The organism is Geminocystis sp. (assembly GCF_041753295.1).
GTDB lineage: Bacteria > Cyanobacteriota > Cyanobacteriia > Cyanobacteriales > Cyanobacteriaceae > Geminocystis.
In genome coordinates, this window is record NZ_JBGSUU010000036.1 from 1 (window position 1) to 115,343 (window position 115,343).

General features: G+C 32.9%; 117 protein-coding genes, 2 tRNA genes and 1 pseudogene (1 of these 120 running past the window's edge). 65 read left to right on the forward strand and 55 right to left on the reverse strand.

The window, feature by feature from the left end; all coding sequences use genetic code 11:
- Nucleotides 1-251: 251 nt before the first annotated feature.
- Nucleotides 252-1,289: a uroporphyrinogen decarboxylase gene (gene hemE / locus ACEW8E_RS02670; RefSeq protein WP_373478793.1), complete on the reverse strand. Its 1,038-nt coding sequence runs from the start codon at nucleotides 1,287-1,289 to the stop codon at nucleotides 252-254.
- Nucleotides 1,290-1,563: 274 nt separating this feature from the next.
- Between hemE and ACEW8E_RS02675 the strand changes: the two genes are divergently transcribed.
- Nucleotides 1,564-1,680 (forward strand): photosystem II reaction center protein I, encoded by a 117-nt coding sequence (locus tag ACEW8E_RS02675; protein ID WP_373478794.1) that lies wholly within the window; start codon nucleotides 1,564-1,566, stop codon nucleotides 1,678-1,680.
- A gap of 145 nt (nucleotides 1,681-1,825) precedes the next feature.
- Here ACEW8E_RS02675 and pyrR read toward each other — a convergent pair whose 3' ends face one another.
- From pyrR to ACEW8E_RS02695, 4 genes are all read right to left on the reverse strand, one after another.
- Nucleotides 1,826-2,359, reverse strand: coding sequence for a bifunctional pyr operon transcriptional regulator/uracil phosphoribosyltransferase PyrR (gene pyrR / locus ACEW8E_RS02680; protein ID WP_373478795.1), 534 nt, complete (start codon nucleotides 2,357-2,359; stop codon nucleotides 1,826-1,828).
- An 82-nt stretch (nucleotides 2,360-2,441) separates the two neighbouring features.
- Nucleotides 2,442-3,170: a PP2C family serine/threonine-protein phosphatase gene (locus ACEW8E_RS02685; protein ID WP_373478796.1), complete on the reverse strand. Its 729-nt coding sequence runs from the start codon at nucleotides 3,168-3,170 to the stop codon at nucleotides 2,442-2,444.
- Between the two features lie 29 nt (nucleotides 3,171-3,199).
- Complete coding sequence (locus ACEW8E_RS02690) at nucleotides 3,200-4,894, reverse strand: ABC1 kinase family protein (protein WP_373478959.1); 1,695 nt, start codon at nucleotides 4,892-4,894, stop codon at nucleotides 3,200-3,202.
- A 330-nt stretch (nucleotides 4,895-5,224) separates the two neighbouring features.
- Nucleotides 5,225-5,536, reverse strand: a complete 312-nt coding sequence (locus ACEW8E_RS02695; RefSeq protein ID WP_373478797.1) for a DUF6825 family protein — start codon at nucleotides 5,534-5,536, stop codon at nucleotides 5,225-5,227.
- A gap of 305 nt (nucleotides 5,537-5,841) precedes the next feature.
- Here ACEW8E_RS02695 and ACEW8E_RS02700 point away from each other — a divergent pair, with 305 nt between their 5' ends.
- On the forward strand, nucleotides 5,842-7,356 hold the full coding sequence (locus ACEW8E_RS02700; protein ID WP_373478798.1) for a serine/threonine-protein kinase: 1,515 nt from the start codon (nucleotides 5,842-5,844) through the stop codon (nucleotides 7,354-7,356).
- A 138-nt stretch (nucleotides 7,357-7,494) separates the two neighbouring features.
- On the opposite strand, the gene ACEW8E_RS02705 is transcribed toward ACEW8E_RS02700, so the two are convergent.
- The 5 genes from ACEW8E_RS02705 to fmt form a co-directional block, all read right to left on the reverse strand.
- Nucleotides 7,495-8,571: a fatty acid desaturase gene (locus ACEW8E_RS02705; RefSeq protein ID WP_373478799.1), complete on the reverse strand. Its 1,077-nt coding sequence runs from the start codon at nucleotides 8,569-8,571 to the stop codon at nucleotides 7,495-7,497.
- Between the two features lie 113 nt (nucleotides 8,572-8,684).
- A complete protein-coding gene (locus ACEW8E_RS02710; RefSeq protein ID WP_373478800.1) occupies nucleotides 8,685-9,317 on the reverse strand; it encodes a ribonuclease H-like domain-containing protein in 633 nt (210 codons plus the stop codon).
- 81 nt (nucleotides 9,318-9,398) lie between these two features.
- Entirely contained in the window at nucleotides 9,399-9,701 is a 303-nt protein-coding gene (locus ACEW8E_RS02715) for a DUF6679 family protein (RefSeq protein ID WP_373478801.1), read from the reverse strand.
- 239 nt (nucleotides 9,702-9,940) lie between these two features.
- Nucleotides 9,941-10,834, reverse strand: a complete 894-nt coding sequence (locus ACEW8E_RS02720; RefSeq protein ID WP_373478802.1) for an alpha/beta fold hydrolase — start codon at nucleotides 10,832-10,834, stop codon at nucleotides 9,941-9,943.
- Between the two features lie 131 nt (nucleotides 10,835-10,965).
- Complete coding sequence (gene fmt, locus ACEW8E_RS02725) at nucleotides 10,966-11,982, reverse strand: methionyl-tRNA formyltransferase (RefSeq protein ID WP_373478803.1); 1,017 nt, start codon at nucleotides 11,980-11,982, stop codon at nucleotides 10,966-10,968.
- Nucleotides 11,983-12,106: 124 nt separating this feature from the next.
- Between fmt and ACEW8E_RS02730 the strand changes: the two genes are divergently transcribed.
- From ACEW8E_RS02730 to ACEW8E_RS02745, 4 genes are all read left to right on the forward strand, one after another.
- Nucleotides 12,107-12,679 (forward strand): L-threonylcarbamoyladenylate synthase, encoded by a 573-nt coding sequence (locus tag ACEW8E_RS02730; RefSeq protein WP_373478804.1) that lies wholly within the window; start codon nucleotides 12,107-12,109, stop codon nucleotides 12,677-12,679.
- A gap of 21 nt (nucleotides 12,680-12,700) precedes the next feature.
- Complete coding sequence (locus ACEW8E_RS02735; RefSeq protein WP_373478960.1) at nucleotides 12,701-13,666, forward strand: glycosyltransferase family 2 protein; 966 nt, start codon at nucleotides 12,701-12,703, stop codon at nucleotides 13,664-13,666.
- A gap of 238 nt (nucleotides 13,667-13,904) precedes the next feature.
- Nucleotides 13,905-14,933 (forward strand): phosphate ABC transporter substrate-binding protein PstS, encoded by a 1,029-nt coding sequence (gene pstS / locus ACEW8E_RS02740; protein WP_373478805.1) that lies wholly within the window; start codon nucleotides 13,905-13,907, stop codon nucleotides 14,931-14,933.
- A 71-nt stretch (nucleotides 14,934-15,004) separates the two neighbouring features.
- Nucleotides 15,005-16,252 (forward strand): D-alanyl-D-alanine carboxypeptidase, encoded by a 1,248-nt coding sequence (locus tag ACEW8E_RS02745; protein WP_373478806.1) that lies wholly within the window; start codon nucleotides 15,005-15,007, stop codon nucleotides 16,250-16,252.
- A gap of 10 nt (nucleotides 16,253-16,262) precedes the next feature.
- Here ACEW8E_RS02745 and ACEW8E_RS02750 read toward each other — a convergent pair whose 3' ends face one another.
- Together ACEW8E_RS02750 and ACEW8E_RS02755 are read right to left on the reverse strand one after the other, a co-directional pair.
- Nucleotides 16,263-16,835, reverse strand: a complete 573-nt coding sequence (locus ACEW8E_RS02750) for a hypothetical protein (RefSeq protein WP_373478807.1) — start codon at nucleotides 16,833-16,835, stop codon at nucleotides 16,263-16,265.
- Nucleotides 16,836-16,890: 55 nt separating this feature from the next.
- Nucleotides 16,891-17,793 (reverse strand): septal ring lytic transglycosylase RlpA family protein, encoded by a 903-nt coding sequence (locus ACEW8E_RS02755; RefSeq protein WP_373478808.1) that lies wholly within the window; start codon nucleotides 17,791-17,793, stop codon nucleotides 16,891-16,893.
- A gap of 632 nt (nucleotides 17,794-18,425) precedes the next feature.
- Between ACEW8E_RS02755 and purM the strand changes: the two genes are divergently transcribed.
- The 6 genes from purM (at nucleotide 18,426) to ACEW8E_RS02785 (ending at nucleotide 23,863) form a co-directional block, all read left to right on the forward strand.
- Nucleotides 18,426-19,448 (forward strand): phosphoribosylformylglycinamidine cyclo-ligase, encoded by a 1,023-nt coding sequence (gene purM / locus ACEW8E_RS02760; RefSeq protein ID WP_373478809.1) that lies wholly within the window; start codon nucleotides 18,426-18,428, stop codon nucleotides 19,446-19,448.
- A 46-nt stretch (nucleotides 19,449-19,494) separates the two neighbouring features.
- Nucleotides 19,495-20,301: a septum site-determining protein MinC gene (minC, locus tag ACEW8E_RS02765; protein WP_373478810.1), complete on the forward strand. Its 807-nt coding sequence runs from the start codon at nucleotides 19,495-19,497 to the stop codon at nucleotides 20,299-20,301.
- Between the two features lie 83 nt (nucleotides 20,302-20,384).
- The gene (gene minD / locus ACEW8E_RS02770) at nucleotides 20,385-21,191 is read left to right on the forward strand and encodes a septum site-determining protein MinD (protein WP_373478811.1); all 807 of its coding nucleotides are present in this window, start codon (nucleotides 20,385-20,387) and stop codon (nucleotides 21,189-21,191) included.
- A 42-nt stretch (nucleotides 21,192-21,233) separates the two neighbouring features.
- On the forward strand, nucleotides 21,234-21,518 hold the full coding sequence (gene minE, locus ACEW8E_RS02775; RefSeq protein ID WP_373478812.1) for a cell division topological specificity factor MinE: 285 nt from the start codon (nucleotides 21,234-21,236) through the stop codon (nucleotides 21,516-21,518).
- Nucleotides 21,519-21,628: 110 nt separating this feature from the next.
- Entirely contained in the window at nucleotides 21,629-23,221 is a 1,593-nt protein-coding gene (locus ACEW8E_RS02780; protein WP_373478961.1) for a glucose-6-phosphate isomerase, read from the forward strand.
- A 327-nt stretch (nucleotides 23,222-23,548) separates the two neighbouring features.
- On the forward strand, nucleotides 23,549-23,863 hold the full coding sequence (locus ACEW8E_RS02785; RefSeq protein ID WP_373478813.1) for a lipopolysaccharide assembly protein LapA domain-containing protein: 315 nt from the start codon (nucleotides 23,549-23,551) through the stop codon (nucleotides 23,861-23,863).
- Nucleotides 23,864-23,892: 29 nt separating this feature from the next.
- On the opposite strand, the gene mreD is transcribed toward ACEW8E_RS02785, so the two are convergent.
- On the reverse strand, nucleotides 23,893-24,435 hold the full coding sequence (mreD, locus tag ACEW8E_RS02790) for a rod shape-determining protein MreD (RefSeq protein ID WP_373478814.1): 543 nt from the start codon (nucleotides 24,433-24,435) through the stop codon (nucleotides 23,893-23,895).
- A 148-nt stretch (nucleotides 24,436-24,583) separates the two neighbouring features.
- Between mreD and ACEW8E_RS02795 the strand changes: the two genes are divergently transcribed.
- The gene (locus ACEW8E_RS02795) at nucleotides 24,584-25,639 is read left to right on the forward strand and encodes an AI-2E family transporter (protein WP_373478815.1); all 1,056 of its coding nucleotides are present in this window, start codon (nucleotides 24,584-24,586) and stop codon (nucleotides 25,637-25,639) included.
- A 65-nt stretch (nucleotides 25,640-25,704) separates the two neighbouring features.
- On the forward strand, nucleotides 25,705-26,829 hold the full coding sequence (locus ACEW8E_RS02800) for a class I SAM-dependent RNA methyltransferase (protein ID WP_373478962.1): 1,125 nt from the start codon (nucleotides 25,705-25,707) through the stop codon (nucleotides 26,827-26,829).
- 203 nt (nucleotides 26,830-27,032) lie between these two features.
- Here the strand turns inward: ACEW8E_RS02800 and ACEW8E_RS02805 are convergent.
- The 4 genes from ACEW8E_RS02805 to pyrE all read right to left on the reverse strand — a co-directional run bounded on the left by ACEW8E_RS02805 (nucleotide 27,033) and on the right by pyrE (nucleotide 31,247).
- Nucleotides 27,033-27,106, reverse strand: a tRNA-Met gene (locus ACEW8E_RS02805).
- 136 nt (nucleotides 27,107-27,242) lie between these two features.
- On the reverse strand, nucleotides 27,243-28,925 hold the full coding sequence (ilvD, locus tag ACEW8E_RS02810; RefSeq protein WP_373478816.1) for a dihydroxy-acid dehydratase: 1,683 nt from the start codon (nucleotides 28,923-28,925) through the stop codon (nucleotides 27,243-27,245).
- Between the two features lie 154 nt (nucleotides 28,926-29,079).
- On the reverse strand, nucleotides 29,080-30,303 hold the full coding sequence (locus ACEW8E_RS02815; protein ID WP_373478817.1) for an ATP-binding protein: 1,224 nt from the start codon (nucleotides 30,301-30,303) through the stop codon (nucleotides 29,080-29,082).
- 383 nt (nucleotides 30,304-30,686) lie between these two features.
- Nucleotides 30,687-31,247, reverse strand: a complete 561-nt coding sequence (gene pyrE / locus ACEW8E_RS02820) for an orotate phosphoribosyltransferase (protein ID WP_373478818.1) — start codon at nucleotides 31,245-31,247, stop codon at nucleotides 30,687-30,689.
- A gap of 60 nt (nucleotides 31,248-31,307) precedes the next feature.
- Between pyrE and ACEW8E_RS02825 the strand changes: the two genes are divergently transcribed.
- On the forward strand, nucleotides 31,308-31,727 hold the full coding sequence (locus ACEW8E_RS02825; RefSeq protein WP_373478819.1) for a hypothetical protein: 420 nt from the start codon (nucleotides 31,308-31,310) through the stop codon (nucleotides 31,725-31,727).
- A gap of 8 nt (nucleotides 31,728-31,735) precedes the next feature.
- On the opposite strand, the gene ACEW8E_RS02830 is transcribed toward ACEW8E_RS02825, so the two are convergent.
- A tRNA-Ile gene (locus ACEW8E_RS02830) sits at nucleotides 31,736-31,808 on the reverse strand.
- Nucleotides 31,809-31,892: 84 nt separating this feature from the next.
- Here ACEW8E_RS02830 and ACEW8E_RS02835 point away from each other — a divergent pair.
- The 5 genes from ACEW8E_RS02835 (at nucleotide 31,893) to ACEW8E_RS02855 (ending at nucleotide 37,586) form a co-directional block, all read left to right on the forward strand.
- Nucleotides 31,893-32,204, forward strand: a complete 312-nt coding sequence (locus ACEW8E_RS02835) for a hypothetical protein (protein ID WP_373478820.1) — start codon at nucleotides 31,893-31,895, stop codon at nucleotides 32,202-32,204.
- A gap of 91 nt (nucleotides 32,205-32,295) precedes the next feature.
- Nucleotides 32,296-33,624, forward strand: coding sequence for a hemolysin family protein (locus ACEW8E_RS02840; protein WP_373478821.1), 1,329 nt, complete (start codon nucleotides 32,296-32,298; stop codon nucleotides 33,622-33,624).
- Nucleotides 33,625-33,691: 67 nt separating this feature from the next.
- Nucleotides 33,692-35,632 (forward strand): prolyl oligopeptidase family serine peptidase, encoded by a 1,941-nt coding sequence (locus ACEW8E_RS02845; RefSeq protein WP_373478822.1) that lies wholly within the window; start codon nucleotides 33,692-33,694, stop codon nucleotides 35,630-35,632.
- Between the two features lie 119 nt (nucleotides 35,633-35,751).
- Nucleotides 35,752-36,918: a sulfate adenylyltransferase gene (gene sat, locus ACEW8E_RS02850; protein WP_373478823.1), complete on the forward strand. Its 1,167-nt coding sequence runs from the start codon at nucleotides 35,752-35,754 to the stop codon at nucleotides 36,916-36,918.
- Between the two features lie 74 nt (nucleotides 36,919-36,992).
- On the forward strand, nucleotides 36,993-37,586 hold the full coding sequence (locus tag ACEW8E_RS02855) for a DUF1997 domain-containing protein (RefSeq protein ID WP_373478824.1): 594 nt from the start codon (nucleotides 36,993-36,995) through the stop codon (nucleotides 37,584-37,586).
- Nucleotides 37,587-37,650: 64 nt separating this feature from the next.
- Here the strand turns inward: ACEW8E_RS02855 and ACEW8E_RS02860 are convergent, their stop codons facing one another.
- The 4 genes from ACEW8E_RS02860 to mnmG all read right to left on the reverse strand — a co-directional run bounded on the left by ACEW8E_RS02860 (nucleotide 37,651) and on the right by mnmG (nucleotide 42,659).
- Complete coding sequence (locus ACEW8E_RS02860; protein ID WP_373478825.1) at nucleotides 37,651-39,183, reverse strand: peptide ligase PGM1-related protein; 1,533 nt, start codon at nucleotides 39,181-39,183, stop codon at nucleotides 37,651-37,653.
- A 107-nt stretch (nucleotides 39,184-39,290) separates the two neighbouring features.
- Nucleotides 39,291-40,139: an MOSC domain-containing protein gene (locus ACEW8E_RS02865; RefSeq protein ID WP_373478826.1), complete on the reverse strand. Its 849-nt coding sequence runs from the start codon at nucleotides 40,137-40,139 to the stop codon at nucleotides 39,291-39,293.
- Nucleotides 40,140-40,171: 32 nt separating this feature from the next.
- The gene (locus ACEW8E_RS02870; protein ID WP_373478827.1) at nucleotides 40,172-40,714 is read right to left on the reverse strand and encodes a Uma2 family endonuclease; all 543 of its coding nucleotides are present in this window, start codon (nucleotides 40,712-40,714) and stop codon (nucleotides 40,172-40,174) included.
- A gap of 31 nt (nucleotides 40,715-40,745) precedes the next feature.
- Nucleotides 40,746-42,659: a tRNA uridine-5-carboxymethylaminomethyl(34) synthesis enzyme MnmG gene (gene mnmG / locus ACEW8E_RS02875; RefSeq protein ID WP_373478828.1), complete on the reverse strand. Its 1,914-nt coding sequence runs from the start codon at nucleotides 42,657-42,659 to the stop codon at nucleotides 40,746-40,748.
- Nucleotides 42,660-42,831: 172 nt separating this feature from the next.
- Between mnmG and ACEW8E_RS02880 the strand changes: the two genes are divergently transcribed.
- Complete coding sequence (locus ACEW8E_RS02880) at nucleotides 42,832-43,116, forward strand: hypothetical protein (protein WP_373478829.1); 285 nt, start codon at nucleotides 42,832-42,834, stop codon at nucleotides 43,114-43,116.
- A 121-nt stretch (nucleotides 43,117-43,237) separates the two neighbouring features.
- On the opposite strand, the gene ACEW8E_RS02885 is transcribed toward ACEW8E_RS02880, so the two are convergent.
- The 4 genes from ACEW8E_RS02885 to ACEW8E_RS02900 form a co-directional block, all read right to left on the reverse strand.
- Nucleotides 43,238-43,456, reverse strand: coding sequence for a hypothetical protein (locus ACEW8E_RS02885; RefSeq protein ID WP_373478830.1), 219 nt, complete (start codon nucleotides 43,454-43,456; stop codon nucleotides 43,238-43,240).
- A gap of 39 nt (nucleotides 43,457-43,495) precedes the next feature.
- A complete protein-coding gene (locus ACEW8E_RS02890) occupies nucleotides 43,496-44,809 on the reverse strand; it encodes a four-carbon acid sugar kinase family protein (protein WP_373478831.1) in 1,314 nt (437 codons plus the stop codon).
- A 192-nt stretch (nucleotides 44,810-45,001) separates the two neighbouring features.
- On the reverse strand, nucleotides 45,002-45,673 hold the full coding sequence (locus tag ACEW8E_RS02895; RefSeq protein WP_373478832.1) for a response regulator transcription factor: 672 nt from the start codon (nucleotides 45,671-45,673) through the stop codon (nucleotides 45,002-45,004).
- 169 nt (nucleotides 45,674-45,842) lie between these two features.
- The gene (locus ACEW8E_RS02900) at nucleotides 45,843-46,904 is read right to left on the reverse strand and encodes a TrkA family potassium uptake protein (protein ID WP_373478963.1); all 1,062 of its coding nucleotides are present in this window, start codon (nucleotides 46,902-46,904) and stop codon (nucleotides 45,843-45,845) included.
- A 434-nt stretch (nucleotides 46,905-47,338) separates the two neighbouring features.
- On the opposite strand from ACEW8E_RS02900, the gene ACEW8E_RS02905 reads away from it, so the two are divergent.
- Both ACEW8E_RS02905 and ACEW8E_RS02910 read left to right on the forward strand, forming a co-directional pair.
- Nucleotides 47,339-48,694, forward strand: a complete 1,356-nt coding sequence (locus ACEW8E_RS02905; RefSeq protein WP_373478833.1) for a DUF4912 domain-containing protein — start codon at nucleotides 47,339-47,341, stop codon at nucleotides 48,692-48,694.
- A 357-nt stretch (nucleotides 48,695-49,051) separates the two neighbouring features.
- Nucleotides 49,052-49,531 (forward strand): hypothetical protein, encoded by a 480-nt coding sequence (locus tag ACEW8E_RS02910; RefSeq protein WP_373478834.1) that lies wholly within the window; start codon nucleotides 49,052-49,054, stop codon nucleotides 49,529-49,531.
- 9 nt (nucleotides 49,532-49,540) lie between these two features.
- On the opposite strand, the gene ACEW8E_RS02915 is transcribed toward ACEW8E_RS02910, so the two are convergent.
- The 5 genes from ACEW8E_RS02915 to ACEW8E_RS02935 all read right to left on the reverse strand — a co-directional run bounded on the left by ACEW8E_RS02915 (nucleotide 49,541) and on the right by ACEW8E_RS02935 (nucleotide 53,673).
- Entirely contained in the window at nucleotides 49,541-49,921 is a 381-nt protein-coding gene (locus ACEW8E_RS02915; protein WP_373478835.1) for a PilZ domain-containing protein, read from the reverse strand.
- 157 nt (nucleotides 49,922-50,078) lie between these two features.
- Entirely contained in the window at nucleotides 50,079-51,641 is a 1,563-nt protein-coding gene (locus tag ACEW8E_RS02920; RefSeq protein WP_373478836.1) for a TonB family protein, read from the reverse strand.
- Between the two features lie 123 nt (nucleotides 51,642-51,764).
- On the reverse strand, nucleotides 51,765-52,784 hold the full coding sequence (locus ACEW8E_RS02925) for an AI-2E family transporter (RefSeq protein WP_373478837.1): 1,020 nt from the start codon (nucleotides 52,782-52,784) through the stop codon (nucleotides 51,765-51,767).
- 18 nt (nucleotides 52,785-52,802) lie between these two features.
- A complete protein-coding gene (locus tag ACEW8E_RS02930; protein WP_373478838.1) occupies nucleotides 52,803-53,000 on the reverse strand; it encodes a hypothetical protein in 198 nt (65 codons plus the stop codon).
- 118 nt (nucleotides 53,001-53,118) lie between these two features.
- Nucleotides 53,119-53,673, reverse strand: a complete 555-nt coding sequence (locus tag ACEW8E_RS02935) for a response regulator (protein WP_373478839.1) — start codon at nucleotides 53,671-53,673, stop codon at nucleotides 53,119-53,121.
- A 98-nt stretch (nucleotides 53,674-53,771) separates the two neighbouring features.
- On the opposite strand from ACEW8E_RS02935, the gene lipA reads away from it, so the two are divergent.
- Nucleotides 53,772-54,668, forward strand: coding sequence for a lipoyl synthase (gene lipA / locus ACEW8E_RS02940; RefSeq protein ID WP_373478840.1), 897 nt, complete (start codon nucleotides 53,772-53,774; stop codon nucleotides 54,666-54,668).
- Here the strand turns inward: lipA and ACEW8E_RS02945 are convergent.
- Nucleotides 54,642-56,474, reverse strand: coding sequence for a DNA phosphorothioation-associated putative methyltransferase (locus ACEW8E_RS02945; RefSeq protein ID WP_373478841.1), 1,833 nt, complete (start codon nucleotides 56,472-56,474; stop codon nucleotides 54,642-54,644). The genes lipA and ACEW8E_RS02945 overlap by 27 nt on opposite strands.
- 157 nt (nucleotides 56,475-56,631) lie before the next feature.
- On the opposite strand from ACEW8E_RS02945, the gene ACEW8E_RS02950 reads away from it, so the two are divergent.
- Complete coding sequence (locus tag ACEW8E_RS02950; RefSeq protein ID WP_373478842.1) at nucleotides 56,632-57,537, forward strand: phosphatidate cytidylyltransferase; 906 nt, start codon at nucleotides 56,632-56,634, stop codon at nucleotides 57,535-57,537.
- 496 nt (nucleotides 57,538-58,033) lie between these two features.
- Entirely contained in the window at nucleotides 58,034-58,624 is a 591-nt protein-coding gene (locus ACEW8E_RS02955) for a DUF3727 domain-containing protein (RefSeq protein ID WP_373478843.1), read from the forward strand.
- 95 nt (nucleotides 58,625-58,719) lie between these two features.
- Here the strand turns inward: ACEW8E_RS02955 and ACEW8E_RS02960 are convergent, their stop codons facing one another.
- Nucleotides 58,720-59,841: a peptidylprolyl isomerase gene (locus ACEW8E_RS02960; RefSeq protein WP_373478844.1), complete on the reverse strand. Its 1,122-nt coding sequence runs from the start codon at nucleotides 59,839-59,841 to the stop codon at nucleotides 58,720-58,722.
- A gap of 221 nt (nucleotides 59,842-60,062) precedes the next feature.
- On the opposite strand from ACEW8E_RS02960, the gene ACEW8E_RS02965 reads away from it, so the two are divergent.
- The 4 genes from ACEW8E_RS02965 (at nucleotide 60,063) to ACEW8E_RS02980 (ending at nucleotide 64,538) form a co-directional block, all read left to right on the forward strand.
- Entirely contained in the window at nucleotides 60,063-60,206 is a 144-nt protein-coding gene (locus ACEW8E_RS02965) for a high light inducible protein (protein ID WP_066345680.1), read from the forward strand.
- Nucleotides 60,207-60,366: 160 nt separating this feature from the next.
- On the forward strand, nucleotides 60,367-61,533 hold the full coding sequence (locus ACEW8E_RS02970) for a glycosyltransferase (protein WP_373478845.1): 1,167 nt from the start codon (nucleotides 60,367-60,369) through the stop codon (nucleotides 61,531-61,533).
- An 87-nt stretch (nucleotides 61,534-61,620) separates the two neighbouring features.
- Nucleotides 61,621-62,394, forward strand: coding sequence for a nuclear transport factor 2 family protein (locus ACEW8E_RS02975; protein WP_373478846.1), 774 nt, complete (start codon nucleotides 61,621-61,623; stop codon nucleotides 62,392-62,394).
- A gap of 107 nt (nucleotides 62,395-62,501) precedes the next feature.
- Nucleotides 62,502-64,538, forward strand: coding sequence for a thioredoxin domain-containing protein (locus tag ACEW8E_RS02980; protein ID WP_373478847.1), 2,037 nt, complete (start codon nucleotides 62,502-62,504; stop codon nucleotides 64,536-64,538).
- A 197-nt stretch (nucleotides 64,539-64,735) separates the two neighbouring features.
- On the opposite strand, the gene ACEW8E_RS02985 is transcribed toward ACEW8E_RS02980, so the two are convergent.
- Both ACEW8E_RS02985 and hisG read right to left on the reverse strand, forming a co-directional pair.
- On the reverse strand, nucleotides 64,736-66,337 hold the full coding sequence (locus tag ACEW8E_RS02985; RefSeq protein WP_373478848.1) for a CocE/NonD family hydrolase: 1,602 nt from the start codon (nucleotides 66,335-66,337) through the stop codon (nucleotides 64,736-64,738).
- 13 nt (nucleotides 66,338-66,350) lie between these two features.
- Nucleotides 66,351-66,986 (reverse strand): ATP phosphoribosyltransferase, encoded by a 636-nt coding sequence (hisG, locus tag ACEW8E_RS02990; RefSeq protein WP_373478849.1) that lies wholly within the window; start codon nucleotides 66,984-66,986, stop codon nucleotides 66,351-66,353.
- 57 nt (nucleotides 66,987-67,043) lie between these two features.
- Here hisG and ACEW8E_RS02995 point away from each other — a divergent pair, with 57 nt between their 5' ends.
- Nucleotides 67,044-67,748 (forward strand): response regulator transcription factor, encoded by a 705-nt coding sequence (locus tag ACEW8E_RS02995; RefSeq protein ID WP_373478850.1) that lies wholly within the window; start codon nucleotides 67,044-67,046, stop codon nucleotides 67,746-67,748.
- A gap of 139 nt (nucleotides 67,749-67,887) precedes the next feature.
- Here the strand turns inward: ACEW8E_RS02995 and trpE are convergent, their stop codons facing one another.
- The 3 genes from trpE to ACEW8E_RS03010 all read right to left on the reverse strand — a co-directional run bounded on the left by trpE (nucleotide 67,888) and on the right by ACEW8E_RS03010 (nucleotide 70,881).
- A complete protein-coding gene (trpE, locus tag ACEW8E_RS03000) occupies nucleotides 67,888-69,420 on the reverse strand; it encodes an anthranilate synthase component I (RefSeq protein WP_373478851.1) in 1,533 nt (510 codons plus the stop codon).
- A gap of 185 nt (nucleotides 69,421-69,605) precedes the next feature.
- Entirely contained in the window at nucleotides 69,606-70,454 is an 849-nt protein-coding gene (locus tag ACEW8E_RS03005; protein WP_373478852.1) for a M56 family metallopeptidase, read from the reverse strand.
- A 1-nt stretch (nucleotide 70,455) separates the two neighbouring features.
- Nucleotides 70,456-70,881, reverse strand: coding sequence for a BlaI/MecI/CopY family transcriptional regulator (locus ACEW8E_RS03010; RefSeq protein ID WP_373478853.1), 426 nt, complete (start codon nucleotides 70,879-70,881; stop codon nucleotides 70,456-70,458).
- A 181-nt stretch (nucleotides 70,882-71,062) separates the two neighbouring features.
- On the opposite strand from ACEW8E_RS03010, the gene ACEW8E_RS03015 reads away from it, so the two are divergent.
- Genes ACEW8E_RS03015 through ACEW8E_RS03025 form a run of 3 tightly spaced genes read left to right on the forward strand, consistent with a single transcriptional unit; the run spans nucleotide 71,063 to nucleotide 72,700 of the window.
- Complete coding sequence (locus ACEW8E_RS03015; protein WP_373478854.1) at nucleotides 71,063-71,863, forward strand: hypothetical protein; 801 nt, start codon at nucleotides 71,063-71,065, stop codon at nucleotides 71,861-71,863.
- Nucleotides 71,864-71,923: 60 nt separating this feature from the next.
- On the forward strand, nucleotides 71,924-72,367 hold the full coding sequence (locus ACEW8E_RS03020; RefSeq protein WP_373478855.1) for a PPC domain-containing protein: 444 nt from the start codon (nucleotides 71,924-71,926) through the stop codon (nucleotides 72,365-72,367).
- 12 nt (nucleotides 72,368-72,379) lie between these two features.
- Nucleotides 72,380-72,700 carry a cupin domain-containing protein gene (locus tag ACEW8E_RS03025; protein WP_373478856.1) on the forward strand — a complete coding sequence of 107 codons (321 nt, stop codon included), beginning with the start codon at nucleotides 72,380-72,382 and terminating at the stop codon, nucleotides 72,698-72,700.
- Nucleotides 72,701-72,721: 21 nt separating this feature from the next.
- On the opposite strand, the gene ACEW8E_RS03030 is transcribed toward ACEW8E_RS03025, so the two are convergent.
- Together ACEW8E_RS03030 and ACEW8E_RS03035 are read right to left on the reverse strand one after the other, a co-directional pair.
- Entirely contained in the window at nucleotides 72,722-72,994 is a 273-nt protein-coding gene (locus ACEW8E_RS03030) for a hypothetical protein (RefSeq protein WP_373478857.1), read from the reverse strand.
- Between the two features lie 60 nt (nucleotides 72,995-73,054).
- Entirely contained in the window at nucleotides 73,055-73,501 is a 447-nt protein-coding gene (locus ACEW8E_RS03035; RefSeq protein WP_373478858.1) for an SRPBCC family protein, read from the reverse strand.
- Between the two features lie 319 nt (nucleotides 73,502-73,820).
- On the opposite strand from ACEW8E_RS03035, the gene ACEW8E_RS03040 reads away from it, so the two are divergent.
- From ACEW8E_RS03040 to ACEW8E_RS03050, 3 genes are all read left to right on the forward strand, one after another.
- On the forward strand, nucleotides 73,821-76,736 hold the full coding sequence (locus ACEW8E_RS03040; RefSeq protein ID WP_373478859.1) for a DEAD/DEAH box helicase: 2,916 nt from the start codon (nucleotides 73,821-73,823) through the stop codon (nucleotides 76,734-76,736).
- Nucleotides 76,737-77,315: 579 nt separating this feature from the next.
- The gene (locus tag ACEW8E_RS03045) at nucleotides 77,316-78,011 is read left to right on the forward strand and encodes a sugar transferase (RefSeq protein WP_373478964.1); all 696 of its coding nucleotides are present in this window, start codon (nucleotides 77,316-77,318) and stop codon (nucleotides 78,009-78,011) included.
- Nucleotides 78,012-78,148: 137 nt separating this feature from the next.
- Nucleotides 78,149-78,838: a glycoside hydrolase gene (locus ACEW8E_RS03050; RefSeq protein WP_373478860.1), complete on the forward strand. Its 690-nt coding sequence runs from the start codon at nucleotides 78,149-78,151 to the stop codon at nucleotides 78,836-78,838.
- A gap of 111 nt (nucleotides 78,839-78,949) precedes the next feature.
- Here the strand turns inward: ACEW8E_RS03050 and ACEW8E_RS03055 are convergent, their stop codons facing one another.
- Nucleotides 78,950-81,469, reverse strand: coding sequence for a glycogen/starch/alpha-glucan phosphorylase (locus tag ACEW8E_RS03055; RefSeq protein ID WP_373478861.1), 2,520 nt, complete (start codon nucleotides 81,467-81,469; stop codon nucleotides 78,950-78,952).
- A gap of 66 nt (nucleotides 81,470-81,535) precedes the next feature.
- Here ACEW8E_RS03055 and ACEW8E_RS03060 point away from each other — a divergent pair, with 66 nt between their 5' ends.
- The 5 genes from ACEW8E_RS03060 (at nucleotide 81,536) to ACEW8E_RS03080 (ending at nucleotide 85,493) form a co-directional block, all read left to right on the forward strand.
- Nucleotides 81,536-81,871, forward strand: coding sequence for a hypothetical protein (locus ACEW8E_RS03060; protein WP_373478862.1), 336 nt, complete (start codon nucleotides 81,536-81,538; stop codon nucleotides 81,869-81,871).
- Between the two features lie 108 nt (nucleotides 81,872-81,979).
- The gene (locus tag ACEW8E_RS03065) at nucleotides 81,980-83,161 is read left to right on the forward strand and encodes an RNA-guided endonuclease InsQ/TnpB family protein (RefSeq protein ID WP_373478863.1); all 1,182 of its coding nucleotides are present in this window, start codon (nucleotides 81,980-81,982) and stop codon (nucleotides 83,159-83,161) included.
- Nucleotides 83,162-83,269: 108 nt separating this feature from the next.
- Nucleotides 83,270-84,283, forward strand: a complete 1,014-nt coding sequence (locus ACEW8E_RS03070; protein ID WP_373478864.1) for a DMT family transporter — start codon at nucleotides 83,270-83,272, stop codon at nucleotides 84,281-84,283.
- Nucleotides 84,284-84,532: 249 nt separating this feature from the next.
- Entirely contained in the window at nucleotides 84,533-85,345 is an 813-nt protein-coding gene (locus tag ACEW8E_RS03075; protein WP_373478865.1) for a pentapeptide repeat-containing protein, read from the forward strand.
- Nucleotide 85,346: 1 nt separating this feature from the next.
- Nucleotides 85,347-85,493, forward strand: coding sequence for a pentapeptide repeat-containing protein (locus ACEW8E_RS03080; protein WP_373478866.1), 147 nt, complete (start codon nucleotides 85,347-85,349; stop codon nucleotides 85,491-85,493).
- A gap of 42 nt (nucleotides 85,494-85,535) precedes the next feature.
- Here ACEW8E_RS03080 and fusA read toward each other — a convergent pair whose 3' ends face one another.
- Complete coding sequence (fusA, locus tag ACEW8E_RS03085; protein WP_373478867.1) at nucleotides 85,536-87,629, reverse strand: elongation factor G; 2,094 nt, start codon at nucleotides 87,627-87,629, stop codon at nucleotides 85,536-85,538.
- Between the two features lie 435 nt (nucleotides 87,630-88,064).
- Between fusA and cobM the strand changes: the two genes are divergently transcribed.
- The 4 genes from cobM (at nucleotide 88,065) to ACEW8E_RS03105 (ending at nucleotide 90,317) form a co-directional block, all read left to right on the forward strand.
- A complete protein-coding gene (gene cobM, locus ACEW8E_RS03090; protein ID WP_373478868.1) occupies nucleotides 88,065-88,832 on the forward strand; it encodes a precorrin-4 C(11)-methyltransferase in 768 nt (255 codons plus the stop codon).
- A 223-nt stretch (nucleotides 88,833-89,055) separates the two neighbouring features.
- Nucleotides 89,056-89,454, forward strand: coding sequence for a glycine cleavage system protein GcvH (gcvH, locus tag ACEW8E_RS03095; RefSeq protein ID WP_373478869.1), 399 nt, complete (start codon nucleotides 89,056-89,058; stop codon nucleotides 89,452-89,454).
- A 246-nt stretch (nucleotides 89,455-89,700) separates the two neighbouring features.
- The gene (locus ACEW8E_RS03100; RefSeq protein ID WP_373478870.1) at nucleotides 89,701-89,928 is read left to right on the forward strand and encodes a type II toxin-antitoxin system Phd/YefM family antitoxin; all 228 of its coding nucleotides are present in this window, start codon (nucleotides 89,701-89,703) and stop codon (nucleotides 89,926-89,928) included.
- A complete protein-coding gene (locus ACEW8E_RS03105) occupies nucleotides 89,928-90,317 on the forward strand; it encodes a type II toxin-antitoxin system VapC family toxin (protein ID WP_373478871.1) in 390 nt (129 codons plus the stop codon). The genes ACEW8E_RS03100 and ACEW8E_RS03105 overlap by 1 nt, the downstream gene beginning before the upstream one ends.
- Before the next feature lie 334 nt (nucleotides 90,318-90,651).
- Here the strand turns inward: ACEW8E_RS03105 and ACEW8E_RS03110 are convergent, their stop codons facing one another.
- From ACEW8E_RS03110 to psbB, 4 genes are all read right to left on the reverse strand, one after another.
- Nucleotides 90,652-91,707 carry a 30S ribosomal protein S1 gene (locus tag ACEW8E_RS03110; protein WP_373478965.1) on the reverse strand — a complete coding sequence of 352 codons (1,056 nt, stop codon included), beginning with the start codon at nucleotides 91,705-91,707 and terminating at the stop codon, nucleotides 90,652-90,654.
- A 443-nt stretch (nucleotides 91,708-92,150) separates the two neighbouring features.
- On the reverse strand, nucleotides 92,151-92,627 hold the full coding sequence (gene nrdR / locus ACEW8E_RS03115) for a transcriptional regulator NrdR (protein ID WP_373478872.1): 477 nt from the start codon (nucleotides 92,625-92,627) through the stop codon (nucleotides 92,151-92,153).
- A gap of 251 nt (nucleotides 92,628-92,878) precedes the next feature.
- Entirely contained in the window at nucleotides 92,879-92,974 is a 96-nt protein-coding gene (locus tag ACEW8E_RS03120; RefSeq protein WP_066342826.1) for a photosystem II reaction center protein T, read from the reverse strand.
- Nucleotides 92,975-93,062: 88 nt separating this feature from the next.
- Entirely contained in the window at nucleotides 93,063-94,595 is a 1,533-nt protein-coding gene (gene psbB / locus ACEW8E_RS03125; RefSeq protein ID WP_373478873.1) for a photosystem II chlorophyll-binding protein CP47, read from the reverse strand.
- A gap of 207 nt (nucleotides 94,596-94,802) precedes the next feature.
- Here psbB and ACEW8E_RS03130 point away from each other — a divergent pair, with 207 nt between their 5' ends.
- The 4 genes and pseudogenes from ACEW8E_RS03130 to ACEW8E_RS03145 all read left to right on the forward strand — a co-directional run bounded on the left by ACEW8E_RS03130 (nucleotide 94,803) and on the right by ACEW8E_RS03145 (nucleotide 97,792).
- Nucleotides 94,803-95,168: a DUF4332 domain-containing protein gene (locus ACEW8E_RS03130; RefSeq protein ID WP_373478874.1), complete on the forward strand. Its 366-nt coding sequence runs from the start codon at nucleotides 94,803-94,805 to the stop codon at nucleotides 95,166-95,168.
- A gap of 153 nt (nucleotides 95,169-95,321) precedes the next feature.
- Nucleotides 95,322-96,215 (forward strand): calcium-binding protein, encoded by an 894-nt coding sequence (locus ACEW8E_RS03135; RefSeq protein WP_373478875.1) that lies wholly within the window; start codon nucleotides 95,322-95,324, stop codon nucleotides 96,213-96,215.
- 32 nt (nucleotides 96,216-96,247) lie between these two features.
- Nucleotides 96,248-97,504, forward strand: a pseudogene (locus tag ACEW8E_RS03140) (calcium-binding protein); the annotation flags it as partial.
- Between the two features lie 81 nt (nucleotides 97,505-97,585).
- Nucleotides 97,586-97,792, forward strand: a complete 207-nt coding sequence (locus tag ACEW8E_RS03145) for a hypothetical protein (RefSeq protein WP_373478876.1) — start codon at nucleotides 97,586-97,588, stop codon at nucleotides 97,790-97,792.
- A gap of 118 nt (nucleotides 97,793-97,910) precedes the next feature.
- Here ACEW8E_RS03145 and aroF read toward each other — a convergent pair whose 3' ends face one another.
- The 4 genes from aroF to ACEW8E_RS03165 form a co-directional block, all read right to left on the reverse strand.
- On the reverse strand, nucleotides 97,911-98,969 hold the full coding sequence (gene aroF / locus ACEW8E_RS03150) for a 3-deoxy-7-phosphoheptulonate synthase (RefSeq protein WP_373478877.1): 1,059 nt from the start codon (nucleotides 98,967-98,969) through the stop codon (nucleotides 97,911-97,913).
- A gap of 116 nt (nucleotides 98,970-99,085) precedes the next feature.
- Complete coding sequence (locus ACEW8E_RS03155) at nucleotides 99,086-99,559, reverse strand: PAM68 family protein (RefSeq protein WP_373478878.1); 474 nt, start codon at nucleotides 99,557-99,559, stop codon at nucleotides 99,086-99,088.
- Nucleotides 99,560-99,580: 21 nt separating this feature from the next.
- Nucleotides 99,581-99,850: a 30S ribosomal protein S15 gene (gene rpsO, locus ACEW8E_RS03160; protein ID WP_373478879.1), complete on the reverse strand. Its 270-nt coding sequence runs from the start codon at nucleotides 99,848-99,850 to the stop codon at nucleotides 99,581-99,583.
- 105 nt (nucleotides 99,851-99,955) lie between these two features.
- The gene (locus ACEW8E_RS03165; protein ID WP_373478880.1) at nucleotides 99,956-100,435 is read right to left on the reverse strand and encodes an SH3 domain-containing protein; all 480 of its coding nucleotides are present in this window, start codon (nucleotides 100,433-100,435) and stop codon (nucleotides 99,956-99,958) included.
- Nucleotides 100,436-100,766: 331 nt separating this feature from the next.
- Here ACEW8E_RS03165 and larE point away from each other — a divergent pair, with 331 nt between their 5' ends.
- Both larE and ACEW8E_RS03175 read left to right on the forward strand, forming a co-directional pair.
- Nucleotides 100,767-101,573 carry an ATP-dependent sacrificial sulfur transferase LarE gene (larE, locus tag ACEW8E_RS03170; protein ID WP_373478881.1) on the forward strand — a complete coding sequence of 269 codons (807 nt, stop codon included), beginning with the start codon at nucleotides 100,767-100,769 and terminating at the stop codon, nucleotides 101,571-101,573.
- 105 nt (nucleotides 101,574-101,678) lie between these two features.
- Complete coding sequence (locus tag ACEW8E_RS03175; protein WP_373478882.1) at nucleotides 101,679-103,049, forward strand: NAD(P)/FAD-dependent oxidoreductase; 1,371 nt, start codon at nucleotides 101,679-101,681, stop codon at nucleotides 103,047-103,049.
- A 188-nt stretch (nucleotides 103,050-103,237) separates the two neighbouring features.
- Here ACEW8E_RS03175 and ACEW8E_RS03180 read toward each other — a convergent pair whose 3' ends face one another.
- Both ACEW8E_RS03180 and argC read right to left on the reverse strand, forming a co-directional pair.
- Entirely contained in the window at nucleotides 103,238-104,104 is an 867-nt protein-coding gene (locus tag ACEW8E_RS03180; RefSeq protein WP_373478883.1) for an amino acid ABC transporter substrate-binding protein, read from the reverse strand.
- A 127-nt stretch (nucleotides 104,105-104,231) separates the two neighbouring features.
- Nucleotides 104,232-105,290, reverse strand: coding sequence for an N-acetyl-gamma-glutamyl-phosphate reductase (gene argC / locus ACEW8E_RS03185; protein ID WP_373478884.1), 1,059 nt, complete (start codon nucleotides 105,288-105,290; stop codon nucleotides 104,232-104,234).
- 152 nt (nucleotides 105,291-105,442) lie between these two features.
- Between argC and ACEW8E_RS03190 the strand changes: the two genes are divergently transcribed.
- The 6 genes from ACEW8E_RS03190 to ACEW8E_RS03215 all read left to right on the forward strand — a co-directional run bounded on the left by ACEW8E_RS03190 (nucleotide 105,443) and on the right by ACEW8E_RS03215 (nucleotide 107,582).
- Entirely contained in the window at nucleotides 105,443-105,790 is a 348-nt protein-coding gene (locus ACEW8E_RS03190) for a rubredoxin (protein WP_373478885.1), read from the forward strand.
- 45 nt (nucleotides 105,791-105,835) lie between these two features.
- Complete coding sequence (locus ACEW8E_RS03195; RefSeq protein ID WP_373478886.1) at nucleotides 105,836-106,837, forward strand: photosynthesis system II assembly factor Ycf48; 1,002 nt, start codon at nucleotides 105,836-105,838, stop codon at nucleotides 106,835-106,837.
- Between the two features lie 62 nt (nucleotides 106,838-106,899).
- The gene (gene psbE, locus ACEW8E_RS03200; protein WP_373478887.1) at nucleotides 106,900-107,145 is read left to right on the forward strand and encodes a cytochrome b559 subunit alpha; all 246 of its coding nucleotides are present in this window, start codon (nucleotides 106,900-106,902) and stop codon (nucleotides 107,143-107,145) included.
- Nucleotides 107,146-107,172: 27 nt separating this feature from the next.
- Nucleotides 107,173-107,304 (forward strand): cytochrome b559 subunit beta, encoded by a 132-nt coding sequence (gene psbF, locus ACEW8E_RS03205; RefSeq protein WP_373478888.1) that lies wholly within the window; start codon nucleotides 107,173-107,175, stop codon nucleotides 107,302-107,304.
- Between the two features lie 9 nt (nucleotides 107,305-107,313).
- Nucleotides 107,314-107,433: a photosystem II reaction center protein L gene (locus tag ACEW8E_RS03210; RefSeq protein ID WP_071827635.1), complete on the forward strand. Its 120-nt coding sequence runs from the start codon at nucleotides 107,314-107,316 to the stop codon at nucleotides 107,431-107,433.
- A 32-nt stretch (nucleotides 107,434-107,465) separates the two neighbouring features.
- Nucleotides 107,466-107,582, forward strand: a complete 117-nt coding sequence (locus ACEW8E_RS03215) for a photosystem II reaction center protein J (RefSeq protein WP_373478889.1) — start codon at nucleotides 107,466-107,468, stop codon at nucleotides 107,580-107,582.
- Between the two features lie 281 nt (nucleotides 107,583-107,863).
- Here the strand turns inward: ACEW8E_RS03215 and ACEW8E_RS03220 are convergent, their stop codons facing one another.
- Nucleotides 107,864-109,048, reverse strand: a complete 1,185-nt coding sequence (locus ACEW8E_RS03220; protein ID WP_373478890.1) for a photosynthetic/respiratory NAD(P)H-quinone oxidoreductase subunit H — start codon at nucleotides 109,046-109,048, stop codon at nucleotides 107,864-107,866.
- 171 nt (nucleotides 109,049-109,219) lie between these two features.
- On the opposite strand from ACEW8E_RS03220, the gene ACEW8E_RS03225 reads away from it, so the two are divergent.
- The 3 genes from ACEW8E_RS03225 (at nucleotide 109,220) to ACEW8E_RS03235 (ending at nucleotide 110,618) form a co-directional block, all read left to right on the forward strand.
- Nucleotides 109,220-109,369 (forward strand): hypothetical protein, encoded by a 150-nt coding sequence (locus ACEW8E_RS03225; RefSeq protein ID WP_373478891.1) that lies wholly within the window; start codon nucleotides 109,220-109,222, stop codon nucleotides 109,367-109,369.
- Nucleotides 109,370-109,528: 159 nt separating this feature from the next.
- The gene (locus ACEW8E_RS03230; RefSeq protein ID WP_373478892.1) at nucleotides 109,529-110,251 is read left to right on the forward strand and encodes a pyridoxine 5'-phosphate synthase; all 723 of its coding nucleotides are present in this window, start codon (nucleotides 109,529-109,531) and stop codon (nucleotides 110,249-110,251) included.
- 34 nt (nucleotides 110,252-110,285) lie between these two features.
- The gene (locus tag ACEW8E_RS03235) at nucleotides 110,286-110,618 is read left to right on the forward strand and encodes an MgPME-cyclase complex family protein (RefSeq protein ID WP_373478893.1); all 333 of its coding nucleotides are present in this window, start codon (nucleotides 110,286-110,288) and stop codon (nucleotides 110,616-110,618) included.
- 189 nt (nucleotides 110,619-110,807) lie between these two features.
- Here the strand turns inward: ACEW8E_RS03235 and ACEW8E_RS03240 are convergent, their stop codons facing one another.
- On the reverse strand, nucleotides 110,808-111,710 hold the full coding sequence (locus tag ACEW8E_RS03240; protein ID WP_373478894.1) for an LD-carboxypeptidase: 903 nt from the start codon (nucleotides 111,708-111,710) through the stop codon (nucleotides 110,808-110,810).
- A gap of 197 nt (nucleotides 111,711-111,907) precedes the next feature.
- Between ACEW8E_RS03240 and ACEW8E_RS03245 the strand changes: the two genes are divergently transcribed.
- From ACEW8E_RS03245 to ACEW8E_RS03260, 4 genes are all read left to right on the forward strand, one after another.
- Nucleotides 111,908-112,468 carry a Uma2 family endonuclease gene (locus tag ACEW8E_RS03245; RefSeq protein WP_373478895.1) on the forward strand — a complete coding sequence of 187 codons (561 nt, stop codon included), beginning with the start codon at nucleotides 111,908-111,910 and terminating at the stop codon, nucleotides 112,466-112,468.
- Between the two features lie 194 nt (nucleotides 112,469-112,662).
- Nucleotides 112,663-113,169: a type IV pilin protein gene (locus ACEW8E_RS03250; RefSeq protein ID WP_373478896.1), complete on the forward strand. Its 507-nt coding sequence runs from the start codon at nucleotides 112,663-112,665 to the stop codon at nucleotides 113,167-113,169.
- A gap of 330 nt (nucleotides 113,170-113,499) precedes the next feature.
- Nucleotides 113,500-114,030 carry a type IV pilin-like G/H family protein gene (locus tag ACEW8E_RS03255; protein ID WP_373478897.1) on the forward strand — a complete coding sequence of 177 codons (531 nt, stop codon included), beginning with the start codon at nucleotides 113,500-113,502 and terminating at the stop codon, nucleotides 114,028-114,030.
- A 69-nt stretch (nucleotides 114,031-114,099) separates the two neighbouring features.
- Nucleotides 114,100-114,867, forward strand: a complete 768-nt coding sequence (locus tag ACEW8E_RS03260) for a hypothetical protein (RefSeq protein WP_373478898.1) — start codon at nucleotides 114,100-114,102, stop codon at nucleotides 114,865-114,867.
- Nucleotides 114,868-114,935: 68 nt separating this feature from the next.
- On the opposite strand, the gene ACEW8E_RS03265 is transcribed toward ACEW8E_RS03260, so the two are convergent.
- On the reverse strand, nucleotides 114,936-115,343 hold the 3' portion of the coding sequence (locus tag ACEW8E_RS03265; RefSeq protein ID WP_373478899.1) for an Rpn family recombination-promoting nuclease/putative transposase. It continues 462 nt past the right edge of the window; 408 of the gene's 870 nt are visible here — the last part of the coding sequence; its start codon lies off the right edge, out of view; the stop codon is at nucleotides 114,936-114,938.

Sequence of the window (115,343 nt, forward strand, 5' to 3'; positions counted from 1 at the left end):
ATTTTGCTTCAATGACTAACATTATTTTATGGTACTTTTATTGCCATAAGATTATTTTAACATAAACTTTTGGATTTATGTGGACTCCCGACCGTCGAATTTTTTTTATTGATTGGTCAGCATTCATCCCGTCACCAAAACAATTCACTTTTTAAGTTTATGGTGAGGGCTTTCTCCTGACATTTTTAAGGTAACTATTCCTTGGTGGGCAATGCCCACCCTCTTGACGTACTTTACTTACCCACTATTAGCTAATATCTAATTTGTTGCGCGGTTTCAAAAAATACTCTGACACTTTCTTCTGATGTCCCGACTAATACTCCATGACCAAGATTCATAATATGTCCACTTTTACCCGCTTTTTTAACAGTATCATGAACTCTTTGTTTAATAAATTCTGGTGAGCCAAATAATACACCCGGATCAATATTCCCTTGAACTTTCATTTGTTTTCCAAGTCTTTGTCTAGCTTCTGCCATATCCACAGTCCAATCAACGCTAATAATATCAACCCCTGATTGTCCCATTCTTTCCAAAATTCCTGCACTACCGCTAATGTAAAGAATTAAAGGTGTATCTGGATGAGTTGCTTTAACTTGTTCTACTACTCTTTTTTGATAGGGTAATGCAAAAGTTTCATAGTCTTGAGGACTTAATTCTCCAGCCCATGAGTCAAATAATTGTACTATTTGAGCTCCACAATCAATTTGATAACGCACATAAACGGCGATCGCATCAGCAACTTTACCTAAGAATTTATGAAGAATATCAGGGCGAGAAAAAGCCATATTTTTAATAACAGCATAATTTTTAGAACTTTTCCCTTCAATGGCATAAGCAGCTAGAGTCCAAGGAGCTCCAACAAAACCTAAAACAGTGGATTTATTACCCACTTCCTGACGTAAAGTACCCAAAATAGTTTTAATAAATGGTAAAGATTCTTCAGGGTTTAAAGGATGTAATTTTTCAACTTGTTCTAAAGTACGAATAGGAGGATCAATAATAGGACCTTTACTTTCAATAATATCAAAAGGAATACCGATCCCAGGTAATGGAGTTAAAATATCAGAAAACATAATTACCCCGTCTGGTTGAAATGCACGCCAAGGCTGTAAAGAAATTTCAATGGCTAAATCAGCATTTTCAGATCTTTCTCTAAATCCGGGGTATTTATCTCTTAAGTCACGATAAACTTTCATATACCGCCCAGCTTGACGCATCATCCATACAGGAGGACGCTCTAATACTTCACCTCGGGCAACCCTTAATAAACAAGGTAATTCGCTCATTATAATTTTTTATTTTAAATTTAAGTGCATTTCATAGCTTATCACCACACTTATGCACTAACCAAAAAATGTAACGATGTGTGAACAAATTAGTTGGATTGGCAATAATTTTAAGTACTATTTCGTGATTACTACCTGAGCTTGAGAAGATTAAACCTCCTACCTGATACTTGAAAGTAGATAAAATACGCTAAAAATTCATCATAAAATTAGTTTTGAGAGTTTCTCTTTACGATAAAATATAAATACATTAAATCATCGGAGTATATAAAAAATGTTGACATTAAAAATTGTTGTAAATGTTGTTGTAGCGTCTTTTATCTTAGTATTTATTTTCGGTTTCTTATCTGGAGATCCTGCTCGTAACCCCGGAAGTAAAGACTTAGAATAATTTTTAGGAATTTTACTGATCATTAACCATTAACTGTAGTTATATTACTCTAGTTAATCTTTTTCTTAAGATTTTTTAAAATTTATCAATTGTGGGCAATGCCCACCCTATTTTTTTATAATTAATTGAAATATTAGATATTTTTTTATTTAATTAATTCTACTGCGTCTCTACCGTCAAAAGATTCTATATAAACCTTAACTTGCTCTTCTTTGGCTGTGGGTAATAATTTTCCTGTAAAATCAGGATGGATCGGTAATTGTCGATGACCTCGATCTACTAATACTACTAATTTGATAATTTCTGGCCTTCCATATTCTGTAACGGCATTTAAAGCAGCTCTAATGGTTCTACCTTTATAGATTACATCATCTACTAAAACAACAGTTTTACCCGTTAAGTCAAAAGGTATTTCTGTCCGTTCTGGTGTTCTAGTTTTAATTTTATCTAAATCATCTCGATAAAAGGTAATATCAATGGCCCCTACAGGCACTTTAACTTGTTCAATCACTTCAATTTGAGTAGCAATCATATTCGCTAAAGGCACACCTCTAGTATAAATTCCTAGTAAAACCACTTGAGATAAATCCGAGGCTTCTTCGACAATTTGAGATGCTAAACGAGTTAAAGTACGGCGAATTTCGTCAGCCGAAAGTATTTCAATAATTTGACTAGCCATGATTTTTAACCTCAAAAAATAGTTAGAAAGGAATTTAGAATTTATGATAGTTGACTTTTATTCTTCATTCCTGATTCTTTGATTATTTCACCGCCACTATAACAACGGTAATGTTGTCAGAACCCCCTCCATCTTTAGCATTTTGTACCAATAAACTCGCTGCTTCTTCTAAGTTTTCTGTTTCCCCTAGAGATTTACTAATGAGATCTGGTGCTACTTCTTCGGTTAAACCATCACTACACAATAAAAAGCGATCGCCGGGTAAAATTTCTGGTATTTGTTGAATATCAATACCTTCGTATAAATCTCTTCTGCCTAAACATTGAGATAAAACGTGTCGCCAAGGGTGATGTTTAGCATCTTCAACGGTAATTTCTCCGGCACGAATTGCTTGAGAGATCCATGTATGATCTAAGGTTATTTGTTCTAATTTTTCTCCGTGCAAATGATAAAGTCGAGAATCTCCCACATGAGCTCGCCAAGTTTCCCCATTTCTAAACATGATCATGACTAATGTTGTACCCATATCCGCCCTAGCAGGATGGTTACTTTGATCTTCTAAAATACCTTCATTAGCTTGATAAACAGCTTTTTCTAGTAAATCATAAGAGTCCACGGGAGCATCCCAATTAGCTTCTAAATACTCTTTAATTACATCTGTGGCAATTTTACTGGCTTCTTCTCCTCCAGCGTGTCCACCCATACCATCGGCTAAAATAAAAAATCTACCTTCAGGATCAATGTAATGATTATCTTGATTATAAGGTCTAACTAATCCGGGATCGGTTAAACCAGCAAATGCACATTTCATAAAGTTAATCTGATTATTATTGTAATAAATTACAGTTTACGGTCGAATTTACCTAATTGTTTAAGTAAACGAAACAACGAAAAAGCTGGAATGACACTGATAATAGCAACAACTATTGCTAATTGCCAAAGTCCGTTAACAACCAGTATAGTACTAGATAGAATTAAAGCACTCATAAATAAACTATAGTTAGTTGCCATTTGCATTCCTGCCATACGGCGTAATAATCGTTCCGACTCTAATGATCTTACCCTTAAACGGAGATCTCCCCGTTCTAATTTTTCTATTGTATCCTCTAATCGTCTTGGCAAACTCAAAGCGCTATTACTAACTTGTATTGCTTGACGACTAAATTCATCAAAAATTGATTTACCGACTCCATTATTATTAAAATCACTCATGATTTGTAAAGCAAAAGGTTGTGCTACCTCCATAAAATTAAAATCTGGATCTAATCCTTTCCCAACACCCTCAAGGGTAGAAAAAGCGCGCATCACAAAGGTGAAAGTAGCAGGAAAACGGAAGGGTTGATCATAAGCTATTTCGTACAAATCTTCACTAATTTTACTGATAGATTGCTCCTCAAAGGGTTTATCCATAAAATTATCTAGCATAAATTGTACCGATCTTCTAATAGGACCTGGATCATCCATTACCGCTAAAGCCTCTAAATCTATTAAAGCATTAACCACACGATCTGCATTTTTTTCTGTGACACCAAATAACATCTCGATTAGTTTTTCTTTGACATTACTTTTGAGTTGTCCCATCATACCAAAATCATAGAAAATTAATGCTCCATCACTTGCTACAGCCAAGTTACCCGGATGAGGATCAGCATGGAAAAAACCATCATTTAATAGCTGTTGTAAATAGGCTTTTGCTCCTAATTTGGCTAATACTTTTCGATCTAATCCTGCGGCTTCTAAGGCTTCATAGTGATTAATTTTAATTCCGGGCAGATATTCTAAAGTTAATACCCGAAAAGAAGTATAACGCCAATAAATTCTTGGTACTTTTACCCAATTAGCCGAACGAAAATTACGTCTAAAAGTATCCGCACTACGTCCTTCTTTTAAGTAGTCAGTTTCCTCCCATAAAATACGAGAGCATTCTTCATAAATGGCTAACCAATCCTTTCCTTTTCCCCAACGAGGATGATTTTGAAAATAACGAGTAATTTGTTTCAGAATAGCTAAATCAATGGTAAATAATTGCGGTAATCCGGGGCGTTGAATTTTGACAACTACTTCTTCCCCTGAGTTTAACTGTGCTTTATGAACTTGTCCTAAACTTGCGGCTGCTAAGGGTGTAGGATCAAAACTACGGAATAATTTATTTAAAGGTTTTCCTAAATCTTTTTCAATAATAGCTATAACTTGTTCAAAACTAAAAGCTGGAACTCGATCTTGTAACTTGGATAGTTCTCTAACATATTCTGCGGGAAAAATGTCCTCACGAGTAGAAAATAATTGACCTACTTTAATAAAAGTTGGCCCTAATTCTAATAAATTTTCTCGAATCCATGCCGCTTGAATTTGCCGACGTTGCGATCGCTTTTCATCAGTATAACCATTAGCGTAAGTCCATTTTTTGCTATTACGCCAAAGTTTGAAAATCAGAATCAAAACAAAAGTCCAAATATCGATACGACGACGAGCAGAGGAATAATTGTCTCGATTCCAACGATAACTTTTTTTCCCTGCTTCAGGTTTGTTTGAGATTACTAAAGAGTTACTAGATGGTAAATATTCTTTCGGATTGGGGTAAGCTGTTGACACTGGTGTTTTTATAGATTTGGTTTACTAAATGATTAGAGTTAGGAGTTAGGAGTTAGGAGATAGGAGTTAGGAGTTAGGAGATAGGAGTTAGGAGTTAGGAGATAGGAGTTAGGAGTTAGGAGATAGGAGTTAGGAGTTAGGAGTTAGGAGTTAGGAGTTAGGAGATAGGAGTTAGGAGATAGGAGTTAGGAATTAGGAGTTAGGAGTTAGGAGTTAGGAGTTAGGAGTTAGGAATTAGGAATTTACCTTTGCCCCTTACCCTTTGCTTTCTTACTATTTTTGGCGATAATTATTCAATTCTGCTTTTAAACGAGCAATTTCAGCCCTAAGTTCGTCTAATAATTCTTGTAAATCAACGCACTTATTAGCCGTTACCGTTATAGTGGTAGGGTTATCTACTCTTTGTTTTTCAGCTTGTGCCCTAGCTTTTACTTCTCTAGCAAATTCCTCTAGTCTGTGTTTAGTTTCTGCATCGAATTTACCAATATCACTCAGAATATTAGTTAAGCTATCTTCTAGTTTTTCGGTGACAACTTCGGCAAAGGCTTTACCAAAAATAAATACTTCTGTTAGTGGATTACTCATTTGCAATATTTCTTAACGCTTTTGTTACAAATTATATCTTTTATTTTCATAACACCGCTACGAATACTTTATAGATAGCTTAAATTTTTATAAGTATTAAACCATTTAGAGATGGCATATTTTAAATTAATAATAATAACTAACAATCTTCGTTGTCTGTTACCTGATACTCTTACCTGATACTTAAAACCTATTAAAACTTAATATGTGAATGAGTGCGTAATGTCAGTTAATAATCAAAATGAGGTAAAATTGAATGTTATAAAGAATCAGAAGTATATCATCGTTCCCCTAAAACTAAATCAATGTTTAAGCCATTATCAGATCTAGTAAAATCTTTTGGGAAAGACTCAGGCAATTTGTTGAAAAATCGTTACCAATTACTTAATCAAGTCGGTAGAGGATCTATGGGACAAGTGTATAAAGCCATAGATAAATCATCAAATAATACAACTATTGCCATTAAATTTTTATCCCAAGCACTCTTAGATGAAAGAATGCGCCGAAGATTTGAAACCGAAGCAAAAATAAGTGCTTTATTAGGAGAACAAAGTAATCATATTGTCAAGGTAAAAGATTATGGTTTAGACAATAATCAAGTTCCTTTTTATGTGATGGAATATTTAGAAGGAGATGATTTAGATCAATTAATCAAAAATAAAGCTATTTCTTTAAGTCGATTTTTATTTTTAATACGTCAAATTTGTTTAGGATTAGAATGCGCCCATAATGGTATTTTAGTTAACGGCGAATTAGCTCCTATTATTCATCGAGATATTAAACCTAGTAATATATTTTTAGCAAAAGATTCTGATAGTGAAGGAATTATTAAAATTTTAGATTTCGGTATTGCTCAAATTCATAATTCTGATCAAGGTACATTACAAAAAAGTTTTATGGGTACTCCCGAATATTGCTCTCCCGAACAAATGGCTGAAGACGAGTTACATCCAACTTCCGATATTTATAGTTTAGGTGTTTTGATGTACCGAATGTTAACCCAAAAAAATCCTATTGAAGCTGAGAATCGTACTTTTCAAGCATGGTATCGAGCACATCATGAAAATAACCCTAAACCTTTACCTAATTATTTACAGTTACCTAAAGATTTAGATACTTTAATTATGAGATGTTTGTCTAAATCTCCTAGCGATCGCCCTCAAAATATGGGTGAAATAATGAGAGTTATTTATCCTTTAGAAAGAGAATATAAAAGTCGTAAAACTTCGGAAACTATTTCTTTTAATGAGAGTAAAAAAAGTCACGAAACTTTGCCATTACAACAAATATATCTTCAAAGTAGTTGGCCTAGTGACAAACCTCAGAAAAAAATTGTTTTTCCTTGTTTAACAGATGCTCAAGAAGGTACTTTTTCTAGTTTATGGACAATGTTAGAATCTCAAGATATAAATGTTTTTGTACCTAAATCTACTCTTTGCTTTAATCATTTCATCTTTCAAGAATCTCCCCATCCAATGATTTTATGGGTTAATTTACTTTATTGTCGTGAATATGAACCTAAATGGCTACCTTGTTATTTAGATTTAAAAACAGAAATAGGTTATCAAATTACAATTAATTTATGTGCTAATAGTTTATATTATATTATCTTATTTGAACTAGATAAACCTAATCAATATCAGCAAATATTAACAGTTAAAATTAATGAAGAAAAAACTAAACAATTACAAAGTTTTTTAGTAAAAAGTGCTTCTTTTAAAGGAAAAAATCAGGCTGAAGTAAGTAAAATTGCACTGAAAAAACAATTTGAATCTATTAAAAATAATATCCTAAATTCTATTGATCGTTCTCATAAATAAGACATTAACTAAGTAGGCAAAATTAATTGTATCTTTATTTTATTAAAGGACAAAATTTACTATTTATTAGTTATTTTTATTAATTTTAAAGTCCACAATCCCTAAATGCTTTAATTGTTAATTGTTAATTATTAAATCTTAATTAGTAACAGTTAATTGAGGGTTTCCTAAATATTGCAAATAATTTATATGCTCTATTACCGCTTCTCCAATAGTGTCATAATTTACATAATCAATGTTGAATTCTTGGCAAGTTTCCTCAACTATACGATGAATAATAGGATAATGAATATGAGACATTCGAGGGAAAATATGATGCTCAATTTGAAAATTTAATCCCCCTAAATACCAAGTCAAAAACCAGTTATTAGTAGCAAAATTAGCGGTAGTTTTTACTTGATGTATTGCCCATTCATCTTGTAAATATTGATTTTGGGTGATAGGAAACTCATTTTTATTCATTATATGAGCAAGATTAAAGATAATAGAAAGATTAAATCCTACCATACCTAAAATTAAAAGATTAGCGATAATTACATGGGAAATAGGATGAAAAAAAGAAGGTAATATCAAGGCATAAAAAATATAAAAAGCCTTGAAAGAAAATAAAATAGTTAATCTTTTATATCCTAAATTTGGTAATTTATAATCCCCTATTTTACCAGTAATTAACTTTTGAAAATCAGACAAATAAATCCAATAAAATAGTAAAATTGCGTAAACAAAAACAAAATATAAATGCTGAAAACGATGCCAAGGCTTCCATTCTTGATGAGGATTTAATCTCAATAAAGATAGAGTTTCCATGTCCGCATCAATATTGTCAATATTCGTGTAAGTATGATGTAAAAAATTATGAGCTTGTTTCCATAATTCGCTACTGCCACCGACAAAATCCAATGATAATGATCCTAGTTTATTTAACCATGAATGGTTTGAGTAACTATTATGATTTGCGTCATGTTGAATATTAAAGCCGATCATGACATAAAATTGAGATAACAAAAAACCGATTAATAAAGCCACCCAAATATTATGGGTAAAAAACACCAGAGAAATATAACAAGTTATATATCCTGTGAAGATAATTCCTGATTTGAGAAATATTTGCCAATTACCATGATAGTGTAGATTTTCTTGGGCAAAATATTCGTCAACACGAAGTTTTAAAGTTTTATAAAAGCCCGTTTTTTGGGGAAATTTAGCAAGAGTCATTCGATAGATTAATGTTTATTGTATCAAAATAAGGGGGGTAACTACGGCTACCAATAAAAACCATAACATGATCTCGCCCTCATTGATTCAAAAAAAACCCTCAATAATTAAATTTATTGATGTTCAAAAACGTTACCATAATACATCAAATCTAAATCAACAAATAAAGAAATTGCTTCAAAACATCTTTGAGTTAATTCCCAACGATCTTCTCTTTGTAACATGATAATTAATTTTTGTCGCAAAGGAATCAAATAACGAACATCATTAGCTGCATAACTTAGTTGAGTGGGTGATAAACTATTAACATTACCCCAATCTGAACTTTGAGCCTTTTTATCTAATTCTATCCCTTCTAACTCTTGTACAAGGCTTTTTAAACCGTGACTGTTGGTATAAGTACGAGCAATCTTACTGGCGATTTTAGTGCAAAAAACCGATTTTGTTTCTACATTAAAAGTATATTGAAATTGAGCTACATCAAAACGGGCATAATGAAAAATTTTGGTAATAGCAGAGGATTCTAATAGTTTAGTTAAATTTGGTGCAGATGTTTGTCCTTTATCGATGCGAATAGCGGTAACAAAACCTTTAGGGTCACATATTTGTACTAAACAGAGGCGATCGCGCTGAGGTACTAAACCCATAGTTTCGGTATCTATCGCTAAACATTCGGCTTGGAGATACTGATTAAAAACATTATCGGGTAAATCCCTTTCACAAACTAAGAAATTATCTAATGACATTTATAAAACTGATAATGAATAATAAAAAAAAATATGTTAACAGTATGGACGTAGTAGGCTACGTCTCTAGTAACTGTAAACTTAATCTTCTTGATGACGAGGATAAATTTGTTCAGCTTCAGGACAATCATCAGACACAAGTATTTCACTATAGCCACGAGGTACAGAAGCCAATTTGCGACTAATAGCGCCAATGCTTTCTAAGCGGACAAATTCTTCCCAAGAACTATTTTCGTAATCTTCTTCCATTTCATAACGAATGGAAACTATATCACCTTCAATGGCGATAATTTGAGCATCTTCAATCCAACGTTGTTGATCTCGCAGGAAAACAGATACATCACAACCTTCTTTATACATCTGATAAATTTTACGGTCTAACATAAACTTCTCCTTACACTGCTAAAGATCAAAATAATTTTTAGAATAATTGTAATGGTAAAACTTCTCAAAGCAAGTTTTTTTTTTAAGTAAGAGTGAATAAGAATGTTCATTTTAACTAATTTCTAGGATTTAAGTTAATCAAAAACCTTGAAATATGTAGATAAAAAAGCCATGAAGATAAACTTTGGATGCCCATAGTTAAAATTGAAGATTAAGCAAATAATAATAAGCTGATTAGACTATCCTAACATTTTATCTTCACAGATATTCGTTTGATATTTTTCAATAATTTGCAAAGTATAATCATGAACTGAGGTTGTTTGTTCTAGCATAGCAAAATGTCCACATTCTTCAAGACAATAAACATTTTCTTGGTCATGATCAAATAGATGATGAAAACTAGCTAAGTGTTTAACATATTGAGCTTCCATAATTTTATCTTGTTTTCCTGCAATAAAATAAACAGGTTGAGCTAAACGGGCGACAATTTGTGGCAAATAATGAACTTCTGACTCTGTAGTAGATTCTAACAACGAACCAATGGCGGCTTTTTCGTCGGCGTATAAAAAATCTTTTAGTCGTTGTTTACCCCATTTAATTTGTAAAGGTTTTTTAACCATCATCCTAGCAAAAATTAAATCAAAAAATGGTATATTTAGAAACCATTGAGGGCGAAACTTAACTAAATTTTCTCCAGCTTTACGGAAACGCTCAAATTCTTCTTTAAGATAAATTCCGCCTCCTGCATTGACGCAAATAACACCTTCAACAATGTTATTACAAATATCCGCACCCCATAAAGCAATACTACCTCCTAAAGAATGTCCTATTAACCACGCTTTTTTGATATTTAATGTAGTTAATAATTCTTGTAAATCTAAAGCGTAACTGTGTAAGTTAAAAGATAAATTATTATCCGTTAAACACAAGGGTAATTTAGATTCACCAAAACCTTTTAAATCGTAAGTTAAACAAGAATATTTTTGTTTTAATTCGTTAATTAATGGAGTCCAATATTGATAACTTAATAGCCATCCGTGAATAAAAACCAATACAGGTTGCGATGAATCAGAAGATTTTGCTTCGGTAAATTGGTAATAATGTTCTACACCACGAATATTAATTTTTGTCATTGATTCGTTTATCCTCTTTGACTAGCCTATAGAAGTAAAATATTGATTCACTTTGTTTTAATATAGCTCAAAATGAACACTTAAAAAATTTTTTTTGTGATCAATTAATAGTTGAAATTTAACGAAGAATCTTAATTATTAACACTTATTTGCATCAAAAATTTTTCTCCTATTTGTAAATGAGTACCGTTAATAAAATTCCATGCAGATTGTTGTTTTTTACCTGCTAATTGTACTTCTAATATTAACAATAAACCTGAACCAGTTTGCACAACAAAACCAAAATTTTTAATGGTTTTAACTATTTCTCCCACATCTCCTGAAAAACTTTCAATATCTTGTAAAAATGACGATAACTTGCTTAAATTTGAGGGTAAATTTAGCTTATTTATTTCTGTTAACGGAATACTTTGAATGATTTTTAAATTTTGTTCTCGAAAATTAGTTATACAATGAGGATAAAATGCCCTAATTTGATTATGAATTTGTAAAGCAGATTTACTCCAATCAAGAGAATAATCTTCTTTGTTAATTAAACGAGCATAACTAACTAATTCTTCCTTTTGAGGAATGGATTTTAGTTCATTTTTTGCTAATTTTGTTAAAGTTTCTAATAATAAATTTCCCCCTTGTAAAGCTAATTTTTCTGATAATTCTTCCACATTCATTAATAAATCAATAGGGGTATAGGCTTTAAGTAACATATCTCCTGTATCCATACCTTCATCCATCAACATGGTTGTTACTCCCGTTTCGATTTTTCCGTCATAAATACTCCATTGAATAGGTGCTGCACCTCGATATTCTGGTAAAATTGAACCATGAACGTTAATACAGCCTAATTTGGGCATATTTAGGATTTTATGGGATAAAATTTGTCCATAAGCTACAACTACAAATGCGTCACTATGACTTTTATGTAATAACTCTAACGTCTCTTTGTCTTTTTTGATTCTCGTAGGTTGCCAGACAGGTAAATTATGTTTCAATGCTAACTCTTTTACAGGAGAAGCAATCATTTTATTTCCTCTACCTCGTCTTTTGTCTGGTTGCGTAACAACAGCAACAACTTCATGGGAAGAATCTTGAAGTAATTTTTCTAACGTAGTAACAGCAAATTCAGGCGTACCAAAAAAAACAATCCGCATTTTAGCTAATTAATAATCAATAATTAAGGCAAAAAATTTTACCCTTTATATCTAACAATAATGGACAATTAACAAAAAACCATGAATAATTAATAATTAATCATCCTTTATTGCTTGTTTTTCTATGGTTTCTGTTTCTGTTTTAATTGAAAAGGCGATCGCCAATCAAGTAGTCAGTTTTCCTACTGACACATTACCAGCTTTAGCCGTCAAACCAAATTATAGTCAATTAATTTTTGAGTTAAAACAACGTAGTTACGAAAAACCCTTAATTTTAATGACTAGCAGTATAGAAGAAATCTGGCAATATGTCAAAGGTACATCAGAAGAATTAAAAATGTGGCAAAATATGGCAAACAAATATTTACCCGGTGGTTTAACTATGGTTTTACCTGCTTCTTCTTTAATTCCAGTAACCATGAATCCTCTCAATCCTAATAGTATAGGGGTTCGTGTACCTGCTAATGCCATCGCTCAAGAAATTCTTAAAAAAACAGGTGGATTAGCTACCACTAGCGCTAATTTATCAGGGGAAGAAGCCTTAACAAAGATGTCAGAAATTGCCAAAAAATTCCCTTCAGTTTATGTTTTAGATGATGATAATCAACCAAATTCTAAAGTAGCCTCTACCGTTATAAAATGGACTGGTAATAATTGGCAAACCTTACGACAAGGAAACATAAAAATTGACAATTGATATATGTCAGAAATTTAATTAATTGTGAAACAAAATCAACCAGAATTATCGTTATTAATACCTTGTTATAATGAAGGAGAAAATTTAGATAAACTTTTTTCTAGCTTACAATCAGTTTTAAATCCCCTCAATTTAGATTATGAAATAGTCTGCATTAATGATGGTAGTAAAGATGATACTCTTCAGCTTTTGATTGACTATCATCATGGAGATAATCGCATCAAAGTTATTAACTTATCTCGTAACTTTGGTAAAGAAATTGCCATGAGTGCAGGATTAGATTATACCACAGGAAAAGCCGTTATTCCCATTGATGCTGACTTACAAGATCCACCAGAGTTAATTATTGAGTTGATGAAAAAATGGCAGGAAGGTTATGACATGGTTTATGCCGTCAGAAAATCTCGTCAAGGAGAATCATGGTTAAAACAAAAAACTGCGGATTATTTTTATAGTTTTATTGGCAAAATTAGTATAATTCCTATTCCTGCCAATACAGGAGATTATCGTTTATTAGATGAAAAAGTTGTCAAAGCCTTAAGACAATTACCTGAAAAAAATCGCTTCATGAAAGGTTTATTTTCTTGGGTTGGTTATCGACAAACCGCTATCTATTTTGAAAGGTTGCCTCGTTATGGAGGAAAAAGTAGTTTTAACTACTGGAAATTGTGGAATTTTGCTTTAGATGGTATCACTTCTTTTAGTTCAATTCCTCTTAAAATTTGGAGTTATTTCGGTTTATTTATCTCTTTAATTTCATTATTTTATGGCTTATTTTTACTCTTAAAAACTCTAATTTTCGGTATTGATTTACCCGGTTATGCTTCCACCATTGTCGCTATTTTATTTTTAGGTGGTATTCAATTAATTACTTTAGGTGTCATTGGTGAGTATATCGCTAGAATTTATGAAGAAGTTAAAAGAAGACCATTATATCTTATTAGAGAAACCTACGGTTTTAAACAAGACAAGACACAAAAAGATTAATAATAACAATACATAAAATATTAAACCTTTGATAAATAATTTATTAGTTAAACCATCTTTAAGCTATTCTTAATCTAATCTTAATATTAAAGTATTTTAAAACACATTAAATTTAATAAATTAGCATAACTGTCATAGTTGAGAAAAACTAAAAAAAATTTATCATTAAATTGGTTTAAATAATGGCAAATTGTTTTAGAATTTAAGCTGTAAATAGTTTGTTATAGTAATCGATAAAATGACTGATTTTAACATTAGAAGACGAGATTTTTTATACGGTTTAGCAGGTTTATCAGGTAGTGTCATCGCCAGTCAACTGCCTTTTGAATCAGCATCCGCTCAAGCCATGAGAATTAATGGTGCAGGAGCGAGTTTTCCTGCCCCTTTATTTCAAAGATGGTTTGTAGAATATAATAAAATCAACAAAAATACCCAAGTTAACTATCAATCCGTTGGTAGTGGTGCAGGTATCAAGCAATTTATCGGAAATACCGTTGATTTTGGTGCTAGTGATGTAGCCATGAAAGATGATGAAATTGCTAAAGTTTCTAGGGGAGTAGTACTTTTACCCGTCACCGCTGGAAGTGTGGTTTTAGCTTTTAATAATAAAGATGTCACTACTGTTAAATTAACTCGTCAACAATTAGCGGATATTTTCTTAGGTAAAATTAAAGATTGGAAACAATTAGGATCTCCTAAAAGTAAGCCTATCAGAGTTATTTACCGTTCCGATGGTTCTGGTACTACTGGAGTATTTACAAAACATTTAGCCGCTATTAATTCTGAGTGGAAAAGTAAAGTAGGAGAAGGTACTACAGTTCAATGGCCTACTGGTATCGGTGCAAAAGGTAATGAAGGTGTTACTGCTAGTATTATACAAACTGATGGGGCCATTGGCTATATTGAATATGGTTTTGCCAAGAAAAATGGATTAAAAACTGCTCAATTACAAAATAAAGCAGGTAAATTTGTCCCTGCAAGTCCTCAAAATGCGGCAGTATCTCTATCTCAAATCCAGTTACCAGCTAACTTACGGGCTTTTGCTCCCGATCCTAGTGGCGATCGCTCTTATCCGATTGTGTCTTTTAGTTGGATTTTAGCCTATAAAAAATATCCTGACGCTAAAAAAGCTCAATCCTTAAAACAAGTACTAACTTGGGCAGTAAGTAAAACAGGAGGGCAAAAATTTAGTGGTGATTTAGGTTATATTCCCTTACCAGACAACGTAATCCAGAAAGTAACTGCGGCGATTAATACCATTAGTTAATAAGGAATTAGAAATTAGGAATTAAGAATACTGAGTGTTAAAATGAGCATCAATTATTGATTATTTTAAAGATGATTTTTGCTCATTTATTCGGATTCTTATTTACCAATGCACCATCACCATCTTTACCCATAATTCCATGGGAAGAAGCATCTGTTTTTCAAATACCGACTGATCCTGATCCTCAAGTACAAGTTATAGTAGATGAGTATTTACAAATTCTTGCCCGTCAAGGTTTATCTACAGAAAAACAAGGAATTTGGATTCAGTCAGATTGGGCAATTTTAGCTGATAATCAAGGAAAAATACCCGCTCCTGCCGCTTCTTTAACCAAAATCGCCACAACTATCGCTTCTTTAGATAAATGGGGCTTAAATCATCGTTTTTCTACTAAAATTTATCGCCAAGGGGAAATTAATAACGGCATATTACAAGGTAATTTAATCGTAGAATACGGTGGAGATCCTTTATTTGTCTGGGAAGAAGCCATTGTATTAGGAAATAAATTACAACAATTAGGCATAAATAAAATAGAAGGTAACTTAATCGTTGTCGGTAATTGGCAAATGAATTATGAAGAAAATCCTCTCAAATCAGGAGAGTTACTAAAACAGGCTTTAAATGAGAAAAAATGGTCAGGGATCATTAAAAAACAATATGAAGCCATGAAAAATAAGCCCTTACCTCCCAATATACAAATAGAAGGTATCGTAGCAAAAACAGATCGAGTACCGAATAATACTTCATTGTTATTAACTCATCAATCCTTAACTTTAAGGGAAATATTGCGATCAATGAACGTTTATAGTAATAATAAAATAGCCGAATCTTTAGCTCAACAAATGGGAGGAGGTGCAAAAGTTGCTAATATAGCCTCAAAGATTGCTAATGTATCACCTGAAGAAATTTTACTTCATAACGGCTCTGGTTTAGGAGTTGATAATCGTATTTCACCTCGTGCGGTGTGTCGAATGTTGATGAGTTTAGAAACTACATTACAAAATACTGATATTAATATAGGTGACTTATTTCCCGTGGCCGGGGTAGATAAAAAAGGCACAGTAGAATATCGAAATATCCCTTTAGGTATTCCTCTTAAAACAGGTACTTTATCTGTCGTAAGCGCTCTTGCAGGAGTCATTTCTACCTCCCAAAGAAATCATGTTTATTTTGCTGTTATTAACTACGGGAGTGATATTGAAGATTTGAGAAAAAAACAAGATGTTTTACTCGGTAACTTAGAGCAACATTGGAGATTTAAACCTCTTTTACCAACAAAATCTATTAATATTTCTTTCGGTGATATTCAAAGAAATTAAGAGTTAAAAACTAATTATCACAAGGTTTTAAAGTAAAAAGATTTAACATTTGTTCAGATTCTTGATACTCAGAAAATCGGATAGATTTGAGTTCTTTTTCTCCTAAAATAATGGAATAATTAAACAGTTGATAAACACTCAATAAATTAGGATAACTAGGAGATATTTTTTCCCACCGAGTTTCACCATTAAAAATTAATCCTGAATCAAGTTTTAAGCCAATTTCTTCTTCTAAACCACGATAAGCCCCTTGTAAAGAATTTTCATTATTTTTAAGTTTTTCTGTAATAGTGAATAATTCTCTTTTTCTTTCTATTCCTGTAAAAAATATTTGTTTATCTTCTACTAATTGAAAATAATTATTTCCTAGTTTAAACTTTACGACAATAGAGCTAACTTTTAATGATCTAACTAATTTATGATCGATAATTTCTAAACTAGATTCTTCTTCTTCTTTAATTTCTATAAATAATTGCTCAAGAGTTTTATTTCCTTGTAAATGAGTCCAATTACTGGTATCAACACCATAAATTGATAATAAATTTGCTAATTCATCAACAGTATTATAATTATCAATGATCATACCTGAATAGGGTGGGCAATGCCCACCTTAAATTTATTTAGGTTAGGTTAGTAGCTTAATTTAAAATTTGAAGGCGAATAGGTGCGACTCCGCTTGATCTTACCCCAATTAATGACGCAGCACCAGCAGATAAATCAATAATACGACCACGAGTATAAGGGCCACGATCATTGATTCTTACTACAACAGAACGACCATTATATAAATTCGTAACTTGAACTTTTGTACCGAAAGGAAGACTACGATGAGCGGCGGTTAAATCGTTTTGATTAAATCTTTCACCACTAGCAGTGCGACGGCCATGAAAACCAGGACCATACCAAGAAGCAATACCTTGAGCAGCTTGGCGAAGATTTTTAACTCCCATTAAATTAGCCATTTTACTTTCGACTTTAAGTACAGGTTTGCCTTTTACTTCTTTCAAAGGTGCAGCATTTCCCATTAATCTTCGTAATCTATTTGTTGCTTGTAAAGCGTCATGGGTTGCGTTTCTCGTTTTGTCAGGTAGTCTGATATTTTTATTCATTCTGACTAATTCTTCTTCCTGATATTTAAGAGAATAATCTTTAGTTTCAGGATTCCAAGTGACGATGATTTGGTTAGCATCGACGGATTGTTGAGATAATTGATCAAGACGTATAGCTAATTTAGTAGCGCTTTCTACAGCATTTTGATCATAGGTATCAAGAAAAGTTAAAAGGGGAATATTTTGAAAAGAGAGAGTTATAGCACTAACATTTTTAATTTGATGCTGATAAAGTTTGACGGTAAGAAAGTCTTGGGTAGGGTTAACAGAATTTCTTGCAATTACATTATTTACTGATGATAATGCACTTTGACCTTGTGGGGGGTAATTATCTGCTTTTACGGTAGGAGAGAATAATAATCCAGTGAATCCTAATCCTACAATCGTTGTTAAAGCCGACATTACAGCTTTTTTCCAAGTGTTGTTACGCATAATTTTTCTAGTAATTTAAGACGAAAAACCTTATATAATAAGTAATTCGATATTTTACTCCTCGTAAGTTTAAGTATTTTTGCTTGTGAACTTAAACTAAGTTAACATAAGGTTCTTCTTTCGCAAATCAATATTTCTTATACAATAATTAATGTAGTATTTTTTTCTCCTTATGTCTATTGACAAATTGTTAAATTATGGTCATAATTATAAGTTTATAATTTTTTAATAATTGCATTTATGTTTTAAAAAACTAATCATTTAAGAGTAAAATAGTGTCATTTAAAGAAATTAAAATAGTGATAAAACCCTATGGTTGATGGGTAATTAATATTGTGACTAAAAAAAAGATAATTTTAATAATACCTTAATAGTAATTCTTCATTAGTTAGAAGTGTTCTTCTCTTATATACTTACTAATCAAGGGAAAAACCTTTAAAAGATAAATTATTATCCTCTCACAAGGAAGGTTTTAGTTACATAAATTTTACTCGGAGAAAATCAAAAATAATGATATGATTTTGCCAGAAAAACTATCAAGAATAGCTGGGTAAATTGTATAAGAAAATTTGATCAGTTTAGCAATTAAAATTAAGTATATCAGAAAAAATTATCTAAAATAGTAAGAAAATATGGATTATAAACAGGCTGGAGTTGACGTTGAAGCGGGTAGAGAATTTGTCAAAAAAATTACTGATAGTGTTGCTAGTACTTATCGTCAAGGAGTTTTAGGCGGTTTAGGAGGTTTTGGGGGTTGTTTTGAGTTACCTCAAGGTTATCAACAACCAGTATTGGTTTCGGGTACTGATGGCGTTGGTACAAAGTTGAAAATTGCCCATGAATTAAATCAACATGATACTGTAGGTATTGATTTAGTGGCAATGTGCGTTAATGATATTCTCACTTCAGGGGCAGAACCTTTGTTCTTTTTAGATTATTTGGCTACAGGTAAATTAGATAGTAGTCAATTAGCAAAAGTTATCAATGGTATTGTTACGGGTTGTAAAGAAAGTGGTTGCGCTTTATTAGGAGGAGAAACCGCAGAAATGCCCGGTTTTTATCAACAAGGGGAGTATGATTTGGCTGGTTTTTGCGTGGGAGTGGTAGAAAAAAGCAAAATTCTTGACGGTAATAACATTCAATTAGGAGATGTGGCGATCGCCTTACCCAGTAGTGGAATTCACAGTAACGGATTTTCTTTAGTCAGAAAAATTATTGAAACCGCAGGATTGAGTTGGCAAGATAAACCCTTAGAATTAGAAGGAAAAACTTTAGGAGAAGTTTGTTTAACACCGACTCAAATTTATGTCAAACCAGTTTTAGCCGCCATTGAATCAGGATTAGCCATAAAAGCAATGGCACATATAACGGGAGGAGGCATACCTGAAAACTTACCTCGTTGTTTACCCAAAGATAAATCTATAGAAGTAAATCTCCATAGTTGGACAATTCCGCCCATTTTTCAATGGTTAGCAAAAACAGGTAATGTTAATCAAGAAGCAATGTTAAATACATTTAATTTAGGGGTGGGTTTTGTTGTGATAGTAGAAGAAAAAATAGCAGATTCTGTCATCAAACACTTTGGAAAATATGTCCTAGACGCTAAAGTAATTGGTAAAGTAATCAAGGGAGATCAAAATATCAAATTTTGTTGAGTTTGATCATTGACAGTAAACTTTTAATAGTTATGAGGAAAAAGTAGTGACTGAGTTGGAAATTTCAGGGGAAAAAAGTGAAGTAAAACCGCTTAAAATCCTGAGTAGTAAAGAACAAATTAACTTAACCAAAAAAGGAAAAATTGTCATCATCAGTTTACCTCCTCTTAATAAAACTGAAGCAAATCAATGGCAAAGAATCCTTGACGATTTTAAAACTCGATTACAAAAGATAGATACATCTTGGCAACTGGGTACAAAAGTTCATTTACAAAGTAATGATCGATTATTAGATACTAGACAAATTAGTGAGTTAAAGACTATTTTTGAGCAAGTTGGTTTAACCCTTGATTTAATTATTACTCGACGCAGACAAACCGCCGTAGCAGCTTCTACCGCAGGTTATTCCGTCAGACAAGAAACTTTAACCTCCACATTAATAGGAGAAAACGAAACAGAACAAAATCAAGATTTAGCAGAACCTTTGTACTTAAAAACTACCATTCGCTCAGGGGTAGAAATTTACCATCCTAGTACTGTTGTTGTATTTGGAGATGTTAACCCGGGGGCGACAATTATTGCCAAAGGAGATGTATTTATTTGGGGGACATTAAGAGGTATTGCCCATGCAGGAGCTATGGGTAATCGTGCCGCCTTGATTATGGCTTTAAGATTAGAACCTACTCAGTTAAGAATAGCAGAGCTAGTGGCAAGAGCTCCCGATAATCCTCACGATCATAACATGGCGGAAGTTGCTTATATTAGCTCCGAAGGAATTAAAATTTATTCCGCTTTTAACTTTAATCGTCATCATGATTTTATTTCTGCAAAAAATTATTGGCTGAAACTTTAATTTTTATTTTAAATAAGAGACTGATGTACAATTAGTTTTGCTTAGTTCGTTTATTTATATTTATATTCTCACAATCCTTATTTATGAGTAGAGTTATTGTTATTACATCAGGAAAAGGTGGTGTCGGTAAAACTACCATTACAGCTAATTTAGGCACAGCAGTTGCCCAATTAGGTAAAAAAGTATGTTTAATTGATGCGGATTTTGGTTTAAGAAATTTAGATTTATTGTTAGGATTAGAACAACGAGTTGTTTACACTATTATTGATGCGTTATCAGGAGAATGTACTTTAGAAAAAGCCATTGTTAAAGATAAAAGAACACCCGGACTACATTTATTACCAGCGGCTCAAAATCGTACTAAAGATGCCATTACTCCCGAACAAATGAAAGAAGTTATTGAGCAATTAAGTCCTAATTTTGATTATATTTTTGTAGATTGCCCTGCGGGGATTGAAATGGGTTTTCGTAATGCCATTGTAGCCGCTCAAGAAGCGTTAATTGTTACGACTCCTGAAGTAGCAGCCGTTAGAGATGCAGATCGAGTAGTGGGGTTGTTAGAAAGCGAAAATATGAAAAGTATTCGTTTAATTGTCAATCGTTTACGCCCAGAAATGGTACAAATGGATGAGATGATTAGTGTCGAAGACATTATGGATTTATTAGTAATACCGTTAATAGGCATTGTACCTGATGATAAAAGAATTATCACTTCTTCTAATCGTGGCGAACCTTTAGTGTTAAGTGAAGAAGAATCTTTACCCGGTATGGCTATTAAAAATATTGCTCAAAGACTTGATGGGGTTGAAGTTCCTTATCTTGATTTGATGGCTAGTCAAGATACTCTATTTACTAGAATACGTCGTTTTTTCGGTTTTTCTGGTAAATAAAATCTATTTATTTTTAACTCACACTAAATCATCCATCAAACTATGTTTAAAGATATTATTGGGACAATTAATTCTTGGACTGGAGCAAAAAAAAGTCGTTATCGAGCTAAAAATCGCTTACAGTTAGTTCTAGCGCATGATCGAGCAGGTGTCAATCCCGAACTTATCCAGAAAATGCGTCAAGAAATCATCGAAGTAGTTAGCCGTTATCTCGATATTGACGTAGAAGAAATGGAATTTTCCATACAAAGTAATGATCGTATCACTTCTTTAAGTGCTAATTTACCCATCAAAAAAATTAAAAGAGGTAATACTAAAGAAACTTGATCTCTTAATTTCAAAAAATCAATTTTTAGATTGTTTCTTAATTGTTAACTCCTAATTGCTCAATGTCGATCATAATGGGAAAATAGGAACATATCATGACTGTTAGATTTATGGATAATTTACAACTTTGGCAACGCTATCAAGATTGGCTTTATTATCATCAAGGTTTAGAAATTTATGTTGATGTTAGTCGCATGGGTTTTGACGATGATTTTTATCTCTCCATGCAACCCAAATTTTCCTCCGCCTTTGATTCCGTGGCTAAGTTAGAAGAAGGTGCGATCGCAAATCCTGATGAAAAACGCATGGTAGGACATTATTGGTTAAGAAATCCTGACATTGCACCTCATAGCGAAATTAAACAAGAAATCATTGACGGTTTAACACAAATCAAAGAATTTGCCCAAAAAATCCATTCAGGCACAATAACAACCCCTCAAGGAGAAAAATTTACAGATTTACTCTCTATAGGTATCGGAGGCTCTGCTTTAGGCCCTCAATTTGTCCATCAGGCTTTAGCATCTATTGACTCTAACTTAAAGATACACTTTATTGACAACACAGATCCTGCAGGAATTGATCAAGTTTTAGCCAAATTAGGTAACAAATTAAAAACCACCCTTGCCTTAGTGATTAGTAAATCAGGAGGCACACCAGAAACTCGTAATGGTATGGTGGAGATAAAACAAGCCTATCAACAAAAAGGTTTAGATTTTTCTGGTTATGCTTGTGCTATCACTATGATGGATGACAGTAGCAAACTTTATCAGGTGGTGAAAGAAGAAAATTGGTTAGGTTGTTTTCCCATGTTTGACTGGGTAGGAGGGCGAACTTCCGTATTATCCGCCGTAGGTTTATTACCAGCTTTATTAGAAGGCATCGATATTGACGGGATGTTACTTGGTGCAAAAGAAATGGATATTGCCACCAGAGAAACCGATGTGAAAAAAAATCCAGCCGCTTTACTCGCTTTATCTTGGTATTATGCAGGAAAAGGGAAAGGAGAAAAAGACATGGTAGTATTACCTTATAAAGATAGTCTTTCTTTATTTAGTCGTTACTTGCAACAATTAGTAATGGAATCTTTAGGCAAAGAAAAAGACTTAGATGGCAACATAGTTTATCAAGGTATCGCTGTTTATGGTAACAAAGGATCAACAGATCAACACGCCTATGTACAACAATTACGGGAAGGAATACCTAACTTTTTTGCTACCTTTATTGAAGTCTTAAAGGATAGAGAAGGAAAATCCCTTGAATTAGAAACAGATATTACCGCAGGTGACTACCTTTCAGGCTTATTGCAAGGCACTCGAAAAGCCTTATATGATAACGGTAGAGATTCTATTACTATTACGGTTAATGAAGTTACCCCCAAAATTGTAGGTGCTTTAATTGCTTTATATGAAAGAGCAGTAAGTATTTATGCTTATCTTGTGAATATTAATGCCTATCATCAACCGGGAGTTGAAGCTGGTAAAAAAGCCGCCGCATCAGTTTTGAATTTACAAACAGAGATATTCAATTTAGTTAAAAATAGCACTAATTCTTTAACTATTAGTGACATTGCTCATCAATTAGGTAAAACAGACGAAATTGAATCAATTTACAAAATTTTAAGGCATTTATCCGCAAATAATCGAGGATTAATCTTAGAAGGAGATAAAAAACTTCCTAGTGAATTAAAAGTCACACGTTATTAAGTTGAGGAGACAGGAGATAAAAGGAAACGGGGAGTTAGGAGATAAAAGGAAACGGGGAGATAGGAGATAAAAGGAAACGGGGAGATAGGAGATAGAAAGAATTTTGAATAGTGTCTAAACTCATTATTTAAAACCTAAAACCTAAAACCCTAATCCTTATCCTAATCCTTATAGCTGACACCTGCTAACTTTTTCAAGGAATACTTTATCAAAAACAGAAGTAACATAGCCAAAACTTTTAATTAACTAGGACTCTTAAACTATTATTAATAACAAGGTTTTTTGCATTTTACTCAGGTTATTATGACTACTTTTTTTAGAAGATAAATGAATCAAACAAAACAAATTATCATTAGCTTAATAATAGGATTTTGGCTTATTGTAATAGCATTATTTTCTATTCAAAATATTGAGTTAATTAGTTTAAAATTTTTCTTTTTTGAATCAATAAAAATTCCCCTAGGTGTTTTACTCTCGTTTATTCTGGCTTTTGGTTTTATAATAGGAGCAATTATTCCCCTATTTTTTAGTAATAATAAATCGAAAAAAAATAAACCTAAATTTAATCAAAGTAAAAGACAAAATCAAAAATTTAACCGAGAATTAGAAGAAGAAAAAGATCCCTTATTTGATTGGGATTAAATAAAATTTAACTATATTTATTATTGAAATTATTTCTTTTCAAAAGGTAAAGGTTTAAGAATATAATCTAAAGGATAATATATTAAAGGAGTCCATAAACTGCTAATTATTGCGGAAGTTAAAGAATTTTTTTGATAATTTAACCATATATCAATTAAAGGTATTTGAGTTTGAATACTATATTGTAAAGCGATAATTGTCTCATTCATAATTGCCATAGCGAAAACGATTAAAGTTAAGGAAATAACATCTTCTTTAACATACTTATTTTTATAAACATTGCTAGTAAATAAACTAACTATTATTAAACCTAAAATATGGGAAGGAAAAAAGCCCGTTAAACTATCCCATATCAATCCTAAACAAATAGCTGCTACAATACTTTGCCATAAATTGCGTTTAACACTCCAAATTACTAACCACATTAATAACCAATTTGGCGTTATACCAATTAACTCTAAGCCTGAAATTCTTACTAATAATAATAAACAACAAATAATTAAGGAAAAAACAATTAAAAATAGACGTAACCAATCTTTATTTTTACTACTTATATCTAGTCTTTTTAACATAAATTTATTAATAACATTAATTTGTAATTAAGGCTTTATCCTATTCTTTTCAAAGTAATAAATCGACATTAATAGCACTTTATCAGCTTCACGATTAAAATAAAGTTTGTCAAGTTTACCATCAATACTTTAACCACAATCACTCATTATGCAGCAACCTCCTTCATCTCAATCATGGAAAGATCTTAGTAATTCAAATTTATTACGTTTTGTATTGTTATTTAGCTGTAGTTGGGTTATTGTTTTATTAATTAATTATTTTTATACCACTATTGCTATTTTTTCTGCTGCTGCTATTTTTGCCACATTGTTAAACTATCCTGTTGCTTGGTTATGTCGTTATATGCCTAGATGGTTGGCGATCGCCATTACTTTTTTGGTAGCAGTAGTCTTATTGACGGCTATGGTTATGTTAGTAGGCATAGAAGTATATAGTCAAGGAGAAGGTTTATTAAGTCAGCTTAGAAACAAGTTAAATCAAAAAGATTTTCTTCCCTTTCAGGATTTTTTGCTTAATTTAGAAATAAAGAAAATTATTGAAACGGTACAAGGTGGATTAGCTTCAGGTTTAACTATAGTACAGAAAATATTTTCTAGCTTTTTGACTTTAATTTTTGGTGCAGTAATTAGCTTATATATGTTAATCGATGGTGATAAATTGTGGCAACTTTTTTTACAATTAATACCATTAGAATATCGTAGCCGTTTTGCCCAAACATTTGAACAAAGTTTTCTCGGTTTTTTACGAGGACAATTACTGTTAATGTTGTTTTTATCCATCGCAACTTTTATCACTTTTTCCTTTTTAGGAGTATCCTATGCTTTGATTTTATCAGTGATTATCGGTATCCTTGATGTAATTCCGGGTATCGGTGCAACTCTCGGACTTTTGATTGTAGCGATTTTAGTATTTGCCTCTCAAGGAATGGATTTAACAATAAAAATAGTGATTACCAGTATTTTACTTCAACAAATCCAAGATAATTATTTGCAACCCAAAATTATGGGCAATGCCTTAGAATTAAATCCAGTATTGCTATTTTTAGCTTTATTTCTAGGAGAAAGAATAGCAGGATTATTGGGAGTATTTTTAGCAATTCCCATCGCAGGAATGATTGCAGCTTGGATACGTTTAGTAAAAACAGATAATCCTATTTCACCAGAAACTATAGACAAAATTGAGCCATCAAAAACTATTGATTGATCAAGGTTAAGAACAAATTTTCTGATATAGTATTATTTACTATTCGTTTATTGCTCTTTTTTATGGTGACAGTATCTTATTTCGCTACCACAGCCAGAGGTTTAGAAGAAATCGCCGCCGAAGAATTAATGAAAATGGGTGCAACTGCCGTTAAACCTGAATTTACTGGAGTATATTTTGAAGGAGATCAAACTTTATTATATAAGATAAACCTATGGGCAAGGACAATTTTTCGAGTATTAATGCCCATACAAAACATCAACAGTGGGAATCCAGAGCAACTATATCGTAACGTAAGAGCCATAGATTGGTCACAATATCTACAACCTGATCAAACTATAGCAGTACGTTGCACAGGCAAAAACCCTCAACTCAATAATAATCACGTCACCGCCATTCAAATTAAAAATGCCATCGTAGATCAACAACAGCAACAAAAAGGAGTAAGATCTGATGTAGATACTGCCCAACCTGATATAGTCATAAACGCCCATATTCACGAAAATAACTGTATTTTAAGCCTTGATAGCTCAGGAGACAGCCTTCATCGTCGTGGTTATCGCCCAGCCATGGGATTAGCACCTCTTAAGGAAACATTAGCCGCCGCACTATTATATATTACCGAATGGACACCAGAGCAACCCCTTGTCGATCCTTTGTGTGGTTCAGGTACTATTTTATTAGAAGCCGCTTTAATGGGGTTAAATATTGCCCCTGGATTATATCGCAATAAATTTTGTTTCCAAAATTGGCCAGACTATGACGCTAAATTATGGGGAAGTTTGCTAAAAGAAGCCGAAAGTAGCCAAAAAGAGTATTTACCCATTATGATTGGCACAGATGCTGATGCTGATGTGATTATACAAGCCAAAAGTAACGCACTTGCCTGTGAAATTGGAGATCAAGTGAAGTTTTATCAACAACATTTAGCAGACATCACCGCCCCAGCCGAATCTGGGATTTTAATCTGTAATCCCCCTTATGGTAAACGCATTTCTGATGTAGAAGCACTATTTCCCTTATATAAACTCTTAGGAGATGTATTGAAACAACGTTTTAAAGGTTGGACTGCTTATGTCTTAACTGGTAATAAAGAATTAAGTAAAAAAGTCGGTTTACGCACCTCTCGTCGCATTCCCATCAACAATGGTGGTATTCCTTGCACATTATTAAAATATGAAATGTATTAGGAGACAGGAAATAATACTTAAAAAATAAAGGTTTTTAGGCTATAAACAATATACGATATTATACAATTGTTTCAAAAAAATAATGTAAAAAACGTTTACTTTTTGAATAAAACCTTATTAAGCGCATTTTCGCTGATATATTATAGCTTTCTGATTTATTCAGTCAACCCTAAGTAATATATCCTTTAATAAATTATAATTTATGGCGGGAGGCGGATTTGAACCACCGACCTTCGGGTTATGAGCCCGACGAGCTACCTGGCTGCTCTATCCCGCGATGTCTTTTCTATTATAACGATAATTTTTGAATTTAACAACCATTAACAAATATTTTTTTTCATAACCTCAGTAAGGAGATAGGAGATAGGGCTTTATATATGTGGAAGTTTAATATATTAAGCCCCTAGGGTATTTTATAGGTTTAAATCTGTAACAGCACCTAAACTACTTGAAGAAACTAATTTGCGATATTTACCTAAAACACCCCGACGATAACGAGGTTGTGGAGGTTGCCATTGACTTGCACGTTTTGCTAACTCTTCATCAGAGACGTTTATTTGCAACAATTTTTCATGGGCATCGATAGTAATACTATCACCTTCTTTCACCAGAGCAATATTACCACCAACGGCGGCTTCTGGTGCAACATGACCAACTACTAAACCGTAAGTACCACCAGAAAAGCGTCCATCGGTAATTAAACCTACTTTATCCCCTAAACCAGCGCCAATAATAGCTGATGTTGGAGCTAACATTTCACGCATACCCGGTCCGCCTACAGGGCCTTCATAACGTACAATTACCACATCTCCTGCTTGAATTTTACCAGCTAAAATAGCGTCTAAACATTCTTCTTCTGACTCAAAAACCCTAGCAGGTCCAGTCATTTGAGGATTTTTAACCCCACTAATTTTCGCTACTGAACCTTCGGAGGCTAAATTACCTTTAAGAATAGCTAAATGTCCTTCTTTATATAGAGGATTTCCCCATTGACGAATTACATCTTGATTAACAGGAGGATTTTCGGGTATATCCCCTAAGATTTCAGCAATGGTTTGTCCAGTAATAGTTAAACAATCACCATGTAACAAGCCATTAGCTAAGAGCATTTTCATCACTTGAGGAATCCCCCCAGCGTTGTGTAAGTCCACCGTTACATAACGTCCTGAAGGCTTCAAATCGCAGATAACGGGAACTCTTTGGCGAATATTTTCAAAGTCATCTAAGGTTAATTCTACTCCCATCGTATTTGCGATCGCCAACAGGTGCAATACGGAGTTAGTCGAACCACCCACTGCCATAATAACAGCGATGGCATTTTCAAAGGCTTTGCGGGTAAGAATATGACTAGGTAAAATTTGTTGACGGATAGCTTCCACTAAAACATAAGCTGATTTTTCCGTACTTTGAGCTTTTTCGGCATCTTCGGCTGCCATTGTAGAAGAATAAGGCAAACTCATACCCATCGCTTCAAAAGCCGATGACATAGTATTTGCTGTGAACATACCACCACAGGACCCAGCACCCGGACAGGCTTTTTTTTCAATGGCGGTTAATTCTGTCTCATCAATTTTTCCAGCACTATATTGTCCTACAGCTTCAAAAGCGCTAACTACCGTTAAATCTTTTCCGTTGTGATGACCTGGTTTAATCGTACCACCATAAACAAAAATAGCAGGAATATTCATTCTGGCCATGGCAATCATCGCCCCTGGCATATTTTTATCACAACCCCCAATAGCGATTACACCATCCATACTTTGACCAGTACAAGCGGTCTCGATGGAATCAGCAATAACATCTCTGGATACTAAAGAATATTTCATACCTTCTGTACCCATAGATATACCATCACTTATGGTAATAGTGCCAAACATTTGAGGCATTCCACCAGCTTTTTTGATACTAGCATCAGCTTTTAAGGCTAAATCGTTTAAGCCCATATTGCAAGGAGTAATAGTGCTATAACCATTAGCAACCCCAACGATAGGCTTACTAAAATCATCATCACCAAAACCAACAGCTCTAAGCATAGCACGGTTAGGAGATCGCTGTACTCCTTCAGTAATAGTTTTACTTTTTAAATTGTCTGTCATAGTATCTATAAGATTAAGATTATTTTTATTTTCTCATGTTGTGCATTAACAATTAAACAAAAAGCAAAATTCCCATGAAGATAGGGCGTATCAAATCTAAATAACTAAAATATAATTTAATATATTCAAACATTATATTTATTTTTAATAACTATTATTCCTTTGCCATGGGAATAGTAAAACTAAAAGTTGAGCCTTTCCCTACTTCAGAATTAACCCAAATTTTACCGCCATTTTTTTCAACAAATTCTTGACATAATAATAAACCTAATCCTGTACCTGTTTCTCCTTGGGTACCTTCACTACTACAGCAACATTCAATATTAAAAAGTTGGTTTATTTGTTTGGATGTCAACCCTACTCCTGTATCAATCACATTAATAGTGATAAATTTTTGATCATGATTTATCTCAATATTGATTTTGCCTCCTGAAGGTGTGAATTTAATGGCATTAGATACCAAATTTTGTAAGGTAGAAAATAACATTTTGTGATCGCTTTCTACTAATACAGAAGAATCACCAGTAACACCCAAAGAGATATTTTTTTCTTTAGCGGTAGAAGAAATAATATTAACAACATCATTAACAAGATGATCAAGATTAATATTTTCTGGTTGACACTTCATTTTGCCTGTTTCTAACATTGACCATTCTAAAAGATTTTTGAGTAATTTAAAGGTAATTTGACCTGAATTATAAATTTCTGTAGCTAAATCTTCAACTTCCTCTGGATTAAGACTTTTTCCGTTATCTTTGAGTATTTCACTAAAACCTAAGAGAGTGTTAAAAGGAGCTTTTAAATCATGGGCAATAATAGAAAAAAACTTATCTTTACTAGCATTTAATTCCTTTAATTCTTGAGAATATTCTTGCAATTTCTGAAAAGCCATGCGTAATTCTAATTGACTAATAATTTGTTTAGCCAAAATTTTTAAAGCATTTAATTGCTGAGGTGTTAAATTTCTTGGGACTGAATCAATAGCACATAAAGTACCTAAAGCGTAACCATCAGGAGTAATTAAAGGTGCACCTGCATAAAAGCGGATACTAGGAGGATTTTGGGTGACAAGGGGATTATCAGCAAAACGTTCATCTTGAGAAGCATCTTGGACTACTAAAATATTTTCGTCAAGAATAGCATGGGCACAAAAAGCTAAATCTCGTGGGGTTTCACCAGCAGATAAACCAACTTTAGATTTAAACCACTGGCGATCGCTATCAATTAAACTCATCAGAGCTACAGGAGTTCCACAAATAGAAGCGGCTAACTTAGTAATTTCGTCATAGGTTTCCTCAAAGTCGGTATCTAAGATGTTATATCTCATTAGCGCTTCGATTCGCTGATTTTCGTTGTCAGGTAATGGAGCGATTTTCATAGATAATGATAGCTAGAAGTTAAATTTATCCTTATTTTATCTTTTTTTTTCAAAAAACAGAAAGGAGATAGGAGATAGGAGTTAGGAGGGGAATTAGAAGGGGGATGGGGAATTAGAAGGGAAATGGGGAAAATAAACAGACAATTAATTTTCCCTATCTACTTAGGGTTTGCTGAATAAATCAGAAAGCTATTAAAATCAAGGCTTGGGGCATCGTTAAGTTAATAAAAAAGTGCGTAGTTTTAGGCATTTTTGCTCAAAAAACAGGGTAGTATTATATAGTTACAAATTCTAATTTCAAAAATCAAAACCATTAAAACCTTTGCCCTTTGCCCATTGCCCTTTGCCCTACCCCTTCCTCAGACTTTTTCAGCAACCCCTACTTATTTATGAGTTTGAATATCTGCCAGAGTAAAAATACTTTCAAATTCTAATCCTTGAGATTCATAAAATTCCCTTCCTCCTGCTTGGCGATCGACTAAAGAAATAATTTTTTTTACCTGATAACCAGCTTCTCTTAATCTTTCTACCGCTAACATAGCAGATTTCCCCGTTGTCACCACATCTTCTAAAACAATAACTGTAGCATTAGTTTCTAAACTAGGGCCTTCAATATAAGCCTTTGTACCATGACCTTTTGCCTCTTTACGGATGATTAAAGCAGGAATAGGATGATTTTCATAGGCAGAAACTACACTCACAGCACTAACTAAAGGATCAGCACCTAAAGTTAATCCTGCCACTGCTGCAGTATTTTCATCGAGTAAAGAAAACATTAATTTACCAACGAGTAATGCACCTTGAGCTCTTAAAGTTACTTGTTTGCAATTGAGATAAAAACTACTTTTTTGTCCTGAAGATAAGATAAAGTCTCCTTCTTGATAAGCATATTTGACTAATAAATCGAGTAATTCTTGTCGCAAAGAAACGTTATTATTTTTCATAAAATTTTTTAATGTAGATCCGCTACAATTAGAGCAACATGATCTTACCAAATATCAATTATGTTATCAAAATTTTCTCGTTTTTTGACTATTGCCACTTTAACAACTTTAACTTGTATCATCACCAATCCTAGTGAAGCTAAACCCGTTCAAAATAATTCCTCTAAAGTAGATATAGTTGAAGTTAGTTCTCCTTTGAGTGTCAATGAATTAGTTAATCAGGCTTTTTCAGAAAATAGCGGTACTTTTTATGAACAAGCAACTATTGATGGCGCTTTAAATACTATTTTAGGTTGGCGAACTTTCCCTGAAGGTTCATATCCTGAAAATAACGTTGCCAGAGACGGTTTATTACTTAGTACTATTATGAGCGATTATTTTAAACAGTTACAAAAAGAAGATCCCATTTTTAGAACTAAAGATCTTAATAACCCTTTTGATAGTTCGTTAAACGAAGATCCTAATAACTATTTACGATAATGCTGTTATCCAGGGTACAGGAGTTGAACCTGTCTTGGGCGAATTATGAGTTCGCTGCCTCAACCGCTCGGCCAACCCTGGTTAATAATGAAAAGTCAAGTTGACTATACCATTATAAAATATATTGTTATGGTTTTGTCAAATTAATTAATTGTTTTTATTTCTATGAAATTAAAGTTTAATAATGGAATAGCCTTTAACTATACAGTAATCACCAGTGCTGTAGCGGTTTTTAGTAGTTTAGCCGTGGGTTTATCCGCTGGTTTTTTATCTTTTTATTTAGGTAGAGAATCTTTAAAAGGAGTAACCTCACCCCAAGAAAATCCTACTCAAAAAATCAATAATAATGAAGATACTAATGGAGGACAAATCAAAAAATTTAAGCTCATGAAAGAACAAACTATGTTAGTAACTGTTTATGACTATATCAAAAAAAATAGAGAAGAAAGTAAAGTTAAGGAAAAATCAGGTAAATAAATATCAATTAACCATCAAAAATGAATAGTTATTATTTGTTAGGAATTGAAAGGAAAAAACTGGTTATCTTTTTAGGAAGGAGATCTTAATAATGACATGGCATCAATTGTTATTTAGACTCTGTGCAATTTTTCTTTTAATCTTTATTAATGCCTTTTTTGTTATGGGTGAATTTGCAATTGTATCCGTAAGAAGATCCCGTATTGATCATTTAGTTATTGGTGGTGATATACCTGCTCAAACAGTACAATCTTTACAAAAAAGTTTAGATAGATTACTTTCTACAACTCAGTTAGGCATTACTCTTTCTAGTTTAGCATTAGGTTGGATTGGAGAAGGTACGATGGCAATTTCTCTACAGCATTTAATTTCTTTTTTACCTTTTCCTCAAACAATAATTGATATTTTAACTCACTCTATTTCTATTCCTTTAGCTTTTTTTTTATTAGTCTATTTACAAATTGTTTTAGGTGAACTTTGTCCTAAGTCTTTAGCGTTATTATATCCCGAACAATTAGCTCGTTTTTTAGCAGCTCCTATTATTGTTATTGGCGGAATTTTTAAGCCTTTTATTGATGTTCTTAATCAATCAACTCGCTTTCTATTAAAATTAATTGGTATTCAATATACAGGGCAAGGATGGTATAAACAAGTAACTCCAGAAGAATTACAGTTAATTATTAAAACTGAAAGAGATTCATCGGGATTAGAAGCGGAAGAAAGAGAATTATTAAGTAATATTTTTGAATTTGGCGATGTTGAAGCATCAGAAGTTATGACACCTCGTGTTAATATCAAAGCCCTTGATTTATCTGCAACTTACGGTGATTTATGGGTAGAAGTATCACAAACTAGACATTCTCATTATCCGATTATTGGCGATTCTTTAGATGATATTCGAGGTATCGTTAATTTTAAAGATTGTGTTTCGACTTTAGAAAATAATTCTATTAATCTAAATATTTCTTTGGAAGATTTTGTCAAACCAGCTCGTTTTTTACCAGAATCCACTTCCTTAAGCGAATTATTAGCTATTATGCAACAATCTCCCTCAAAAATGGTCATTATTGTCGATGATTATGGTGGCACATCAGGATTAGTTACTATGCAAGATTTAATCGATGAAATTTTAGGGGGTGATCAAAATCAAGATGATGATGATAATTTTAATATTACTGTCATCGATGAGCAAAATTTTCTCATCAGCGCACAAATTAATTTAGAGGAGTTAAATGATTTATTAGATTTTACTTTACCTTTAGTTGATGAATACCAAACTTTAGGAGGTTTTCTCGTCTATCATTGGCAAAAAATACCTAAAGAGTCAGAAATTTTTAATTTTGATAATTTACAGTTTACCGTTATGGATGTGGATGGCCCTCGTATTAATAAAATAAAAATAACGATACAAGATCAATAATTAATAACTTATAGTTGACAGACAAAATTTATGTCAAGATAATGGTGAAGCAATGATAAAGGGAAATATGACACAAACTACCATCGCAAATTATGGTTCATGGCGATCGCCTATCAGTTCAGATTTAATCGTATCTAATACCATTGGTTTAAGTGCAGTAAAATTTGACGGTAATGATATATATTGGCTAGAAAATAGACCTTCAGAAGGCGGTAGATCTGTTATTGTTAAATTAAATGACGATGGTAAAATAGAAGATATTACCCCAAAACCTTTTAATGTGCGTAGTCGTGTTCATGAATATGGCGGCGGTGCATTTTTTATTCATGAAAGGATCATTTATTTTACTAATTATAGTGATCAACGGCTCTATGTACAAAAAAAAGGGGAAACTCCTCAACCCTTAACGGCTGAATCTTCTTTACGTTATGCTGATTTTTCCTTTGATAAAATTCGTAATCGCTTAATTTGTGTCGCTGAAGATCATAGTAACTTAAATAGCCCCCCAACCCCCAATTCTGAGGGAGTTCAAAATGGCAAAATTGAACCTGAAAATAAACTGGTTACTATTGATTTAATCACTGGAGAAGTTAAAACTCTAGTTAATGGTGCAGATTTTTACTCTTCTCCTCGTATTTCTCCTGATAACTCTCAATTAGCATGGTTATCATGGCAACATCCTAATATGCCTTGGGATAGTACAGAATTATATTTAGCCGATATTCAACCCGATGGTAGTTTAACTAATGTGGAATTGGTGGCAGGAGGCAAAAATGAATCCGTTTGTCAGCCTGAATTTAGCCCTAACGGTATATTATATTTTAGTTGCGATCGCCGAAATTGGTGGAATATTTATCGCCGAGAAAAAAAAGGAGAAGTTATCTCTCTCTACGCCTTAGATGCAGAATTTGGTTATCCTCATTGGGTTTTCGGAGAATCAGTTTATGGTTTTGCGGATGAAGATACCATTATTTGTACCTATACCCAAGACGGTATTTCTCATTTAGCTAGTTTACACACAAGAAATAAAAGCCTGACAAATCTAAATATTTCTTTTACAAATATTGCCTATTTACAAGTCAAGAATAATAATATCTTGTTTACAGGAGGATCACCAACTCAACCTCTTGGAGTGATAAAAATTAATATTGCTACAGGAGAAACCAAAATTATCAAATCTTCCAGTGACTTAGATATAGATAAAGGTTATTTAAGTCAACCCCTACAAATTGAATTTCCCACCAGTAACGGTAAAACCGCTTTCGCATGGTATTATCCTCCCCAAAATAAAGATTTTTCCGCCACAGAAGAAGAATTACCCCCCTTATTAGTTAAAAGTCACGGAGGACCTACCGCAGCAACCACCGCATTATACAATTTAAGAATACAATACTGGACCAGTAGAGGTTTTGCTTTAGTTGATGTTAATTATGGTGGTAGTACGGGTTATGGAAGAGAATATCGTCAAAGATTAAATCAAAATTGGGGTATTGTCGATGTGGAAGATTGTATCAATGTTGCTAAATATTTAGTTAAACAAGGAAAAGTTGACGAAAATAAATTAGCAATTTCAGGAGGTAGTGCTGGAGGTTATACTACCCTAGCAGCTTTGACTTTTTATGATACTTTTAAAGCTGGTGCAAGTTATTATGGTGTTAGTGATTTAGAAGCCTTAGCTCAAGATACCCATAAATTTGAGTCTCGTTATTTAGATAATTTAATCGGTAAATATCCTGAAGAAAAAGCAATTTATCAAAATAGATCACCTATAAATCACATAGATAAACTATCTTGTCCTGTGGCATTTTTTCAAGGATTAGAAGATAAAATTGTCCCACCAAATCAAGCGGAAATGATGGTTAAAGCCTTAGAAAATAAAAGAATTAAAACTATTTATGTAACTTTTCCTGATGAACAACATGGCTTTAGAAAATCTGAAAATATTAAACGAGCTTTAGATGGTGAATTTCAATTTTATGCTCTTATTTTTAATTACGAAATAGGCTAAAATATCCCTGAGAATCAATTACTAACTCCTTCTCCTAACTCCTGTCTCCTAATTCCTAATTGCTCATTGTTTCATTGCTTGATAGGATAAAATCTGAAAGATTTATAAAATAAATATATATGAGTCAAATCATAGAAACTATAGCCCCTCATGGTGGGCATTTAGTCAACCGTATTGCAACTCTTGCCGAAAGAGACGAATTTATGGCACAAGCCGATAAATTACCTAGAGTTCAATTAGATGAAAGAGCAACCTCAGATCTTGTTATGATCGCTATTGGTGGTTTTAGTCCCCTTAATGGCTTTATGGCACAGGATGACTACGAAAGAGTCGTTGAAGAAATGCGTCTTGTGAATGGACTTCCTTGGTCTGTACCTGTAACATTATCTGTAACTCAAGAAGTAGCCGAACCTTTAAAAGAAGGCAGTTGGATACGTTTAGATGATCCTCATGGTAGATTTGTCGGAGTTTTAGAACTTACCCAAAAATATCGTTATAATAAGGCTCATGAAGCAACTAACGTTTATCTTACCGACGAAGAAGCACACCCTGGTGTTAAAGTTGTATATGAACAAGGAGAAATTAACTTAGCTGGTCCTGTTTGGTTGTTACAAAGAGACTCTCATCCTTTATTCCCATCCTATCAAATTGATCCTGCACAGTCTCGTAAAATGTTTATGGATAGAGGCTGGAAAACTGTTGTTGGTTTTCAAACCCGTAACCCCATTCACCGCGCCCATGAATATATCATTAAATGTGCCTTAGAAATCGTTGATGGTTTATTTTTACATCCTTTAGTAGGTGCGACAAAAAGTGATGATATTCCTGCTGATGTACGGATGAATTGTTATGAGATTATGGTAGAAAACTATTTTCCTCAAAATCGTGTAATTCTTGCCATTAATCCTTCTGCTATGCGTTATGCTGGTCCTAGAGAAGCCATTTTTCATGCTTTAATTCGCAAAAATTATGGTTGTACTCACTTTATCGTCGGTAGAGATCATGCAGGTGTCGGTGACTATTATGGTACTTATGACGCTCAATTAATTTTTGAACAGTTTAAGCCTGAAGAATTAGGTATTACTCCCATGATGTTTGAGCACGCTTTTTATTGTAAAATTACCGAGCAAATGGCTACGTCTAAAACTAGCCCTGCTACAAAAGAAGATCGTATTCATTTATCTGGTACAAAAGTAAGAGAAATGTTACGCCGTGGTGAATTACCTCCTCCACAATTTTCTCGCCCAAAAGTTGCTGCGGAATTAGCTAAAGCAATGCACCAATAATCCATTAAAATAAAACAATTAATAATTAACAATTAAAAACCAATTATTTATGATAAAAAAAGGGGTATAAATATTTGTTTAATAATAGTGAAATTAATTTTCAGGCTGAAGAAATTGTTAACTTAGAAGTTCAACAACAAATTATTCCTATTCAACATTATTTAAGGCAACCTTTTCGTTTAGTTAAAGCTATTGCAGATGAAAAATTACTGAAAATTTTAGGAAATGATCTTTATCAATTGCAGATGAAACCTCTTAATTTTTTAGAAATTTATCATTTTCAACCTAGTGTTATTTTAAAAGTTTGGACTGGTGCAAGTGGCAATGTTTATTTAAAGTCTGAATCTTGCGAAATTAAAGGTATTGAGTATATTAATCGTCGATTTTCTCTTGATCTTAAAGGTAAATTAACTCCTGTGGAAATAGAGGGTAAAATTTGTTTACAAGGGAAGGCAAATTTAACGGTAAAAGTTGATTTACCTCCACCTTTGTGGTTAACTCCTAAAGCTATTTTACAAACTACGGGTAACAGTTTATTAAAAGGTGTATTAATGCGAATTAAACATCAATTAATGTCTCAATTATTGCAAGATTATTATAGTTTTGCTCAAGGAGAAAAAGAAAAAATATCTCATCCTCAAAGTATTTTAAAATTGTATGAAACTTAATATTTAACGTCAATAAATTATAAATTTTTTCCATAAGAGATAGAAGATGATAGTAAGAAATAACCTATTTTAAATTATCTTCGGTTTCACTATCTAAAATATTTTCTACTGTTTGATAAATAGTTTCTGCTTCTTCCCAAGAATTACCAATACTGGTTAAACCAATTTTGCCAAATTCTGATAATGCACCCATTAAATGAAATACTGTACCCGTTTTGGTGCTACTATCAAAATGTAAATGATGTTTAGCGATAATATCCATTAAATCATAAGGCAATAATCCATGATATTGAGGTTTTTGTAAATTGTCAGAAGCGATATAATATTTTTCTTTTTCTTTAGGACTATAAAACAAACCATCATCAGTATTATAGTTACCATTAGTTAAAAATTTTAATGTCATAAATGGGTGAGTTGTACCACCTTTTCTCAAATTAATTTCTATGGCATATAATAACCATTTTTTTTCTTCTTTTACAGCTAAAAAGTCCACAGAAAACCTTTCCATTGCTCCTTTTTTTGCTAATTCTAAGCCTACTTTTAAGCCTAATTCTTGTAATTGTAAACGATAATCTTCTTGGGCAGGAAAACGACAACCGAGATAAATTTGTCCATCTTCTCCTCCTAAAATTTGATCATGGGTAGAAATTATTTCAACTTTACCACTAGGAGTTATATAACCTTGCATACTAGGGGAAAATTTTATTTTTCCTTCAATAAATGCCTCGACAATTACTCCTAATTCAGGAATACGTTGACAAAAATTTATCCAAGTTTCTCCTAATCCTTGTACTTTGGCTTCATGGATAATTTGAGTAACTAAATTGTCTTTTTTTTCTAAACTTAAATCGGCGGAAAATAAACCGCTAATACCACTAACATCTAAAACTGCATTACCTTCTCCTGAAAAGCCTTCATTTAATTTTATTACTACTTTGTTTAAGTAAGATTTTCTTTCTAATAATAAAGTAATTTCTCTAATTAAATCGTTAATATTATAAACTAATTGACTGCCATCAGGATGAAGAAGATTACATTTAGCGAAAATTTTCCGACTACCTCCTTTTGATCCCCAATATAATAATTCTGGACTAGATGCTAATAATGGAATGTCTAATTTAATCGATAATTCTTGTTCTAAAATAGTTGAATTAAAACATACCATATAACTTTTGTTTGGTCGTAAAAAATGCTTAATTTTATTAATTAAACGAGGCCTTTCTAGAATTTTTTCTGTTAATGGTTTGAGTGAAGAATCATAGGTTGTTAATAATAATAAACGTTCTCTGGCATGGGAAAAAGGAATACCGGGTAATAATTGTAAATAATAATCAATAATAATAGGTGATAAAGGTTGTGCCGTGACGTAAATTAGACGAGTGAGAGGATTTCTTAAACGAATTAAAGAAAATAAAAGTCTTTCTTCATAGTGTAAAAATCCGACAACTTTTTTACCTACTTCTTGATCAATACTAAAGGAAGGAATTACTAGAATATCTTGATCATCATTTTCTAAAATATCTCCTTCTTGCCAATAATTTTTTAATTGATTTTGTAAGGTTTTAAAATGTTCTTTATCTTCAAGAGAAACAGTCATAATTTATAATAAAAATTTGAAGCATTTATTAATTTTACTCTATCAAAAAATAGTATTAATAAATTTTAAAATTACAAAAATCTTAATAATATTTATCAAAAATATACTTACTTTATAGTTAATTTATCTCCAATTTTAATTATTCCTTCATCTACTGCAATTAAATTTTGTCCAAACATAATACCATCAGAAGTATTGCGAAAAGTGCTTAAAGTTAATAACGGCTCTTTTAATGGGTTTATTGTGCCTGTTTTTTGATCTGTTGTAGTCACAATACAACGACTACAAGGTTTAACTACATCAAATTTAATTTCTCCAATTTGGATTTTTTTCCATGTATCTTCTATAAAAGGAAATTCTGTATTAACAACTATATTTGGACGAAAACAATTCATAAAAAAATGAGGTTTTTCTTCAGGATATTTATTAGTTAAACGTTGATTTAATTCCTCTAAAGAAGCCGTATTTGTTAATAAAAAAGGAAAGCCATCGGCAAAACTAACGGGTTGATTTTCTTTAATACTATAGTTAGGATTAATGCTTCTAATATAATCATCAGATTGTTGAACTAAACGACAAGAAATATCTATTTTTAAGGCTTCTTTAAACCATTTTGCCACTTCTTCCCCTTGATCAATAGCTATGGTATAATCACGCCAAACATTAACATTTACTAATTCTTTACCTATAGAAGGAGTTAATTCAAAATCTGAAATATTATTATTTTCACATCTTAAATATAATTTTTCTTCACTAATTTCTACTTGAATAGTTGCCAGTTGAGGATATTGTCTTTGAGTTAAAAATTTACCCTTTTCATCTACTAACATAAACTGACGATCATAAAATGCAGTTTCATAAAAGTTTTTTAAACCTTTCGGAGTTATTCGCGCATGGGTTAAACTAATTCCTTGACAAGATTTGATGGGATAAATAAAAATTTCAGTTACTTTCATCTTATTTATTTTGTAGGAAAATTGAGAGCAATTTACTCGAAAACTTCAGGCCATAAATCAACTATTTTAAGTTGCCAATCAGGAAATAACTCAGGAATAGTTAAAATATCATTATCTGTCAATATTTCTACTTTAGAATTAGAGCGAAAAACTTTGACAATATGTTCATCAGGATCAATAAAAATTGCCACCATTGCACCAAATTCTAAAAAATTTTTTAACTTATTCTCTAGTTTACTAACTCTATCAGAAGCGGACTTAATTTCTACTACTAAATCTGGTACAACTTCAGCATAACTACGGGGACTTACTTTCAATTTTTCAGCTTTTACAAAAGCAACATCTGGTGCTAATAAGTCTCCATTAGGCATAATAAAACCAGCGGATGAGCCTGTTACTCTTCCTAATTTACGAGGATTAACCCAATTTTTTAAATAAGTAAGAAAACCTCCGCCAACGTCTTCAGAAAGAAAATCTGATGGACTCATAATAATTATTTCTCCTTCTTTTAATTCATATTTTAAATCAGAATTTTGTTGTTGAATTTTATCAATATCCGTAATAGTTAAAGTCATTTCTTTATCCTCTTTATAGTCAATATTTATTCTATTTTAAATTAGTTATTAATGGATTATTTTTAATTTCTAAATAGATTAATAAAGCATTAATATCCGCAGGATTTACACCGCCAATTCTTGTAGCTTGTCCGATGGTTAAAGGTTTTACTTTAGTTAATTTTTCCCTTGCTTCCATGGATAAAGTTTCTATGATCATATAATCTAAATTTTCTTCTAATTTACGGTTACTATGACGAGCAACTTGATCAATTTGAGTTTGTTGTCTTTTGATATAACCAGAGTATTTAATTTCAATTTCTGCCCCTTCTTTTTCCGCTTTATTTAACTCAGGATTATGCAAGTTATATTTAACTAAATCTTCATAATGAAAACTAGGACGACGCAACAAATCTGCTAAAGTAATTGAGCCTTTTATTTTCTGTTGTGTATCAGCGATAATTTTTATGGAAACTTCTTCTTTTTCTTTAATTCTCGTCTCATATAATCTTTCTTGTTCACCAATTATATTCTTTTGTTTTCTTTGATATAACTCCCAACGGCGATCGCCTATTAAACCAATTTCTCTACCTAAAGGAGTCAAACGTTGATCTGCATTATCAGAGCGTAAAATAAGGCGATATTCCGAGCGTGAGGTTAACATTCGGTAAGGTTCACGGAGATCTTTAGTACATAAGTCATCGATTAGAGTACCAAGATAACTTTGCTCCCGTGAAAACACAATCATATCTTTATTTTGAGCAAATTTAGCGGCATTGATTCCTGCAACAATACCCTGAGCTGCTGCTTCTTCATAACCAGTTGTACCATTAATTTGTCCTGCAGAAAATAACCCCTCAATTTTTTTTGTCATCAAAGTGGGATAACATTGAGTCGCTGGTAAAAAGTCGTATTCTACAGCATAGGCAGGGCGTAACATAACACAATTTTCTAAACCGGGTAAAGTGTGTAACATTGCCAGTTGTATATTTTCAGGTAAACCAGTGGAAAAGCCTTGTATATATAATTCTGGAATGTCTCTACCTTCAGGCTCGATGAAAATTTGATGGCTTTCTTTATCGGCAAAACGAACGATTTTATCTTCAATACTAGGGCAATATCTTGGCCCTTTAGAATCGATAAAACCACCGTAAATAGGGGATAAATGTAGATTGTCTTTAATTAAAGTATGGGTTGCTTGGGTGGTACGAGTGAGATAACAGTTCATCTGTTCACGTTCGATCCATACTTCAGGATCAAAACTAAACCAACGTATTTCATCATCAGGTGGTTGTACTTCCATTTTGGAATAATCAACGGTTCTTTTGTCAACCCGTGCAGGTGTACCAGTTTTAAGTCTTCCCGTTTCAAAACCTAAATCGTTGAGGGTTTGTGTTAAACCAATAGCAGCAAATTCCCCCGCCCTTCCTGCTGCCATGGATTTACCGCCAATCCAGATTTTCCCATCTAAGAATGTGCCTGTAGTTAATACCACTGCTTTAGTTTTAAAACAACTACCGAAATAAGTTTCAACGCCGATTATTTCATCATTTTTCCCTAACACTAAATCCGTTACCATACCTTCTCGGATGGATAAATTAGGCTCATTTTCCACAATATTTTTCATCACGGCAGCATATTCTCTTTTATCGGTTTGCGCCCGTAATGCCCATACCGCAGGACCTCTTGAATTATTTAAGACTCTTTTTTGTAAGTAAGTTCTATCGGCCATTTTACCAATTTCACCCCCTAACGCATCGACTTCGTGGGTAAGTTGGGATTTAGCAGGGCCGCCTACTGCTGGATTACAAGGTTGCCACGCAATTTTATCTAAGTTAAGGGTTAACATCATGGTGCGACATCCTAATCTAGCACTAGCTAAGGCAGCTTCACAGCCTGAATGTCCTCCACCGATTATAATTACGTCAAACTCATCTTGAAATTCTACAGGGCTTTTAATGGTCATTTTTATCTATTCTCTCTACACTTTACACAAACTGAACTATAAGTATCTAACTTTCTATGATAACGTTTTCAGACAGTAATGATAGTTTAATCTTATAATAAGGTTAGCATAATTTATCTTTTCACTAATTAATTTATAATTAGAATATTTAAACCTTTAAAAAATTTATAAAATGAAGAAAAAAAATTGGGGCGACTGGTTTTTAAATGAAAAAAATTTGACTTTAACAAATAAAACTAATGACTATGAAATTGATTTAGAAACAATTAAATCAAGTGCAGATATTTTAGATTGGATTTATCAAGTTTTTAAGAAACAATGGAATGATCAACAAATAATGTATGATCTTTTATGTGCTTTTCAAGATTTGTTCAAACCACAAGTTAATTATTGTTCTTTTGGAAAGGAGAAAAAAGCGGATGGCGGACAATTAGTTAAACATTATCTCAAGAGTTAAATTGCCAGATTAATTATAATTTAAGATAATGTTTCTAAATCATTTGTGAGAATTTTCACACCCCTAACCTCCCAATTTTTTTGAGAAATTAACTGATTATTTTCTATTACTTTCTTACGACTCAAATAAGATTGCTATATAATTTACCAGCTACTAAAACCTTAGCACATACACCATTATTACACCATTCTTTTTTATCTCCATGAAAACTCAGATCTTGTAAAAGTGAATTTTTAAATTCCTCTATGGTAAAAGTTTTGTGAGGCATTCCGGGGTTTGTTTTTTCATTCTCAAGAGAAATAACGTCTTGTGAATTTAAAGGTTCTATTTTATCCGTCATAGTTGATATTCTTGTGTTAATTACTAATTTTTTTGCTTTTTATTTTAGTCTTTGATAAGCAGTAACTAATCCATTTTCATCTCCTACATTACCCGGAAATAAAACTACTGGTAAATTTGGGAAAAGATGATGATTTTTAGGTGTAATTATAACCGAACATCCTGCTAAAATTTGTCCTAATAATCTTGCTTCTTTTAAGGCTAAACCATCACTTAAAACATCATTAGAAGTTATACCACCTTTACTAATTAAAAAGCCAATATCTGAAGGTAAATTGCGCACAATATCCATCAAAACTGCTGAAACTTGTTTACCAAATTCTAGTCGAGTTTCGATGTCAGGAAAACTCAATTCTTGACGACTGGTGTAAACTACGGGAGTTAAATTGTTGTCTAAAGTTTCCGTTATTTTCGTTAATGCTGAGGTAATAATTTTTTCTCGATTTTGTAAATTATCTCTTAAAAAAGTAACATCAATTTCAATGCCAACAATATCAGATTGCTGTAATAATTGCGTTAATTGTTGAGTAGTTTTTTTGACGTGAGAACCGACTATAATAACCCCAGATTTATCAGTAGGCTTATATTTTGCCATGTTTTGTGCTTCCATGGGTTGTTTTCCTAATCCTGCCAAAGAAGTTAAAATACTGGCTGCACTACGAAAAAGGAACTTTTTGCCCTCACTAGCTACTTGGAGTAAGTCATGAGCGAATTTATCTAAATCCTGTTGATTTTCACCATCGACTACTACACATTGATTATGTTTCAAATCTCGGAGGCGGTTTTGTGTACCATTTCTAATGTCATGGAGTAAAAATCTTTCCACTTTATCGGCGGTAATTTTACCCTTGGTTTTTTCTTCCACATAATCAGGAAGATAACTATATTTATAACCAAATACTGAATCTTGAGCAAATTCTGTTTGATGTACGGGAGTTTCAACGCCGTTAACTAACAAATAATGAATAGAGTTACGGGTGATTCTTCCTCCTTCAAAAAAGGCAGGTATCAAGAAATGAGCGTCAAATTCCCCTAATTCTTGGGCGATAACGTCAGTTTCTAGGGGATAATGTCCTCTTAAAGTAGAATCTGAGCGACTTACCACTAAATACTCTTTAATACCTTCCTTGGCGATCGCCTCTTTTAAATTACGACAAACTTCTTCAGTAACTTGTTTTGCTTCTGTGGGAGTTAATGCCCTTGTGTTAGTTAAAATGAAGAAAATTGGTGCATCATCTCGTAAACCATCTCGTAAAGTTTCCACATCCCACTGCATTAATAATAAACAACTATGGACTGTTTGAGAACCAGTGGGATCATCATCTAATACAATTATTTTTGGTTGGTGATTCATAAAATTAGAAATTAGAAATTAGGAATTAGGAATTAGGAATTAGGAATTAGTAAAGAAACGGGGAATTAGGAATTAGAAGTTAGAAATTAGTAAAGAAACGGGGAATTAGTAAGAAAGAGATAAGAATAAAGTTATAACCATAAATATTTTTCTTTTTTGATGATTAATAACCAGATTTTTTAGTAATGTCAATTATTCTTTTAAAACATAACCAACGCCTCTAACGGTTTGAATGATTCTTTTTTCTTTATTTGACTCTAATTTTAACCGTAAATAACGCACATAAACCTCAATAATATTTGAATCACCTCCGAAGTCATAACCCCAAACTCTTTCTAAAATTTGATCTCTGGTTAATACTTGTCTTGGGTGAGATATTAAATATTCCATTAAGTCGTATTCTGTAGCGGTTAATTCAATTGGGCGATCGCCTCTTTTAACTTCACGGGTACGACGATTGAGAGTAAGATCCATAAATTGTAGTTGATCGGGATCTTCTTCATTACTACGACGTAAATGAGCGCGGAATCTTGCTAATAATTCTTCAATGCTAAAAGGTTTAACAATATAATCATCAGCACCAGCATCTAAACCAGCTACTCGATCACTAATTTCATCTTTAGCTGTTAATAATATAATGGGAGTTTTACTGCCCGTTAAACGCAGACGACGACAAACTTCTAACCCTGAAATACCGGGTAACATCCAATCTAACAAAATCAAATCAGCATTACATTCTCTAGCAGTGGTTAAACCAGACATACCATCATTAGCAACAATAACTTCATAACCCTCGTATTGCAATTCTAATTCTAAAAATTTTGCTAGTTTTTGTTCATCTTCTATCACTAAAATCTTATTCATAATTTCCTATCAAGTTTGATTAATAAAGGATGTGTTAGCAGACAAAATCAAGACATGATAATTAATAATTGACAACTCCTATTTCCTAAATTTTAATTTTATGGTTTACCAATGATAGAGATAATAACTAATAATTATCACACTTTTGTCCATTGTAAGTTTACTATTTTTAATTATTAATCGGTCCTAAAATATCATTTAATATTCTTAATTGCTCTGATGTACCCATACACATTAAAGAATCTCCTACTTCTAAAATACTATCGCCTGTTGGGCCTACTATTAAAATACCATCACGACGACGAATAGCTACCACTAATGCTCCTGATTTTGCTCTTAATTGAGTTTGAGCTAAAGTTTTACCGATACAAGGACAATTCTCTTGACTCAATAAACATTCTTCTAAATAATAAGCCTTTTCTTCTCCTGCAAAAATACCATCCACAAAATCCATCACCTGTGGACGTAATGCCGCCGCCGCTAATCTTTTTCCGCCAGTAATATAAGGTGACACAACAGCATCCGCTCCAGCCCTTTCTAATTTTTTAATGGCTTCTTCGGTACTAGCTCTGGCGATGGCCCGAATATTGGGATTAAGAGCTTTTGCGGACATAACAGTATATAAATTATCAGCATCAGAACTTAAAGCCGCTACAATACAGATGGCTTGATCAACTTTAGCTAATAACAAAAATTCATCTAAGGTAGCATCACCCTGAAGTACTAAATAACCCTCTTGTTGGGCTTTATCAATTTCATCTAATTCCAAATCAAGGATAATAAAAGGGATACCTTCGGCGGCAAACTCCCTCGCTACATGATTTCCCGTACGCCCGTAACCGCATAATATGTAATGGTTAGATAATTTGTCAATCACATTCTTCTTTTGTCTTAAACGAATACTTTCTCGAAAATAACCTTGTAAAAATGCCTCTGTAATCCGATTTAATAAATAACCGATGGCAATAAGTCCCATCATGATTAAAACCATGGTAAACAATCTAGATCGATCATCTAGGGGATTTATCTCCCCAAAACCAACGCTAGATAAGGTAATCATCGTCATATAAGCTGAATCTATTAATGACCACTTTTCGACTAACCAAAACCATAAAGTACCCATCAGAAAAACAGTTACTAATAGTAGTGAGGCCGCAAAAAGTTCTCTCCTTAACCTTAGATAGTTTTTTTCTAAAGTATATTTACTAACTTTCGGTTTTTTAAAAAAAATTTTTTCTACTCCTATTCAATGAATGTACACCGTTGTTAGTCCATAAATTAGTATTGAAACCTCACAAAAATGTTTATTTTGAGTAACTTTGAGTTTCTGATCTAATTTTAATATTTACAACGGAAATTTTCTTAAAAATTAAATATCAATTAATGATGACATAAAAAGATAATTAAATCTTATATCATTAATTAATGTCATGATTTCTTAATATAACGATCCCTATAATCCATATCTTTGGTTAATTAAGTAAAAATAAGAGGTTATACCCCTTGACAAATAAGGGTTAGATTTTGTTACATAAGGTTAAGTAATTGATCCCTGTGGAGAGGGGAAATAAATTTAAGCCTTGAAAGGTTTATCTAAACCGACTTAGCAACAAAAAATTATGATGACTTGACTGTTGATCAATAAAAGTAAAAAGATTTAATCTTATGTCCAAACAACGACCACCTTTAGAGGAAATGACCTTACGGCAACTAAGAAAAGTCGCTAGTTTGCTCTGCATTCCTCGTTATAGCAGAATGCGCAAAGCACAATTATTCAGTGCCATTCAATTAAAACAAGACGAAAATATTTCAATAAATAACATAAATTCTAATAATCAAATAAACTTATCAAATCAACAAGATACTAAGGAGACATCAAAAATGGAAGCATCTAAATTTGAAGTAGGACAAGAAGACTTAACTGGTGGTCCCCTTGCAGACGTAGATTACGGTATGGGAGAATTACCCGATGGTTACGGTGCAAGTCGAATTGTTTTAATGCCTCGTGATCCCCAATGGGCTTATACTTACTGGGATATATCCAACGAGAAAAAAGAAGAATTACGTCGTCAAGGAGGGCAACAGTTAGCTTTACGTTTATATGATGTTACTGATATTGATTTAAACCACCAAAATCCTCACAATATCCAAGAATATCTTTGCGATGAGTTAGCTCGTGAATGGTATTTACCTCTTCCTGTAAGCGACAGAGATTATATCATTGACATCGGTTATCGTTGTTTTGACGGACGTTGGTTAGTTTTGGCTCGTTCAATTCCTGTAAGAGTACCTCCTGTTTATCCTAGCGATTGGGTAGAAGATGTATTTGTAACAGTACCTTGGGAAGAAGATTTAAAAACAAAAACTGTTTATACATTAACTCCTCCAGCCAAAAAAGCAGCATTAGCCGCACAAAAACAACAACTACAACAGCAATTACAACAAAATACTTATCATAATCAAATTCATGGTGAAATTTTCGGTTTAGCTCATGGTGTTGAAGCTCAAAGAGTAGCCGGTTCACTTTATGGTAGTATGCAACAAGTTCCTAGTTCGATGATCCCTGAAAATACTCTTAGTTCTTATGTATTTCCTTCTGGAGTCGGAATGTGGGCAACTACAGGAGGCTTCGCTTCAGGATCTGGATCTGGTTTCGGAGTAGCTTCAGCTTATAATCTTGGTTTAGCTTCAGGCTCAGGCGGTGGATTTTCTGCCGATGCAATTCCTAATAAACCTCGTAAATTCTGGTTAGTAGCCGATGCTGAGTTAATCGTTTATGGTGCTACAGAGCCTGATGCAAAAGTAACCATTGGCGGTAGAGAAATCAAGTTAAATCCTGATGGTACTTTCCGTTTCCAGATGTCATTCCAAGACGGTAATATTGATTATCCTATTGTTGCGGTAGCTGCTGATGGCGAACAAACTCGCTCGGTACACATGACTTTTGACCGTCAAACTCCTTCTCGTAATACAAATACCAAAGAAGAAGCCGTTTTAGAGTGGTTTCCTCCTGTGAGATAAAAACTTTCCCTTCAAGTAGGATTTTTTCAAAGTCGGGGTTAATAGACCTCTTGCAAAATAAAAAGTAAAATCTATTTTAGGATGGAAAACGTTAATTTCTTAACTCATTACTCATTACTTATTACTTATTACTCTACTTCTGCAAGAAGTCTAATTTGTTTAACCCTTACTCTCCTTACTAGAGTATCCAAAAAGTGTCAATTTCATTAATTTTCAAAGATTAACTATAAAAACTGAAAACTAACATTCTGTTGAAATTGATAATTTGTTCTTCCATATTGAGTTTAACTTTTTCCCACCACTAGATTTAATAAAAAGTACTGTAAAATAGAGAAGATAAAACAAGATTTGAGAATAATGAACTTAGATCAACAATTACGAAATTTGATTAACGAAGCCCCTGAGTATGGAGTTCCTGCTATTATTATGGAACATGGAGTTATCCCCGTAATCAGTGCTTATGCCCATCAGTTAGATTACAGCAAATATTATTTAAGACAAACCCTTGAGAATAATTTAGTTTTAACGATTTTAGGCACGGATAAACATCCTGAAGTAGAAAAAAGAGTAATTTATGCTTTCCCGACAGTAGAAGATGCCGCTAAATTTCCTGATACGAAAATTAATGATGCTAATGTCATCGCCCAAGAAATTCCCGTTAGTCAAATATTATTTCAAATGTTTACGATGAAAGAAGTTGATAGCGTTATTTTTGTAGAAAAACCAGAAAACTATCAACAGAGTAAAGAAATTTTTTGTAATAAGTTACAATCAGCTATTCAACATAACTTGACTAATTTAATTAATAGTAATTCCTTTAATCAGTTAGTTGTTTAATCAGTTCAATTAAGGCTCATATTGCCAATCTAAATCAAATTGATACCTTTCTTTCGCTCTTTTATCACAGTAATTTACTAAATTTTCTAACTCTTTAGGTAAATCTACGGCGATGATTTTACCACCAATTTGATCAAATTCCTCGTTAGTAGAAGTACGCCAAATCTGTTGTACTTTAATTCTAATATCAGCACCAATAATTTTATCCTCTCTTGCCTGAGTTAAAATTAACTCAAATTCTGATGGAGGAATAAAATCTTTATTAATAATTATCTGAATACCAGTGAGAGTTAAATCCAGAGTAAATCCTAAAAATTTACCCTCACAATCTAACACCCTACAAACAGCAAGAATACGACGAAAAGCTCTTTGATCATTAATTTGAACCATAATTGAATGACTCCAGTATCTGATTTTTAGTTGTAATCATAAAATTTTTTGATAAGCTAAAACCCATTTTAAAAAATTGGTGAAAATGCTTTAAGATATAACCTATAGCCGTGATTATCCAAATACTCTTTTGTTGAGCTCTAGCTTACTAATATTTTTATTGTAACTCGGAAGGTTCAATAACTTTCTCTTGAACTTCATTGTTAACTGTTGGTGTTGGTTGAGACTCTTTGATGGGAGTTGATTTTTCTACCTCAGAGGGTTTTTCTACTTCAGGAGATTTTTCTACGGATTCTGACTTATTCTCTACAGGTGCTTTTATTTCTAAAGTTTTTTGCTCTTTTGCTGGTGGTTGTACTACAGGAGCAGGAGATAATTGATCTGGTTTTGGCACAATAGGATTAGAAACAGCATCAGGTTTCTTGTTAAAAATGTCTCTTGGGGTTGGAGTCTGAGGTGTTGATGGAGGTATAGGAGAATTTTCTATAGGGGTTTTTATTGATGGTGTAACGATAGAATTGGGTTGAGACGGAGTGATATTAGGAGTAGGGGAGGAAGTTTCTCCTAAATTAGAAAGAGAAAGAGAAGGACAAATTTGCGAATCATAGTTAAAATTCACATACACATGATATGACTGATTACTACCGCTATCATTAGCAAAATTGCGACTTTGAATTTGTCTCAAGGCTTGATTATTAAATAGAGGATAACCTGAACTTTTTATCAGTTGTGTATTAATTACATTTCCCGTAGAATTAACCGTAACCCCATAGGTAGCCGTACCTTCTAATTTACCGATACAAGCATCTTTAGGGTATATTCCAGCAAAAGAAAGTTGCTTTGGAGTAACTGTTTGTACTTCTTTAGCCCAAGCGACATAATTTTTTCTAGCATCTTCATCGCTGGTATTTTCTGATTGTTGTTGTATATTTGCCGCAATATTATTTCTAAATTGTGCTTCGGAAGGGGGAATAATTGTTATGTTGCCGTTACTATCAGTTTGTGTATAGGTTTGATTAATTCTACCGTTAATTATATCCCTAGGATTAGCGGTGATTTGCATTTCAGAATTAGCGAATATTTTTTGTCTAATTTCCTGATTGACTTCTTCTTGAGGATCGGCGGTTACATCAATAACTCTACCATTGACAGGAGTATTAAAATCAATATTTGGTGGTGATGTAGCAATGGTATTTTGATTAAGGGGTGGTGGTGGCGGTAAATAACTAGAAGTAGAATTACTAGGAGGATTATAAGAATAATCAACGGGAGGATAATTACTAGATGAAGAGTAAGGAGAAGGAGAAAAAGATACAGGAGGAAGGGAAGGAGGTGACGGTAAATTCATAAATACACTACTATCAAAATTTGGCGGCGGAAAACCACTATTATCTGTAGGTATGGGAGGAATATTTATCTCATTTAAAGACGGTAATTGTTGGCTTGTCGTAGGAAGGGGGTTAATGGTATCCCAATTAAAAGAATTTTGGGGGTTTAAATTTGGTAGGCGAGTTTGTTCGATAGAGTTAAGTTGAACTACTGATGTACTTCCAAGATTATTTGTATTATTATCAGATTTACTTTGATGATTCCACTGAGGAAAAATGAGGCTAAAAAATAAACCATGGGCAGTAATCGATCCTAAAAGTGGCCAGTTTATTTCTTTTATAATTTTATTTGCTTGGGAAGATAATATATTAGAACTTGTAGTAGTTACCATAATCGATCTCAATTCTTTTTCTTTCGTATTGTATCAACTTTATTAGAAGTCGGTGGGAAATAAATAATTAGAGTTAGGAGATAAAAGGAAACGGGGAGATAGGAATTTGCTTCTTTATTTATATTACCAGTGATCAAATATATCTTTGATTAAAATTTCTTCTATGACAATTTGACTAATAATTATTAATGGTAAGGCTAAAAATAATCCTAATAAACCGAAAAAATTAGCAAAAATGACTTCTCCGATAATCACATTAGCAGGAATTAGCATAACTCTATTATTTCTTAATTTAGGAATAATAATTCTATCAATAATTTGATAAATAGCAATATATATTATTAGAACAAGCCAAGGTTTCCACCAAGAAGAAAGAAAGGCGATCGCCATAGGTGAAATAACGCTGATACTAGGACCAATATAAGGGGTAAAAGCTAAAATACCAGCTAGTAATGCTTGAGCGGAAACTACGGGCACTTGAAGAATTAATAAAGAGAAAAAACTTAAAATAATCACACTAATAATTTTAATAAAAGTGTCGGCTAACCATTCTTCTAATTCATTTTTTGATCTATCTAAAATAGTATTAATTCTAGGTCGATAAAAATTAGGAAATAACCGAATAAAACCTTGTTTATAGGGTAATGGTTCAGCAAGGATCATAAAAGTTAAGGCTAATAATAATAATCCACTTAATAAAGCACCAAAAAAACCAAATATAACATTAAATCCTTTTTGTAATAAGCTATTAAAAAAAGGTTGAAATTGAATTAAAAGATCGTTTAAATTTGGTAAGGAGTTATTAAAATCAGGGGATAAATAATCTTTAATTTTGTTTAATTCTGAGATTAATTTATTAATTCCTTGAGGTAAAAGAGTAAATAATTCTTCAAATTGTGATAAAAGAGAAGGAACAACAAGGATAACAAATAACGTAATAATGATAAACACCGATAAGATAGCTAATAAGAGAGCATAATTCCTTTTAATTCCTAAATTGACCAGTTTTTTAACGAAAATACTTAAAATTAAAACAAAAACAATAGCCGTTAAAACTAAGAGTAATATTTGCTTTATTTGCCAGATAATATAAATAAAAATTATGACAAAACTAAAACTAATCCATTTAGCAAAATTCATCATTAATTGACCTTATTTTTACTAAAGTTTAATATCTTTTCTTTGCCTTTGAAATAAAATAATAAATAAAATAATTACGGGAGAAAAAATAATTATCGGTGCAAGATACGTTTGTTTTTGAATCAATAAATTATCTAAACCATATTTTATTAAAACTGAAATAATACTCGATAATAATAAAACTTTAAATAAAAACAATACTTGATTTTTTACTAACATATAAACTCTCCTTTAATGAGGAATAATAAAATTTATTTCTTCAATAATTAATTAAACAATTTAGGTAGTCGAGATTATGGTAATTATTATTTTTCCCTCAACCTAATTGCGAATTTCGTTACTGTAATTTCTTTTTAATGAAAGAGATAAGTTGATTTACTTGTTTCTTCAATTGCCCTACTTCTGATTCTAAATGAGTAACTTTTGATTGCAATTGTTCGATTTGTGCATTATTTACACTATCAACTGAAACTTTATTTAAAGTTGTTTTATTACGACTTGTTAAATGTGCTAGTTTTTTCGATTTTTCCATGGAATCTCGAATACCCTGAATCAACTGTTTTTGATCAAAGGGTTTTTCTAAAAAGGAAAAAAATTCAAAAGGTTCTGAAATTTTGTCTGTTACTTCATCTTTTCTACCGGACATCAAAAGTAACGGAATTGCTTTTAAATTAGGATCTTTTTGTATATTTTGATATACTTCCCAACCGCTCATTTTCGGTAAAAAGAAGTCTAACATAATTAAATCAGGATCAGAACTATGAATTAATTCCATACCTTGAAGACCATCTTTAGCTTCTACCACATCAAATTTACCCGGCGGTAACATATCTTTTACAGTTCTTCTAATGACCATACTGTCATCAATAACTAAAATTTTGTGATTTGCCACAATCAAACTCCTTGCAAAAAATAAAAACCTTAATTCTATTAAGTATATTAAACTATGATCAAAAATATTTATTTTCTCTGATTCTGTATTCTTTTGTTATGACTAATATTACTTCCCCTTCCTCTGATTTAATAAGTCTTCCTTCTTGGTTGCGATCGCCCATTGGTAAAGCCTCAGAAATTTCTCAAGTGCAAAAAATCATCAAAAATAGCCAAATTCACACTATTTGTGAAGAAGGACGTTGCCCCAATCGAGGAGAATGTTATAGTCAAGGTACGGCTACTTTTTTGTTAATGGGAGCAATTTGTACTCGAAGTTGTGCATTTTGTCAAGTAGATAAAGGTCATGCACCAATGGCTTTAGATGAAAATGAGCCACAAAAAGTTGCTGAAGCGGTAAAAATATTACAACTAAGATACGTTGTTTTAACCTCCGTAACCAGAGATGATTTAAAAGACGGTGGAGCATTTTGGTTTGTGAAGGTAATGGAGGCAATTCGCAACATTAACCCTACCACGGAAATTGAAGTATTAACCCCCGATTTTGGCACGGGCAAAGATGCTTTTAATCAACAAAGAGAAAGTATCAAAACCATTGTCAACGCAAAACCAGCTTGTTATAATCACAATATCGAAACCGTTGCCAGATTACAAAATTCCGTAAGACGTGGTGCAAAATATCATCGCTCCTTGAATGTTCTTGCTATGGTCAAAGAATTAGATCCTTCTATCCCTACTAAATCTGGTTTAATGTTAGGATTAGGGGAAACTAAAGAAGAAATTATTACTACTCTTCATGATTTAAGACGTATTCATTGCGATCGCCTGACATTAGGTCAATATTTACGCCCTTCCTTAGAACATTTACCCGTACAAAAATACTGGACTCCTGAAGAATTTGAAGAATTAGGCAACATTGCTTCTTCTTTAGGATTTAATCATGTGCGTAGTGGGCCATTAGTAAGAAGTTCATACCATGCTGGAATTGACCATTAATAAATGTTTATCCTTAATAATTGGTGCATTTTTATCATCAGCAAAATTACGATATTTTACCCTCAAATCTTGTAAATCAATAGTCATTGTTGTGCGTAAAAGAGGTTCTTTTTTACTGTTAAAATCAGGAACATATAAATAACTAATACGGGGAATATTAAAGTAAAATCTGATTAAATTTGCTCCTTCCATTCTGCCGATAGTACGACTAGCACACCCTTCATATAAACGCAATAAAGTTGGTAAAGAATCTAACATATTTAGATGAATTAAACAACTTTTTTCAAAGATTTTCCCTACTTTTAACTCTTGACAAATTCCCTTAATTATATCTAAATTGCGGAGAGTAATTAACATTTCATCCGCTAAAAAACAAGCAGCTTGATAATTGCCAAATAAGTGTTTTATATCCGCTTTTAAAACAGGAGATAACTGACGAATATTTGGACGATTTCCAAACCGACTTAAAGCTAAATATAATAATATATCTTGACGGCGTTGATCTGCAATATTATCCCATTCTGATTCATTGGTTACTTGTAAAATTACTTTAAATGCTTGTTTAAAAGAGCGAAATTCTGTCTTAATTTCTGTCTCTTGAGTTAACTCCCCTTTTTCTGGTAATCTCCCTCTTTCCGTATAAAAATTCATTAATGGAGTTAATAATTCTTGATAATCAGCAAATTTTTTGACAGGTAATAAAATTCGAGGGGTTTTTACCTTAGAATGAAAGCGAGAAGCACGAAAATTATTAGCTTTTTCCTCATCTCTAAAAACAAAATAAATACCTAATCCTGCTGGTATTGCTTCTTTATTTAATACTTGTTCAATATAAGTTTTTAATTCCTCTTGTTCATAGTATTTTTGAAAAGTATTTCTTTCCGTTATTATACCATCTCCATAAACCATAAAACCTTTTTGTCTATCATCAATTAATACCTGTGCTGCCACAATTAAAACTTGGTTTGTTAATGACCATGCTTTGACTAAAGATTCTCGTCTTTCCGCTACATTTTCAATCACATTAATAATATAACCTAAGTTAACAATATCAGCTTTTTGAAATATATTATTTGGCTGATAATAAAGATCCCAACCATTACTTTTATAACCTTTTTCTGCCATAATTTTAACATCTAAACCATGACCACATCCATAGTCAAAAAAAGTAGTTTCGTCAGAAAATAAACCAGCTTCTAAAGCTAAATTAACAGGGCGAGAAAGTCGATTTCGATGAATAGCAGCTTTATGACGGTCAATTTTTATAAATTCTTCAGGATTATTATTAATATTACAAACTAAATTATGATCAATAAAAGTTAAAGAATGATCAGTTAATAATTGTTGCCATTCTGTTTGTGTACCTATGTAACGACTATTATCTAATAAGCCTAATTGTTCTTCAATATTGGTTAAGTGTTTAAATTTAAAATAATCTGGATATTCAACCCTAACAAAAGTTTCTTTTCGATGTAAAAGAGGTGGATTATTTGATTGATTATAATGAATAATTTTACTGGTTTTCTCTACTATATTAACTACAATACTTTTAACTAGAGGAGGATGAGGATTACTGTCAAAATCAGGATAATAAAGATAAGATATTTTTGCTTCTTCTAGGTTAAATTTAACGAGGGTAAAATCATTAATATTGTTAACTAATTTTCTCCCTTCTTCTTCGTATTTTTGGAGAATATTATCCAAATAAGTTAAAGTCGAAATATGCACATAAAGATTATTAGGAAGATGTTTTCCTATGATACTTTGACGAGCAGTATTAAAGATTTCCTCAAAGTTATTTATCATATTAATTCATAGGTAAATGATCTTAATGACAATTTTAGATTTTTGATCATATTCAATGATTTATTACTAAATTTTAATTCTCAATAGTTAATTACTTATCCTAAATTTTAAGATAAGATAGAAGATTAGTTTCAAATATTTTGCCCATTGTGAAAATATGCCTTATACTCGAACCATTAGCACGATAGTTGCCATCGCCTTAGCATTGATGATGATTATTTTAGGGGGATTGTATTTTACTGTCAGCTTTGGTGTCATCGTGTTTCTTGCACAAGTTGAGTATTTTCGTCTCGTCAAAGCCAAAGGAATAGAACCAGCTGCTAAAACTACAATAGTAGTGTCTCAATTTTTATTAATCACCGCCACATTTATTCCCAGTTTAACCGATGCAACTTTTGCCGCTTCTGGGGCATTAATTTGCTTTTATCTGTTATTTTTACCAAAATTAGCCACCATCGCTGATATATCCACCTCAATTTTAGGGTTATTTTATGCTGGATATTTACCCAGTTATTGGATACGTTTAAGAGTAAGTTTAGAACAAGATGCCGCTTATGCTCAAAATATTCCCAACATTCATAATTTACCCTTAGATGGTTATTTTCCCACAAACATTTTAGACTTAAACAGTTACCCTGATGCTCTCAAAATTACATTTATCGCTATGGCTTGTATTTGGGCAGCAGACATTGGTGCATATTTAATCGGAAAAAACTTTGGTAAAACAAAACTATCTAATATTAGTCCGAAAAAAACCGTTGAAGGATCATTATTTGGTATTAGTGGGAGTATGTTAGTAGGATTATGGGGGGCATGGTTTTTAGGTTGGCAATATTGGCAAATTATGGGAGCATTACTCGGCTTACTCATTGGTATTGTCAGTTTATTTGGTGACTTACTCGAATCCATGATGAAGCGAGACGCAGGAGTTAAAGATTCAGGAGAGTTAATTCCGGGTCATGGTGGTATATTAGATCGTACTGATAGTTATGTTTTTACTGCACCTTTAGTTTATTATTTCATCACTTTATTATTACCTTTATTTTCCTCTCAAAATCCTTAAATTATTGCTATAAAATCCTTCTTCTTCATAATTATCATCGTTTGTTTTCCTTCGATGCAATTTTGTTTTGATTATTAATAAAAAAATTTTCGATTTTCCTTGACTTTTTCCTTTTTTTTCGTCACAATAGATAATATAAATATGATAATGGAAATCTAAGTATTTAAACCTAAACATTAAAAACTTCTGATTATCTAAATAATAACAAAAATGTCAACTGTTGTCAAGGGGATTTTTTATTTTTGTCGATTTTTTTTAAAATTATAAAATCAGAAAAAAAACTTGATGATTCGTGATTATTAATGTTGATATTTATCTCCTCCTCAAGGCCATGGATTTTTAGGCAATTTAATTGGTAGTATAATTTACACTATTACTAATTTACTCTTATCCGCCTTTCTCAAATTCTCACCAATAAACTTATTTATTAGGATCAAATTATGATATTCTAAATTTTACAAACTAACTTTAATCAAAATTCTAGCTAAAATTAATTATGTCTTCCTCCCAATTTTCTTCAGAGAGTGGGCAATTTGATCACACCGAGATTGTCACTATCCATGACGAAGAAGGGCGATCGCTTGATTGTTATGTCGAAAATGAAATAGAGTATGAGGGCAAAAACTATGTCTTGTTAATGCCGATAGATTTAGCTATTGTGATTCTCACAGAGGAAATCAATACCGATGATGAGGAATACGCAGAAACCATCATGGTAGAAGATAGTGACAAAATTGAGGCTATTTTCGATGACGCTAAGGCAGTATTAGGAGAATTAAATCTTTTCTTGAAACGCACAGGTTTTATTTTAACCACTAGCGGTGAATTACCACCTCTTGAAGAAAATAATATCATTAGCCTTGAAATTGACGAGCACGCTTCAGAAATTGAGCCCGAAGAATTACAATTTTTGGCTAGTTTTTACTCTTTAAAACAAAAATATAATATTTGCACTCCTTTAACTCCTATTTTATTTGTGGGAGAAAGAAAGAAATTAGGAAAAATCGAGGTATTTCAATCGGAGGAAGAAGAATTAAGTTGGATTCTCGAAGAGTTATTATTTGACGAAGACTTTGAAGAAAATTAATAATTAATAACTAATTAGTCGTTACACTTCTTTCACAAATTCAAGAATAGAGAAAGAAATTTAACTATTAATTATTAACTATTAATTATTAACTATTAACTAGGTTGTATTAAATTTTCTTTCCCTTCAATTACTTTCATGGAGATAATTTTGTCTTCTGCCGTTAATTTATTTAAAACTTCCTCACCTTCAGTTACATAACCAAAAATAGCAAATCTTCCATCCATTAAGTTATATCCGGGAGGAGTTACTTCTGTATCAAACTTGAAGAAGAAAAATTGAGATGAACCACCATTAGCGTCAGTAGTAGGACGAGCTAAAGCCACTGCACCAAAAGCATTAAAGGGTAAGACTGGTTGTGCTAAATACATTCCAACATCTTCTGTGGTTAAACCATAAATAGGCTTATCTTCTCCTTTAACCAGTATTTCTAAAGGAATAGATCTGTACTCATTGGTTTTTGGATCAATAAAACCCTCTTCTTTTCCTTCTGGGTCTCCTGTTTGCAATACATAATAATCCTCGGCACGATTAAAGGGTAAACCATCATAAAATTGACGCTCTACTAAGTCAACAAAATTACCACCAGTCACGGGTGCGCTATAACCATCCACAACGATAACTAAATTTCCTTGAGTAGTTTCTACCTCTACTTTTGCTCTACCTAATAATTGCGGTAAATTAGCATATTCTTCAGGTACAGTAAAGGGATAACCTGTTACCATATCTTCTTCTAGTTCGGTGATATTATCTAAAATTCTGGCTCTAACCAGTGAAATTTGTTCTCTATCTTCTTTTTCCACTAATTCCTGCAATTTTGCTACATCTTCGGTGATGGAAGTAAGTAATTCTTTTGCTTTAGGTTGTAGCTGTTCTGGTACACTGGTAACAAGATCATCAAAATGAAGTCTTAACACAAAAGCTGCATTTCTCACTTCTTTTTGTATTAATGCCCATCGTTTTGAGCGTAAATTTTTGGCTATTTTCTCAATATCCTGTTGAACTTGTCTGATAATATCATTATCTATAGGTAAAGCATATCTTAAAATCGCTTCAGGATCAGTGATAGCGTCTCCTTGGGCAAGAATACTTGTTCTTTTGACGGTTTGCGCTTGAGCAGTTTGTAACCCTGATGGATTAAATACTATCATTACTGCAAAAACTAAGATTGTTGTAATAGTTACTTTTAATATACGTTTCCACGGATTAAGTCTCATTGTTATGTCTTGTAGTTTTTTTTTTAATCTTTCATAGCTTATTATTTCACAAAAAAGTTAGGTTTTTATGTTGAGATGATGCAGTTAAACCTTGTTTTCAGGCATTTTTGATTCTTTTTACAATTAATGTAAAGTTTTGTTGCCAACTTTGAAAATTTATGTTAACCTTGTTATAGATTGATTGACACAAACGCAATTTTAATATTATCAGGAGACTCATCATGGAAAACAAAGAATCTAAAGCCGGTTTTACCCCCTTTGCTGAAAACTGGAATGGTCGTTTAGCAATGTTGGGATTTGTAATCGGAATTGCTACCGAATTATTAACTGGAAAAGGCATTTTAGCTCAATTAGGCTTAATGTAATCAGTAAAACAATATTACTCGATAATTAAATATAACGGGTTGAATTAAGTAATTTAACCATCAAGGGGACTACAAAGTCCCTTCTTTTTTTTGTAAAGATGAGAAAAAAAATCCTTTTAAAAGTAAAATATTAAGACATTGTTTTTTATGGTGTTTATTAATGTCAATTATTATTACTTTATCCTTAATAATTTGGATTTATTTAATACTTTTTAGGGGAAATTTTTGGTTATGTAATCAATATTTAGAGAATTTATCTTTAGAAAATCAACCACAAGTTACCGTAATTATTCCTGCTAGAAATGAGGCTGAAAGTATATCTATTTGTGTTGAATCATTATTTAATCAAAATTATCAAGGCATTTTCAATATTATTTTAGTTGATGATCAAAGTCAAGATAAGACTGCGGAAATAGCGGAAAAAATAGCAGTCAAAAAAGGTAAAGAAAATCAATTAATAATTATAAAAGGGGAGAATTTACCTACTGGTTGGAGTGGTAAATTATGGGCGATGTCTCAAGGAGTTGCTTGGGCAAAACAACACTTAAAAAATGATTATTTTCTTTTCACTGATGGCGATATAAAACACTCGACAAATAACTTAAATCAATTATTAGCAAAGGCAGAAAAAAATAACCTTGATTTAGTTTCTTTAATGGTTAAATTACGGTGTGAAAGTTTCTGGGAAAAATTATTAATTCCTGCTTTTATTTTCTTTTTTCAAAAATTATATCCTTTTTCTCTAGTTAATAATCCCCATGAAAAAATAGCGGCGGCCGCAGGTGGTTGTATTTTAATTCGGGAATCTGCTTTAACTAGAATCGGTGGTATTGAGTCATTGAAAGAGGCTTTAATTGATGATTGTACTTTAGCTAGTTTAGTGAAAAAAACTTTACCCATTAATCATGGCATTTGGCTAGGTTTAAGTGACACTACCACCAGCTTAAGATCTTATCATAGTTTAACCCCCATTTGGGACATGGTTGCTCGTACTGCTTTTACTCAATTAAATTATTCTTTATGGTTATTAATTGGCACAATTTTAGGAATGTTTATTACTTATTTTGTTCCATTTTTTACTTTATTTTTCGGTTTATTTACGGCTAATTTATTACTAATTTTATTGTCAATTATTACTTTATTTTTAATGACGTTAAGTTATTTTCCTACGGTTAAATTTTATCAATTACCCTTCTTTTATTCCTTGATTTTACCGATTATTGCTTTATTATATAGTTTTATGACCATAGATTCTGCGGTAAGATATTGGCAAGGAAAAGGAGGAAAATGGAAAGGAAGAGTTTATCAATTAGGTGTAAAGAATTAAGTCTTATTATCAATTTAGATAAATTCTATAATTACCGCAAAATGTTAGTAAAATATAAATCAAATAATTATTTTCTCTGATTAAACCATGAAAAAAACTTTTAATTTTTTATTTTTAGTACTTTTAAGTTTGTCTTTTACCGCTACTAAATTAAATATTGCTTTAGCTCAATCAAATAATAATACACCAAAAGAACTTTTAGAATTAGTAAATAAAATAGATTTAGCTGCTAATAATAAAAATTTAAAATCCACAAAGGAAAATATTTCTCCTTCCTTTACTAATAGTGATGGTTTAAACTATGAAAAATTTATCTCATCTTTAGAAAAATTTTGGTCAAAATATGATAACTTAAAATACACCACGAAGATAGAATCTTGGACACAAAATAACAATGAATTAGTAGCTACAACTGTTACTAATATTGAAGGTAGCTATATAATTAATAATCAAAAATTTACCCTAAATTCTGAGATAAAAGCAGAACAATATTTTGTTAATAATCAACTGATAAAATACAATATTTTAGAGGAAAAAAATGAGATTACTTCAGGAGAAAAACCTCCCGTTGTTACCTTTAATTTACCTAAAAAAGCAAAACCGGGACAAGAATTTGACTTTGATGTTATTTTACAAGATCCTGTCGGTTCTGACTTAATTTTAGGTGCAGCTTTAGAGGAAAAAATTGATTCTTCTTTATATCTAAAACCTTCTAGTTTGGAATTAGACACTTTATCGGCTGGAGGTATTTTTAAACGAGTTAAATTACCTTTAACCCCTGAAGATCATTGGTACTCTGTTATCTTAATTCGTGCGGATGGTTTAAGAATGATTACTCAACGAGTCAATATCGATGGCTAAATATCATAAATGTAAGGCTATTTGATTGCTGATAGCTATAAAAAAAATATGATGAAACATTCCCTATTAATCAATAACTGAGGTGGTAATTCCTCATCAAATATTCTATGGCAAATAATTTACTTAATACTCAAAGTTTATATCTCCGTAAACACGCAAATAATCCCATTAATTGGTATTCTTGGGGAGAAGAAGCCTTAAACAAAGCTAAAACTCACGATAAACCTATTTTTCTTTCTATTGGTTATTCTAGCTGCCATTGGTGTACTGTTATGGAAGGTGAGGCTTTTTCTGATTCTACCATCGCTGATTACTTAAATGAACATTTTATCGCCATTAAAGTAGATCGAGAAGAACGACCTGATCTTGATAGTATATATATGATAGCCTTGCAGATGATGACTGGTCAAGGAGGATGGCCATTAAATATATTTTTGTCACCTGATGATTTAATTCCTTTTTATGGTGGGACTTACTTCCCTATACAACCAAGTTACGGAAGAGTTGGCTTTAAACAAATTCTCGAATCTATCAACGACTTTTATCATCAGAAAAAAGATAATTTGGAGGCGTTAAAAACCGAAATTTTCAAGAATTTACAAAATAATGGGGTAACTTCTCCTTCCGATGATTCTGAGTTAACTTTAACATTGTTGAATCAAGGTATCGAAAATATCAGCAAAATCATTGCCAGAAATGACTATAATTCCCCTCGTTTTCCCATGATTCCTTATGCTAATATTACGTTACAAAGTAGTATTATTGATGTTCAAAATCATTCCTTAGCCACTCAAAGAGGTATAGACTTAGCCAACGGTGGTATTTATGATCATGTTGGCGGTGGTTTTCATCGTTATACTGTCGATGCTACATGGACAGTCCCTCATTTTGAAAAAATGCTTTATGATAATGGTTTAATTATCGAATTTTTGGCTAATTTATGGAGTAGTAATGAAGAAAAAAATCCTCAATTTAAAATTGCTTGTGAAGGTACTTTAAATTGGTTAAAACGAGAAATGACAAGTAATCAAGGTTATTTTTATGCTTCTCAAGATGCTGATAATTTTACTAACATTAATGACATTGAACCTGAAGAAGGGGATTTTTATATCTGGCATTATTTAGATTTAAAAACAATTCTTTCTTCTGAAGAATTAATAGATATTATTGATACATTTATGATTACTGAAATAGGTAATTTTGAAGGTAAAAATGTATTGCAAAAACACCCAGATAAATCTATTAATGATAATGTTAAAAATGCTTTAGAAAAATTATTTACTATTCGTTACGGTGAAAAATCATCTAGTTTAAATCAATTTAACCCTGCTAAAAATAATGAAGAAGCTAAAAGTATTAATTGGGCAGGACGTATTCCTCCAGTTACTGACACAAAAATGATTCTAGCATGGAATAGTTTAATGATTTCAGGTTTAGCTAGATGTTATGGAGTTTTTGGCAATGAGGAGTACTTAAATTTAGCAGAAAAAGCGACTAATTTTATTCTTAATCATCAATGGAAAAATAATCGTTTATATCGTCTTAATTATGATGGTGATATTAGTATCTTAGCCCAAGCTGAAGATTATAGTTTTTTCCTTAAGGCTTTATTAGATTTAGCAGAAAATTCTCCCTCTCATAGTGAATTTTATTTAAACAATGCTATTAAAGTACAACAAGAATTTGATCTCTATTGCTATGATAATGACAAAGGCGGTTATTATAATAATGCACAAGATAATATTGCTGACTTATTAATTAGAGAAAAAAGTTATCTTGATAATGCGACTCCTTCCCCTAATGGTATAGCCATCGCTAATTTAGTACGTTTGAGTTTATTAACAGACAATTTAGAGTATTTAGAAAAAGCAGAAAAAACCTTAAAACTTTTTCAGGAAATCATGGAAAAATCCTCTGTTAGTTGTCCAAGTTTATTTAGTGCATTAAACTGGTATTTTCATGGTAAAAGTGTCAAAACTACCCCAGAAATTAAACAACAATTACAGCAAAAATATTTACCTGTTACTACCTATAAAATAACTCCTCATTTACCTGTTAATAGTGTTGGTATTGTTTGTGATAAAATGTCATGTTTTGAACCAGCAACAGATATAACTCAACTATTAAATCAACTAAGTAAGTAGCAAAATTAATTAATTGTGATAATTTTCACCTTCTAACCCCTAATTTAACCCATAAAAATACGCAACAGCCATCCCTCCCCGACCGCAACGGGTCAAGAAAAGGTGGCTGTTATTCTTATACTTTAATTATAACAAAAAAAAAGAAAATGTGCAAGTTATTTTTTTATTTTATTCAAAAGATTTTTAGAGATTGATGATTAATTTTTCGAGATATTAAGAATAAGTTGAGAAGGGGTAAGGTTTCCAGAAAAAATACTTATGGTTATGGGAGTTAAATGGGATAATTCAGGTTTAATTTTACCATAGTTTATGGAATAAGCTGGGAAATTGGCACAACTAATACTTAATCTAATGCTGGTATTTTTTTCTATGTTTATACAAGTGGATTGTAATTTTAAATTAATTGGTTTTTCAGGTTTATTTTCCATAACTTTTATATATCCTTGACTGAAATTATAAACTTTTCCATCAGGAAAAACTTGAGAAATTACGGCAGATAAATCAAAACTTTCGTTATCTGCATTAGCATAAACTATTAATTCTACATCCCCAATTATTTCTAAATCTTCTGTTAAAATATCTGATGTATAGGTAATAACATCGCTACGATTATCTAATTTACTTCTTTCAAAACTTCCTGCTAAGATACTAGCATGAGATCCTAAACTTGAAGGTGATCGCCAAAAATCATGAATAATTATATCTTCTTGAGGTTCAATATTTTGATAATTATTAATAGTTAATTTACCATCATCATCTTTAATATTAGCTAAACCAGTACTTTTTAAGTAAAATATAATTTGTTTATTGCTTTGATAGTTATCAACATTAATCCATTTATTACTACCCATTTGGAATAATTGAATATTATTTAAAGATAAATTATTAGTTTCAATACCTTTTAAATATTTATTAAACCAATGTATTTGCAACTCATTAATATTATTATTTGCCTCTTGGGTATAATGGCGATCACCTAAAGTATTACCCCAGGGAAGATGACTCCAAGCACCAATAATTAAACTTTGTTGAAAGGAGCTTTTTTTAGTCATTTCTTGATACAAATTTAAAGTACCTCGTAAATAAGTATCAAACCAACCGCCAATATGAAGCATAGGTAAATTAACATCATTAAAATAAGTTTTTGGAGATAAATTACGCCAATAATCGCTACTTTTAGGATGAGATAACCATTGATAGTAAAAATTACTAGGACAATATTTTCTTAAAACTTCTTCTAAAATAATAGGAATGTCATGTAAGGGTAAATTACGACTAGCTAAATAAAGAATTTGATAAGCCTTAAAATCACCTTTTAATCTTGCAGTTTCAGCCGCTAATTGTATCGCCCATGCCAAATTTAACTCATAACAAAAAGCATCATTTTCATAAGCCCAATCAGAGTATAAATCATAGGCAATCATAGCAGGACAAATAGTTTTTAAGGCAGGATGTTGACTAATAGCGCAATATAATTGAGTCATGCCTTGATAGGAAAATCCATACATTCCGATTTTGCCATTACATCCTTTAAGATTTGCCACCCAATGAAGAGTATCGTAACCGTCTTCAATTTCCGAGTCAAAGAGGCTAAATTCCCCTTCAGACTCCCCTCTACCCCTAACATCTTGAATAACCACAATATAACCTTGACAGGCATACCATTTTGGATGTGCATAAACTACCGTGGAAGCGATGGCTTTTCCGTAGGGTTGCCTCATCAACAATACTGGTAGTTTTTCATTAGTGACAGGGCGATAAATATCAGCAGTTAACTTAACCCCGTCACGGGTTAACATAAATGTAGTTTCTTTAATTAACTTTTTCAATTAGTTTTTTTACCCAATGGTTAAGGTTATAGGTGTTGAGACGATAAGTTAAAGGATTAGCCACTAAATAAGCACTACTTTCAAATAAAACATCAATTTCAATTAAGCCATTTTCTCGTAAAGTTTTTCCCGTAGAAACCAAATCTACGATAGCTTCTGACATTCCTGTAATAGGTCCTAATTCGATTGAACCATAAAGAGGTACAATTTCCACTGGTAAATCAAGAGTGCGAAAATACTCTTTAGCACAATTAACAAATTTAGAAGCAACGATACCATGAGCTGGTAATTCTATAGAACTACGATAAGGACTATTCTCTGGTACAGCTACAGACATTCGACAATAACCAAAACCTAAATTAGCAACATTAGCGATATTGGCTTTTTTTTCTTTTAAAACATCATAACCAACAACCCCTAAATGTGCTTGACCGTATTCCACATATACTGGTACGTCTTGAGCTCTGACTAACAATGCTTTGGCTAATCCTTGAGAATCTTCAATTTGTAGTTGACGGTTGCTAGAGGAAAGAAATAAACTAAAATCAAGACCTACTTTTTGACAAAGTTCGATACTATCTTTTAATAACGCGCCTTTTGGTAGTGCGATAGTTAACATAATTATGAGTATTTTTAAAGTTATTTATTAATTATCAGTTAAAGGTAGATTCTGTCAATGAAGATATTATTACTAGAAGATGAAATCGAATTAGCACAAAGTTTACGTCATATTCTCACTCAAGAGGGTTATCATGTAACAATTTGTCATGAAGGTGATACAGGCTTAAAATTAGCCTTAGAATGTCAGTATAATTTACTGATTCTTGATTGGATGTTACCGCAAAAAAGTGGTTTAGAAATTTGTCAATATTTGCGATCGCATTCTGATCCCATATTTGCCAGTACGCCCGTATTATTTCTCACGGCAAAAGATACCCTTGATGATAGAGTGTTAGGATTAGATGCTGGTGCAGATGACTATTTAATTAAACCTTTTGAGTTAAGAGAACTATTAGCGAGAGTGAGAGCGTTATTAAGACGATCTGTGAGTTTAGAATCAAAAAATCAGCAAAATAGCCAGAAATTAAAAGTTATTGACCTAGAATTAGAAATTGATAATCAAATAGCTTATCGTAACGGTAGATTAATTAAATTATCAGAAAAAGAAATAAAATTATTACAGTTTTTTAGCTTACATATCAATGAATTAGTAACTCAAGAACAAATTTTTGAATATCTTTGGTCACAAGAAGAAGCACCCAGTAGTAATGTTGTAGCGGCTATGGTTCGTTTACTGCGACGTAAAATAGAAACAGAAAATGAGCCTATTTTAATTCATACTCTTTACGGTAAAGGTTATTGGTTTGGTTTTTGTCCCTAAATCCCAAGGGTAAAGGGCAAAGGGCAAAGGAAAAAGGAATAAAACCTGAAACCTCCCTAAAATTGATTTTTTGACTTTTGCTTATTAAATAAGTTGATCTGATGCAAGATCTCACTTAAACTCAAAGGTAAAAATTTCCTTAACTTAAACTACGAATAGCCTCTAATAAACCTTTTGCCTTATTTAAAGTTTCTTGATATTCTTTTTCTGGTTCGGAATCGGCTACTAATCCAGCCCCAGCTTGAACATAAACTCGGTGATTTTCTGTGCCGTCAATATTTTCCACAATCATGGTACGAATAGTTATAGCGGTATTGAGTTGACCTTCAAAATCATAATAGCCATAAACTCCAGAATAAGGGCCTCTTCTTTCAGATTCTAATTCATTAATAATTTCCATTGCTCGAATTTTTGGAGCACCGCTAACTGTACCAGCTGGAAATGCAGCTTTTAATAAATCCCAAGCACAATAATCTGGGGATAATTCCCCAACCACATTACTGACGATGTGCATGACATGAGAATAACGTTCAATTACCATTAATTCATCAACATTGACGCTTCCTTTAACGCAAACTCTACCTAAATCATTTCTGCCTAAATCCACTAACATGACGTGTTCGGCTATTTCTTTGGGATCATTTAATAAATCTTGTGCTAGGGCTTGATCTTCTTGATAATCTTTACCTCTAGGGCGTGTTCCAGCTATAGGACGTAATGTTGCTTTAGTTTTTCCGTCATCAGTTTTTGTGGCTTTTACCATCACTTCTGGAGATGATCCGATTATTTGCCAACCATTAAAACTATAATAAGCCATGTAAGGGGACGGATTTATCAATCTTAGAGATCTATATAACTCAAATGGATTGCCATGATAACTAGCTTGTAACTTTTGAGAAATAACTACTTGAAAGATGTCTCCTGCTTTAATATATTCTTTCGCTTTTTCGACATTAGCACAAAATTTTTCTTTGGTAGTATTGCTTGTATATTGACTATTTCCCGAATCTTGATTATGGTCAACAGCATTAAATTCTAAGGGTTTGGCTAACGCAGGTAAAGGTAGTTGTAATTTAACTACTAATTTTGTAATCTTGTCACAAGCCTGTTGATAAATTTCTTCTAAAGTTAAATCTGTTTGTCTTAAATCTGCATAGGCGATGGCCCAAATTTTCCGTTTAACTTGATCAAAAATGAGTAAATTATCTAATTGCATCCAAACGCCATCAGGTAAATCTCCTTCAAGGGGGGGATAAATTGTTACTTTTGGTTCAATCCAAGAAATTAATTCATAACCCCAATAACCAAATAAACCGCCAATACCTGCTGGTAACTCAGGTAAATTTACGGGTTTAATGGATTCTAAACAATGGTTAATGACATCAAAAGGATTACCAGTGAATTTTTTTTCTTGTCCATGACGATCAATTTGTTTAGTTTGATTACCTCTAGCTTCTAATATCCAAACGGGATCACAACCTAAAAAGCTATATCTACCAAGATTTTCTCCCCCTTCTACGGACTCTAATAAAAAACTGTAGGGTTGATCTGCACAAACTTTGTACCATGCTGAGACAGGGGTTTCTAAGTCTGCGACTAATTCACGATAAATAGGAATAAAATTTCCTTTTGAAGTTAAAGCCGAAAATTCGGGGAAATCAGGAAAGATCATGATTACCAAACAAAGTAATTTAATTTAATAGACTAATTTTACCCTACAATGACCTTAAAAAAAAGTACATCATCAAAGAAAAATAATTATGGTAAATCTGTTTAACTTTTTGATAGTTTTACGTTAGATCAATGTTGACAATATTTTATATTTTAATTTAATTTAATCAATATTATTAATTCTCTTTAGCAGGGATTATGAAAAGGGAAAAATATCCAAGGAATAAAGACTAAAATTAACCACATTATCTGCCACAAATTTAATTTAGGAGAAAAGTTAGAATTATCTAATAAAGTTTCAATTCTTTCTTGTAAACGATAATTAAGAAAAGGGCATTCTAGGTCAAAAGTCAATTTTTTTGGTTGTTTTAAAGCAGCGTTTGTTACCTTTAATAATGCTTCTGCTATGAGTAAATAATCAACAGTTTTGGCGGCGGTATAATCTGCTCTTAATTCCCTTAAAAGTAGTAAATTATTCCATAAATTTTCGTTATTTGGTAGCCAAAATGTTAGTCTTTCTAAGTATGATAGCCAAAAGAAAAAGAAAGGATCTTTGTGGATTTCATGGGCTGATTCATGGGCTATTACGGCTTCTAAATGTTCTTGAGATAGTAATTTTATTAATCCAGTACTTATTACTAATTGTGATGAATAAAAACCAACTTGAGCAGCATAAGGAAAAGAAGTTTGTAAAATTTTGATCTGTTTTCCATTAATAATTTGTAAAGGATATTTTTGGACAAGATGAGTTAATTTATAAAGATCCCAACTGATTTTAATAAGGCTAAAGATAGCAAAAATTAGAAAAGATACCGCTAAATAATAACTAAATTTACTAGCTTTTATTCCCCACATTTCACCATGATAACCCATCATTAATACAGTAATACAAGTCATAAATAAAAGTAAAGGAGGAAAGGCAAATAAAAATAAAGATAAACCCCATTTTTTTTGATAATTTATTACTTTTAATTGACTAATTAATCGAATACTATAAGCAATAAATAAAGCCGTTATAATGAAGATAAAGTGCATTTTAATTATTTTTTTCTTCTCTATTTTTACGAATTTGAGCTAGACGATCAGCAATATCTTGAATTTGTTGTACACTAGCAGTATCGAGACTATCAGCGAAAGAAGCAACTACATCAGCGTTACTAACTGCTAAAAAATTATTTAATTGTTCGTAGGATTTAATAGCTTGTGCTTGATCTTTCGAGATGAGAGGATACCAATAGAAAGCACGACTTTTTTTAACGTATTGTATCCAACCTTTTTTGGTTAATCGTTGTAAAACCGTCATCACAGAAGCGTAGGCTAATTCTCGCTCAGGATCTGCTAAAATTTTTTCATGAACATCTTTAGCACTAGCTGAACCTAAATCCCAAATAATTTCTAATATTTCTTGTTCTAAAAACCCTAATGATAATTTTTCTGGTCGATATTTTGGTAAAAAAGACATGAATCTTAATGAAACTAAAATTGAATTTATTATTGTGTGAGTTTCACATTGAATTTAAAAGTGAAATATCAAATTTATCTTACCATAAAAAAACTAAACATACACTATCTTATTAGGTGAAAAAGTTTACACTAGAGAAAATAATTAATAACTATTTACTATTCAAGAGGCATAACTAAGTATGGGATTAAAAGCGTTATTTTTTTTAATAACTATTATAATAATTGTTTTATTTTATTTTCAAAATTTACAACCTATTACCTTAGTTTTTTTAGGTTTTAAATCTCCTATTTTGCCTTTATCACTATGGTTTATTTTGTCATTATGTGCTGGAATTTTGTCTAGTTTAATTATCCAAATTTTAGCGAATAATCCCACTACTAAACAAAAATATAATCAGCCTTTTTCCTCCGATGATCCTTATAATTATCCTCCTTCAACTCCAGAAAAACCTTTTATTAATCAACCAAAACCTGAACCAGAAAAACCTTTTATTAATCAACCAAAATCAGAACCTGAATTAGAAGAAAAACCAATTTCTCCACCCCCTATAAATGAAGTTTATGATCCAGATTTTGACTTTGATTTTGAGGAGGAATTAATTACAGAAAATAATCAAGAATTTTTAGAAGAAAATGAGTCAATAAATTTAGAAAAAGAAAATAAAATAGAAACATCTGTATCTGAAGAAATACCACCAGAAAAACAATTTATTCCTGTATCATCAAAACCGCCATCAGAAGCTATGATAAAAACTCGTGAGGCTTCTCCTTATTCTTATAAACCAAAAGAAAAAACGGAAATTATCCCTAATTCTGAACCACCTACAGAAATAAATAATTCTCAAATAAAAATATCAAATAATCGTAATAAAAAAGGGATTTATGATGCCCCTTATCGGGTTATTTCTCCTGCTTATGATGAAAAAGTTGATAATAATTATGACGATTTAGAAGAGGAAGAAGAAGACTGGGATTTTTAAACTAATAAATGACTTATAATTTTTCTATAACCATAAATAAAACTTTAAATTTTGTCAATAATGAATAAAATTAATCTTGTTTTTTGTTATTTTTGTTTACTGATTATTCCTCCTAGTTTAAGTTATCCTGTTTTCGCACAATCGAAAATATATAATCCAATTCCTATAGAAGAAAATCAACTAATTACAGATAAACTAACTAAAGATGATATACCAACAGGAGAAGGTGGTTTTGCCAAAGATTATTTCATTAATTTAGAAAAAGATAATCAAATTGCTATTGATTTAATTTCTGATGATTTTGATAGTCTTGTGGTTTTAATATCAGAAAATGGTGCAACTATAGCGGAAAATGATGATGGAAGTGATAGTGAAAGTAATTCTCTTTTGTTTACTCGAATTACCGAAAGTGGTAAATATATTATCAGAGTTAAGGCTTTTGGGATTACAGAAGGCGGTAATTTCACCTTAAAAGTGAGTCGTTTACAACCCATTAAACCATAATTTTTTTTTGCGATGAATAATAATTTTAAAAATATTTTTACTGAGATATTTTCTTTGGAAAAAGGAGAAGATTTTAAAGAAATATTACGTTGTAAAAATGTTGTTATAGAAAGAATTATTAGTAGTGATCAACCTGATAATATTATTTATAATCAAATTCAAGATGAATGGGTAATTTTATTACAAGGAAAAGCTCGTTTACAAGTAGGGGAAAAAATCTATGATTTAACATCAGGAGATTATCTTTTTATAAGTGCAAATACTCCTCATCAAGTAATTAAAACTTCTAAAGATCCTTTCTGTATTTGGTTAGCTATACATATTTATGATTAATTATGTTTTAAAAGTTACTATTTATTTCATAGTATCTTCCACAACTTTGTCATTTTTTTTGTTATTGTATTTGTTATTTTTTAATTTATCAGTATTAACTGAACCTAATAAAACTTCATTAATTTTAGTTCTGGTATTATAACTTAAATCACTTAAAGGAGAAGGTAAAAAGCTATCACCATAAGCAATAAATATTAAAATATAAATAGGGAAAAATTTTCCGAGTAAGATAGCTAATTTTCCTAATAAACCACCAAAACCATTTAAAAATTGAATGTTAAAATTACGTTTCATAAATATTATTTCAACCTCGAATTATTTTGCTAGAGTTCTACTATTTAATGTAACAAAAAATCAAGATTTTAATTGTACTTGAGAAGCATAAACTTTAAATCTATCTAAATCAGCTTGAATAGTTGATTCGACAATTTGTCCTAAAAATAAATTATCCATTAATGGCCCTAAAATACCGGGTATAGCATAGGCAATAGTTAGTTTTACAATACTACTACCATGACGATCATAAAAACGTACTGCACCACGATTAGGAAGTCCATCCACGGACTCCCATTGAATAATTTGATTAGTTTCTAGCTTGACAATGCGAGATAACCAAGTAAATTTGAAACTACCACTAGCTAATTGCCAACGAGATAAATCAGGATCGTCTGCTAAAATCTTAACGGACTCAATCCATTTCATCCAACGAGGCATTTGTTCTAAATCAGACCATAAACTCCAAACTAAATCAATAGGAGTATCAACTTCTACTTGTACACTATGTTCTAACCACTTACTCATCAGAAATATATTTTAAGATTATATTGAATTTTTTAAGATAAGTTAATAATAACAACAAGCCACTCATGATGAAAGTCTCGAAGGGGAAAAATACTCTTTAAGATAAGATATAACAAGATCTTGTATCTGCTATAGATCAAAAAATTCGGTAAAATTGTTAATAAGTCCTTAATCTAGGATAATATACAATAACTAATTATGTATATCAAAAAAGAATTAAAATCCATAAAATTTTCTTATTTTGTCTTTGAAAAAATGGTTTTAAATCTGAATTATAAATTATTTCTCTACAGTATTTTTCCCAGATTAATAAATAACTATGAATCCCATTGAACTAGATTTTAAGACTATTTTTCCTTATATTTTAGATGATTTTCAACAAGAAGCCATTGGCTATTTAGATCAAAATAAATCTGTTGTAGTTACAGCTCCTACAGGATCAGGTAAAACCTTAATCGGAGAATATGCCATTTATCGCGCTTTAACTCAAGGAAAAAGAGTATTTTATACAACTCCTTTAAAAGCACTTTCTAACCAAAAATTTCGAGATTTTCAGCAAAAATTTGGTCAAACTTTACTGCCTGATTCAGGAATATATGCAGAAGTCGGTTTAATTACAGGGGATGTTTTAATCAATCCTTCCGCTCCAGTGATTGTCATGACGACTGAAATATTTAGAAATATGCTTTATAGTACTCCTATCGGCGAAGTGGGTACTTCCGTAAGAGATGTACAATCTGTAATTTTAGATGAATGTCATTATATCAGTGATCCCGGCCGTGGTACGGTATGGGAAGAATCTATAATTTATTGTCCTCCTCATATTCATTTAGTGGCATTATCGGCAACCATTGGCAACCCTGAAGAATTATGTCGTTGGATAAATAATGTTCGCAAAGCGAATTTTCAACAGAATAATATTAGCGAATGTAAGTTAGTTAATTCTGATTTTCGACCTGTACCATTAAAGTTTTATTTTAGTCACAATAAAGGTTTATATTCACTCTTTAATGAAAGAAATAATAAGTTAAATCCTCAGTTAAAAAGTGTTTTAGCTACTAATAAAAGAGGTAAATTTAACCCTCAAGATTGTCCTAATATTAAAACCATTGTGCAACAATTAAATAGTAGAAATATGCTTCCTGCTATTTATATTATTTTTAGTCGTAGAGGATGTGATCAAGCGGTAGAATCTTTGAGTTATTTTAACTTAGTTACCCCAGAAGAAAGTAGAAAAATATTACTTTATTTACTGTATTTTCTCATGATTGAAAATTTTGAATTACAGGATAAAATAGTAGAATTTGCTAAAAAAGAGCATGAAATCGCCTATAAAAAGATTATCGCCTTTATTGCTAATTATGATCAATCGGGGGAAGAATTAGTAGATTATTTAATGGAAAAACCTCTAATTAAAGAACGTTTATTAAAATTTTTAGCTGATAATAGTGAATTAGTTAGAAGTAGTCAAATTGAACCTTTAACCAGAGGAATTGCGGCCCATCATGCTGGGATTTTACCTGCTTGGAAAGAATTAGTTGAAAGATTATTTGAATTAGGTTTAGTTAAAATTGTTTTTGCTACTGCTACCCTTGCTGCTGGAATTAATATGCCTGCGCGTACAACAGTAATTTCGGCGTTGAAAAAAAGAAGTGACGATGGACATCGCTTATTAACTCCCTCAGAATTCCTCCAAATTGCCGGTAGAGCAGGACGTAGGGGCATGGATGAGGTGGGATACGTCGTTACCGTTCAAACTCCCTTTGAAGGGGCTTTAATTGCGTTTAAACTAGCAAAAGCACCTCCTGAACCTTTACGCAGTCAGTTCACTCCTAGTTACGGCATGGTTTTAAATTTATTACAAAAACATACCATCGATGAAGCCAAAGAGTTATTAGAGTTAAGTTTTGCTGAATATTTAGCACAATTACAACTTTCTCCTCAAGAAGAAGCCATCGCATCTTATACCACAGAATTAACTAAGTTAGATGTTATGTTAGCTAATTTTAATAGTAAAGAATTAGCCGATTATGAGAAATTAAAAGAAAGACGAAAACAAGAGAAAAAAATCTTGAAATTATTTCAAAAAAACTGGCTAACTCAAAGACAAAGAGCCATTACACCTTATTTAGAAAATTTACCTTCAGGGAGCATTTTAAATTTAAGTAGGGAAAATAAAAAAAATCCTTATAATATTCAAGGCGTATTTTTAGCTCATATTCCTAACGGAAATCAAAAATTTTTACTGTGTTTAGGTAAAGATAATAACTGGTATATTGCCTCTTTTAATGATGTTATAGATATTAATATTGGTGCAATACCAAGTAACATTATTGAATCAATCTATTTACCTGAAGTAACAGAAGTGAAGGTGGGAATATTATGTAATGGTAATGAAAATACTTTAGCCTTCAGTCAACTAATTAAGGAATATGAGCAAGAATATACTCCTCCTAGTGATGAAATTATCTTACAACAACAACGCATTGCGGAAGTAGAAAAAGCGATTAACGAAAATCCTTTAGATAAAGTTGATAAAATTGCACAAATACTTAAAAATAATCGTAAACGGCAATTACTAAAACAAGAATTAAGTAAAATTCAAAGTCAATATCAGCGTTATAAGTCTAATAGTTCTTATTATTGGCAGGAATTCATGGCTTTGATCGAAATTTTGCGAGAATTTGACGCTTTAGACGGATTTACTCCCACTCTATTAGGAGAAGCATCTGCTGTTATTCGAGGAGAAAATGAACTTTGGTTAGGTTTAGCTTTAATGTCTCATCGTCTTGATTTCCTTAACCCTCATCATTTAGCTGCGGTGATTACTGCTTTAATTACTGAACCACCACGATTTGATACATGGGTAGGCTATCAACCCTCTCCAGAAGTTTTAGACGCTTTGGGATTGCAAAAAATAGAGGACATAAACTATAATCCTGAACAAGAATTATGGGAAATTCGTCGGCGATTATATCAAGCTCAAACTCGTCAAGATATTTCTATGCCTGTATGGTTAGAACGTGATATGATTGGCTTGTCCGAGGCGTGGTGTTTAGGGGCAACATGGGAACAAATTTCGGCTAATACAACTCTTGATGAAGGGGATATTGTGCGTATTCTTCGTCGCACCGTGGATGTATTAGTACAAATACCTCAAGTGACGGGAGTAGGCACTAATTTAATTAAAACGGCAAAAGAAGCCGCTATAAAAATGAAACGTTTTCCTATTTAATGTTTTTGGGAAGATGAAATTTGAGAATGTGTTGAAAGCTACTAATTTTTTCTTTCTTGTCAAATCTGAGTAATGATTAAATACTTAGGTTTGATACTTAAAAATACTGGTTTTTTTTAAATTTTTGTAAATTATCAAACAGAAAATTTTACTTATCGTCTTTGTTAGTCAATGGTATCAAAATAATCTTTTGTACTCTACGAAATTTTACTTACTTTTTATGTTATTCTCTTTACGAAATCTTTAAAAAATAGAGGTTAAGATTACTAAAAAATAGGGTATTTTATAATGAAGAATCAATTTTTTTACTGATGCAATAAATCTTTTATCATTATAGTAATATTTTAACTCTAAAAAACAGCAAATCATTAAAATGTAAACATTATAGATTATTTTAAGTCGTTTAAATATAATATTTTTGTTTATAGTTAATTGTGATTTTTTTAAGTTTTATTCTATTCCAATAATGTAAATTTTCTAAAATTTGACTTTGAGAATAAATTTCAAAAAGTATCCACTCAAAAGTAAAAATTTTGATAATTTGATATATAAATCCAGCCCTTTTGGAGTATCTACATAATTATGCTTTTCTCAAACACTATGTTAGAAAATGTATCTTCTCTGTTTTCCTTTTCTAAAAATTGTTCATCTAATATTAATTTATCTGTGCATATTTCTGCCCATAGTAAAATCAAAAGAATTATTGACATTATCGGTGCTTTAGTGGGATTATTTATTACAATCTTAATTTTTATTCCCGTAGCGATCGCCATTAAAAAAAATAGTCAAGGGCCAATTTTATATAGTCAAATTAGATGCGGATTACAAGGAAAACCTTTCCGTATTTGGAAGTTTCGTTCAATGTATAACGATGCGGATCAAAAGAAACACTTAGTAGAAAACCAAGCAAAAGGGCATATATTTAAAAATAATGCAGATCCTCGCATTACGGAGGTAGGACATTTTTTACGAAAAACGAGCTTAGATGAATTTCCTCAATTTTGGAATGTATTAACAGGAGAGATGAGTTTAGTAGGCACTCGCCCTCCTACCCCAGATGAAGTGCAATGGTATAATGAACGTCATTGGTTACGATTAAGAGTTAAACCGGGTATTACAGGAGAATGGCAAGTAAATGGACGCTCTTTAGTGGATGATTTTGAAGAAGTAGTATCATTAGATCTTGATTATCAAAGAAAATGGTCTATTTGGTACGATATAAGTTTAATTTTAGCAACCATAAAAGTCGTATTGCATCGAAAAGGAGCACATTAGATTTTTTTGAGAAGTTAAATAAATAGTTAAAAATTGATAATTTCTTCTTTTCAAGATCCACTGAGATCATAAATTATTATACTATTACTATATGGATAAACTTTTAAATTGAGTGATTACGGTAATAGATAGATAGTATGACTAATTTAAGTAATGAGAAACAGAATTTTTCCTCTCTACTCAGCAATTCTCTGAAAACCATTATCCTTTTAATCATGCTATCAGGATTAATCAATTTTTTAATTCAAGAGAAAAAAAACCCTATCAAAAAAGCCAGTCAACATTTTATTTCTAGTCTCTATGGAAGCCCACCATTAGTAATGAAAGGGGGTAATCCTTATATTAGGGCATTAATGCGCACTATTAGTGCTAGTGAATCGAATTATCTTAATCCTTACCATGTTATTTATAGCGGAAAATATGTGAGTGATTTGAGTAAACATCCTGATATTTGTGTGACTATCGAAAATGGCCCCAATGAAGGAAAATGTACCACGGCATCGGGAAGATACCAATTCTTAAATACTACTTGGGCAGAAAAAGCAGCAGAATATCATCCTCATCCTTCAAAGTTTCTACTGTGGAAAGATTATAGTTTTGAGCCAGAATTTCAAGATGAAGTGTTATATAATTGGCTCACAGATTCTCACTCATGGAATACAGATATTACTTTATTATTAAAAAAAGGGGAAATTGAACAAGTTTTAAAATTATTATCCCCAACATGGACAAGTTTAGGTTACGGTATCGAAAATAATTCCATGTCTCAATATTTACCACAAATTTATAAAAAATTACTTAAAGAAGAATTAGCCAATAAAACCTAAGTATATACATAAAATTTTAGTGGAATAGGGAGATAGGAAAAAAAGATTTTGTAGGGGTTGAACATTGCTCAACCCTTATTATGTATTAAATGTCAACGTCAACTAATGTATTTATCCTTGATAATCTTCTAAGTCGATTTTTACAGGTTTGGCATTCCAAATCTCATTACAGTACTCATTTATAGTACGATCACTAGAGAATTTAGCCATACGAGCGCTATTGAGAATTGACATTCTTGTCCATTTTTCTTGATCTTGATAGGCGATCGCCACTTGTTTCTGACACTCAATATAAGAATGATAATCAGCTAATAACATATATTGATCATCGTATAACAAAGAGTCAACAATAGGTTTAAACATTTGAGTATCACCGTGACTAAAATAACCATCAGCAATACGATCAATTACTTCTCGTAGTTCTGAGTTATTTTCGTAGTAATGACGGGGGTTATAACCATTAGCCTTAGTTGTCGCAACCTCTTCAGCAGTTAAACCAAACAAGAAGAAATTTTCTTCTCCAGCTTCTTCCCGAATTTCGATATTAGCACCATCTAAAGTACCGATAGTTAATGCACCATTCATGGCAAATTTCATATTACCAGTACCAGAGGCTTCTTTTCCAGCGGTGGAAATTTGTTCAGAAACATCAGCAGCAGGATAAATTTTTTGTCCTAAAGATACGTTAAAGTTAGGTAAAAACACAACTTTTAAACGTCCTCTAATATCTGGATCTTTATTAACTACATCAGCAACACTATTAATTAATTTAATAATCAATTTCGCCATGAAGTAGCCGGGGGCAGCTTTTCCGCCAAAAATAAAGGTGTGGGGTGCAATGTTAAGATCTGGATTACGTTTGATGCGATTATAAAGAGTAATAATATTTAAAACGTCTAAATGTTGACGTTTATACTCATGAATTCTTTTGACTAACACATCAAAAATGGAGTTAACATCAACTTCAATACCCCGTTGTTTGAAAATATATTCTGCTAATCTTTGCTTATTGGCTTGTTTAATATCACGCCATTGACGACAAAAATCAGCATCATCGATATATTTTTCAATTTGCTGAATTTGGCTTAAATCTTTTACCCAACCGTCACCAATTTTTGAGGTTATAAGTTGTGCTAATTTAGGATTACTTAATACCATCCAACGGCGAGGAGTTACACCATTAGTTTTATTGTAGAATTTTTCAGGCCAAAGAAAAGCAAAAGCGTTTAAAGTATCTTGTTTGAGTAATTTAGTATGTAAAGCGGCAACACCATTAATGGCATGACTACCAACACAAGCTAAATTAGCCATACGAATTTTTTTGCCGTTACCTTCACCAATAATGGACACTTGAGAGAGTAATTGTTCATTATCGGGATACCATGTGCGTACATCAGAAAGGAAATGATGATTGATTTCGTAAATGATTTCTAAATGACGGGGGAGGAGTTTTTCAAATAAGCTGACATCCCATGTTTCTAAGGCTTCAGGTAATAAGGTATGGTTAGTATAAGATAAGGTTTTTTGGGTAATATACCATGATCTTTGCCAGTCTAAACCATGTTCATCGACAAATAGACGCATCAATTCAGCAACGGCGATGGCGGGGTGAGTATCATTAAGTTGAATAGCGACTCTTTCATGAAAATTATCAAGATTTTTATTATTGCGTAAATGAAGACTAATTAAATCTTGTAAGGATGCACAAACGAAGAAATATTGTTGAGCAAGTCTTAATTCTTTTCCTGCTGGGGTGTTATCGTTAGGATAAAGTACTTTTGAGATGGTTTCAGAGTTAATTTTTTCTTCTACCGCGCGATCATAATTACCAGCATTGAAAGCCTCAAAGTTAAATTCTTCACTAGCTTCTGCTTTCCATAATCTCAAGGGGTTAACAGTGTTAGTTTTATAACCGGGTACAGGAGTATCATGGGGAATAGCTAAAACCGTGCGCTCAGGTATCCAGGAAACACGATAATGTCCTTTACTATCATAATAACCTTGAGTATAGCCACCCAACTTCACAGGTACTGCTTCATCAGGACGGGCTAATTCCCAAGGATTACCAAATCTTAACCAGTTATCAGGCATTTCTCCTTGCCAACCGTCTCGTAAAAGTTGAAAGAAAATACCAAATTCGTAGCGAATACCGTAACCAATAGCAGGAATTTCCAAACTTGCTAAAGAATCAAGGAAACACGCTGCCAATCGCCCTAAACCGCCATTTCCTAGCCCTGGATCTGGTTCTTGCTCGATTAATTCATCTAAATTCAAACCTAATTCAGCGATAACTTTTTCAACTTGTTCGTAAATATCAAGGTTTACTAAGTTATTACCTAAATATCTACCCATCAAAAATTCGGCCGAAAAATAACAAACTAATTTCGTCTGGGGATTCGTTTTATAAGTATTAGTAGTTTTGATAAAACGATGTAATAACCGATCTCGAATAGTATAGGCTAAGGCTACATAATAATCGTAATTAGATGCGTCTGAACGATCAATACCTTGAATATAAAAAAGGTTATCTAAAAACGCTCGTTTCAGGGTTTCTGAACTCATACCTGTGCGATCGTCTTCTACCTTAATAGTAGGGGTACAAAGTAATTCTGTGGTAGGTTGTTGGGTCATATTTATTTTCCATACTTTATATACATTTAAGGTTATACGATTTTTTCTCAATCACGCTATTTTTTTATGATGAAACTTAAGTTTGATGCTTTGAATATCAGGTTTCAGGTTTCAGGTTTCAGGTTTCAGGTTTCAGGTTTCAGGTTTCAGGTTTCAGGTTTTGGGCTTTGGGCTTTGGGCTTTGGGCTTTGGGCTTTGGGTTTTGGGCTTTGGGTTTTGGGCTTTGGGTTTTGGGCTTTGGGCTTTGGGTTTTTAAAGAATAAATTTATAGGCTATTCAATATTTTTCCCCATTTCCTTTCTAACTCCTAACTCCTATCTCCTATTTCTATTGAATTTAGCTTCAACGGCTCGAAGCCTTACACTGTATTTTTCAAAAAAACACCCACTAAAATCAGTGTGAGGGCTGCTACGCAGTGCCTACGGCAGGAATCGCCGTCAAGGTCTATTGCATTGCATAAAATCATAGTATTACGTTAACATAAATTATATTAAAAAGAATTTATCTTAAATGCTTAAAGTTATCAAAGTCAGAATTTATCCAGATACATCTCAAAAAGTGCTTCTAGCGTCAGCTTTTGGCTCTTGTAGATGGGTGTGGAATCATTTTCTTAATTTGATCAATGAAACTTACCAAGCCACAGGTAAAGGATTATCTAGTTATGATGTCAAAAAGTTACTTCCTCAATTAAAGAAACAGGAAGACACTGCTTGGTTATCAGAAACTTATTCTCAATGTTTACAACAAGTTTGTTTAAATTTAGGTGTTGCTTTTAATAATTTCTTTGAAAAACGGGCTAAATATCCCAATTTTAAATGTAAGCATGGTAAACAATCTTTGCAATATCCAGCAAATGTTAAGGTAGAAAATGACTGTTTAAATGTTCCTAAAATCGGTTTAATTTATACAAAATTTCATCGTATTATTGAGGGAAAAATTAAGACTGTTACTATTACTAAAAACTGCTGTAATCAATACTATGCTTCTATCCTTGTTGATGACGGTAAAGATAAACCTGAAATATCAACAGAAGGTAAAGTCATCGGGATTGACTTGGGTTTAACGCATTTTTGTATTACCAGTGATGGGAGTAAATTTAATAATCCTAAAATACTGAAAAAACATGAAGTTAATTTAAAGAGAAAACAGCAACAATTATCTAGGAAACAAAAGGGTTCAAATAACCGAAATAAGTCAAGATTAAAAGTTGCTAGAGTCCATAAAAAAATCACTAATTGCCGTGAGGATTTTCTGCACAAACTATTTCGTATGATAGTAAATGACAACCAAATTATTGCAGTAGAGAATCTGAATGTTAAAGGTATGATGGAAAACCACTGTCTAGCCAAAGCAATACAGCAAGTAGGCTGGGGACAATTCTGTACGATGCTTAAATATAAAGCCGAATTTGAAGGAAAAGTTTACATTGAAGTAGATAGATTTTTCCCAAGCTCAAAGACTTGTCATGTGTGTTTAAACAAAATAGGTAGCTTACCACTAGATGTAAGATACTGGATTTGTATAAAATGTGGCACAAAGCATGACAGAGACGTAAATGCGGCAATTAACATCCGAGATGAAGCAATACGAATACTACAGACCTCTGGAACGGGGGATAAAGCCTATCGTCAAACTGTAAGACGCAGTAATAGAGGACGTAAGAAATCTACTACTGTGCTAGTTTCTGGGTAGGAAGCCTACATCATAATCTTTGATTTGGTGTATGGTAGTTCACACTCAAGTTAAATTAAGATAAAGAAATGTAACTCATAGACGAAATCATCGCAATATTGTCTCTTAATGCAATTTAAACTTAATTATAATTCATCATTTTTTGCCCCAATTATCTTGATAGCACCTTTTTTTCTTTGGGGCACAGCTATGGTAGCAATGAAAGGAGTTATTCATCAAACAACGCCGCTATTTATGGCAGGAATAAGAATTTTCCCCGCAGGAATTTTAGTGTTATTAGTAGCCATTTTTTTAGGCAAATATCAGCACATAACCCCATTGGGATGGCTATGGATAGGGTTATTTTCTCTGGTGGATGGCTTGATGTTTCAAGGGTTTCTCGGTGAAGGTTTAATGCGCACAGATGCGGGTTTAGGTTCGGTTATGATTGATTCTCAGCCTTTAGCTGTAGCGATTTTATCCCGTTGGTTATTTAAAGAAATTATTGGTTTTTGGGGATGGTTAGGATTATTTATTGGTATTATCGGGATTAGTTTAATTGGTTTACCTGATGAATTGATTTTAAATTGGTGGCAAGGTAATTTCACCAGTAATGAGTTTAGTTGGCAAGATTTATTTGATAATGGACAATGGTTGATGTTACTTGCTTCCTTTTCCATGGCTATCGGTACTGTGATGATACCTTATATCTCTCGTCATGTTGATCCTGTCGTTGCTACGGGTTGGCATTTAGTTATAGGAGGATTTGCTTTATTTATCCTTAGTTTTCGCTTTGAAACTTCTCAATGGATTAATCTTGATTTGACTGCATGGTTCTCTATTACCTATGCTACTATTTTTGGTAGTGCGATCGCCTACGGTTTATTCTTTTTCTTAGCTTCTAAGGGAAATTTAACCAGTTTAAGTGCTTTAACCTTTTTAACTCCTATATTTGCCTTAACTTTTGGAAATTTATTACTAAAAGAAACACTTTCGGATCTACAATGGCAAGGAGTGAGTTTAACTTTAGTCAGTATTTATTTAATTAATCAAAGAGAACAAATTCACAAGTTTTTTACCCAAGAAAAATTTACTTTATATTTAGATAAAATTCAAAAAAAACTATTTATAAATAAATATTAATAGGAGAGATAAAACTACTAAAGAAAAGAATAATTTTAATGTCAATTTGATTTTTAAATAAAGTTATAAACAAATATTTTTAAAAGTTAGTATCTCAAATATAATTAGAAGAATATTTGGGAAAAAAGCGATAAATATTAATATAAAAACTGTTAATTGCTTATTGTCTAACTTTATCACTCTGGGATGAGGCAACCCCTAATTATTAATATTGTTAAATAATGTTATTAAAAAAAATAGTTTTTTAGCATGAATGCTGATGAAATGCTCAGATTATATGATCAAGGACAAAAAGATTTTAGTCAAGTTAATTTATCCAGAGAAGATATAATTCAAGCTAATTTAACGCAAATAGACTTAACTAGAGCCGATTTGAATTGGGCAAATTTGAGCGGTAGTGACTTTAGCGGTGCAAATTTTAGTCGGGCAGATTTGACTCACACTCGCATGATTAGTGCAAAATTAATTGGTGTTAATTTAACTAATGCAGCTCTCAGTTATGCTGATTTAAGTTGGGTAAATTTAAACGGTGCAAATCTTAGTAATGTAGATTTAAGTCACGGAAATCTCAGTAAATCTTCATTAGCAAACACTAATTTTAGTTATAGTAATTTGCAAAACTGTAACTTAACGAGGGCTAATTTTGCTGGTGCTAATTTTACTCGGGCAGATTTAAGGGGAGCAAATTTAAGCGGAGTGATTTTAACTGGGGCAGATTTTAGCCGTGCAGATTTATCAGAAGCTAATCTTCAAGGTTGTGATTTAACAGAAGCTAATTTGAATTATGCAGATTTAAAGTTTAGTCAACTCCGTAATGCAGATATAAGTGAAGGAATTTTACAAGGAGTTAATTTAGAAAAAGCTAATCTTCGGGGAGCAAATTTCACAGGGGCAGTTTTACATAATACTAATACCAGTCAAGTCAAACTATCAGAATTAAACATTAAATCATCCCATAAAAATAAGATTACTTTTGTGGGTGCAGATCTTAGAATGGCAAACCTACAAGATACGAACCTAAAAAAACTGTATTTTTTGTTACGCTTTATTAGAAAAAATTAATTTGGTAGAAAGTTGTTTACATCGTGTTACTATGATTGATGGTTCTTTATTCTCCGCCGATTTAAAAGGTGCAAATTTACGCAACAGCGCTTTAAACGGTGTTAATCTTAGGAGTACTATTATGCCTGATGGTTCAATTCATCCTTGACAAAAATTAGTCATGATGGTGGGCAAATGCCCACCCGACAGTTTATTTAGAAGCAGCTAATTCACGCTCTTTAGTTGCTTTGATAACTTCATCAGCTACATTTTTAGGACAAGGTGCGTAATGATCAAATTCCATAGAGAATTGACCACGTCCAGAAGTCATAGTTCTTAAATCACCAATATAACCAAACATTTCACTTAAAGGTGCTTCAGCTTTGATTCTTACTCCCATAGGATTAGTACTTTGAGATTTAATCATGCCACGACGACGGTTAAGATCTCCGATAACATCACCCATGTGATCTTCAGGAGTGAATACGTCTATATTCATGATCGGTTCTAATAATTGAGGACCGGCTTTAGGAATTGATTGACGATAACCCGCTCTTGCTGCAATTTCAAAGGCGATGGCACTTGAATCCACTGCGTGGAAAGCACCGTCAGTTAAGGTAACTTTTAAGTCAACACAAGGGAAACCAGCTAACACACCTTTAACAATACTAGCTTGGAAACCTTTTTGTACTGCTGGCCAAAATTCTCTGGGTACATTACCACCAGTAACTTTAGACTCAAACTGGAAGCCAGTACCCGGTTCTCCCGGTTGTACAGTATAGTCGATACGTCCGAATTGACCAGATCCACCAGATTGTTTTTTGTGAGTGTAACTATCATTAATTACTTTTGTGATAGATTCACGGTAAGCTACTTGAGGTTGACCGACTTCAACTTCTACCCCATGAGTACGTCTGAGGATGTCCACTTTAATATCAAGGTGTAACTCACCCATACCTTTAATGATAGTTTCGCCACTTTCTTGATCTGTTTCAACGTAGAAAGAAGGATCTTCTTGTACCATTTTACTAAGAGCAAGACCCATTTTCTCATTACCACCTTTATTTTTAGGTTTGATAGCAATGGAAATAACGGGATCTGGGAATACCATCGGTTCAAGAGTAGCTGGTTCATTGGGATCACATAGAGTATGACCAGTTTGCACGTTTTTCATACCCACGATAGCGACAATATCTCCTGCCTGTGCAGAATCTATTTCAATGCGATCATTGGCGTGCATTTCCACTAAACGACCAATACGATCAGTTTTGCCCGTAGCGGTATTAAGAATTGTCATGCCTTTATTGAGAGTTCCCGAATAAATACGGGTGAAAGTTAAAGCACCATAGCGATCATCCATGATTTTGAAAGCTAAAGCGCGTAAAGGTTTTTCGGGATCAACAATGGCAAAAGTCCCAGTTTCATTACCTTCTAAGTCAACTTCAGGCTGAGGGTTAACTTCTGTCGGATCAGGTAAATAGTCAATGACACCATCTAAAACTAATTGTACTCCTTTGTTTTTGAAGGAAGAACCACAATAAGTAGGGAAGAAAACTAGATCACGAGTACCTTTACGAATACAACGTTTAACATCTTCAATGGCAATTTCTTCACCTTCGAGATATTTTTCCATTAAGTCATTATCTTGCTCAACGGCAGTTTCAATCAACTGTTCACGATATAGTTCTACATCATCTTTCATATCTTCAGGAACTTCTTCGATAGTGTAAGCAAAAGGATCTCCTGAATCATCCCAAATCCACGCTTTACGAGTAAGAAGATCTACCACACCTTTAAATTCAGTTTCCACGCCTATGGGTAATACCATGACTAAAGGAGTTGCTACTAAAATGTCTTTAACTTGTTTCACGACACGATAAAAATCAGCACCAGTACGATCTAATTTATTAACATAAATAATACGAGCTACTTTAGAATCATTCGCATAACGCCAGTTAGTTTCGGATTGAGGTTCAACCCCACCAGATCCACAAAATACACCAATACCGCCATCAAGTACTTTTAAAGAGCGATATACTTCGATAGTAAAGTCAACGTGTCCGGGAGTATCGATAATATTAAATTGATAATCTTTCCAAAAACAGCTTGTAGCGGCGGATTGGATTGTGATACCTCTTTCTTGTTCTTGCTCCATGAAGTCAGTCGTAGCTGCACCATCATGTACTTCACCAATTTTGTGGATTTTACCTGTTAATTTAAGGATTCTTTCTGTAGTTGTGGTTTTACCTGCATCAACGTGAGCAAAAATGCCTATATTTCTATATTTACTGAGATCTTTTGCCATAATAAGTTTTTCTATATTAGTTAAACGAGTCAGAATCCGTCGGATTTTCTCTTAAGAGTGATTCTGAAGGGAGTTAAGTGTAGTTTTGATTTAAACAACACCGATTTTAGAATTTATCATATTTCTAGGCACGAAAATTCTTTTGAAAGACATTTATTTTTATCTCTCACTTAATTATCATAAATGATTGTAACAAAATGTGAAAGAGGTAATTTAACCATGAACAACCAATGTCTCAAATTACGTTATTATTTGAGAATGTCAAAGAAAAATAGATGAAAGCATTTGAAGTTAGAGTAAATCTGAAAAAAAAGATCTTAAAAATAATTAAAGTTAAATCATTACCAATGAATATTTTGACTGAAAAAACTTTTCATATTATTCAATTTTAGGTTAAAAATAAAAAAATTATCATTAAGTACACAAGAAAATAACATGAAATCAGGTGTTTATTTTATCGGTGCAGGGCCAGGAGATCCAGATTTATTAACAGTTAAAGCCTATAAAATTTTACAACAAGCTGATGTTATTTTATATGCAGATTCTTTAGTGCCAAAACAAATTTTAAAAGATGTTAAACCTAACGCCCAATTAATTGCTACGGGTAATCAAACCTTAGAAAAAATTGTGCCTTTAATGATTGAAAAAGTTAAGGAAGGTTTAACGGTGGTAAGACTTCAGTCGGGAGATTTATGCCTTTATAGTGCCATTCATGAGCAAATGAGACAATTAGCCGAGGCAAATATTCCTTTTGAATTGATACCCGGTATTAGTGCTTATCAGGCCGCCGCCGCCAAAATTAGTAGTGAATTAACTATCCCTGATTTAGTGCAAACTATCATTTTAACGAGAGTTAGTGGTAGTGCATCCCCCGTCCCAGAAAAGGAAGAATTGAGGGGTTTAGCGGCTCATCAGGCTAGTCTGTGTTTATATTTAGCCGCTCGTCATATACGCAAAGCTCAAGAGGATTTATTAGAACATTATCCTCCTGATACTCCTGTGGCTGTATGTTATCGGGTTGGTTGGGAAGATGAAAAAATTATGATTGTACCTTTAACAGATATGGCGATCGCCACAGAAGATAATAACTTAATTAGGACAACTATGTATATTATCAGTCCAGCATTAAAAAAACTCTCAGATTATGAATTTCGCTCTCGATTATATCACCCTGAACATTCTCATTTATTTCGTCCAAAATGAAATGATTAAGTATTTATTTTATAATTTACCCTCATTAACTTGTTAGGTTTTAATAGATTTCAGGTTTCAGGTTTCATGAAAATGATTGAAGTAAAAATTAGTATTAAGGTTGATAATTTTCATTGTAAGAGAGTAAAAAATGTTTTTATGGAGATTATTAATTGTCAATTCTCCATTGATCATGAATAATTAGTTATGGATCTATAGATAAAATTTATTTGACATGAGTTTAGAATATCCTGATGATTTAAGATACCTTGATTCTCACGAATATGTCCGTTTAGACGGTGAAATTGCTACTATCGGTATTAGTGCCTTTGCCATAGAAGAATTAGGAGATGTTGTTTTTCTCGAACTACCAGAATTAGGCGATGCCATTGGTGTTGAAGATAATATTGGTACAATTGAATCAGTTAAAGCGGTTTCGGAAATTTATGCTCCCGTTTCTGGTACAGTAATTGACCGTAATGAGATGTTAATTGAATCTCCTGAAATGATAGCAGATGATCCTTATGGTGAAGGATGGCTAATTAAAGTTAGATTAGATAATCCCGACGATGAGTTAGAAGATACATTTTCCGCCGATGAGTATAAATCTTTAGTTGAACCTGAAGAAGAGTAAAACAATCAATAATTAACAATTAAATTTTGGTGTTGGTGGGCGTTGCTGAATCAAGGTATGAAAATAAAAACTCAACAATCTGGAATACTTACTATTTAACTATGCCTCTGGCACAGCAAAGCTGCACGCCAATAAATATAAATCATACTCAAAATCAGCAACGTCATACTTTCTTCTCGTGTTAGAAATTAGAAAAAATTAGCTATGATAAATATGTATCTAAAATATCTAAAATAATAGAAAGAAATGGAAACTATTGAAATAGATCAAGCAGTATTGCATATTAATCAATTACTGGAAATAGCCGCTAAAGGGAAAGATATTATTATTACTAAAAATCATCAACCTATAGTTAAATTAAGCTCAATAAAACAAGAAAAAAAACGTTCTCCATTATTTGGCAGTGATAAAGATATTATTGCTATTAGTGACAACTTTGATGAACCATTAGACGATTTTCAAGAATATATATAATGAACTATTTATTAGATACTCATGCTCTAATTTGGTTTTTCTCAGGGGATGTTAAATTGAGTGATAAAGTAAGGCTATTAATGGAAAATGAGGAAGAAACTAAATTCATTAGTTTAGTAAGTATATGGGAAATGGGCATTAAACAAAGTAAAGGAAAGTTAACATTAGCTTTGCCTTTAGAAGAATATATTGAAGAAAAGTTAACATTAAAAGACTATAAACTTTTACCAATAAATTTTAAACAAATATCAACAATAACTCGTTTACCTTTTTATCATAATGATCCTTTTGATAGATTGTTAATTGCTCAAAGCATAGTAGAAAAAATGCCTATAATAAGTAAAGATACAGCTTTTGCTCCTTATGATATACAAATTATTTGGGATTAAATTATAACTGCCGAGGTCTTTCTCTAAGGCAATTATTTTGAGGTTTTGTTCTTCTATCATCATAGAAATCATTTTATCATCTTTTTTTCCACTGCTTCTATTTTCTCTATACCTCGGCAGTTACGTATTCCAGATTGTTGAGTTTTTATTTTCATACCTTGATTCAGCAACGCCAAAATTTTTTTCTGATTACTTTCAAACAAAGGTAGAGAATATTTTTGATGTGTAATATAACTACATAATTTTGGGGGATAAAAGCAATTATCTCCGTTGAGTTTTAATCAATGTATAAAAATTGAAAAATACAACGGAGATTTTTTGTTATCTTTAAAAACTACTCTGTAGCAGTGGGGATGAGTTCTTCCTCACCAGTGGTGTCGTTAGTTTCTACCGTAGAAACATCATCACTAGAAATATTTTCGATGATTACTTCTTCCTCAGCAGAAATACCTTCTAATTCAGCAGGATCTACTTTCGCAGCTTCTGTTTCACCAGCTAATAATTTTTCTCTGAATTTTATAGCCATTTCTTCAGCCTTTTCAAAAACTAAATCACGGTTTTTGAGCATATCACCCGGTTCTGGTTCTAATTGCTTAGTAGATAGAGAAATACGTCCTCTTTCTGCATCTAAGTCAATAATCATCACTTTTAATTCATCATTAACATTAAAGACACTATGAGGAGTATCAATATGATCATGAGAAATCTCAGAAATATGTAATAAACCACTAACACCGCCAATATCAATGAAAGCACCATAGGGTTTGATACCGCGCACTGAACCGATGACCACTTGGCTAACTTCTAAACCGTTCATCTTACGTTCAACTAAAGCACGACGATGACTTAACACAAGACGATTACGTTCTTCATCAACTTCTAAAAACTTGAGGGGTAAATCTTGCCCAACTAAATCTTCTTTAGTATCTTTAGCACTAATATGAGAACCGGGGATAAAACCTCTTAAACCTTCCACTCTGACTAATGCACCGCCTCGATTAGTAGCGAAGACATTAGAGTAAACGGTGGCATCTTCTTCTTGTAATTGGCGAACTCTTTGCCAAGCGCGCATATATTCTATACGACGAATGGAAAGGGTTAATTGACCATCTTCATTTTCATCAGTAAGAATAAAAAATTCTCTAGTTTCGTTAGGTTGTAATACTTCTTTAGGATCATCAACTCTATTGATCGAAAGCTCTTGAACAGGAATATAAGCTGCGGTTTTAGCTCCTATATCGATTAGCGCACCTCTTTGCTCCATACTAAAAACAGTTCCAGCAACGATGTCACCCGGACTGAAATGATAATCATACTGATCTAAAAGAGCAGCAAAATCTTCATGAGTAAAGCCAATATTATTGTTTAGAGTCTGTGTCTGAGTGACCATAGGCATTTCTTCTATTTTCTTTAATTTATTTGTTATGACGATAATTTTGAATCCCTCCTCAGAAACTTAGGTTTATTCAAGTTTACTGATTAGATAGACATAGGTATTAATATAAAATTTACTATTTCTATCATTGATAAGTTTTCATAGTTACTAATTTTTGGAAAAAATTTTCTTTTGATTAGCTCCGTATGCCTCATACATACATCGTGAACTAGACACCACCCGATCTAATTTTTTACTTTTTACAGTTAATCTTTTCGATCAGTTGAATTTTGACTTATTTCCTTTTAGGAAAAATTGATTGACTAATGATAGACAATTATCTACTCTAACATTAAAAAGGAGCAAAATTTTAAAAAACTTGTATTTTAAAGCTAAAACCTCATACCTCATATCTAATATCCAATACCTAAATAATATTTTGCTTTGAGTAACCTCAGTTAATTATCGTCTTCAATCTTTTTTTGTTTATTTTGTAATTCTTTTAAGGTTTCTACAAAATCTTCTATATTGGTAAATTGACCATAAACAGAAGCAAATCGAACATAAGCAACTTCTGAAAGATGACTTAAATGACTTAAAACCAATTCTCCGATGTATTGAGTCGTTATTTCTCTTGGGGATTTTTCCTCAATGTCAGATTCAATTTTTTCTACTAAAGATTCTATTATTTTTGCTTCTATTTCTGTTTTTTCACAAGCGCGAACTATTCCTCTGATTACTTTTGAGCGATCGAATGATTCTGTACTACCATCTTTTTTGATTACGGTAATGGGTACAAATTCAATTCTTTCATAAGTGGTAAAACGATGATGACAGTTTAAACATTCTCTCCTGCGCCTAATACTTTGTTCTTTCTCGGTGTTACGAGACTCTAACACTTTAGTATTTTCGTAATTACAAGAAGGACATAACATAATTTTTATTAGTATTTAGACAAAATTAATAAGAGATTTTCTGATTAAAAAATAACTACAGAAGGATTAAGTAAAACTCCTATAGGTTTCAGAATGAAATAACTTTAGAAACATCTTTTCATAAAAAAAGCCTCTTTCTGTACTATCTTAACTAAATTGATGATTTAATGAAGATAGGTGAAAAAGACTTTTAATATTTTTATTATTTAAGGCGTAAAAAAAATAAGTTTCACTGCCTTAATCTGAAATATCTATTTTTGAATTTTTGGAGGTTCACGAAATGCCACAGCAAAAAACAATACTGTAATCATCATCGCTAACACAAGAATATAAGCAACACTTTCCATTTTTTTCCTCTATTATTATTTTGTTAATTCTATTGAAAAGGGAATAGAAAGAAAATTGATTTCCTTCCATTCCTTGTCGGAAAATTAATTATGCAGACTCTGCACGACGAGTGGATTTATCTCCAACTTTTTGGAATAATCCCCATTCTACTTGTTCTGGATCTAAATCTGGGTCAACCCCTGCGAATACATCACGGAAGAGAGTACGCGCACCATGCCAAATATGACCAAAGAAGAATAGTAATGCAAAACAAGCATGACCAAAGGTAAACCATCCACGAGTACTGGTACGGAATACACCATCAGAATTGAGGGTTTCAGTATCAAAGGCAAAAGGTTCACCTAATTGTGCTTTGCGAGCATAACGTTTAACATCGAGAGGATCTGTAAAGGTTTTACCATCTAAATCTCCTCCAAAGAAAGTAACTGTAATACCAGTTTGTTCAACACTTAAAGCTGATTCAGCACGACGGAAAGGAATGTCTCCACGGACAACACCATCAACATCGGTTAAAACAATCGGGAAAGTTTCAAAGAAGTTAGGAAGACGACGTAAATTTAATACACGACCTTCTTTATCCTTAAACTCAGGATGTCCTAACCAACCTTGAGCGATGCCGTCACCTTTATTCATCGCACCAGTACGGAATAAACCACCTTTAGCGGGGCTATTACCAACATAATCATAAAAAGCTAATTTTTCAGGAACTGCTTCCCATGCTTCTTCTACAGTAGCACCACTAGCAATACTAGATTGTACTCGGCGCTGAATTTCTTGTTGATAGTAACCTTGATCCCATTGATAACGGGTTGGTCCAAATAATTCTACTGGAGTAGTTGCGTTACCATACCACATTGTTCCTGCTACGATGAACGCTGCAAAAAACACGGCGGCAATACTACTAGAAAGTACAGTTTCAATGTTCCCCATACGAAGGGCTTTATAAAGTCTTTCGGGAGGACGAACACTTAAATGGAATAAACCTGCAATAATACCAACGATACCTGCTGCGATATGGTGAGCTACTACACCGCCGGGGTTAAAGGGATTAAAACCAGCAGGTCCCCATTCTGGTGCTACAGGCTGAACGTGACCCGTTAAGCCATAAGGATCTGATACCCACATTCCAGGTCCCCATAATCCAGTTAAATGGAATGCACCGAAACCAAAACAGAGTAAACCAGATAAGAATAAATGAATACCAAACATTTTAGGTAAATCTAAGGCTGGTTCACCAGTACGAGAATCGGTAAATAGTTCTAAATCCCAGAATACCCAGTGCCATACAGCCGCTAAGAAAAGTAATCCAGAAAGAACTATGTGTGCGATCGCTACACCTTCAAAAGACCAAAAGCCGGGGTCAATACCTGTTTCGCCCGTAATACTCCAACCACCCCAAGATCCTGTTACCCCTAAACGTGCCATGAAGGGAAGAACAAACATCCCTTGTCTCCACATAGGATTTAAAACAGCATCACTAGGATCAAAAACGGCTAATTCGTATAAAGCCATTGATCCAGCCCAACCTGCCACTAATGCAGTGTGCATTAAATGTACTGAAATTAAACGACCCGGATCGTTAATTACTACTGTGTGTACTCTATACCAAGGTAGCCCCATTGACTACGCTCCTCCTAATTAATGTGATTTTTACTAAACGTGGGAATAGATCTAGTTTACAATAACCTTTCAGGGTTTTTGCTTCTCAAAATTGTTTTTTGATAGAATATCCCTATGATCTTAATTTTATGTTAAAAATTTTATCTTTTCTTAGAACTTATGGCAAGATATTTTTTTTGATTGACCATTAAAATTTCAAAATTGAGAATGATTGACATCGAAAATTTGCCGGGTATAAGTCGGATAGACGTAAAAGGTCTTAAATCTCTAGGTATAAATACTAATTTAGAATTATTAAAATTGAGAGTAAATAGTCAAAAACCCCAGGAATTAGCCTTTAAAATGGGAGTAAATCTGAAAAATGTCCTCAAATGGATTGCTTTAGCTGATTTATCTCGTGTAGAGAGTGTCGGAAGTAAATATTGTGGCTTAATTTTACATTCAGGTATTCTTTCTACTGCTCAATTAAGCGAAATGACGACTTCTCAATTACATCGACAAATATTAAGGCTACAAGTTGCTACTTTACGAAGAAAAGATTTATGTCCATCTGTTTCTCTTGTGCAAACTTGAATTAAAGAAGCGAAAACAATTAATAATACTTCCGTTTCATAAAGATTTTAGGTTTAATCTTCTTGGCTATAGATTAAGAATAAATAGTTTTTTATTATGTTTTTAACATCTTATAATAGTTATAACTAAAAGTGTTAGGATTAATAATTTTTTATGGCTAGAATATCAGGCTCAGGTTTAATCAACGGAACTATAGATGACGATTTCATTACAGGATCAACTTCTATAGATATTATTTTTGGTAATAACGGGAATGATTCTGTTGATGCCCTGGGTAATGATGACATTATCAACGGTGGAGATGGCAATGATACCCTTAATGGAGAAAACGGTATTGATGTTATTTCAGGAGATGATGGTGATGATGTAATAAATGGTGATGAAGGTAATGACATACTTACTGGAGATATTGGAAATGACACCCTTCGTGGGGGAAATGGAGATGATATTCTTCGTGGAGGTAACGGAGATGACAGTCTGTTAGGGGGTAGAGATAATGATTCTATCTTTGGTGACGTTGGTGATGACTTTATCGTAGGTGACGTTGGTGATGACTCGATGGAAGGCGGTACGGGGCGTGATCGCATTTTCGGTGGTGTCGGTAATGACACAATTAATGGTGGTGATAGTAGTGACTTTATCAATGGTGATAGTGGTGATGACTCTATACTAGGTGATGCTGGTAGTGACGAAATCTTTGGAGGTGTTGGCAATGACACAATTTTAGGAGGAAATGATAATGACACGATTAATGGTGATGGCGGTGATGACGAAATTTTCGGAGGCGCTGGTAATGATTCTATAAATGGCGGTGTCGGAAATGACACAATCGATGGTGATGGTGGTCATGACATTATCATAGGTGGTGATGGTCATGACATTATCAATGGTGATGAAGGTAATGATCGTATCTTCGGTGATAGTGGTAATGATTCTATCAATGGTGGTGTTGGGAATGACGCTATCAATGGTGGTAATGAAAATGACACTATCAATGGTGGTATTGGTGATGATAATCTTAACGGTGATGACGGTAATGACCTTTAGGGGATGTTGGGAATGACACTATCAATGGTGGTATTGGTGATGATAATCTTAACGGTGGTGATGGTAATGACCGTATTTTAGGGGATGTTGGTAATGACACTATCAATGGTAGTATTGGTGATGATAATCTTGACGGTGGTGATGGTAATGACCGTATTTTAGGGGATGTTGGTAATGACACTATCAATGGTGGTGATGGTGATGATTTTATCAATGGTGGAACGGGTAATAATACTATCTTCGGTCAAGGGGGTAATGATGTTCTCGTAGGTAGTGATAATAATGACACTATCAATGGTGGTGATGGTAATGACCGTATCTTAAGCAATAGTGGGAATGACACTATCAATGGTGATGCTGGTAATGACCAGATCTTCGGTTATGGTGGTAATGACACTATCAATGGTGGTGATGGTGATGACTCTATCAATGGTGGTGTTGATAATGACACTATCTTTGGTGGTAACGGTAATGACTCTATCAATGGTGGTACGGGTAATGACTCTATCAATGGTGATGACGGTGAAGACCATATCTTCGGTGACGATGGTAATGACCGTATCAATGGTGGAGCTGATGATGACACTATTTTAGGTGGTGATGGTAATGACACTATTGAGGGAGGTACAGGTAATGACTCTATAGAAGGAGGTAATGGTGGGGACGACATCGAAGGTGGTGACGGTGATGACTTTATAGAAGGTGGTGAGGGTAATGACGGTATCAATGGTGGTAACGGTAATGACTCTATAGAAGGAGGTAATGGTAATGACGGTATCAATGGTAGTAACGGTAATGACACAATCTTTGTTGGTGATGGTAATGACGGTATCCGTGGTGGTGATGGTGATGACATTCTCAATGGTGGGGCTGGTAATGACACTATCAATGGTGATGATGGTAATGATATTATCTTAGCTGGTACTGACCGTGACAGTCTGTTTGGTGGTAACGGTAATGACATTATTAGTAGTGGTGATAGTGATGATCGTATCGAAGGTGGAGATGGTAATGACACTATCAATGGTGATGATGGTAATGACCGTATCTTAGGTGGTGATGATGATGATCGTATCAGTGGTGATGATGGTAATGACACTATCAATGGTGATAATGGTAATGACCGTATCGAAGGTGGTAATGGGAATGATCGTATCAGTGGTGATGTTGGGAATGACACTATCAATGGTGATGCTGGTAATGACGAAATTTTTGGTGGTGATGGTAATGACATTATCAATAGTGGAAGGGGTGTTGATACTCTAACTGGAGGTAAAGGAAATGATCTTTTATTTCTTGGGAATAGTTCCACAGATACTGATAGATTATTATATCGTTCGGGTGATGGTAGTGATACGATTACTGAATTTATGATCAATGATCAATTCTTCTTTACAGGCATCGCTAATATAGATGTTGTGAAAATTGGTTTTAATACTGAACTACGATTAGGTAACGGCAGAGCAGGAGATCCTAATTTTGGTACGGGGGATCTACTAGCTAGGTTGCTTGAATTTGACAACTTTACTACCAATAACTTAGCAACGGGTAGTAGTGGTACGTTATTCTTTAACTAACAAAAAGCAAATTTGATTCAGTGGGATTTCTTTGATGGGTTGTAGTTTCTAACTCAATGAAACCCTTTTCTTATTTTTTCTCTCCTAAATCCCCAGTTATGGGGACTTTTTTCTAAAGCTAAACTAAAACAGGTACAGAGGTTTCCCAACGCTGAACGGCTTTTCCTATTACTGCTAATTCTGTCGTTAAACGATCAAAAGCATCAGGGGTTAAGGATTGTGGGCCATCCGATAAGGCTTTCGCTGGGTTTGGGTGTACTTCTATCATTAGAGAATCAGCACCTCCAGCAATGGCAGCCATAGCCATACTAGGTACATATTCCGCTTTACCTGTACCATGACTAGGATCAATCATGATGGGTAGATGAGTTAAAGAACGTAAAACTGGAATCACAGATAAATCTAGTACATTACGAGCATACTCTCTATCAAAAGTGCGGATTCCTCTCTCACAAAGAATAACGTTGGTATTTCCCCCAGCAAGAATATACTCTGCTGCCATTAACCATTCAGCAATAGTTGCAGACATACCTCTTTTAAGTAAGACAGGTTTAGGTTGTGCGCCAACTTTTTTTAACAGGGAGAAATTTTGCATATTCCTTGCCCCAATTTGGATCACGTCAGCGTATTCGACAATTTTATCTAAATCCGCAGTGTCCATTACTTCGGTAATAATACCTAATCCAGAAGCATCCCTAGCGGCGGCTAGTAGTTCTAATGCACTTTCGCCATGACCTTGAAAGTCATAAGGAGAAGTACGAGGTTTATAAGCTCCACCTCTTAAAAATTTTGCCCCTGCTGCTTTGACTCTCATGGCAGTTTCCACGATCATCTCTTCGTTTTCCACGGAGCAAGGACCTGCTACGATAACGATGGGATGATTTAAGCCAAAAACTACTTCCCCGTTAGGAGTTGAGACAACTACATCACTAGGTTGTCCATTGCGATAATCTAAACTAACTCGTTTAAAAGGTTTTTCTACTCTTAAAACGGTTTCAATCCAAGGGCTTACTTCTTGAATTTGTTCTGGGTTAAGGGAAGCAGTTTCTCCCACTAAACCAATAACTACTTTACTTTGTCCGATAATTTTTTCTGGTGCTAAACCCCAGGTGGTTAATTCATCTCCAATACGATTAATTTCGACTTCAGGAGTTCCCACTTTCATTACAACGATCATAATTGATTTACCTTTATGAATTAATATGCTAAGGCGAGTATTTGGTTATAGTTGTTAATTTTTTATGTGTAAGTATTTTCTAGGAAGTGACTCGTTCAAAATAGCTGAATAATTAATTATTTATTAATAGACTCTTGTCGAGCATTTTTCCAAGCAGAAGTAAATCTACGAAAATTGACGGTAAAATCTGACCAACCCCACCAAGTACCTTCTCTTTCTTCATCCCAAGATGTGGAAAGAACGCCATAACTTAAACCTAACACACCTAACCCAAATAAACCCATCGTCACTAACAAAACTGCTGTATTCGGTACTTTTAACCATTTTTGGGTAACGACAACATAAGAAGCAAAAAATGTAAAAATACCCATTCCTGTGGGAATACCACTAAAAATAGCGATTCTTTTTAACATTCTGTTGCTAATTACTTCGGGAATTGCCGCCTCGGATGTACTTTGTTTTTTACCCTGAGAATCTTTACTCGATAAGTTTGTTGACTTTTCTAGGGGATTATGGGAGGGTTTTTTGGTGATTTTGTTATTCTTTTTTGGTTCAAAAGGTAGGGAATCTCGATTTGATGACGATGGCATGATTATTTATAAATATGGATTTTAACCACGAATACCTAACTTTTTGATTAAGTCTTGGTAACCTTGGACGTTTTCTTTTTTAATGTAACTTAATAAACGTTTCCGTTGACCGATGATTTTTAAAAGTCCACGACGAGAAGAATGATCTTTTTTATTAACTTTTAAGTGTTCGGTAAGTTGAGTAATTCTAGCGGTAAGTAATGCTACTTGTAAAGCTGATGATCCTGTATCAGTTTCATGTACTTGATATTCTGTGATAATTTCTTGTTTTTTTTCTAAGGTTAAGCTCATTTTTCTTTAAAAGTTTAAATACTGCAATCTAACATTATATCATATCTTGATGTTAAGAATTGAAAAGAAATCATAAAAAAGGTTTAAGGTTTTTCCTCCTTTCAATTATTCATTATCAACTATTTTTTTGACATTCCCTGATTTAATCCAACCTTCTTCCCCACTATTAGGAATACGCACTTTTTGCCATTGGTTATCATTACTGGTACTTAAAATAATTAATTCTGAATTATAACCAACTCCTCCGACTCTTTCTGAGTCTTTACTAGGATTTGAACGTAAACTTAAACCTGTTGACCATGTTACTGTTGCTTTATATGCTCCTTTTGGTAAAGTTTCTACGGGTTTTTCAGGCTCTGGTTTTTTTGTTTCTACTGGTGCTGGTTTTGTTTCTTCTTTGGTAACAGCAGCAGAGGGTTTTGTTTCTTTTTCTTTGGAGGGTTTTTCTTCTGAGAATACTGGTTTAGAGGTATTTCCTGCTACGTTAGTAAGGAAAAAGTAAGCTCCTCCTGCTATTCCAGCACCGAATAAGATTATACCTAAGAAAAAACCAATAATAAATTGAAATAGACTTGATGGATTCATAGTTGACATATAAGATTTAATGGTGTGAACAATGAACAGTTAGTTATATTATTAAGACTTTGGAAGTTACACAAAATCACTATTTTCTGAGTTTTTAACCCTATTTATGGTGATTTGTGGGCATTACCCACCCCACATTTAGATTTCGTGGTAAATCCTCGACTTTTTCTGATGAGTTGATCAATCGGAATTGATATTATGAATAAGTATATTCTATAAAAAATATTTAGTCGTGAATAACATCAATTGTTAATGGATTATCTAAAAATTAGAATTAAATTATATTTATTTATTTATTTATTTATTTTATAATCTTAAGAAATTTATCATCATGATTGAGCAAAAATTAATACAATTAAGAAATCTTTTTCAAGACATGAATCAGGGCTTAATTGCATATTCTGGAGGTATTGATAGTACTTTAGTGGCAAAGGTTGCTTATGATGTTTTAGGACATCGTAGTGTTGCTATTACGGCGGTATCTCCTTCTCTATTACCTGAAGAATTAGATGAAGCTCAACAACAAGCTAAATTTATCGGTATTAACCATGAATTAGTCTATACAGAGGAGATGAATAATCCTAACTATACTTCAAATCCTGTTAATCGTTGTTATTTTTGTAAAAGTGAATTACACGATAAACTTAAACCTCTTGCTTTACAAAAAGGTTATCCTTATGTGATAGATGGAGTTAATGCTGATGATTTACAAGATTATCGCCCAGGTATTCAAGCCGCTAAAGAACGAGGTGTGCGATCGCCATTAGCCGAATTAGGTATAACGAAAATGGAAGTAAGAGAAATAACGAAAATACTAGGGTTGCCTTGGTGGGATAAACCTTCTCAGCCGTGTCTTTCATCTCGTTTTCCCTATGGTGAAGAAATTACTTATGAAAAATTACATCGTGTTGGTAGAGCGGAAATCTATCTCAGAAATTTAGGTTATAGTAATCTTAGAGTTAGATCCGATGGTGATACGGCACGAATAGAGTTATTACCAGATCAAATTACTGATTTTGTTAAGCAAACCAATCTTAATGAACTTGTTAATTATTTTCAATCCTTGGGTTTTATTTATGTGACTCTCGATTTAGAAGGTTATCGTAGCGGTAAATTAAATCAAGTCATCAAAAATTAGGAATTATCAATGAAAATGTATGGTTAATCACTCTGAAATCTAATTTAATCCTATAATCTAGTATTCAACGGACAAACAAAGAATACTAAAAAATTCATATAGGTTATGTATAATTCTCGAAAAACATCGGATTTGCCCCATGTCGTTATAGTTGGTGGTGGTTTTGCTGGTTTATATGCGGCAAAAGAGTTAGGAAAAGCACTGGTGAAGGTAACATTAATTGATAAGCGTAATTTTCACCTTTTTCAACCTCTTTTATATCAAGTAGCCACTGGTAGTTTATCTCCTGCGGAAATTTGTTCTCCTTTGCGGTTAGTGGTGGGTAAAAATAAAAATACCCATGTCATTTTAGATGAAGTTATCGACATTAATCCTGAAGAAAAACAGGTAATTATGCGTGAAGGTATTTTAAATTATGATTATTTGATTATCGGTACAGGTGTAAGTCATCACTACTTCGGAAATGATCAATGGGAGAAAGATGCCCCCGGATTGAAAAGTATCGAAAATGCCCTTGATATTCGTCGTAAAATCTTCCTTGCCTTTGAAGAAGCGGAAAAAGTATCTTCTATGGAAGAAAAAGAAGAATGGTTAACTTTTGCTATTGTCGGCGGTGGCCCTACAGGGGTAGAATTAGCTGGTGCGATCGCCGAAATTGCCCATAGAATCATTAAAGATGACTTTAAAGAAATAGACACAACCAAAGCGAAAATTTTGTTAATTGAAGGGATGAATCGGATTTTACCACCTTATCCCGAAGATTTATCTCAAAAAGCGAAAGAATCCTTAGAATATTTAGGGGTAACGGTGTTAACTAATCGTATGGTGACAAATATTGAGAAAAGTAGGGTAAATATACGTTATGGAGAAGAAGAAGAAGAAACAATCAAAGCTAGGACAATTTTATGGGCAGCGGGGGTAAAAGCCTCTAGTTTAGGAAAAATTATTGTGGAAAAAACTAACGCCGAGAGTGATCGAGTTGGTAGGATTATCGTTGAGCCTAATTTAAGTATCAAAGATTATCCTAATATTTTCGTGGTGGGTGATTTAGCTAATTTCTCCCATCAAGACAATAAACCCTTGCCCGGCATTGCACCCGTAGCCATGGCTCAAGGGCAATATATGTCAAAATATATTAAAGCACAGATTAAAGGTGAAACCATCCCACCATTTCGTTATGTGGACAAAGGAAGTTTGGCCGTAATTGGGGATAATCATGCCGTTGTGAATCTTGGATTTATGAAATTATCGGGCTTTATTGCGTGGTTAGTATGGGTATTTGCGCACATTTATTACTTAATCGAATTTGATAGTAAATTAGTAGTGATGATTGAATGGGGATGGAATTACATTACGAGGGGAAGAGGTGCAAGATTAATTACTGGGGAAATTAGTGAGAAAAACTTGATTAATGAATCCTTTAATAATGACCATTATGCTTCTTCTTTAACGGAAAAAGAAAAAGTTGAAGTGTAATAATTAGGAAAGAGAATATAGTCGGGTGGGCATTGCCCACCAAATCAATGGTTTAGTATTGTTTTATTGTTGATAGAATTTCTAAATCATTTATGATAATTTTCGCCTCCTAACCTTCTAATTTTCGGAGAAATTAACTCATTATTTTCTTACAACTAAAATAGGATTAATATATATATTATTAATTTTTAATTACAGTTTTCTTGATTAGATAACGACTCATTATTTATGGTATTAAACCAATTATTAATAACTTGCTTTTTTTCTTGAGAATTTAAAACTGAGTTAACAAAATTTTCCCAATTTGACTCATTTTTAGGAAGAATTAAACCATATTTTTCACAAGTAAAAGGAGGTTGAGGAATTAAAACATATTCTTGATTATTTCCGATAAATATTTGTTGTGCTAAAGATTCTCCTATTAATAAAATACCGTCATTAGCAAAACCATCAATTCTTCCTTGTCTTAAGGCTTGTAAAGCTCTTTGTGTTCCTCTTACTCCTTGAAATAATTGGAATTGTGCTTGAGGATATTTTTCTTTAATTAATGTTTCTGTATTGGTGAAACGTAATAAACCAATAGTTAAGTTTTTACCATCGGAATTAAGAAATTTTGAGGCGTTATCTTGTCGAGTAATAAACTGAATACCTGAGATAAAAAAAACATCAGAAAATATTACTTTATCATCATCTAAGGCTCTAATAGTATTAGGCCCACATTCTAAATGTACAACTTTATCTTCTACAATAGAAAACCGATTTTGTAAACTAGATATAACCACTGTAACTGTGATAATATTGCGATCAATTTTTTGAGATAATTTTTCTCTAATTAAAGCCACTAAATCAAAACAGATTCCTTGTAATTCACCATTATTATTACGATAACCAAAAGGAATTGCATCACTTCTAATGCCTACTTTTAATAATCCTGTGCGATTAATTTCTTCTAAAATAGATTCATTTTCAGCATTAACATTAAAGGGAATAAATAACATTAAAATAGTGGAAATAGTAATGCTAATAAGTTGATCAATTATCTTAAATTTAATCATTTCTTATTCAATATTTAGTCAAAAATGATCATTTTTTTATAGTAACTTTACATTAACAATCAACGATGGATTAGAAATTTGTAGGGGTGAATGACATTCACCCAAAAGATTAACAATCAGCAATATTTTATGGATAAAAAGCTAAGGTAGGTAAACCTAAATCTTCACTCCATCCCATCATTAAGTTCAGACATTGAATAGCTTGTCCTGCTTGTCCTTTGATTAAGTTATCAATAGCAGACATAACAATTACTCGTCCAGTACGGGGATCAACTTCAATACCAATATAAGCTAAATTAGTACCACAAGCCCACTTTGTTTGAGGATAAATACCATTACCCAAAATTTTAACAAAACTAGAGTTACGATAAAAAGCGTTATAGATAGTGAGTAAGTCTTCTGTAACTAATCCAGGATCTCTTAAAGTACCATAAACGGTAGATAAAATTCCTCTAGGCATGGGAATTAGATGAGGGGTAAATTGTACTTTTACTTCACTTCGGGCTAAATCTGAGCAAATTTGTTCAATTTCGGGAGTATGTCGATGTTTTGCAACGCCATAAGCACCAAATGAACTATCTGCTTCTGCTAACAGTAAATTTATTTTAGCTTGTCTGCCACCGCCGGAAGTGCCTGATTTGGCATCAATGATAATAGTCTCTGGCAACACTAAACCTTGTTTCAACAGGGGTGCAAGGGGGAGTAAACTAGCAGTGGGATAACATCCAGCACAGCCAATTAAGTTACTATTTCTAATTTGCTCTCTATATAATTCAGGCAACCCATAAACCGCCGTAGCAGCAATGTGATGATCTTTTCTTTGAGTTTTATACCATGCTGTATAGGTGTCTAAATTTTTAAAACGATAATCAGCAGATAAGTCTAAGACTTTACATCCTTTTTCGATTAATGAGGGTGCAAAATCACAAGCCAATCCGTTAGGTAATCCTAAAAAGACTACTTGACAACGAGAAGCGATAATATCTAAGTCAATGGGTTCAATTTTTATTTTCACCCGATGTTGTAAATGAGGATATAAATCACCGTATTCTTTTCCTGCACTACTATCACCGCCAAGATAAACAATCTCAACCTGAGGATGTTCTAATAACATTTTGACTAATTGTACACCACCGTAACCCGATGCACCCACAATACCTACGGATATTTTTTGCGACTCATCCATGATTATTAATCTATAATTTCGATATTTTCAGCAATTTTAGTATGAAATTAGTTTTTTAGATCAATAGATATTCCACGAGAAGAATCAATTAATTGTTCACTGTTTATGTAATAATTCTTAAAGAACTTTTAAGATTTGCTTAACATATCGTCATGAGTGAAGCAGCCAAAGAAAAAACTTTAGCCGAACAAGCGCCTCCTAGTTATGAATGTCGTTCCTGTGGTTATATCTACGCACCTTCTATGGGTGATAGTAAAACAAAGATAGCTGCAGGTACGTTGTTTACCGATTTACCAAGTAATTGGCGGTGTCCAGTGTGTGGTACTAATAAAACAGCATTTACGAATATTGGGGCTCAAGATGCACCATCAGGATTTGAAGAAAATTTAGAATTTGGCTTTGGAGTTAATAAATTAACACCGGGGCAAAAAAATTTACTAATTTTCGGTGCTTTAGCTTTAGGTGTCTTATTCTTTCTTAGTTTATATGGATTGAACTAACCATTGATTAAGACTAATTGATCAAATTATATATTGGAAATAAAAATGAATCTGTTATTGAATCGACTAAAACAAATTTTAGTATTGATAGTAGTAAGTTTTTTGTGCATTAGTTGCGTTCATTTACCTTCTATGGCTCAAAATCCTTGGCAACTAATTAGTTTAGAAACAGAAGCTACTTTTGCGGATTTAGCTTTTACTAGCAACTCTAATCACGGTTGGTTAGTAGGTACACAAGCTACTTTATTTGAAACTGAAGACGGTGGAGAAACTTGGCAACCTAAAATTATTGATTTAGGAAACGAAAAAGTAAACTTTACTGGTGTTAGTTTTAATGGTGATGAAGGTTGGATTACTGGTGAGCCTTCTGTACTTTTACATACTAATAATGGTGGTAAAAATTGGGATCGTATTCCTTTAAGTGATAAATTACCCGGACTTCCCTATGATGTCATTGCCCTTGCGCCGAATACTGCCGAAATGGTCACAAATTTAGGTGCTATATATAAAACTACTGATGGAGGTCAAACTTGGAAAGCCTTAGTAGAAGGTTCAGTAGGAGTAGCTCGTAACGTTAGTCGTTCTAATGATGGTAAATATGTTGCGGTAAGTGCAAGGGGTAACTTTTATTCTACTTGGCAACCGGGAGATACAGAATGGACTCCTCATAACCGAAATTCCTCGAAACGTTTACAAAATATGGGCTTTATTGGGGATAATCGACTATGGTTAATTGCTAGAGGAGGACAAATTCAATTAAGTAAAGAGAATAATTTTGAAGAATGGGAAGAGCCGATCAACCCTGAATCTTCAAATAGTTGGGGCTTTTTAGATTTAACTACTCGTCAGGGTGAAGAAATTTGGTTAGCTGGTGGTAGTGCAAATTTATTAGTTAGCTCTGATGGTGGAATGCAATGGGAAAAAGATCTAGAAGTAGAATCGATACCATCTAATTTCTATAAAATCGTGTTTTTAAATCCAGATCAAGGTTTTGTTTTAGGAGAGCGTGGTGTTCTGTTAAAATATAATACTCAGAATGCTGCATAACTTGAGTCGTTAATGTTGTAAATTAGTTAAATAGTAAAAAAAATTTAGGAGGCATTGCTTTTATGGCTGGAGATACAGGTGAACGTCCATTTACTGATATAGTTACCAGTGTACGCTACTGGGTAATCCATAGTATCACAATTCCCATGCTCTTTATCGCTGGTTGGTTATTTGTTAGCACTGGTTTAGCTTATGATGCTTTTGGGACTCCTCGTCCTGATCAGTACTTCAATCAAACTCGTGAAGAATTGCCTATTATTAGCGATCGCTATGATGCAAGTCAACAAATTGAACAATTTAATAAATAGTTAGTTAGATAAAAAGGTAAATCAAAAATGACCAATAGTCCGAATCAACCAATTTCATATCCTATTTTTACCGTCAGATGGTTAACTGTACATACATTAGCAGTACCTTCTGTATTTTTCATTGGTGCTATTACCGCTATGCAATTTATTCAACGCTAGGAGGAATCAATGGATAGAAATCAAAATCCTAACAGACAATCTGTAGAATTAAACCGCACATCCCTTTATTTGGGTTTATTATTTGTAGCGGTACTCGGTGTTTTATTTTCTAGTTATTTCTTTAACTAAAAACTACTTTATTCATACTAGGAGGTTTTAATATGGGAGATGCAAGAATTCCCCTTTGGATTGTAGGCACGATAGCGGGAATGGGTGTTTTAACAGTAGTAGCACTTTTTTTCTATGGTGCTTATGCTGGTGTCGGTTCATCTTTATAAATTTTGTTTAATGATAAATTAATTATGATAAAGACTGCTCTATTAGTAAATTCTAGGGCAGTTTTTTATTAGTAACTGATGTTACCTTAGTTCGATGCTTTGAATATCGGATTTAGGAAGATTTCAGGTAAATATTAAAGCAAATTAAAACTTAACATTTGAATCAGTGCGTAATGAACATTGGTGATTTTAAAGAAGAATGAAACAATATTTTCGCTAAAGCACTGATTTGGTGGGCGATGCCCACCCTAAAAAATTGATTTTATTCTATCAACTTCTAATTACCTATCAACAGATCCCATAATCACATCAATACTACCAAGAATTGCCATAATATCAGCAACTTTAACACCTCGGAGTAAGTGAGGAAGAATCTGTAAATTATTAAAATCAGGGGCGCGGATTTTCCAACGCCATGGAAAGACATCGTTATTACCAACAATAAATATGCCTAACTCACCTTTACCGCTTTCAAGGCGTACATAATGTTCTCCTGATGGTATTTTGAAAGTAGGAGCAACTTTTTTAGCAATATATTGATACTCAAAGTTATTCCATTCTGATTTTTTACCCTCTTGAAGTCTTTTGGCTTCTAAATTCTCGTAAGCACCACCCGGCAAACCTTTTAATGCTTGACGAATAATTTTAACTGATTCACGCATTTCTCGAATACGAACAATATAACGGGAAAAACAATCTCCAGAGGTTTCCCATTGTACATCCCAGTCAAAATCGTCGTAACATTCATAGTGATCAACTTTGCGTAAATCCCATTTGACTCCCGAAGCTCGTAACATAGGACCAGATAAACCCCAGTTGATAGCTTGTTCACGAGTTATAGTACCTAAGCCTTCGACTCGCTTACGAAAAATAGGGTTATTGGTGATTAATTTCTCATATTCATCAATTTTAGGTAGAAAATAATCGCAAAAATCTTCACATTTGTCCACCCAACCATAAGGTAAATCAACGGCAACACCACCGATACGGAAATAGTTATTATTAATTAAACGCATTCCTGTGGCTGCTTCCCACAAATCATAAATCATCTCTCTTTCACGGAAGATATAGAAAAAGGGAGTTTGAGCGCCAACGTCTGCTAAAAAAGGGCCAAGCCAAAGTAAATGATTAGCAATACGATTTAATTCCAACATGATTGCTCGAATATACTGCGCTCGTTTTGGCACTTCAATATCCGCTAACTTTTCTGGTGCATTGACGGTGATGGCTTCGTTAAACATTCCCGCCGCATAATCCCAACGACTAACATAAGGTACATACATTACGTTAGTACGATTTTCGGCGATTTTTTCCATGCCACGATGAAGATAACCAATAACTGGCTCACAATCCACTACGTCTTCACCATCAAGGGTTACAATTAGTCTTAAAACCCCGTGCATAGAAGGGTGATGAGGACCCATATTAAGAACCATTGGTTCTGTTCTAGTTTCGATTTTAGCCATAAAGCTGATATTTTAATGGTTAAATTAATATTTCTTGACAAGTTATCAATGTCAATGTGCGATCAATTTTTAGTAACAATTTGTTTACTTTTCTTAAACTATCACATATTATTTAATTTTAAGTTAAAATCAGATACTTAATCATATTAAAATAATAAGCACTTATACTTAATGAAAACTCAAGTTAAAAATACAAACTATAATACAGAACAGTTACAAAAAGCCTATCAAGCAGATCAACAACTAAAGTACATGAGTTTAGAAGCAGAATTACAGTTACTTTTACATCAAATTCAAGCAAATAAAAATAATAATAATTGATAATCGCCCTTTATGCCCAGTTTGGGCAACAAGAAAAAAGTTTCCAAACTTAGAGAGATAATTTCTTCAAAAATCTCTAAAATTGATAATTTTGCAGTATAATTCAGGAAAAACTCCTCAGAATTGGAGTTAGGGGCTTATTGAAAAGGAGAACAAACATTGTTAACATTAGGGGTTAATATTGACCATGTAGCGACTATTCGTCAAGCTAGACGTACTGTTGAACCAGATCCCATAGCGGCGGCAGTATTAGCTGAGTTAGCTGGTGCTGATGGTATCACAGCTCATTTACGAGAAGATAGACGACATATTCAAGATCGAGATGTTCGTATTCTACGAGAAACTGTCCGTACTCACTTAAATCTCGAAATGGCCGCTACCGAAGAAATGATTGCCATCGCCTTAGAGATAAAACCCGATTATGTAACCCTAGTACCTGAAAAAAGGGAAGAAGTGACTACCGAAGGTGGAATAGATATTGTTAAAAACCTTGACAAATTTACTTCTGTTGTGGATAAATTACAGAGTGCCGATATTCCCGTTAGTTGGTTTATTGACGCAGACGAAAAACAAATCGAAGCAGCCGCAAAAACTCAAGCAAAATTCATCGAGTTGCACACGGGAAAATACGCCGATGCAGTTAATGGTGAGACAATTCAGAAAGAATTTATTACTTTACAAAAAGGCACAAAACAGGCTTTAGAATTAGGGTTAAGGGTAAATGCAGGACACGGTTTAACCTATTGGAATGTTTATCCAGTGGCTTGTATTGAAGGAATAGAAGAATTAAATATCGGACATAGTATAATTAGTAGAGCAGTTTTAGTTGGTTTAGAACGTGCCGTTAAAGAAATGAAATTGGCTATAAAAAATCAACTATAAATTTATCATTTTTTAGTAACAATAAAATCAATTTATGACTACTTATTATTATCTTGTCGCTAGTGAAAAATTCCTAACCAGTGATACTGAAAACTTACACGAAATTTTAGACGAAAAACACAGAGTCTATAAAGAAAAAAATCAAGAGATTGACTTTTGGTTTATTAAACAACCTGCTTTTTTAGATGCACCAGAATTGAAGGAAATAAAGGCTAAATGTCCTCAACCTTCCGCCGCAATTGTTTCTTTAAATAAACAGTGGATTACCTTCTTAAAATTGCGTTTAGAATACGTTATCACTGGTGAATTTAACGCACCTTCAGACACCATCCCCGATGCGATCGCATCCTTAGCCGTAGCAGTTTAAAAAAATTACCCAAGTTTTTGGGCTGATAACCGTTTAAACCCTCTGGAGAGAATTTCACCTGCCTTTCTAAATGCCATAGAGGTTGGTAAAAGATCTCTCCCCGTGCCAGTGATGGAAAAGGGCAAGGGGAAAAGGGATTAAACCTGAAACCTGCCTAAATCAGATATTCAAACCATCGAAATGAGGTATTTATTTATCGTCAGATATAAAATTAACCACTCCTTCATCCCCGTCAATTTCCACTAAACCGCCCACAGGCAAACAAGCATTAATGCCGTCATGACCAAAAGGTAATTCGCTGATGATTGGTATGTTAAAATCTGAGAGACGATCTTTTAATACTTCAAAAGAAGTTAAGCTGGGAATACCATCAGGAGCATTACAACCGCTAAACCTACCTAGAATAATACCTTTTACCCGTTGAAAAATACCCATTAACCGCCATTGGGTTAAAATCCTATCAAGACGATAAGGCGCTTCTTGGACATCTTCTAAAGCTAAAATTACATCATCAAAATTAGGACAAATGGGGGTTGCTAATAAGTGAGTTGCTACGGTTAAATTAGCGGGTAAAAGCCTTCCCCTTGCCTTACCGCCACCCCAACCATGGCCTTCCAAGGGGGATAAAGGTTTTCCTTCAAGATAGTCAAATAAGCGTTTTAATGACCTTTCTGGCTCTTGAGATATAGTAGTTAAAACTGCACCATGAACACTTATAATTCCTTGATTATATAAACTCCACAGAAGGCTAGTAACATCAGAAAAACCGATTAACCATTTAGGCTGAGGAATTGTCTCCCATTGCCAATTTTCTAATAATCTTGCGCCACCATAACCACCTCTAACGCAAATAATACCTTTATATTCTGGATTTTGCCATGCTTTTTTTAAGGCTTGACGGCGAATTTCGTCTTTTCCTGCTAAATAACCTTCTCTATCTTGATAATTTTCTTCCAAAATCAGATTATAACCATTCTTACGCCAAACCTCGACACCTTCTTCAAATTTTTCTCTTTCTTTGTCTCTTAATGTGCCACTAGGAGCGATGGCTAATAAAGAATCACCTTTTTGTAATGGTAGTGGTAATAACATAAATTTATTCAGATCTAGGTTAAGTCTAGTTAAGACTAACATTTAAAGCTCAACTTTAATTCGTCAACTCTGGTTCACCTCCCACCCCCCAACTCTTCGCCTCCCTACCCCCAACTCTGTGGGGGTAAGATAGATTCAAGTCCCGATACTTGAACAGGGGATTTATAATAGTTAGAGATATTTAATAACAAAAAAATATGGGCAATTTAACATTATCTCGTAAAAAATTTGACATTGAAGAATATCATCAAATTATTAATATTGGTATTTTCAAAGAAGATTATACGATTGAATTAATTAAAGGAGAAATATTTGAAATGTCACCTGTGGGATTTAAACACGCCTCTTGTGTTAATAAATTAAATCAATTTTTTAGTTTACAATTTGGTCATGAAGTAATTATCAGTGTTCAAAATCCTATTAAATTAAGTAATAATTCTGAACCACAACCAGATTTAGTTTTATTAAAACCACGAGAAGATTTTTATGGGACTCAACACCCAACCCCTGATGATATTTTTTTGTTAATAGAAGTCGCTGACAGCAGTATTGAATATGATCGTAATGTAAAATTACCCATTTATGCCGAAAGTAAAATTCAAGAGGTTTGGTTAATAGATTTAAATCAAAATTTTTTAGAGACATATAAAAATCCTGAAGCAAATTATTACCAAAATATGCAAAAACTATCGAATAATAATATTGTTACTTTAAATTTTCCTCATAAAATCGATATTAATGTTAATAATTTATTTTAGGGGCGTATTCAAAAGTTCTCAATTCTGAGGGAGTAAGATAAATTCAAGTCCCCAAACTTGGGGATTTAGAGGCGTATTTAGAAGCAGATAAAAAAAAGTTTTGACAGGGTGATAGGTTTTTGATCTAACTTGGGTAAGGTATAAATATCGAAAAAGAAAAAACTTTAAAAATAACTCTCACAGGAGAAAAAGCCATGAAACCCGAAGTAACTTTAAAATATCTATCTTACCTCCGCAACAAAAAAAATCAAGAAGAAGGTTTTACTTTAATTGAACTCTTAGTCGTAGTAATTATCATCGGTGTACTCGCTGCCGTTGCTTTACCTAACCTTTTAGGACAAGTTGGTAAAGCTAGAGAAACAGAATTGAAAAACGCCGTAGGTACTGTAAACCGTTCTCAACAAGCCTATCACTTTGAACGTCAAGCCTTTGCACCTGCTGTTAGTTTCTTAGGTGTAGTTCTCCCCGGTGAATATCTTTCCGATACTACTATGGGTATTGCGGCGGCGGCTGATAGTGCTACCAATATTTCTACAAATGCTAACTCAGCTAGTGATGGTACCCGTGCCTTTTCAGGACGTATTGATCATGCGACTGGTTCATACACTCAAATTTTATGTATTAGTGATGCCATTGCTAACGCCGGTACTGCACCCACTGCTGCTGGTACTTGTGATGCTGGTACTAACGAAGTACGATAACAACTACTTCATTCAATTGGGTTGATATGTTTAAATAACCACAATTCAATCAGAATAAGCGCTTCCTTAGCCTCTAAATCCCCAACTATGGGGACTTTTTTTGTACCTAAAAATGAAGGTAGGGGGAGTTTAATCGATTTTACTCCCCCTTACTCCCCCAGAATTGGGGCAGAGTGAACGAGATGTTAGGGTGGTGGCAAACCAGAATTGAGGATTGGAAGACTTAAAAATAAATTTCTGATTTTTGACTTTGCTTTTGGGTAAAAAAAAAGATAGATTTTATGTCGATTTAGGGAAAGATGTCCTTAGCAATTATCTACAGTAGGGATTATGTTTAAACTTCTTTGGAAAGTAATTATTAACCAACGACAACAACAAAATAAAGGTTTTACTTTAATTGAGCTTTTAGTTGTGGTTATTATTGTGGGGATTTTAGCCGCAGTGGCGTTGCCTAATTTTTTGGCACAAGTGGGAAAAGCGAGAGAGTCAGAAGCTAAAAATGCTCTGGGTACGGTGGCAAGATCCCAAATGACTTATCATTGGCAAAATCAAGTTTTTTGTTGCGGCGGTGCTACTTCTGCAGAGATACTTAACAATATAGGGTCTGTAACTAACAGTAAATATATCAGTACTTGGACTTTTGATACCACTGATTTATCGAATCAAGTTAGTTTTAATATTACTAATAATAATTGGCAAACAGATGGTACAAGAGGATATTCTGGAGGAGTATTTTTTAGTAGTAGTTCAGCAAATGCTTATCAAACGATTTTATGTCAAAGTCTCCAACCAGCTAATACGGCTACCCAACCCGTGTTAACAGATCCTGTATGTGGCACTGACGGTTATAAGTTAAGATAATTGCTTAAATAAATTTTACCATAACTTTTCATAAAGGATAGTGCTAGGTTTAATCGTGGGAATATATATATGAAAAAACAAGTTAATACAATGGGGATATTGCTTATTTTTCTGTTTTCTTTGATTGGTATTGCTTATTTACAATTACCCATGGCTAATCAAAAAAAAGAGAATCTCACGAAAGTAGAAGCCTTAAGACAACAAGAAAAAGAGGGGGTAAAAATTAATCTCCTGAAGAATTTGCCTGATTTTGGTTTTAATAATTTAGTTGCGGATTGGATTTATTTACAATTCATTCAGTATTTTGGAGATCAAGCAAGGGATTATACTGGATATAGTCTTAATCCAGAGTATTTTAGAGGTGTTGTGGATAAAGATCCTCGTTTTATTTCTCCTTATTTTATTTTAGCTCCTGCTACTTCTCTATTTTCAGGACGACCAGATATTAGTGTAGAATTAATGGCACAAGGTTTAAAATCTATTTCTCCTGAACAACCGAAGGCTTATCAAGTATGGTTTTATAAAGGGATAGATGAACTTTTATTTGTGGGTAAACCACAGGATGCGCAAAAATCCTATGAAATGGTCGTGAAATGGGCTAAGTATCATAATGATGTCGGTAGTGAAACAGTAAGCAGACAAGCAGAAGAAACTGCTAATTTTTTGAAGAAAAATCCTGATAGTAAAAAAGCTCAAGCGGCTGCATGGATGGGAATTTTTGCTAATGCGAGGGAAGATGTGGTGAGAGATTTAGCACTAAGAAATATTAAACGTTTAGGGGGTAATTTAGTTGTTAGCGGAAATAAAGCTAGTTTATCGTTTCCAACGGAAGATTAAGGCTTTATTTTTTCAAAACTAACACTTTTGTATATAATCAAAATTTCTTTTTCGAGGTTAACATCAATTTAACTATCTATATGTGAATCTGAACTTTGTAACCAGTTACTTAAATCCGATTCATTTTGAAAATCTAATAAATCCTCTCCCAAATTTTCTAATTCCTCAAAAGATAAATTACCTATTTTATTTTGTAGTTGAGGGTTAATATTACCTAATCGTTTTTTTAACAGACGTAATATCAACTGAACTTCATAAATTTTCGTTTCTTGAATACCTTGTTGAATACCTTGTTGAATACCTTTTTCGATTATTTTGTTGTAAACCACTGATTCTTGCATAATATCCTCCCGAAAGTATAGATTAATTAGAGATAAATCAAATTTTATTCCTGCTAATAATTGTACACAAGTAGAAACATTATTTCGTTCTCTCTTATCATTAATTTTAGCAACTTCGTCAGCTATTTGTTGCAA

Excerpts from the sequence above, each read along its gene's own strand:
- hemE (WP_373478793.1), bottom strand. The coding sequence starts at position 1,289 with ATGAGCGAATTACCTTGTTTATTAAGGGTTGCCCGAGGTGAAGTATTA.
- ACEW8E_RS02675 (WP_373478794.1), top strand. The coding sequence starts at position 1,564 with ATGTTGACATTAAAAATTGTTGTAAATGTTGTTGTAGCGTCTTTTATC.
- pyrR (WP_373478795.1), bottom strand. The coding sequence starts at position 2,359 with ATGGCTAGTCAAATTATTGAAATACTTTCGGCTGACGAAATTCGCCGT.
- ACEW8E_RS02685 (WP_373478796.1), bottom strand. The coding sequence starts at position 3,170 with ATGAAATGTGCATTTGCTGGTTTAACCGATCCCGGATTAGTTAGACCT.
- ACEW8E_RS02695 (WP_373478797.1), bottom strand. The coding sequence starts at position 5,536 with ATGAGTAATCCACTAACAGAAGTATTTATTTTTGGTAAAGCCTTTGCC.
- ACEW8E_RS02700 (WP_373478798.1), top strand. The coding sequence starts at position 5,842 with ATGTTTAAGCCATTATCAGATCTAGTAAAATCTTTTGGGAAAGACTCA.
- ACEW8E_RS02705 (WP_373478799.1), bottom strand. The coding sequence starts at position 8,571 with ATGACTCTTGCTAAATTTCCCCAAAAAACGGGCTTTTATAAAACTTTA.
- ACEW8E_RS02710 (WP_373478800.1), bottom strand. The coding sequence starts at position 9,317 with ATGTCATTAGATAATTTCTTAGTTTGTGAAAGGGATTTACCCGATAAT.
- ACEW8E_RS02715 (WP_373478801.1), bottom strand. The coding sequence starts at position 9,701 with ATGTTAGACCGTAAAATTTATCAGATGTATAAAGAAGGTTGTGATGTA.
- ACEW8E_RS02720 (WP_373478802.1), bottom strand. The coding sequence starts at position 10,834 with ATGACAAAAATTAATATTCGTGGTGTAGAACATTATTACCAATTTACC.
- fmt (WP_373478803.1), bottom strand. The coding sequence starts at position 11,982 with ATGCGGATTGTTTTTTTTGGTACGCCTGAATTTGCTGTTACTACGTTA.
- ACEW8E_RS02730 (WP_373478804.1), top strand. The coding sequence starts at position 12,107 with ATGGTTTCTGTTTCTGTTTTAATTGAAAAGGCGATCGCCAATCAAGTA.
- pstS (WP_373478805.1), top strand. The coding sequence starts at position 13,905 with ATGACTGATTTTAACATTAGAAGACGAGATTTTTTATACGGTTTAGCA.
- ACEW8E_RS02745 (WP_373478806.1), top strand. The coding sequence starts at position 15,005 with ATGATTTTTGCTCATTTATTCGGATTCTTATTTACCAATGCACCATCA.
- ACEW8E_RS02750 (WP_373478807.1), bottom strand. The coding sequence starts at position 16,835 with ATGATCATTGATAATTATAATACTGTTGATGAATTAGCAAATTTATTA.
- ACEW8E_RS02755 (WP_373478808.1), bottom strand. The coding sequence starts at position 17,793 with ATGCGTAACAACACTTGGAAAAAAGCTGTAATGTCGGCTTTAACAACG.
- purM (WP_373478809.1), top strand. The coding sequence starts at position 18,426 with ATGGATTATAAACAGGCTGGAGTTGACGTTGAAGCGGGTAGAGAATTT.
- minD (WP_373478811.1), top strand. The coding sequence starts at position 20,385 with ATGAGTAGAGTTATTGTTATTACATCAGGAAAAGGTGGTGTCGGTAAA.
- minE (WP_373478812.1), top strand. The coding sequence starts at position 21,234 with ATGTTTAAAGATATTATTGGGACAATTAATTCTTGGACTGGAGCAAAA.
- ACEW8E_RS02780 (WP_373478961.1), top strand. The coding sequence starts at position 21,629 with ATGGATAATTTACAACTTTGGCAACGCTATCAAGATTGGCTTTATTAT.
- ACEW8E_RS02785 (WP_373478813.1), top strand. The coding sequence starts at position 23,549 with ATGAATCAAACAAAACAAATTATCATTAGCTTAATAATAGGATTTTGG.
- mreD (WP_373478814.1), bottom strand. The coding sequence starts at position 24,435 with ATGTTAAAAAGACTAGATATAAGTAGTAAAAATAAAGATTGGTTACGT.
- ACEW8E_RS02795 (WP_373478815.1), top strand. The coding sequence starts at position 24,584 with ATGCAGCAACCTCCTTCATCTCAATCATGGAAAGATCTTAGTAATTCA.
- ilvD (WP_373478816.1), bottom strand. The coding sequence starts at position 28,925 with ATGACAGACAATTTAAAAAGTAAAACTATTACTGAAGGAGTACAGCGA.
- ACEW8E_RS02815 (WP_373478817.1), bottom strand. The coding sequence starts at position 30,303 with ATGAAAATCGCTCCATTACCTGACAACGAAAATCAGCGAATCGAAGCG.
- pyrE (WP_373478818.1), bottom strand. The coding sequence starts at position 31,247 with ATGAAAAATAATAACGTTTCTTTGCGACAAGAATTACTCGATTTATTA.
- ACEW8E_RS02825 (WP_373478819.1), top strand. The coding sequence starts at position 31,308 with ATGTTATCAAAATTTTCTCGTTTTTTGACTATTGCCACTTTAACAACT.
- ACEW8E_RS02835 (WP_373478820.1), top strand. The coding sequence starts at position 31,893 with ATGAAATTAAAGTTTAATAATGGAATAGCCTTTAACTATACAGTAATC.
- ACEW8E_RS02840 (WP_373478821.1), top strand. The coding sequence starts at position 32,296 with ATGACATGGCATCAATTGTTATTTAGACTCTGTGCAATTTTTCTTTTA.
- ACEW8E_RS02845 (WP_373478822.1), top strand. The coding sequence starts at position 33,692 with ATGACACAAACTACCATCGCAAATTATGGTTCATGGCGATCGCCTATC.
- sat (WP_373478823.1), top strand. The coding sequence starts at position 35,752 with ATGAGTCAAATCATAGAAACTATAGCCCCTCATGGTGGGCATTTAGTC.
- ACEW8E_RS02860 (WP_373478825.1), bottom strand. The coding sequence starts at position 39,183 with ATGACTGTTTCTCTTGAAGATAAAGAACATTTTAAAACCTTACAAAAT.
- ACEW8E_RS02865 (WP_373478826.1), bottom strand. The coding sequence starts at position 40,139 with ATGAAAGTAACTGAAATTTTTATTTATCCCATCAAATCTTGTCAAGGA.
- ACEW8E_RS02870 (WP_373478827.1), bottom strand. The coding sequence starts at position 40,714 with ATGACTTTAACTATTACGGATATTGATAAAATTCAACAACAAAATTCT.
- mnmG (WP_373478828.1), bottom strand. The coding sequence starts at position 42,659 with ATGACCATTAAAAGCCCTGTAGAATTTCAAGATGAGTTTGACGTAATT.
- ACEW8E_RS02880 (WP_373478829.1), top strand. The coding sequence starts at position 42,832 with ATGAAGAAAAAAAATTGGGGCGACTGGTTTTTAAATGAAAAAAATTTG.
- ACEW8E_RS02885 (WP_373478830.1), bottom strand. The coding sequence starts at position 43,456 with ATGACGGATAAAATAGAACCTTTAAATTCACAAGACGTTATTTCTCTT.
- ACEW8E_RS02890 (WP_373478831.1), bottom strand. The coding sequence starts at position 44,809 with ATGAATCACCAACCAAAAATAATTGTATTAGATGATGATCCCACTGGT.
- ACEW8E_RS02895 (WP_373478832.1), bottom strand. The coding sequence starts at position 45,673 with ATGAATAAGATTTTAGTGATAGAAGATGAACAAAAACTAGCAAAATTT.
- ACEW8E_RS02905 (WP_373478833.1), top strand. The coding sequence starts at position 47,339 with ATGTCCAAACAACGACCACCTTTAGAGGAAATGACCTTACGGCAACTA.
- ACEW8E_RS02910 (WP_373478834.1), top strand. The coding sequence starts at position 49,052 with ATGAACTTAGATCAACAATTACGAAATTTGATTAACGAAGCCCCTGAG.
- ACEW8E_RS02915 (WP_373478835.1), bottom strand. The coding sequence starts at position 49,921 with ATGGTTCAAATTAATGATCAAAGAGCTTTTCGTCGTATTCTTGCTGTT.
- ACEW8E_RS02920 (WP_373478836.1), bottom strand. The coding sequence starts at position 51,641 with ATGGTAACTACTACAAGTTCTAATATATTATCTTCCCAAGCAAATAAA.
- ACEW8E_RS02925 (WP_373478837.1), bottom strand. The coding sequence starts at position 52,784 with ATGATGAATTTTGCTAAATGGATTAGTTTTAGTTTTGTCATAATTTTT.
- ACEW8E_RS02930 (WP_373478838.1), bottom strand. The coding sequence starts at position 53,000 with ATGTTAGTAAAAAATCAAGTATTGTTTTTATTTAAAGTTTTATTATTA.
- lipA (WP_373478840.1), top strand. The coding sequence starts at position 53,772 with ATGACTAATATTACTTCCCCTTCCTCTGATTTAATAAGTCTTCCTTCT.
- ACEW8E_RS02945 (WP_373478841.1), bottom strand. The coding sequence starts at position 56,474 with ATGATAAATAACTTTGAGGAAATCTTTAATACTGCTCGTCAAAGTATC.
- ACEW8E_RS02950 (WP_373478842.1), top strand. The coding sequence starts at position 56,632 with ATGCCTTATACTCGAACCATTAGCACGATAGTTGCCATCGCCTTAGCA.
- ACEW8E_RS02955 (WP_373478843.1), top strand. The coding sequence starts at position 58,034 with ATGTCTTCCTCCCAATTTTCTTCAGAGAGTGGGCAATTTGATCACACC.
- ACEW8E_RS02960 (WP_373478844.1), bottom strand. The coding sequence starts at position 59,841 with ATGAGACTTAATCCGTGGAAACGTATATTAAAAGTAACTATTACAACA.
- ACEW8E_RS02965 (WP_066345680.1), top strand. The coding sequence starts at position 60,063 with ATGGAAAACAAAGAATCTAAAGCCGGTTTTACCCCCTTTGCTGAAAAC.
- ACEW8E_RS02970 (WP_373478845.1), top strand. The coding sequence starts at position 60,367 with ATGTCAATTATTATTACTTTATCCTTAATAATTTGGATTTATTTAATA.
- ACEW8E_RS02975 (WP_373478846.1), top strand. The coding sequence starts at position 61,621 with ATGAAAAAAACTTTTAATTTTTTATTTTTAGTACTTTTAAGTTTGTCT.
- ACEW8E_RS02980 (WP_373478847.1), top strand. The coding sequence starts at position 62,502 with ATGGCAAATAATTTACTTAATACTCAAAGTTTATATCTCCGTAAACAC.
- ACEW8E_RS02985 (WP_373478848.1), bottom strand. The coding sequence starts at position 66,337 with ATGTTAACCCGTGACGGGGTTAAGTTAACTGCTGATATTTATCGCCCT.
- hisG (WP_373478849.1), bottom strand. The coding sequence starts at position 66,986 with ATGTTAACTATCGCACTACCAAAAGGCGCGTTATTAAAAGATAGTATC.
- ACEW8E_RS02995 (WP_373478850.1), top strand. The coding sequence starts at position 67,044 with ATGAAGATATTATTACTAGAAGATGAAATCGAATTAGCACAAAGTTTA.
- trpE (WP_373478851.1), bottom strand. The coding sequence starts at position 69,420 with ATGATCTTTCCTGATTTCCCCGAATTTTCGGCTTTAACTTCAAAAGGA.
- ACEW8E_RS03005 (WP_373478852.1), bottom strand. The coding sequence starts at position 70,454 with ATGCACTTTATCTTCATTATAACGGCTTTATTTATTGCTTATAGTATT.
- ACEW8E_RS03010 (WP_373478853.1), bottom strand. The coding sequence starts at position 70,881 with ATGTCTTTTTTACCAAAATATCGACCAGAAAAATTATCATTAGGGTTT.
- ACEW8E_RS03015 (WP_373478854.1), top strand. The coding sequence starts at position 71,063 with ATGGGATTAAAAGCGTTATTTTTTTTAATAACTATTATAATAATTGTT.
- ACEW8E_RS03020 (WP_373478855.1), top strand. The coding sequence starts at position 71,924 with ATGAATAAAATTAATCTTGTTTTTTGTTATTTTTGTTTACTGATTATT.
- ACEW8E_RS03025 (WP_373478856.1), top strand. The coding sequence starts at position 72,380 with ATGAATAATAATTTTAAAAATATTTTTACTGAGATATTTTCTTTGGAA.
- ACEW8E_RS03030 (WP_373478857.1), bottom strand. The coding sequence starts at position 72,994 with ATGAAACGTAATTTTAACATTCAATTTTTAAATGGTTTTGGTGGTTTA.
- ACEW8E_RS03035 (WP_373478858.1), bottom strand. The coding sequence starts at position 73,501 with ATGAGTAAGTGGTTAGAACATAGTGTACAAGTAGAAGTTGATACTCCT.
- ACEW8E_RS03040 (WP_373478859.1), top strand. The coding sequence starts at position 73,821 with ATGAATCCCATTGAACTAGATTTTAAGACTATTTTTCCTTATATTTTA.
- ACEW8E_RS03050 (WP_373478860.1), top strand. The coding sequence starts at position 78,149 with ATGACTAATTTAAGTAATGAGAAACAGAATTTTTCCTCTCTACTCAGC.
- ACEW8E_RS03055 (WP_373478861.1), bottom strand. The coding sequence starts at position 81,469 with ATGACCCAACAACCTACCACAGAATTACTTTGTACCCCTACTATTAAG.
- ACEW8E_RS03060 (WP_373478862.1), top strand. The coding sequence starts at position 81,536 with ATGATGAAACTTAAGTTTGATGCTTTGAATATCAGGTTTCAGGTTTCA.
- ACEW8E_RS03065 (WP_373478863.1), top strand. The coding sequence starts at position 81,980 with ATGCTTAAAGTTATCAAAGTCAGAATTTATCCAGATACATCTCAAAAA.
- ACEW8E_RS03070 (WP_373478864.1), top strand. The coding sequence starts at position 83,270 with ATGCAATTTAAACTTAATTATAATTCATCATTTTTTGCCCCAATTATC.
- ACEW8E_RS03075 (WP_373478865.1), top strand. The coding sequence starts at position 84,533 with ATGAATGCTGATGAAATGCTCAGATTATATGATCAAGGACAAAAAGAT.
- fusA (WP_373478867.1), bottom strand. The coding sequence starts at position 87,629 with ATGGCAAAAGATCTCAGTAAATATAGAAATATAGGCATTTTTGCTCAC.
- cobM (WP_373478868.1), top strand. The coding sequence starts at position 88,065 with ATGAAATCAGGTGTTTATTTTATCGGTGCAGGGCCAGGAGATCCAGAT.
- gcvH (WP_373478869.1), top strand. The coding sequence starts at position 89,056 with ATGAGTTTAGAATATCCTGATGATTTAAGATACCTTGATTCTCACGAA.
- ACEW8E_RS03100 (WP_373478870.1), top strand. The coding sequence starts at position 89,701 with ATGGAAACTATTGAAATAGATCAAGCAGTATTGCATATTAATCAATTA.
- ACEW8E_RS03105 (WP_373478871.1), top strand. The coding sequence starts at position 89,928 with ATGAACTATTTATTAGATACTCATGCTCTAATTTGGTTTTTCTCAGGG.
- ACEW8E_RS03110 (WP_373478965.1), bottom strand. The coding sequence starts at position 91,707 with ATGGTCACTCAGACACAGACTCTAAACAATAATATTGGCTTTACTCAT.
- nrdR (WP_373478872.1), bottom strand. The coding sequence starts at position 92,627 with ATGTTATGTCCTTCTTGTAATTACGAAAATACTAAAGTGTTAGAGTCT.
- ACEW8E_RS03120 (WP_066342826.1), bottom strand. The coding sequence starts at position 92,974 with ATGGAAAGTGTTGCTTATATTCTTGTGTTAGCGATGATGATTACAGTA.
- psbB (WP_373478873.1), bottom strand. The coding sequence starts at position 94,595 with ATGGGGCTACCTTGGTATAGAGTACACACAGTAGTAATTAACGATCCG.
- ACEW8E_RS03130 (WP_373478874.1), top strand. The coding sequence starts at position 94,803 with ATGATTGACATCGAAAATTTGCCGGGTATAAGTCGGATAGACGTAAAA.
- ACEW8E_RS03135 (WP_373478875.1), top strand. The coding sequence starts at position 95,322 with ATGGCTAGAATATCAGGCTCAGGTTTAATCAACGGAACTATAGATGAC.
- ACEW8E_RS03145 (WP_373478876.1), top strand. The coding sequence starts at position 97,586 with ATGATCAATGATCAATTCTTCTTTACAGGCATCGCTAATATAGATGTT.
- aroF (WP_373478877.1), bottom strand. The coding sequence starts at position 98,969 with ATGATCGTTGTAATGAAAGTGGGAACTCCTGAAGTCGAAATTAATCGT.
- ACEW8E_RS03155 (WP_373478878.1), bottom strand. The coding sequence starts at position 99,559 with ATGCCATCGTCATCAAATCGAGATTCCCTACCTTTTGAACCAAAAAAG.
- rpsO (WP_373478879.1), bottom strand. The coding sequence starts at position 99,850 with ATGAGCTTAACCTTAGAAAAAAAACAAGAAATTATCACAGAATATCAA.
- ACEW8E_RS03165 (WP_373478880.1), bottom strand. The coding sequence starts at position 100,435 with ATGAATCCATCAAGTCTATTTCAATTTATTATTGGTTTTTTCTTAGGT.
- larE (WP_373478881.1), top strand. The coding sequence starts at position 100,767 with ATGATTGAGCAAAAATTAATACAATTAAGAAATCTTTTTCAAGACATG.
- ACEW8E_RS03175 (WP_373478882.1), top strand. The coding sequence starts at position 101,679 with ATGTATAATTCTCGAAAAACATCGGATTTGCCCCATGTCGTTATAGTT.
- ACEW8E_RS03180 (WP_373478883.1), bottom strand. The coding sequence starts at position 104,104 with ATGATTAAATTTAAGATAATTGATCAACTTATTAGCATTACTATTTCC.
- argC (WP_373478884.1), bottom strand. The coding sequence starts at position 105,290 with ATGGATGAGTCGCAAAAAATATCCGTAGGTATTGTGGGTGCATCGGGT.
- ACEW8E_RS03190 (WP_373478885.1), top strand. The coding sequence starts at position 105,443 with ATGAGTGAAGCAGCCAAAGAAAAAACTTTAGCCGAACAAGCGCCTCCT.
- ACEW8E_RS03195 (WP_373478886.1), top strand. The coding sequence starts at position 105,836 with ATGAATCTGTTATTGAATCGACTAAAACAAATTTTAGTATTGATAGTA.
- psbE (WP_373478887.1), top strand. The coding sequence starts at position 106,900 with ATGGCTGGAGATACAGGTGAACGTCCATTTACTGATATAGTTACCAGT.
- psbF (WP_373478888.1), top strand. The coding sequence starts at position 107,173 with ATGACCAATAGTCCGAATCAACCAATTTCATATCCTATTTTTACCGTC.
- ACEW8E_RS03210 (WP_071827635.1), top strand. The coding sequence starts at position 107,314 with ATGGATAGAAATCAAAATCCTAACAGACAATCTGTAGAATTAAACCGC.
- ACEW8E_RS03215 (WP_373478889.1), top strand. The coding sequence starts at position 107,466 with ATGGGAGATGCAAGAATTCCCCTTTGGATTGTAGGCACGATAGCGGGA.
- ACEW8E_RS03220 (WP_373478890.1), bottom strand. The coding sequence starts at position 109,048 with ATGGCTAAAATCGAAACTAGAACAGAACCAATGGTTCTTAATATGGGT.
- ACEW8E_RS03225 (WP_373478891.1), top strand. The coding sequence starts at position 109,220 with ATGAAAACTCAAGTTAAAAATACAAACTATAATACAGAACAGTTACAA.
- ACEW8E_RS03235 (WP_373478893.1), top strand. The coding sequence starts at position 110,286 with ATGACTACTTATTATTATCTTGTCGCTAGTGAAAAATTCCTAACCAGT.
- ACEW8E_RS03240 (WP_373478894.1), bottom strand. The coding sequence starts at position 111,710 with ATGTTATTACCACTACCATTACAAAAAGGTGATTCTTTATTAGCCATC.
- ACEW8E_RS03245 (WP_373478895.1), top strand. The coding sequence starts at position 111,908 with ATGGGCAATTTAACATTATCTCGTAAAAAATTTGACATTGAAGAATAT.
- ACEW8E_RS03250 (WP_373478896.1), top strand. The coding sequence starts at position 112,663 with ATGAAACCCGAAGTAACTTTAAAATATCTATCTTACCTCCGCAACAAA.
- ACEW8E_RS03255 (WP_373478897.1), top strand. The coding sequence starts at position 113,500 with ATGTTTAAACTTCTTTGGAAAGTAATTATTAACCAACGACAACAACAA.
- ACEW8E_RS03260 (WP_373478898.1), top strand. The coding sequence starts at position 114,100 with ATGAAAAAACAAGTTAATACAATGGGGATATTGCTTATTTTTCTGTTT.